The organism is Dyadobacter sp. LHD-138 (genome assembly GCF_030929615.1).
Taxonomy (GTDB): domain Bacteria; phylum Bacteroidota; class Bacteroidia; order Cytophagales; family Spirosomataceae; genus Dyadobacter.
This window is the reverse complement of the sequence record NZ_JAVFVU010000030.1, coordinates 1-115,343: the sequence shown is the minus strand read 5'-3', so window position 1 is coordinate 115,343 and position 115,343 is coordinate 1. Positions and strand designations below refer to the sequence as shown.

At 43.6% G+C, this 115,343-nt stretch carries 97 protein-coding genes, 1 tRNA gene and 1 rRNA gene (1 of these 99 running past the window's edge); 37 read left to right on the top strand and 62 right to left on the bottom strand.

What is annotated here, in order from left to right; all coding sequences use genetic code 11:
• Positions 1-807, bottom strand: partial view of a DUF5686 and carboxypeptidase regulatory-like domain-containing protein gene (locus RB622_RS21255; protein WP_308048674.1) — the 5' portion only. 1,983 nt of this gene lie to the left of the window's left edge; the window shows 807 of its 2,790 coding nt (coding positions 1-807); its start codon is at positions 805-807; its stop codon lies off the left edge, out of view.
• Between the two features lie 83 nt (positions 808-890).
• Complete coding sequence (locus RB622_RS21250; RefSeq protein ID WP_308048673.1) at positions 891-3,032, bottom strand: response regulator; 2,142 nt, start codon at positions 3,030-3,032, stop codon at positions 891-893.
• Positions 3,033-3,617: 585 nt separating this feature from the next.
• On the opposite strand from RB622_RS21250, the gene RB622_RS21245 reads away from it, so the two are divergent.
• Together RB622_RS21245 and RB622_RS21240 are read left to right on the top strand one after the other, a co-directional pair.
• The gene (locus RB622_RS21245) at positions 3,618-4,637 is read left to right on the top strand and encodes an acyltransferase (RefSeq protein ID WP_308048672.1); all 1,020 of its coding nucleotides are present in this window, start codon (positions 3,618-3,620) and stop codon (positions 4,635-4,637) included.
• Positions 4,638-4,940: 303 nt separating this feature from the next.
• On the top strand, positions 4,941-6,170 hold the full coding sequence (locus RB622_RS21240) for a multidrug effflux MFS transporter (RefSeq protein WP_308048671.1): 1,230 nt from the start codon (positions 4,941-4,943) through the stop codon (positions 6,168-6,170).
• Positions 6,171-6,181: 11 nt separating this feature from the next.
• Here RB622_RS21240 and RB622_RS21235 read toward each other — a convergent pair whose 3' ends face one another.
• Positions 6,182-7,354 carry a DUF1343 domain-containing protein gene (locus RB622_RS21235; protein ID WP_308048670.1) on the bottom strand — a complete coding sequence of 391 codons (1,173 nt, stop codon included), beginning with the start codon at positions 7,352-7,354 and terminating at the stop codon, positions 6,182-6,184.
• An 83-nt stretch (positions 7,355-7,437) separates the two neighbouring features.
• Here RB622_RS21235 and RB622_RS21230 point away from each other — a divergent pair, with 83 nt between their 5' ends.
• Positions 7,438-7,749: an EthD family reductase gene (locus tag RB622_RS21230; RefSeq protein WP_308048669.1), complete on the top strand. Its 312-nt coding sequence runs from the start codon at positions 7,438-7,440 to the stop codon at positions 7,747-7,749.
• A 100-nt stretch (positions 7,750-7,849) separates the two neighbouring features.
• Here the strand turns inward: RB622_RS21230 and RB622_RS21225 are convergent, their stop codons facing one another.
• The 3 genes from RB622_RS21225 to RB622_RS21215 all read right to left on the bottom strand — a co-directional run bounded on the left by RB622_RS21225 (position 7,850) and on the right by RB622_RS21215 (position 10,230).
• Positions 7,850-8,797 (bottom strand): metallophosphatase, encoded by a 948-nt coding sequence (locus tag RB622_RS21225; protein ID WP_308048668.1) that lies wholly within the window; start codon positions 8,795-8,797, stop codon positions 7,850-7,852.
• The gene (locus RB622_RS21220; RefSeq protein ID WP_308048667.1) at positions 8,769-9,533 is read right to left on the bottom strand and encodes a 5'-nucleotidase C-terminal domain-containing protein; all 765 of its coding nucleotides are present in this window, start codon (positions 9,531-9,533) and stop codon (positions 8,769-8,771) included. Before RB622_RS21220 ends, RB622_RS21225 begins: the two co-directional genes overlap by 29 nt.
• A 118-nt stretch (positions 9,534-9,651) precedes the next feature.
• Positions 9,652-10,230 (bottom strand): response regulator transcription factor, encoded by a 579-nt coding sequence (locus RB622_RS21215; RefSeq protein ID WP_308048666.1) that lies wholly within the window; start codon positions 10,228-10,230, stop codon positions 9,652-9,654.
• Positions 10,231-10,732: 502 nt separating this feature from the next.
• Here RB622_RS21215 and RB622_RS21210 point away from each other — a divergent pair.
• The gene (locus RB622_RS21210) at positions 10,733-11,521 is read left to right on the top strand and encodes a murein L,D-transpeptidase catalytic domain family protein (RefSeq protein WP_308048665.1); all 789 of its coding nucleotides are present in this window, start codon (positions 10,733-10,735) and stop codon (positions 11,519-11,521) included.
• Here the strand turns inward: RB622_RS21210 and RB622_RS21205 are convergent.
• The gene (locus tag RB622_RS21205; protein ID WP_308048664.1) at positions 11,479-12,672 is read right to left on the bottom strand and encodes a L,D-transpeptidase family protein; all 1,194 of its coding nucleotides are present in this window, start codon (positions 12,670-12,672) and stop codon (positions 11,479-11,481) included. The genes RB622_RS21210 and RB622_RS21205 overlap by 43 nt on opposite strands.
• A gap of 53 nt (positions 12,673-12,725) precedes the next feature.
• Between RB622_RS21205 and RB622_RS21200 the strand changes: the two genes are divergently transcribed.
• From RB622_RS21200 to RB622_RS21185, 4 genes are all read left to right on the top strand, one after another.
• Positions 12,726-13,883 (top strand): EamA family transporter, encoded by a 1,158-nt coding sequence (locus RB622_RS21200; protein ID WP_308048663.1) that lies wholly within the window; start codon positions 12,726-12,728, stop codon positions 13,881-13,883.
• A gap of 146 nt (positions 13,884-14,029) precedes the next feature.
• The gene (locus tag RB622_RS21195; protein WP_308048662.1) at positions 14,030-14,377 is read left to right on the top strand and encodes a hypothetical protein; all 348 of its coding nucleotides are present in this window, start codon (positions 14,030-14,032) and stop codon (positions 14,375-14,377) included.
• 266 nt (positions 14,378-14,643) lie between these two features.
• Positions 14,644-14,976, top strand: coding sequence for a YegP family protein (locus RB622_RS21190; RefSeq protein WP_308048661.1), 333 nt, complete (start codon positions 14,644-14,646; stop codon positions 14,974-14,976).
• Between the two features lie 164 nt (positions 14,977-15,140).
• Entirely contained in the window at positions 15,141-15,557 is a 417-nt protein-coding gene (locus RB622_RS21185) for a hypothetical protein (protein WP_308048660.1), read from the top strand.
• Positions 15,558-15,721: 164 nt separating this feature from the next.
• On the opposite strand, the gene RB622_RS21180 is transcribed toward RB622_RS21185, so the two are convergent.
• Both RB622_RS21180 and hflX read right to left on the bottom strand, forming a co-directional pair.
• Positions 15,722-15,793 (bottom strand) — tRNA-Arg (locus RB622_RS21180).
• Positions 15,794-15,870: 77 nt separating this feature from the next.
• Positions 15,871-17,121, bottom strand: coding sequence for a GTPase HflX (gene hflX, locus RB622_RS21175; RefSeq protein ID WP_308048659.1), 1,251 nt, complete (start codon positions 17,119-17,121; stop codon positions 15,871-15,873).
• A gap of 331 nt (positions 17,122-17,452) precedes the next feature.
• Between hflX and RB622_RS21170 the strand changes: the two genes are divergently transcribed.
• From RB622_RS21170 to RB622_RS21145, 6 genes are all read left to right on the top strand, one after another.
• Positions 17,453-18,838 carry an MATE family efflux transporter gene (locus tag RB622_RS21170; protein ID WP_308048658.1) on the top strand — a complete coding sequence of 462 codons (1,386 nt, stop codon included), beginning with the start codon at positions 17,453-17,455 and terminating at the stop codon, positions 18,836-18,838.
• 14 nt (positions 18,839-18,852) lie between these two features.
• Complete coding sequence (locus tag RB622_RS21165) at positions 18,853-19,503, top strand: Crp/Fnr family transcriptional regulator (protein WP_308048657.1); 651 nt, start codon at positions 18,853-18,855, stop codon at positions 19,501-19,503.
• A gap of 73 nt (positions 19,504-19,576) precedes the next feature.
• Positions 19,577-20,371 (top strand): sulfite exporter TauE/SafE family protein, encoded by a 795-nt coding sequence (locus RB622_RS21160; protein WP_308048656.1) that lies wholly within the window; start codon positions 19,577-19,579, stop codon positions 20,369-20,371.
• Positions 20,372-20,545: 174 nt separating this feature from the next.
• Positions 20,546-21,928 carry a rhodanese-like domain-containing protein gene (locus RB622_RS21155; RefSeq protein ID WP_308048692.1) on the top strand — a complete coding sequence of 461 codons (1,383 nt, stop codon included), beginning with the start codon at positions 20,546-20,548 and terminating at the stop codon, positions 21,926-21,928.
• Positions 21,929-22,296: 368 nt separating this feature from the next.
• Complete coding sequence (locus tag RB622_RS21150; RefSeq protein ID WP_308048655.1) at positions 22,297-22,872, top strand: YeeE/YedE thiosulfate transporter family protein; 576 nt, start codon at positions 22,297-22,299, stop codon at positions 22,870-22,872.
• Between the two features lie 31 nt (positions 22,873-22,903).
• Complete coding sequence (locus RB622_RS21145; RefSeq protein ID WP_308048654.1) at positions 22,904-23,416, top strand: DUF6691 family protein; 513 nt, start codon at positions 22,904-22,906, stop codon at positions 23,414-23,416.
• Here the strand turns inward: RB622_RS21145 and RB622_RS21140 are convergent, their stop codons facing one another.
• From RB622_RS21140 to RB622_RS21085, 12 genes are all read right to left on the bottom strand, one after another.
• On the bottom strand, positions 23,417-24,187 hold the full coding sequence (locus RB622_RS21140) for a class I SAM-dependent methyltransferase (protein ID WP_308048653.1): 771 nt from the start codon (positions 24,185-24,187) through the stop codon (positions 23,417-23,419).
• Between the two features lie 332 nt (positions 24,188-24,519).
• Entirely contained in the window at positions 24,520-27,687 is a 3,168-nt protein-coding gene (locus tag RB622_RS21135; protein ID WP_308048652.1) for a carboxypeptidase regulatory-like domain-containing protein, read from the bottom strand.
• A gap of 370 nt (positions 27,688-28,057) precedes the next feature.
• Entirely contained in the window at positions 28,058-28,402 is a 345-nt protein-coding gene (locus tag RB622_RS21130) for a heavy metal-associated domain-containing protein (protein WP_308048650.1), read from the bottom strand.
• A gap of 31 nt (positions 28,403-28,433) precedes the next feature.
• Positions 28,434-28,679, bottom strand: a complete 246-nt coding sequence (locus RB622_RS21125; RefSeq protein WP_308048649.1) for a heavy metal-binding domain-containing protein — start codon at positions 28,677-28,679, stop codon at positions 28,434-28,436.
• 27 nt (positions 28,680-28,706) lie between these two features.
• On the bottom strand, positions 28,707-29,288 hold the full coding sequence (locus RB622_RS21120; RefSeq protein ID WP_308048648.1) for an AraC family transcriptional regulator: 582 nt from the start codon (positions 29,286-29,288) through the stop codon (positions 28,707-28,709).
• Positions 29,289-29,358: 70 nt separating this feature from the next.
• Entirely contained in the window at positions 29,359-31,581 is a 2,223-nt protein-coding gene (locus RB622_RS21115) for a TonB-dependent receptor (RefSeq protein ID WP_308048647.1), read from the bottom strand.
• A gap of 81 nt (positions 31,582-31,662) precedes the next feature.
• Positions 31,663-32,127, bottom strand: a complete 465-nt coding sequence (locus RB622_RS21110) for an HYC_CC_PP family protein (protein WP_308048646.1) — start codon at positions 32,125-32,127, stop codon at positions 31,663-31,665.
• A gap of 80 nt (positions 32,128-32,207) precedes the next feature.
• A complete protein-coding gene (locus tag RB622_RS21105; protein WP_308048645.1) occupies positions 32,208-32,420 on the bottom strand; it encodes a hypothetical protein in 213 nt (70 codons plus the stop codon).
• A 176-nt stretch (positions 32,421-32,596) separates the two neighbouring features.
• The gene (locus tag RB622_RS21100; RefSeq protein WP_308048644.1) at positions 32,597-33,160 is read right to left on the bottom strand and encodes a Uma2 family endonuclease; all 564 of its coding nucleotides are present in this window, start codon (positions 33,158-33,160) and stop codon (positions 32,597-32,599) included.
• A gap of 127 nt (positions 33,161-33,287) precedes the next feature.
• Positions 33,288-34,502, bottom strand: coding sequence for an alginate lyase family protein (locus RB622_RS21095; RefSeq protein ID WP_308048643.1), 1,215 nt, complete (start codon positions 34,500-34,502; stop codon positions 33,288-33,290).
• A 73-nt stretch (positions 34,503-34,575) separates the two neighbouring features.
• Positions 34,576-36,813, bottom strand: a complete 2,238-nt coding sequence (locus RB622_RS21090) for a heavy metal translocating P-type ATPase (RefSeq protein WP_308048642.1) — start codon at positions 36,811-36,813, stop codon at positions 34,576-34,578.
• Between the two features lie 93 nt (positions 36,814-36,906).
• Positions 36,907-37,245 carry a tRNA-binding protein gene (locus RB622_RS21085; protein ID WP_308048641.1) on the bottom strand — a complete coding sequence of 113 codons (339 nt, stop codon included), beginning with the start codon at positions 37,243-37,245 and terminating at the stop codon, positions 36,907-36,909.
• Positions 37,246-37,358: 113 nt separating this feature from the next.
• Here RB622_RS21085 and RB622_RS21080 point away from each other — a divergent pair, with 113 nt between their 5' ends.
• Positions 37,359-38,462, top strand: coding sequence for a lactonase family protein (locus RB622_RS21080; RefSeq protein WP_308048640.1), 1,104 nt, complete (start codon positions 37,359-37,361; stop codon positions 38,460-38,462).
• A 79-nt stretch (positions 38,463-38,541) separates the two neighbouring features.
• On the opposite strand, the gene RB622_RS21075 is transcribed toward RB622_RS21080, so the two are convergent.
• A complete protein-coding gene (locus tag RB622_RS21075) occupies positions 38,542-39,951 on the bottom strand; it encodes a thioredoxin-like domain-containing protein (protein WP_308048639.1) in 1,410 nt (469 codons plus the stop codon).
• A 218-nt stretch (positions 39,952-40,169) separates the two neighbouring features.
• Here RB622_RS21075 and RB622_RS21070 point away from each other — a divergent pair, with 218 nt between their 5' ends.
• Complete coding sequence (locus RB622_RS21070) at positions 40,170-40,829, top strand: YdcF family protein (protein WP_308048638.1); 660 nt, start codon at positions 40,170-40,172, stop codon at positions 40,827-40,829.
• 99 nt (positions 40,830-40,928) lie between these two features.
• Here the strand turns inward: RB622_RS21070 and pfkA are convergent, their stop codons facing one another.
• Positions 40,929-41,903 carry a 6-phosphofructokinase gene (gene pfkA / locus RB622_RS21065; RefSeq protein ID WP_308048637.1) on the bottom strand — a complete coding sequence of 325 codons (975 nt, stop codon included), beginning with the start codon at positions 41,901-41,903 and terminating at the stop codon, positions 40,929-40,931.
• A gap of 320 nt (positions 41,904-42,223) precedes the next feature.
• On the opposite strand from pfkA, the gene RB622_RS21060 reads away from it, so the two are divergent.
• Positions 42,224-44,701 carry a hypothetical protein gene (locus RB622_RS21060; RefSeq protein WP_308048636.1) on the top strand — a complete coding sequence of 826 codons (2,478 nt, stop codon included), beginning with the start codon at positions 42,224-42,226 and terminating at the stop codon, positions 44,699-44,701.
• Between the two features lie 79 nt (positions 44,702-44,780).
• Here the strand turns inward: RB622_RS21060 and RB622_RS21055 are convergent, their stop codons facing one another.
• The 3 genes from RB622_RS21055 to RB622_RS21045 form a co-directional block, all read right to left on the bottom strand.
• The gene (locus RB622_RS21055; RefSeq protein ID WP_308048635.1) at positions 44,781-45,347 is read right to left on the bottom strand and encodes a Uma2 family endonuclease; all 567 of its coding nucleotides are present in this window, start codon (positions 45,345-45,347) and stop codon (positions 44,781-44,783) included.
• A 53-nt stretch (positions 45,348-45,400) separates the two neighbouring features.
• A complete protein-coding gene (locus RB622_RS21050; RefSeq protein ID WP_308048633.1) occupies positions 45,401-46,258 on the bottom strand; it encodes a prephenate dehydrogenase in 858 nt (285 codons plus the stop codon).
• Between the two features lie 66 nt (positions 46,259-46,324).
• Positions 46,325-47,482, bottom strand: a complete 1,158-nt coding sequence (locus RB622_RS21045; RefSeq protein ID WP_308048632.1) for an aminotransferase class I/II-fold pyridoxal phosphate-dependent enzyme — start codon at positions 47,480-47,482, stop codon at positions 46,325-46,327.
• A gap of 293 nt (positions 47,483-47,775) precedes the next feature.
• Here RB622_RS21045 and modA point away from each other — a divergent pair, with 293 nt between their 5' ends.
• From modA to RB622_RS21025, 4 genes are all read left to right on the top strand, one after another.
• On the top strand, positions 47,776-48,528 hold the full coding sequence (modA, locus tag RB622_RS21040; protein WP_308048631.1) for a molybdate ABC transporter substrate-binding protein: 753 nt from the start codon (positions 47,776-47,778) through the stop codon (positions 48,526-48,528).
• A 69-nt stretch (positions 48,529-48,597) separates the two neighbouring features.
• Entirely contained in the window at positions 48,598-49,272 is a 675-nt protein-coding gene (gene modB, locus RB622_RS21035; RefSeq protein ID WP_308048630.1) for a molybdate ABC transporter permease subunit, read from the top strand.
• Positions 49,253-50,143: an ATP-binding cassette domain-containing protein gene (locus tag RB622_RS21030; RefSeq protein ID WP_308048629.1), complete on the top strand. Its 891-nt coding sequence runs from the start codon at positions 49,253-49,255 to the stop codon at positions 50,141-50,143. Before modB ends, RB622_RS21030 begins: the two co-directional genes overlap by 20 nt.
• Before the next feature lie 94 nt (positions 50,144-50,237).
• On the top strand, positions 50,238-50,915 hold the full coding sequence (locus tag RB622_RS21025) for an SGNH/GDSL hydrolase family protein (RefSeq protein WP_308048628.1): 678 nt from the start codon (positions 50,238-50,240) through the stop codon (positions 50,913-50,915).
• 123 nt (positions 50,916-51,038) lie between these two features.
• Here RB622_RS21025 and RB622_RS21020 read toward each other — a convergent pair whose 3' ends face one another.
• From RB622_RS21020 to thrA, 5 genes are all read right to left on the bottom strand, one after another.
• Positions 51,039-51,938, bottom strand: coding sequence for a sugar phosphate nucleotidyltransferase (locus RB622_RS21020; RefSeq protein WP_308048626.1), 900 nt, complete (start codon positions 51,936-51,938; stop codon positions 51,039-51,041).
• Between the two features lie 259 nt (positions 51,939-52,197).
• Positions 52,198-52,524 (bottom strand): iron-sulfur cluster assembly accessory protein, encoded by a 327-nt coding sequence (locus tag RB622_RS21015; RefSeq protein ID WP_254561741.1) that lies wholly within the window; start codon positions 52,522-52,524, stop codon positions 52,198-52,200.
• An 83-nt stretch (positions 52,525-52,607) separates the two neighbouring features.
• Positions 52,608-53,537, bottom strand: coding sequence for a phytanoyl-CoA dioxygenase family protein (locus tag RB622_RS21010; protein ID WP_308048625.1), 930 nt, complete (start codon positions 53,535-53,537; stop codon positions 52,608-52,610).
• Positions 53,538-53,636: 99 nt separating this feature from the next.
• Entirely contained in the window at positions 53,637-54,575 is a 939-nt protein-coding gene (locus tag RB622_RS21005) for a homoserine kinase (protein ID WP_308048624.1), read from the bottom strand.
• Between the two features lie 66 nt (positions 54,576-54,641).
• Entirely contained in the window at positions 54,642-57,098 is a 2,457-nt protein-coding gene (thrA, locus tag RB622_RS21000) for a bifunctional aspartate kinase/homoserine dehydrogenase I (protein WP_308048623.1), read from the bottom strand.
• Positions 57,099-57,735: 637 nt separating this feature from the next.
• Between thrA and RB622_RS20995 the strand changes: the two genes are divergently transcribed.
• Positions 57,736-60,879: a SusC/RagA family TonB-linked outer membrane protein gene (locus RB622_RS20995; protein WP_308048622.1), complete on the top strand. Its 3,144-nt coding sequence runs from the start codon at positions 57,736-57,738 to the stop codon at positions 60,877-60,879.
• A 19-nt stretch (positions 60,880-60,898) separates the two neighbouring features.
• Complete coding sequence (locus RB622_RS20990) at positions 60,899-62,359, top strand: SusD/RagB family nutrient-binding outer membrane lipoprotein (RefSeq protein WP_308048621.1); 1,461 nt, start codon at positions 60,899-60,901, stop codon at positions 62,357-62,359.
• Positions 62,360-62,463: 104 nt separating this feature from the next.
• Here the strand turns inward: RB622_RS20990 and RB622_RS20985 are convergent, their stop codons facing one another.
• Positions 62,464-63,228: a hypothetical protein gene (locus RB622_RS20985; RefSeq protein ID WP_308048620.1), complete on the bottom strand. Its 765-nt coding sequence runs from the start codon at positions 63,226-63,228 to the stop codon at positions 62,464-62,466.
• A 217-nt stretch (positions 63,229-63,445) separates the two neighbouring features.
• Here RB622_RS20985 and RB622_RS20980 point away from each other — a divergent pair, with 217 nt between their 5' ends.
• Entirely contained in the window at positions 63,446-63,700 is a 255-nt protein-coding gene (locus RB622_RS20980; RefSeq protein ID WP_308048618.1) for a hypothetical protein, read from the top strand.
• A 2-nt stretch (positions 63,701-63,702) separates the two neighbouring features.
• Here RB622_RS20980 and RB622_RS20975 read toward each other — a convergent pair whose 3' ends face one another.
• Positions 63,703-66,654 carry an FAD-linked oxidase C-terminal domain-containing protein gene (locus RB622_RS20975; RefSeq protein WP_308048691.1) on the bottom strand — a complete coding sequence of 984 codons (2,952 nt, stop codon included), beginning with the start codon at positions 66,652-66,654 and terminating at the stop codon, positions 63,703-63,705.
• Positions 66,655-66,894: 240 nt separating this feature from the next.
• Here RB622_RS20975 and RB622_RS20970 point away from each other — a divergent pair, with 240 nt between their 5' ends.
• On the top strand, positions 66,895-68,355 hold the full coding sequence (locus tag RB622_RS20970) for a hypothetical protein (RefSeq protein ID WP_308048617.1): 1,461 nt from the start codon (positions 66,895-66,897) through the stop codon (positions 68,353-68,355).
• 17 nt (positions 68,356-68,372) lie between these two features.
• A complete protein-coding gene (locus RB622_RS20965) occupies positions 68,373-68,588 on the top strand; it encodes a hypothetical protein (RefSeq protein ID WP_308048616.1) in 216 nt (71 codons plus the stop codon).
• A 24-nt stretch (positions 68,589-68,612) separates the two neighbouring features.
• Here RB622_RS20965 and RB622_RS20960 read toward each other — a convergent pair whose 3' ends face one another.
• Positions 68,613-69,893 carry a HAMP domain-containing sensor histidine kinase gene (locus RB622_RS20960; protein ID WP_308048615.1) on the bottom strand — a complete coding sequence of 427 codons (1,281 nt, stop codon included), beginning with the start codon at positions 69,891-69,893 and terminating at the stop codon, positions 68,613-68,615.
• Positions 69,890-70,567, bottom strand: coding sequence for a response regulator transcription factor (locus RB622_RS20955; protein WP_308048614.1), 678 nt, complete (start codon positions 70,565-70,567; stop codon positions 69,890-69,892). Before RB622_RS20955 ends, RB622_RS20960 begins: the two co-directional genes overlap by 4 nt.
• Positions 70,568-70,804: 237 nt before the next feature.
• On the opposite strand from RB622_RS20955, the gene RB622_RS20950 reads away from it, so the two are divergent.
• A complete protein-coding gene (locus tag RB622_RS20950; RefSeq protein WP_308048613.1) occupies positions 70,805-72,196 on the top strand; it encodes a TolC family protein in 1,392 nt (463 codons plus the stop codon).
• Positions 72,197-72,224: 28 nt separating this feature from the next.
• Positions 72,225-76,616 (top strand): efflux RND transporter permease subunit, encoded by a 4,392-nt coding sequence (locus tag RB622_RS20945; protein WP_308048612.1) that lies wholly within the window; start codon positions 72,225-72,227, stop codon positions 76,614-76,616.
• 73 nt (positions 76,617-76,689) lie between these two features.
• On the opposite strand, the gene RB622_RS20940 is transcribed toward RB622_RS20945, so the two are convergent.
• The 18 genes from RB622_RS20940 to RB622_RS20855 all read right to left on the bottom strand — a co-directional run bounded on the left by RB622_RS20940 (position 76,690) and on the right by RB622_RS20855 (position 96,276).
• Positions 76,690-77,262, bottom strand: coding sequence for a DUF4136 domain-containing protein (locus RB622_RS20940; RefSeq protein ID WP_308048611.1), 573 nt, complete (start codon positions 77,260-77,262; stop codon positions 76,690-76,692).
• Positions 77,263-77,726: 464 nt separating this feature from the next.
• The gene (locus RB622_RS20935) at positions 77,727-78,671 is read right to left on the bottom strand and encodes a sugar ABC transporter substrate-binding protein (RefSeq protein ID WP_308048610.1); all 945 of its coding nucleotides are present in this window, start codon (positions 78,669-78,671) and stop codon (positions 77,727-77,729) included.
• A gap of 57 nt (positions 78,672-78,728) precedes the next feature.
• A complete protein-coding gene (locus RB622_RS20930; RefSeq protein ID WP_308048609.1) occupies positions 78,729-79,682 on the bottom strand; it encodes an ABC transporter permease in 954 nt (317 codons plus the stop codon).
• A gap of 65 nt (positions 79,683-79,747) precedes the next feature.
• On the bottom strand, positions 79,748-81,241 hold the full coding sequence (locus tag RB622_RS20925; RefSeq protein ID WP_308048608.1) for a sugar ABC transporter ATP-binding protein: 1,494 nt from the start codon (positions 81,239-81,241) through the stop codon (positions 79,748-79,750).
• 102 nt (positions 81,242-81,343) lie between these two features.
• Positions 81,344-81,796 (bottom strand): IS200/IS605 family transposase, encoded by a 453-nt coding sequence (gene tnpA / locus RB622_RS20920; protein ID WP_308048607.1) that lies wholly within the window; start codon positions 81,794-81,796, stop codon positions 81,344-81,346.
• 196 nt (positions 81,797-81,992) lie between these two features.
• Complete coding sequence (locus tag RB622_RS20915; RefSeq protein WP_308048606.1) at positions 81,993-83,156, bottom strand: Gfo/Idh/MocA family oxidoreductase; 1,164 nt, start codon at positions 83,154-83,156, stop codon at positions 81,993-81,995.
• A 73-nt stretch (positions 83,157-83,229) separates the two neighbouring features.
• Positions 83,230-84,264, bottom strand: a complete 1,035-nt coding sequence (locus RB622_RS20910; protein ID WP_308048604.1) for a TIM barrel protein — start codon at positions 84,262-84,264, stop codon at positions 83,230-83,232.
• A 147-nt stretch (positions 84,265-84,411) separates the two neighbouring features.
• A complete protein-coding gene (locus tag RB622_RS20905; protein ID WP_308048603.1) occupies positions 84,412-85,629 on the bottom strand; it encodes a hypothetical protein in 1,218 nt (405 codons plus the stop codon).
• 24 nt (positions 85,630-85,653) lie between these two features.
• Positions 85,654-86,730, bottom strand: a complete 1,077-nt coding sequence (locus RB622_RS20900; protein WP_308048602.1) for an aldose 1-epimerase family protein — start codon at positions 86,728-86,730, stop codon at positions 85,654-85,656.
• A gap of 85 nt (positions 86,731-86,815) precedes the next feature.
• Positions 86,816-87,634, bottom strand: a complete 819-nt coding sequence (locus RB622_RS20895; protein WP_308048601.1) for an alpha/beta hydrolase — start codon at positions 87,632-87,634, stop codon at positions 86,816-86,818.
• Positions 87,635-87,657: 23 nt separating this feature from the next.
• Positions 87,658-88,485 (bottom strand): TIM barrel protein, encoded by an 828-nt coding sequence (locus RB622_RS20890; protein WP_308048600.1) that lies wholly within the window; start codon positions 88,483-88,485, stop codon positions 87,658-87,660.
• A gap of 134 nt (positions 88,486-88,619) precedes the next feature.
• Positions 88,620-89,471, bottom strand: a complete 852-nt coding sequence (locus RB622_RS20885; RefSeq protein ID WP_308048599.1) for a sugar phosphate isomerase/epimerase family protein — start codon at positions 89,469-89,471, stop codon at positions 88,620-88,622.
• 66 nt (positions 89,472-89,537) lie between these two features.
• Positions 89,538-90,302, bottom strand: a complete 765-nt coding sequence (locus tag RB622_RS20880) for a DUF1080 domain-containing protein (RefSeq protein ID WP_308048598.1) — start codon at positions 90,300-90,302, stop codon at positions 89,538-89,540.
• Between the two features lie 624 nt (positions 90,303-90,926).
• On the bottom strand, positions 90,927-92,078 hold the full coding sequence (locus RB622_RS20875) for a glycoside hydrolase family 130 protein (protein ID WP_308048597.1): 1,152 nt from the start codon (positions 92,076-92,078) through the stop codon (positions 90,927-90,929).
• A 177-nt stretch (positions 92,079-92,255) separates the two neighbouring features.
• Entirely contained in the window at positions 92,256-92,867 is a 612-nt protein-coding gene (locus RB622_RS20870; protein WP_308048596.1) for a YceI family protein, read from the bottom strand.
• A 144-nt stretch (positions 92,868-93,011) separates the two neighbouring features.
• Entirely contained in the window at positions 93,012-93,569 is a 558-nt protein-coding gene (locus RB622_RS20865; RefSeq protein WP_308048595.1) for an alpha/beta hydrolase, read from the bottom strand.
• A 137-nt stretch (positions 93,570-93,706) separates the two neighbouring features.
• The gene (locus tag RB622_RS20860) at positions 93,707-94,786 is read right to left on the bottom strand and encodes a formylglycine-generating enzyme family protein (protein ID WP_409021743.1); all 1,080 of its coding nucleotides are present in this window, start codon (positions 94,784-94,786) and stop codon (positions 93,707-93,709) included.
• Positions 94,787-94,842: 56 nt separating this feature from the next.
• Complete coding sequence (locus RB622_RS20855) at positions 94,843-96,276, bottom strand: NAD(P)/FAD-dependent oxidoreductase (protein WP_308048594.1); 1,434 nt, start codon at positions 96,274-96,276, stop codon at positions 94,843-94,845.
• Between the two features lie 258 nt (positions 96,277-96,534).
• On the opposite strand from RB622_RS20855, the gene RB622_RS20850 reads away from it, so the two are divergent.
• The gene (locus tag RB622_RS20850) at positions 96,535-97,500 is read left to right on the top strand and encodes a lipid A deacylase LpxR family protein (protein WP_308048592.1); all 966 of its coding nucleotides are present in this window, start codon (positions 96,535-96,537) and stop codon (positions 97,498-97,500) included.
• A 176-nt stretch (positions 97,501-97,676) separates the two neighbouring features.
• Positions 97,677-98,150, top strand: a complete 474-nt coding sequence (locus RB622_RS20845) for a PA2169 family four-helix-bundle protein (RefSeq protein WP_308048590.1) — start codon at positions 97,677-97,679, stop codon at positions 98,148-98,150.
• Positions 98,151-98,247: 97 nt separating this feature from the next.
• Here the strand turns inward: RB622_RS20845 and RB622_RS20840 are convergent, their stop codons facing one another.
• The 3 genes from RB622_RS20840 to RB622_RS20830 all read right to left on the bottom strand — a co-directional run bounded on the left by RB622_RS20840 (position 98,248) and on the right by RB622_RS20830 (position 101,128).
• A complete protein-coding gene (locus RB622_RS20840) occupies positions 98,248-99,003 on the bottom strand; it encodes an SHOCT domain-containing protein (protein WP_308048589.1) in 756 nt (251 codons plus the stop codon).
• Between the two features lie 67 nt (positions 99,004-99,070).
• On the bottom strand, positions 99,071-100,156 hold the full coding sequence (locus RB622_RS20835) for a M48 family metallopeptidase (protein WP_308048588.1): 1,086 nt from the start codon (positions 100,154-100,156) through the stop codon (positions 99,071-99,073).
• Between the two features lie 12 nt (positions 100,157-100,168).
• The gene (locus tag RB622_RS20830) at positions 100,169-101,128 is read right to left on the bottom strand and encodes a DUF898 family protein (RefSeq protein WP_308048587.1); all 960 of its coding nucleotides are present in this window, start codon (positions 101,126-101,128) and stop codon (positions 100,169-100,171) included.
• A 165-nt stretch (positions 101,129-101,293) separates the two neighbouring features.
• Here RB622_RS20830 and RB622_RS20825 point away from each other — a divergent pair, with 165 nt between their 5' ends.
• Positions 101,294-102,106, top strand: a complete 813-nt coding sequence (locus RB622_RS20825; RefSeq protein WP_308048586.1) for an alpha/beta hydrolase family protein — start codon at positions 101,294-101,296, stop codon at positions 102,104-102,106.
• Between the two features lie 86 nt (positions 102,107-102,192).
• Here the strand turns inward: RB622_RS20825 and RB622_RS20820 are convergent, their stop codons facing one another.
• The 4 genes from RB622_RS20820 to RB622_RS20805 form a co-directional block, all read right to left on the bottom strand.
• On the bottom strand, positions 102,193-103,116 hold the full coding sequence (locus RB622_RS20820; protein ID WP_308048585.1) for an alpha/beta hydrolase: 924 nt from the start codon (positions 103,114-103,116) through the stop codon (positions 102,193-102,195).
• Positions 103,117-103,405: 289 nt separating this feature from the next.
• Positions 103,406-104,653, bottom strand: coding sequence for an MFS transporter (locus RB622_RS20815; protein WP_308048584.1), 1,248 nt, complete (start codon positions 104,651-104,653; stop codon positions 103,406-103,408).
• Positions 104,654-104,842: 189 nt separating this feature from the next.
• Positions 104,843-105,388, bottom strand: a complete 546-nt coding sequence (locus RB622_RS20810) for an O-acetyl-ADP-ribose deacetylase (RefSeq protein WP_308048583.1) — start codon at positions 105,386-105,388, stop codon at positions 104,843-104,845.
• A gap of 116 nt (positions 105,389-105,504) precedes the next feature.
• Positions 105,505-106,086 carry a hypothetical protein gene (locus tag RB622_RS20805; protein WP_308048582.1) on the bottom strand — a complete coding sequence of 194 codons (582 nt, stop codon included), beginning with the start codon at positions 106,084-106,086 and terminating at the stop codon, positions 105,505-105,507.
• A 329-nt stretch (positions 106,087-106,415) separates the two neighbouring features.
• On the opposite strand from RB622_RS20805, the gene RB622_RS20800 reads away from it, so the two are divergent.
• The 5 genes from RB622_RS20800 (at position 106,416) to RB622_RS20780 (ending at position 113,482) form a co-directional block, all read left to right on the top strand.
• Entirely contained in the window at positions 106,416-109,835 is a 3,420-nt protein-coding gene (locus RB622_RS20800; protein WP_308048581.1) for a carbohydrate-binding protein, read from the top strand.
• Positions 109,836-109,934: 99 nt separating this feature from the next.
• Positions 109,935-110,771, top strand: coding sequence for a helix-turn-helix domain-containing protein (locus RB622_RS20795; protein ID WP_308048580.1), 837 nt, complete (start codon positions 109,935-109,937; stop codon positions 110,769-110,771).
• 87 nt (positions 110,772-110,858) lie between these two features.
• The gene (locus tag RB622_RS20790; RefSeq protein WP_308048579.1) at positions 110,859-111,554 is read left to right on the top strand and encodes an ankyrin repeat domain-containing protein; all 696 of its coding nucleotides are present in this window, start codon (positions 110,859-110,861) and stop codon (positions 111,552-111,554) included.
• Positions 111,555-111,584: 30 nt separating this feature from the next.
• Positions 111,585-113,009: an amidohydrolase family protein gene (locus tag RB622_RS20785; RefSeq protein ID WP_308048578.1), complete on the top strand. Its 1,425-nt coding sequence runs from the start codon at positions 111,585-111,587 to the stop codon at positions 113,007-113,009.
• A gap of 50 nt (positions 113,010-113,059) precedes the next feature.
• Entirely contained in the window at positions 113,060-113,482 is a 423-nt protein-coding gene (locus RB622_RS20780) for a secondary thiamine-phosphate synthase enzyme YjbQ (RefSeq protein ID WP_308048577.1), read from the top strand.
• Between the two features lie 16 nt (positions 113,483-113,498).
• Here RB622_RS20780 and RB622_RS20775 read toward each other — a convergent pair whose 3' ends face one another.
• Positions 113,499-114,140, bottom strand: coding sequence for an SDR family NAD(P)-dependent oxidoreductase (locus RB622_RS20775; RefSeq protein WP_308048576.1), 642 nt, complete (start codon positions 114,138-114,140; stop codon positions 113,499-113,501).
• A gap of 123 nt (positions 114,141-114,263) precedes the next feature.
• Between RB622_RS20775 and RB622_RS20770 the strand changes: the two genes are divergently transcribed.
• Positions 114,264-115,076, top strand: a complete 813-nt coding sequence (locus tag RB622_RS20770) for a LuxR C-terminal-related transcriptional regulator (protein WP_308048574.1) — start codon at positions 114,264-114,266, stop codon at positions 115,074-115,076.
• A gap of 151 nt (positions 115,077-115,227) precedes the next feature.
• Here the strand turns inward: RB622_RS20770 and rrf are convergent.
• Positions 115,228-115,339, bottom strand: a 5S ribosomal RNA gene (gene rrf / locus RB622_RS20765).
• Positions 115,340-115,343: the final 4 nt, after the last annotated feature.

Here is a 115,343-nt window from a genome sequence, read left to right as displayed (position 1 = left end):
CGATCTCGGGGTTACCTTAATCTTATTGATCTCAACGCCGTTCTCCCGAAAGCTGCCCTCATATTCAAACTTGTAATAGGTAAAAGCTCGCGGCGACAACGGAGAGACAGCTTTCACCACTTCCGGCTGATAGAAACTCGTCAGAAAATACTGGTTCGCATTTGCGAAGTTTTTATCCTGGCTATTCCTGGCAGCAATCACCCGTTGTTTGTAAGTATTCGGCTGACGAAAAGTTACCTCTGAAACGCTCTCATTCAAAATAGGAACACCTTTTTTGAAATTCGATTCCTTTTCCATTTCCTTCAGTTCCTTTTTATACAAAAATTCCAGAGGAAGGTCAGTGATCACAAATGATGATTTTGAATAGGCTTTGGCCGTATAACTTTCCACCTGCAAAAAATGGTACCGGCTTTTGGCAATGGCCCTCCGCATGATGGTATATGCCGGATCTTCGCCCTTATTCCCGATCCGGACCTCACCCAAATTATAGGCCTGTTCTTCCATCGTCAGGTCAAAAGTCTCCATCTTGTTTTCAATGGTAAACGCTTTCTGACCCGTTTTGAAACCGAGATACTGGAAAATGACCTCATAATAACCCGGTTTAAGATCAAGCTGGTACTTCCCTTCTTCGTTGGAAATCGTGCTAACGTCCGTGCCTTTCACCACAATAGCGGCAAAGGGAAGCGGATCACCCTTTTTGGTTTTAATAACACCTTTCAAACCTGTCGATGCAATACTGGTCTGTGAAAAACTCTGAGTAACCAGCAGGAGAAAACATAAAAAAGGGAAAATAGAACGGTTCTGCATATAGGTACTTTAAAAGTATTCGATTTTCATGGCTGTAAAGCAGATGAATTTCCCTCCTTACAAGTTGCTTCCCGTGAAAATAATTAAAAAATAACCCGGGTCAAAACCTCTACCAGATCACTTTCTGTAAATGGTTTGGCCAATAAATCATTCATGCCCATGCTTAAACATTTCTGTCTTTCTTCTTCGGATACATTTCCGGTGTACCCTATGACAGGAATTGCTGATTTTTTGCCGTTTTCATCATTTCGAATCAGTTTTGTCAATTGCAGGCCATCCATTTTGGGCATTTGTACATCCGTAATAACCAAATCGTACGATGCTGATTTAAATAACTTGTAAGCCTCTTCCCCATCTGACGCGAGGTCGTACCGCACGGCATTTTTATCCATCAACCTACTCAACAGCAAGAGGTTGATCTTAATATCATCAACCAGCAAAATTCTCTTATCTTTCAGAACGGAAGCAATTACCGACAATTCTGTCTGTTCAGCATTGGCAACTGACACCGCTTGTGCGATCACCAGAGGCACTTCCACAGTGAAAACAGACCCCTTCCCAAGCTCGCTTTTTACACCGATACTTCCTTTGTAAAGGTCTACAATTCGCTTACTGATCGCTAAACCAAGTCCGGTCCCCAATTCCCTTGACGGATCATCGGGTGTTTCAATCTGCGTAAAATCTTCAAAGATCTTTTTCAGATTTTTACTGGCAATACCCACCCCGCTGTCTTGTACGGTAATTTTCAATATGCCTTGTTCCTTCTCAGCTTCTTTCTCAAATACGGCATGGATGCTAATATGCCCACCGACCGGTGTAAATTTGATCGCATTGGTTAGCAGGTTAATCACCACCTGTTTCAAACGAAAATCGTCCCCATTGAGCATCAGTTTGGGATCCAGTTCGAATTCCTCCGTCAGCTTAATTTCTTTATTATCTGCCAATATCGACAACATGCCCACCACACCACGCAGCATGCCAAGTGGATAAAACTGGTGAATGATGAGTTTTATCTTACCACTTTCAAACTTCGAAAAATCAAGAATTTCATTTACCAGCATCAGCAGCACATCCGAAGAATTTCTGATTGCATCCACTTTCGAACGCAGTTCCGTCGTCAGTTTTTCTTCCCCAATCTGCCTGGAAAAACCAATGATGGCATTAAGAGGCGTCCGGATTTCATGCGAAACATGTGATAGGAAATCCCCCTTTCGCTTCGCCGATTTTACAGCAAGATTACTGTACTCCAATATTTTACGTTCACTTTTATACAACCGAACGATATTCCAGATGATCATCAGCGTCAGTACCAGCACGATGGCAATATTACCCCACGACAGCTGATTAAGCTCTGCAACTTTATCGGATGTCTGTAATAATAGTGACATTCTCAACGTTTCAACATGATTAACCTCCTCATTTCGCAGCGCTTTCAATGCTGACTGAAGGTTTGAGAAAATTTTATTATTAATTGCCAACAATTCCAGTTCAGCCTTGTTGAGCCTGACACGCGCCCGTCCAAGGTTCCCCTCGATCATTTTTTCATTTTGATATTCCGATATTTTCATGACCAGTGCCAACGAATCTTCGATGGTCAGATAAGATCGCATCGCTCTCACCTTCACATGGCTGCTGTCGTCCGATTTATTGGCAACAGCTTCAACCAACCTTCTCCACAACCTCTTTTTTACCTGTCTGGGCGCAACCTCAATCGAATCGATTTTTGCAATTCCTCTGGTTCTCCTGACCGTAAAAGGTGTGTTTTTGTTTGAAACTTTCAGAATTTTTTGTGGCTCGTGCAATACAAGCAGGCTGTCCACCATTTTCTTTAAGGAAATAAACTCCTCATTTTTGAGTTGTTTGCTCCATAGCAACTCAGGCAAGTAAAGGCTGGAAAAAAATGATTGTTTTTTCTTCTCTTCCTGAAATTGCGTCAGGATGGATGAAACTGTTTTCATCTGCCTGTTGTACTTATCCAGGTATCCGGAGTCAGCCGTAATGGCGTACAACCTGCTGTTATTCTCCGCCACATATAAAACCGAAATACAAGTATCTATTCTTCGGTAGTTATTATCACCATTTTGCAGGACATGGATGTTATGCTGAACAATATCCGATTTTGAATTCGTGATCAGCGTTAAAAACACAAAAGATGCTAGTATTAAAATTAGGGTTATTGTCCAGGCAAAAGATTTAAGGGATACCGTTTTTATATCACTTTGCATTGTTGAGAGTTGTAATTAAGTTATCAAAGTTAACAGTTAGTTTAACTCCCGCAACTAATTTATCACTCACAAACAATAAGTTACAACTAATTCTACAAATTAATGATGTATTAATTGTAGAATAATCCGTCATTCACTGAACGTTTATTTTACAATTATTTGCTACTACTTTCTCCCCAATTGTTATGGTAAACCGATGCAGAATGAATATAATGAAAGGCTGAATAGAACATATCGCGAATTTTTCCTTGGAGGCTGAATCTTCCAAAATCAAATCCTTACACAGTTCAGAGTACACTCCCAATTTTATCTGATCAATGGATGGACACTTACAATAGTAAACATCCTCGTTGATCAATGAAAGGACTTACTCCAAATCAAAATTGTATCTTACTGAAAAAGAAGACGATGAAAGAAAAAGAACTAACTATTAAAAACCATACTTTAGTCTACATTTCCAGTTACTAATTATGGTAAGCCTACAATTAGTAACTTACGATTACTTTAATAAGTTACTAATGTATATTTATTTATATATTTGGTAACTCCTTTAAGGAATAGTATAGTGACATAATCTCCTCTAATTTGAAACTACATATACCCTCTCTTGACTATCTCCGCGGCTTTGCAGCGATAGCAGTTTGTCTTTTTCATTTTTCTGACAAACTGGATTATCTTCCCGGGATAAATTTATTCAAGCAAGTATTCAGCTACGGTCACTTCGGTGTAGAAGTATTTTTTATGATATCTGGTTTTGTTATACCTCTGTCAATGTATGCGGGTAATTATACATTGCAAAAAATATCAATATTCATGAAGAAAAGACTCACTAGAATAGAGCCGCCTTATCTTATTTGTGCATTGCTTGCACTTTTTTTAAATTACCTGACAACTATCAATCCAACCTATTCTGGTAAGCCCTTCACTTTGGACATCCCACAGCTTTTATATCATGTGGGATACCTCAACACGTTTACGGATAAAGATTGGCTCAATCCGGTGTTTTGGACTTTGGCAATTGAATTTCAATATTATCTCCTAATCGCTCTAATATTTCCCCTGATCAATAGCAAGAATAATCTTATCTGGATATCAACATTGCTGATATTCAACATATTATCATTTTATTCAAATAGGAATCTTGTTTTTAACTTCTCGGTTTACTTCACTGTTGGGATAGTGATATTCAGGTATGTAACAGGTAATCTTAATCTTTTTGAGAAACTCTTATGTATTGCTGCAGTACTTGGATTTGTTGTCATGAGATATACTTATACTGAATTGTTGGTAGTTATTCTTACATCCATTGCCATCCTAACACCTATACGTGTAACACTTTTTGGTACATTTATCAGCAACATTTCTTTTTCACTTTATCTTTTACATTTCCCAATAGGACTTAGGGTTATCAATCTTACACAAAGATTTACCAATGACGAAGTAATCAGACAATTAATGATTTTTGCTGCATTGCTAATCAGTGTGCTGGTATCTTACTATTATTTCAGATTTATAGAGAATCCATTCCGTAAAATGTCTCAGAATATTAAATATAAAGAGACGGCTCAGAAATTAGAGACAGAGCAGGAACTTGTTTCTTCATAAATATAGTCAAGATGGACCTCAATGACCTTTTTTGTAAACACCGATAGCTAGCATTAAGGAAGAAAAAGAAATTATCCAACAGACCTTGGCCATCCTATATCCATTTGGAGGCCAACTTAGTTTGACAAACCCGGATACTAGCCGAAAGCTGCCCAAAGAGACCACCAGCTCGCGGTATACCAGCTCAGCAAAAACACCTTCAAGACTTTAATACCATCTACCAACTTGTGAGATGGCAAGAGACTTATATAGAAACACAGCAAAATATTGTTGAAATTCAAGCAAAAAAATACGCTTTTTAGAATGAATAACAGAACATATTTCTTCCTGATTTTGATATTGGGAAGCCTTACAGCACTCGGTCCTTTTTCCATTGACATGTATCTTCCCGGATTCCCGGCCATTGCAAAAGATCTGCATACCACCGCTGCCAAAGTATCGCTTTCGCTATCAGGTTTCTTTATAGGAATCTCTGCCGGACAATTGTTATACGGCCCGCTGCTGGACAGATTCGGGCGAAAAAAGCCTCTTTTTATTGGTTTGACGGTTTACATCCTGGCCTCGGCAGGTTGTGCACTTTCGACAAGTATCGATATGCTGATTGCCATGCGTTTTGTACAGGCTATTGGGAGTTGCGCCGCTGCGGTGGCTTCTGTGGCCATGGTTCGGGATCTTTTCCCCGTTAAAGACAGCGCAAAAGTCTTCTCCCTGCTGATGCTCGTTGTCGGTGCTTCGCCGATGATTGCTCCAACCCTGGGCGGTTATGTCACGGCGGCATTTGGCTGGCAAGTCGTTTTCCTGATCCTTACTGGTATGGGTGTGGCTATCCTGGCCGCAAGTATTTTATGGCTTCCGGATAGCTTTAAACCCGACACTTCGCTTTCTCTGAAACCCCGGCCAATCATCCTCAACTTTTTGTCCGTCATCCGTGAGCCGCAGTTTTATACTTATTCGTTTACCGGCGCCATCGCTTTTTCCGGATTGTTCGCCTACGTCTCCGGTTCTCCGCTGGTTTTTATGGAAGTATTTCACACCGATGAAAAAGTTTATGGCTGGATATTCGCGTTGTTATCCGTAGGGTTTATCGGTGCAAGCCAGTTTAACACATTGTTGCTGCGAAAATATAAAAGTGAACAGATCATCAATACCGCGCTGATATGCCAGCTGCTTGTAAGTTTCACGCTGGTTTTCGCTTCTTTTAATGGTTTACTTACACTCATAGCTACCATTGTTCTGCTGTTTCTCTTCCTGTGTTGTATCGGCCTGACGAACCCGAACGCAGCCGCGCTTTCTTTGGCACCCTTTTCCAAAAATGTCGGCAGTGCTTCAGCGTTGATGGGAGCCATTCAAATGGGCATGGGTGCGTTGATATCGGTGGCGATCAGTTTATTTGAAGAACCCTCTACCCTGCCTATGACGGCCGCCATGGCGGGCTCCTCATTACTTGCACTTGGTATGTTATTGGTCGGCAGAAAAACCATTGCACAAACGATAGAAGTTGAAGCCGGCGCGGACAGCAGCATGATTCATTAACTTGTTATTTTTCAGTATAAAAGATACGGCTTTATCCTGTCGTTCCATTCTTCAACCGAAAGGAGCGACGGGATGATTTCGTTAAATACTTCCCACGGTTTTTCAAATAGCAATGCCGCATTCGGAATACCCGTTAATAAATCCAGATGTTTTTCGCCGGTCGGGTTTACATGTGTCGGATACGGAGCCCACTGAAAGTCACCAGGATGCATATCTTTCACCATTTTGATAAATAAAAGTGCTGCAAAAACCGGTTTAAAAATCTCCCGGTCTGTTACATGAAACATCACACCATGACAAAGTTTGTCTCTGTATTTCCCGGCGGTCGGCGTAAAAGTTATATTGCGCAAAACCAAACCAGGTACCGATAACCTGTTAAAATAGTCAACCAAAACCTTCGTTTTCATCCAGGGTGCACCGGCAATCCGGAAAGGCGTGGCAGTCCCCCGGCCTTCGCTGATATTGGTTGCCTCCAGTAACCCCAAACCGGGATAAAGCAAGACAGCTTCCTGACTCGTCATGGCTGGTGAAGTCGGAATAAACGATTGCTGCCAGTCCTGTTGAAAAGATGAACGCTGCCACCCTTCACTCCGGATCACTTCCAGCCGTAAATCAGGAAATTTTTCTGACTTCCAATAAGTTACCAGCTCTCCCAAAGTACAGGAATGGCGCAGCGGCATATTCCATCTTCCAATGAAAGAGCTGCACCAGGTTTCATCAAGCATGGGTCCTTCCGCCAACAACAGATTTCCTGAAACCGGATTCGGCCTGTCAAGAACAATGAGTCGTTTCTTGCCCTGGTTACAGGCTTCCATCACGTGAGTAAGCGTCCACAGGTAGGTATAAAACCGGCAGCCAACATCAGGTAAATCCAGCAAAATCCCGTCCAGATCTTCAATATCTTCCAAAGCAGGGCCCAACTTATCACCATACAAACTGACCACAGGCAACCCTGTTTGTTCGTCGGCGCCGTTCCTCATCGACTTTCCGTCTTCGCCAATGGTATCCAAACCGTGTTCCGGCGAAAACAATCTGAGAATCTTAAATCCTGCCGATAGCAGTGCTTCTCTTGATGGCTGATAAAGTGAAGTCGTTGCAGCATGATTCGTTACAAAACCGAACCGCATCCTACTATACGTGTAAACTTTTTCCAGAAAAATATCGACACCAAAACGGACAGACATGGCATTATTGTTGAAAATTTGAAAACAGCTTTTATTGATTATCTTCAAAGTAAATACTTATTAAACTGTAAACAATCTGCCCTATGTTCAAAGTAACTGTTATTTACCCGCATGCCGCCGAAGATGACTTTAACGTAGCTTATTACCTTGACGTCCATACACCCCTGGTAAAAGAGCTACTTGGGCCCTTCGGATTAGTTAAAGTTGATGTAGAAATTGGCGTTTCAGGGCCTGCTCCCGGATCAGAGCCGCCTTACAAAGTGATCTGCGGAATCTTTTTCCCCGACCTCCAATCCTTACAGGATGGACTCGCTACCGAAGGAGGAACGCTGATTGGCGACATACCCAATTTCACATCGGTGGTCCCTGAAATGCAGATTAGCCAGGTTCAATAATGGTTTGATTGCCCATGAAACAAGAAGGGACTTCACTGTCGTCAACAGCAAGTCCCTTCTTTTCATTTTATTATTTTAACGATTACCGGCTTGCCACGCACTAAACCAGCGAATATTCATGCACCGGACAAACAGCAGCCGTCATCAGGCGTTTCCCAGTTCCTCTTTGGAAGAAATAATCCAGTCGTCCCAGATTAATACCAGCAAAACCAACCTGGTTAACTGTCGTAATTTTACCGTCAAGATTTGTGATATCTTCCGGCGCCTTCATAAAAGTATGCGTATGACCGCCAATAACCAGGTCGATATGCCGCGTTGATTTCGCCAGTATCTGATCGGATACCTTATTTTCTTTGTATTTGTACCCCAGATGAGAAAGACAGATAACCAGGTCACATTCGTGATCATTTTTCAGGATTCCGGCCATTTCATTGGCCTTTGCAATCGGGTCCTGATAAACGATATCCCCGTAATTCTTTTTATCAACCAGACCGGCCAGTTCAATCCCAAGGCCAAAAACACCGATTTTCAATCCCTGTTTTTTAAAGATTTTATACGGCTGCGTCCTGCCTTTTAGGTCCGTGTTATTGAAATCATAATTGCTGACCAGAAACGGAAATTTCGCATGGGGCATTTGTTTTACAAAACCGGCGATCCCATTGTCAAAATCATGATTCCCCATCGTTGCCGCATCATATCCCATGTCACTCATAAGCTTCATTTCCAGTTCACCGCCAAACATATTAAAGTAAGGTGTCCCCTGAAATATATCTCCTGCGTCCAACAAAAGGACATTTTTCTGTTCTGCGCGGATCTTTTTCACCAGCGCTGCCCGCCGGGCCACACCGCCGAGACCTTGATTTCTGGACCCATCCATGGGAAAAGGTTCGATCCGGCTATGCACATCGTTGGTATGTAAAATGGTAAGCTGTACCGTTTCATCCTTCGCGAAAGCAGCAAAAGGACTCATTGCAAAGAAAGCAGCCGCCGCGCTGCCACTTTTCAGAAAATCCCGGCGACTAGTCGTTGGCAACAATAATTCTTCCATCTAATTTCGTATTTATGGTTTTTCCTGCACGGGTCAAACCGCTGATGTAGTCTATCAACGCATCACGCACTTTTTTATCAATCACTTTACTTTCCACCGGATTACTCAAACAATCCAGATTATCGCCGCCATTGGCCAGGTAATCATAGGTTAGCAGTTTATACTGTTGGTTGATATCAAAAGGTTTTCCGCCGACAAACACATCATAAGCCTTTTTATCTTTTATTTTCATCCGGATACCCGCTGTCGGCTGTCCTTCCGACCGCGCGATAAAGTCAATGACTTTCTGAGTATTTGCACCCGTCAGCGTCAACACCACCAGTTCGTTTTCAAAGGGCATAAGCTCAAATGCGTGGGAAACTGTGATAGCTCCCTTGGGGAAAGTGGTGCGCAAACCACCCTTTGTCGCCAGCGTAAACTGAATACCTGCATCCTTTTTTAAGCCCTCGGTTAAAATTGCCTCTGAGAAAAAGTCGCCCATCAAGGTTTCAGGGTCAGAAGGCTTGGTAAGCGCTACTTCGCTGCGGCCAATGACACGGCTCATTTCGGCTTCAACCCGTTTTTTATAAGGCAGATAATATTTGATCAGCGAAGAATCAACGCTGGTTTGCTGGTCGATCGCATATTCCTTGTACTGGTTTCCGGAAACAGAAAAATGACGATTACAGGAAAACAACAGGGCAAAACCTGCAAGAAGGCTATGCGCAACGTATCTGTAAATTTTTGAAGAAGACATAACAAGAACAATCGGATTGAATTACAAAAGTAACAGCAATTGCTGCAGGTTTCGTGAATGCCCCAAAATTTGACATAAAAATAAAATAAGTGTGCAAGTGTGGAACAGGTTAAGGACTTTAAACAACCATTTCTCCGTAGTAAACGTCAACTAGTTCGAGCACATTTTTAACACCAAGTTTCTCAAAAAGAATTGACTTATGCGTTGCCACCGTTGAAACTTTAATATCCAGGTGATTGGCAATTGACGATACCGTCTCGCCTTTTATCAGGTAATCCACAATTTCTTTCTGACGTTTGGAAAGCCTGTCATGGACCGATTTCGAAGGCATATCCCTGTGTCTGGCAGAGGGATTCTTTCTTCTGTGAACATTATTCAGAAAGGTTTCCTGCGCCATCGCTTCGAGTAATTCCAGACACAGATAGCGGTTTTGGCTGAGCACCTTTTCCATAGCCTTAATAATTTCATTGCTTGGAGCTCTCTGGGTAAGAAACCCGTTAGCTCCGGCAATCAGGTAATTCATGGCGTAGGAATAATGCAAGTTTTGAGCAAAAATCAATATCCTCGTTTGGTCCCTGAACTGGCGGATTTCATTGATTAATTCTTCAACGTCCTCTTCGATATTCCCGATGATGACGAGATCAAACTTTACTCCGCTTTTTACATGCCGTGTCACCTCACTTACGGTACTTTTCACGGATAAAACTTCACAATCAAAGTTGCCGGATATTATCTGATTTAAACCAATTCTGACAATCGCGCAACTGTCAACAAATAATATCTTCCACTTATTCATAATGATTTACGAACGGACAGGCTAGCAAATATCCGTTTTAAAAAGTTGACAAAATTTAAATTCCGCTATTAACTGTAAGCATTAATAAAGCAGCTAATACACATTTACGTTTTAGAATCCCAAATAGATTGCTACCGCCTGAAAATATTTCATCCGGATTCCAGCTGTACTAAATTTCTTTTTTTATCGACAAAAAACATCCAAAACGCGCTCAATCAGCTGATTTTAAATTATTTAAAAATAGCCAACGGAACCATTCCCAGTCCATGTCTTGTTAAAAAGATTCGTGGTGAAAAGGATAAGGATCGTACAGAAACAAGTTTTCGTCCTTTTCGACGTTTTATTTATCGTTTCCCATGGTCCTCCTTACTGAATCTTATTAAAAAAACTTTAAGTATTCGAGATGACAAAAGCACAGGTAGTAGTATTGGTAATGGGTGTTGCGCTTAGCGTTTCCTTTGGTTTTCAAAAAATAAATCCACTTTCAGTTTCTCAGCAGCAGGCTCCTCAGGACACTTTAACAGTCCTTCACGACACGGTTTCTAAGCCAGAATGGGTCGCACTCTACGATTCTCTTGATCTGAAAGAACGCGGACTTTCGGAAGCTGCTTTCCAGTATGCCTGGTATGGCTTCCACAAAATGAACCTGGGAAAACACATCATGGCCATTGCCGATTTCAGCCAGTCGTCCACCAAAAAGCGATTGTATGTGATCGATTTTATACAAAAAAAGTTACTGCTCAATACATTCGTGGCTCACGGACGAAACTCCGGCCAGGAATTTGCCAAAAGTTTCTCCAACGATAATTCCTCTTATCAGTCAAGCCTCGGTTTTTACAAAACACTGGGTACCTATCAGGGAAAACACGGCCTTTCACTGCGACTTGAAGGGGTTGAAAAAGGGATCAATGATCGCGCTTTTGAACGTGCTATCGTGATGCACGGAGCCGATTATGTAAGCGAAAACTTCATCAGAAACACCGGCCGCCTGGGAAGAAGCCAGGGCTGCCCCGCCGTTTCCATCGCGGATCACAAAAAGCTGATCGACCTTTTGTACAACGGAGCAGGATTATTCATCTATTCGCAAAACCAGGCTTATTTCAAAAAATCATCGCTGTTAGCGGGCCTTAATCTAACCAAAGAAAAGGGTCAGAACTTGGGCGCATCTCTTTTGTACACATCTGCAAAGTAAAGCAGATCTCCTTTTGCGTTACAGTCCGCGCCCAGATATAGGAGAAACACAGGAACTCTTTTTTTTAGTTTATGCCATTTAGGGGGCAGCGAAGCGGTATCCGGTTCGGTCAGTGAGTCATTTTTCAACAATTTTTCACCTGCCATAAAATTGGCCAGTTCAGTCGGATGCTGCACCCGAACACAGCCGTGACTTCTCCAGCGCTGATTGCTCTTGAAAAGATATCTTGCATTGGTATCATGCAGATAAATGGAAAGCGGATTTTTTATCTCGACTTTCAGGAGTCCCAGAGCATTATCCTCCCCGGTTTCCTGACGAAAACGGTAGGGGAACTTGTCAGCCGTCATTGATTCCCAATCGACATCCTCTGGGTTTAGCACCTCTCCTTGTCCATTAATTATTTCGATTTTATTTCTTGAAAGATAAGATGCGTCTTTCGAAGCCTTCGGGAAAATTTCCTTGATGGCAATACTTTTAGGCACATTCCAATACGGGTTTGTTACGATACTCGTGGCATAGGTATCCATAGTGGGTGTCGGTGTTTCCCGCTTTCCGGCCACGGTCCGCATCGTAATAATATCCTTTCCACCAGCCTCCATACCCGTAAGATAGGCACCACGAATGTTGACCATCACCACACGCGGCGCCCCATTTGCCTGGCGGCGAATCCAGCGGTAGGCATTCAGCGATTCCGCAACAAGAGCCGCACTATCCTGCTTATTTTCCTGAATTAGCCTGGTGTAATGTTTTTTGAGGTTTTTATAAACCGAAAACTCAGGTTCCAGCTTTTGCAGGACCTTATCCACCTCCTCGCCTTTAACCAGCTCTTCGGCTGCTTTTCTCAAAATCGCCGTGTCGGCCTTTACTTTTTTGTTGACATACCGTATCGAGGGTTGATGCCCATAACCTGTTTCTTCCAATAATGCAAAAACACGGGCGGCTTCTCCTACCGAAAATTTCTCTGTTTTTATCCCTGCATTTTCTGCATACGATAGCAATTTAGTGTAATATTTCTCCTTGCTCAATTCCTGTGCAAGCTCTTCCCTGGTCATTTTTTCAGCGTCTTTCTTACAGGATTGCAGAATAACGCACGAAAAAAGGATGGTAAAAGAAATGTATTTAATTCGGGACATACCGGATGGTCGTTGCATGCTGAAAAAGTAAGATGGTATTGTTGCACACAATAAAATTTCCGTGCTACCCGATGCAAACGAAAACACTGAACTATAAAATATTATATATTAACAAGTTAAGCATTAATCATTACTTTCCCGTTTTTAAAATCACTGAGAAAGATGGGGAAATTCATGAACACGATCCGATAGATTTAGCACAATTTTCCGCAAAATCCGGTTTCAATAAGGGTGAAGAACAAGATTTTCAGGAACTTATTCTCCGCTTAACCTCTTTTATGTGCATTGTTACGCATCCTGAATACACAGTAATGAATTTGTCAAAGTACTACGTCTCCGCGCTTTCTTCCTTTGCAATTTGGGGATTTTTCAGTTTGGCTTTAAAAGCGCTTCATGATTATCCTTCCTTGGACATCCTGTTTTACAGAGTTTTTTTCTGTGCTGTTTTTATGCTGGTTATCGGTCTCGTTTTCAGGACAAAAGTTTTGAAACACAACATTGAGCTATTTAAGGCATTGTCGCCGAAACAAAAGAAACAAGCTATTCTCCAAACATTAACCGGCGGACTTTTGCTTACGGCCAACTGGTTCTTTTTTATATACGCCGTAAACCATATCAGTGTTAAAGCCGGGGCCCTCGCTTACCTGGTATGCCCGATTTTGACGACTGTCCTGGCCTATTTTATTTTACAGGAAAAACTAAACCGCTGGCAATGGATAGCGGTTGCTTTGAGTGCTTTCAGCTGTATGTTATTATCCATCAATCACGTTGCCGATCTTTTGTACAGCCTGATCATCGCCTCCTCATATGCACTGTATCTGGTTATCCAACGGAAAAACTTTGGTTTTGATAAATTTATCCTGCTCACTTTACAGATTTCATTTTCGGCCATGATCCTGCTTCCGTTTTACCCGGAATACAGCGCCGCCATACCCTCCGAATATTCATTTTATCTGATCATTACCTTTATCGCCGTCATCTTTACGATCATGCCTTTGTTCATGAACCTTTATGCCTTACAAGGCGTAAACTCGTCTACGATGGGCATTTTACTTTACATAAACCCGCTGATCGGTTTTATGATTGCCGTGTTTTATTTCAAGGAAGAGATTACGGTCTTGCAGCTGCTGGCGTACGGGGTTATTCTTTTGGCCATCATTTTATTCAACAAGCATCATTTCCCAAAAACAAGAGGCGGAGAAACAAATCACCTGGTTGTCAAATCATAAGCTTACAAGATTCTTATACCCGTGTAAACACCTGTTTTCAGAATCAGGTGTTTTACGGCTGTTCCGAGACTATCCAACCTGCTAATTTTGATTTGTCTTAGAAACGAATTCTTGGACGGACAAATCAACGTAAACAAAAAGAAATCATGGCTTATCCTCTTGCTCACATCATTAATTCTACTGCCTTCGCCGCTTCCGGAACCGTGCATTATGCCAGCGCCTTTTGCAGTAATGACAATTTCTCCATTGCCGCCCATGGCCAATGGACTGCCAGTAGTCGCGGCGTTTGTCTGATTACAGAAATATCTGTAACGGTGTATGTAAACGGTTCGCCGGTTAATGCAACCCCGTACACTTCGTCAGGTACTTCTTACAGCCAGTTTGCGGTCGTCCAGACCGGACCTAACAGTTTTGCAGTTACCCGCATGACCACGGCGGTGGACAATGTCGACCTGGGCGAATTGGAACCCGATCCTGTCGAGAATCAAAAGTAAACAAACAGTACCCCCTCCTCGGTCAGGGAGCTGTACTTCATGTGCGGCTCCCTGATCTTTTTTAGTATCTCAACGATGCGGCATCTGGTAAACGGCAGCCTCGTTTCTTACTATACGCACAATGACTGCATGGCTTCCCTTTTTTGACTTCAGACAAATGTCTTAATTTAATGATACAATTTATTGTTAATGAATAATTTGCATTTATCATTGCGATACGTTTATTTACCATAATAAATTATTTCTCACATTTCAATTCACATTTTATGGGCAAATACGTAATTACCAAACGTGCAAATGGAGAATATCAGTTTAATCTCAAAGCAGACAATGGACAAGTGATCCTTGCCAGCGAAGGTTATGCAGCGAAAAGTTCCTGTGAAAACGGCATTGATTCTGTAAAGAAAAATTCACCGGATGACGCACGCTATGAAAAGAACACATCAAAAAATGGCAAATATTATTTCAATTTAAAAGCGGGCAACGGCCAGATCATCGGCAGCAGCGAAATGTATGAAAGTACAGCCGGAAGAGATAACGGCATCGAATCCGTCAAGAAAAATGGTCCAACAGCAACCACCACCGATCAATCAAGCTAATCGGCTAAACCATAAAACTTTATCAGGTCTGTGTTTTTCACAGACCTTTTTTATTGATGATGCGAGCACCACGGTTAAAAAAATAAATTCGCTCAAAATTAAATGGTTCATTAATTATATTTGTTATTATAGATAAATCTCAGAACAAACAATAATAAAATATAATGAATTCAATAGATTATTTAAGAAATGAGATAAAATACTACTTTTCCGAGTCCAGCGAACTGCTGCTTTCCAGCGTGTATGCACAGAACCGGCAATTTAATTTTTATTTCAAAATCATGGATAATAGTCCATTTCTGCTTTATCTGAACTGGGATGGTGATTATGATCGGTTTACGTTAAAATGTCTTGAATTCGCCAGTCCTGAAACACTCAACCGACTCATGGCGGATTACCCCGAAAAGGGTGCCGGAGCCTTTAACGAAGGCAAACCTAAGGTAACCGTTTCATTTATCTGCTATGGTGAAAACAAAGTATCTGTTATTGATTTAAAAGGCCTTTCGCACACCGATATCCATTCCGGTGATATATCCGGAGTAAAATTAATGGCGTTTGTTGATCCGAAGCAGGGAGTTTGAGTGAAATTACAATGGGTAGATCACAAACATATTAAAAAAAACCTGCGGAAATTCTGGCATTAAAAAGTATGATAAACCTTCCTAAAATGTAAAAACAAACTAGCAAACAAAACAGCCAGCCCGTTTTTTGAAACGATGCTGGCTGTTTTGTACTTCTTTTTTTGTGACCGCGACGGGAATCGAACCCATATCTAGAGTTTAGGAAACTCCTATTCTATCCGTTGAACTACGCAGTCAAAAAATTGGTACCCATATTCCTATGAATACCAATCGGGGTGCAAAATTGGAAAAAATCCGATTCAATTACAAATACTTATTCTTCTGATTGTACAGGAGAATAACCTAAATCAAGCCAGTTGGGATATATCGCGAAGTGTTTTTCTTTCACTAGCGCGAAAAGTACATTACGCAGCTCTTCCATATTTTCTTTTTTCCGGGCAGAAATAAACACAACCTGGTCCGCCTTATGCGACAAATAACTTTTCTTTAGCTGGCTTAAAGTATTTTCAGGCGTAATTTCTTCTTCCTCGGGCTTCTCCTCTCCCTCCCAGGTTTCTTCCTGAGGCGCAGGTTTGTAAAGGTCAATTTTATTAAAAACAAGAATCGTCGGCTTATCCGCGGCACCAATATCAATCAGGGTATTATTTACTACTTCAATATGTTCCTCAAAAGATTCATGCGCAATGTCCACAACATGCACGAGAATATCCGCTTCCCGGACCTCATCCAGCGTTGATTTGAAAGACTCGATAAGCGTCGTCGGCAGTTTCCTGATAAAACCAACGGTGTCGGTCAGCAAAAAGGGAACATTTTCCATATTCACTTTGCGTACCGTAGAGTCCACGGTAGCAAATAACTTGTTTTCCGCAAAAACATCCGATTTGGAAAGCCCCTGCATCAAAGTCGATTTCCCTACATTGGTATAACCCACGATAGCAACACGTACCAGACGGTCGCGTTCCTTACGTCGGGTCATGCTCTGGCGATCCACTTTTTCCAACTTCTCTTTCAGAAACGCAATCCGGTCTTTTACAATACGTCTATCCGTTTCAAGCTCCGTTTCCCCCGGACCGCGCATCCCCACTCCTGCGCCCGACTGGCGGCTTAAGTGCGTCCAAAGTCTGGTCAGACGTGGGTACAGGTATTGGTATTGGGCAAGCTCCACCTGTAATTTCGACTGCGCCGTTTTGGCACGCATCGCGAAAATATCCAGGATCAGGAGACTCCTGTCCAACACTTTAATATCCTTAAAAACAACTTCAAGATTTCGCACCTGCGACGGAGAAAGATCATCATCAAAAATAATCATGTCCACAGGGTTCGCAGTTACGAAAATATTTATTTCTTCAAGTTTCCCTTTTCCTACATAGGTCTTGATATCAGCGCGTTCAAGGTTTTGCGTAAATTTCTGGACGGTTTTTACACCCAGCGTAGCTGCCAAAAAATCCAGCTCTTCCAGATATTCCTTCGTTTTACCGCTGCTTTGTTTTTGTGTACTCACAGCCACCAGGACTGCCGTTTCCTGCTTTACAGCGGTTGAAAATAATTTACTTTTATCGATCATTCAGAATAATGTTATTGTTCTGGCTTCCACGTTTGGTGAGTAACCAGTCCTTTTTTGTACAAAAAGGTAGTTAGAAAACGGAATATAATGTTCAAAAGTTCAAGTACATCCGGGATGAAGATACAACTAACATGCTGGTATTCCTGTTTTTTATTTGAATATAAAAAAAACAGTTTTGTATATTTGTCAAAACACATTAAACCTATGTTGGTGATCATCCCCGGCTTACTTTAAGCCACTCCGTCTTTTTAGTCCTAATTTCCAGGCCATTTTCTGCGCGTTTTTAAAACGTGTAGATCCTTATTGTTAATCTGATTTTTTCTTTTTATACATGAAAAAGTGGCTTCAACTACTTCGTCAGGCCTTAGGTGGGTCCGAAGAGAGTTTCACGGACGGAAGTATCAACCGGGCAATTTTCCTTTTATCTGTTCCAATGATCATGGAAATGGTCATGGAATCCCTTTTTGCGGTTGTTGATATTTTCTTTGTTTCGAAAATAAGCATAGAAGCGGTTGCGACCGTAGGACTTACCGAATCGGTTATTACACTGGTTTATTCGGTTGCCATCGGGTTAAGCACTGCTGCAACGGCAACCATCGCCCGGCGTGTCGGCGAAGGCAATAACGCACAGGCCCGGCGGGCCATCGGCCAGGTTATCCTGATTTCCCTGGGAATCTCATTCCCCATAGCTTTGCTCGGTTTTACGTTTGCCAGCGATATTCTACATCTCATGGGGGCCGACCGAAAGGTGATCGAAACCGGGACTATTTTTGCCCAAATACAGTTCCTGAGTGCGCCCGTTGTGATATTGCTCTATTCATTAAGCGGTGCTTTGCGCGGCGCAGGATCCGCAGCCACCGCCATGCGTTCACTGATCATTGCCAATGGCCTGAATATGATCCTTGGCCCGATTCTTATTTTCGGTTTGGGCCCCTTGCCAGCACTTGGTGTTGCCGGTGCCGCCATCGCAACGGCCATGGGACGCTCTGTTGGCGTTGGTTATCAGCTTTATTCGCTGACCCGCGTTAATACCGCGTTGGCATTTGTCCTGAAAGATTTAAAACCGCATAAGGAAACGATTGTGGCGCTCATTAAAGTTGCCACGGGCGGAACCGTACAATTTCTGATATCCTCGGCAAGCTGGATTTTCCTGACCCGTATCCTGGCCGAATTTGGCAGCGATGTTGTTGCGGGATATACCATTGCCATCCGTGTAATCATGTTTACGCTTTTACCTGCCTGGGGACTGGCGAACGCCGCCGCAACGCTGGTAGGACAAAACCTGGGTGCAGGAAAACCGGAGCGTGCTGAACTTTCCGTCTGGCGCTGTGCTTCCTATAACCTGTTTTTCCTTGTTGGCCTATCTGTTTTTATGTTCATTGGAGCAGAAACGATCGTTGGATGGTTCAGCCCGAATGCTGAAGTAATTCATACCGGAAAACTTGCGTTGCGGGTTTTGTGCCTTGGTTATGGATTTTACGCCTATGGCATGGTGGTTATCCAGTCGCTCAACGGCGCTGGTGATACCAAAACCCCGACGATTCTTAACCTGATCTGTTTCTGGATGATCGAAATTCCGCTGGCATATCTGTTAGCCATTGTATTTGCATTAGGTCCCATCGGTGTCTTCATTTCCGTTCCGGTGGCTGAATCCTGCCTGGCTTTGCTGGGAATCTGGCGTTTCAAAGCGGGAAACTGGAAAACCGTTAAAATTTAAAACCAAGAACCTCTATGGACAACGCGAACACCGGAACAGTCCGTCATTACATCGAGACGCGGTTCCCCTTTTTCGAACCTGCGCTGAAAGACAAAATTGAAGAAGTTGCTCTGTTAAAACATATCCCAGCAGGAGAATTGATCATGCGGCAGGGACAATACATCAAGTACACCGTTCTGGTTGCTGAGGGCGTTGTGAAGCTTTATCGTGAAGGTGATGACGGGGAAGAAGCTTTTATTTACCACTTAAATCCGGGGCAGGCCTGTGCATTATCCATCATTTGTGCAGCCAAACAGGAGACCAGCCAGGTTTTGGGAAAAGCGCTGGAAGACACCGTCGCCATCATGATTCCGGTTTCCGTTATTGATGAGCTGATGAAAAATTACAAAAGCTGGTATTATTTCGTTCTTGAAAACTACCGTGACCGCTTTGATGAACTACTCACCCTGCTTGACCACGTGATGTTCAAAGGCATGGACGAAAGGCTCGAATTTTATCTATCAAACCAGTTTTCACAAGCCGGTAAAAAGGACATTACCATCACGCATCAGCAAATTGCCAACGACCTGAACACATCCAGAGAGGTTGTTTCCAGGCTGTTAAAAAAAATGGAAACGGATAAAAAAGTGAGACTGAACCGAAATGCGATCGAATGGCTGAAATAAATATTTCAGCGTGATAATTGTCACAGACTACCGCTGTTTCTCTTCCGAGCTTTGTCAAAAATCTTGGAGAGAAATGGAAATACTTGGCTATCTGGCGTCTGTTTTAACCGGGGTATCGTTAGGCATGATCGGCGGCGGCGGGTCGATCCTGACGGTACCCATTTTGGTCTATCTGTTCGCTGTCGACCCGCTAAATGCCACAGCTTATTCTTTATTCATTGTGGGCATTACAAGTCTGACAGGTGCTTTACCACTATACAAAACGGGCGCTGTCGATTTAAAAATGGCACTGCTCTTCGGTATACCTTCCACACTGGCGGTAATATTTGCAAGAAAAATAATCCTGCCGACGATTCCTCAGGAAGTATTATTGGCCGACAACCTAATCCTTTCACGATCGCTGTTCATCATGCTGTTCTTCGCAACGGTCATGATTTCGGCTGCATTGTTAATGGTTTTACGCAAAGAAAAAGCTTTCAAAAATATCCAGAATCCTACCCCGGCAAATCAAAAACTGATCATACCCGAAGCAATCCTCGTTGGGACAATATCCGGTATTTCGGGAGCGGGAGGAGGATTTCTGATTATCCCCTTCCTGACAATTCTAAACAAAATCCCGATAAAAAAGGCGATTGGAACCTCCCTGCTCATCATTGGCGTCCAGTCCATGCTTGGTTTCTTTTCTGAGATCAACCTCATAAGACCCGACTGGCTGCTGATTTTGAAGATAACCCTTCTTTCCGTTTCCGGCTTTTTCGTCGGAAATTACTGGTCCGATAAATTCTCAGGTACCGCATTAAAGAACACCTTTGGCTGGTTTGTACTCTGTATTGGAATTTATATTATTCTGAAAGAGTTACCGTATTAACATCACCGCAACCGGCTCATTTTTCGTTTTAAGCAAACAAAAAGACTGACTTTTTTAACCCTGAGTGACTAAAATCACATACGCTCTTCAATTTTTACCCGAATTTTGAGTATTAATAAAACAAACTAACGCAGAAATCCTTCGAAATCTTTTTCTGCAAAAAATCCAATGATGATGAAAATCGAACAAATATATACCGGCTGTCTGGCTCAGGGAGCTTATTTCATTTCTTCCAACGGTGAAGCCGCCGTGATTGATCCGTTAAGAGAAGTTGCCCCTTATATCGAAAAAGCAAAACGTGAAAAGGTAAAAATCAAATATGTTTTTGAAACCCATTTCCACGCCGATTTCGTTTCGGGACATATTGATCTTGCCGAGAAAACAGGGGCCGAAATCATTTACGGTCCGGAAGCGAATACAGGCTTCAAAGCCCACATCGCCTATGACGGGGAAGTATTTCAGCTTGGCGAGGTCACGATCAAGGTTCTGCATACACCAGGCCATACGATGGAGTCTTCCTGTTATCTGCTATCGGATAAAAACGGGAAAGAGGTCGCACTTTTTAGTGGCGACACCTTGTTTATCGGCGACGTCGGCCGCCCAGATCTGGCTCAAAATGGAAGTATGACCCAGGACGATCTGGCCGGAATCCTGTTTGATAGCTTGCGTACTAAAATCATGACCTTACCTGATGCTGTAACTGTATACCCGGCGCACGGTGCAGGTTCGGCTTGCGGAAAGAGTATGAGTAAGGAAACGAGTGATTCTTTGGGAAACCAGAAAAGGTTCAATTATGCACTCCGAGCCGATATGACCAAAGAAGAATTCATCAGTGAAGTAACATCCGGATTGACTGAACCACCGCAGTATTTCCCTGAAAATGTAAAAATGAACCGGGATGGCTATGAAAGTATCGATACCGTATTGGAACGCGGGGATCAGGCTTTGTCACCAGACGCATTTGAAGCGAAAGCGAATAATACGGGCGCGTTGATTCTGGACACCCGGAAACCTGAAGATTTCGCCAGGGGTTTTATTCCAAATTCGATTAACATTGGTATTGATGGCGGTTTTGCGCCCTGGGTCGGGGCACTTATTCCTGACCTGAAACACAATATATTGCTCGTAACGGAGCCTGGCAGAGAAGAGGAAGTTGTCACCCGCCTGGCCCGTGTCGGGTATGACTATGCAATTGGTTATCTTAACGGGGGATTTGATGTCTGGGAAAAAGCAGGAAAGGAAGTGGATTCGGTGACCTCACTGTCTGCCGACGAATTCGCGGAGCGCTATAATGCCGGAAACGTTAAAGTAATCGACGTCAGAAAACCGGACGAGTTTACATCCGGGCATGTTAAAGGTGCCGAGAACATTGCACTGGATACGATAAATGACAATATGTCGGCGCTCTCGAAAAACGAAACCTTGTACGTACACTGTGCAGGTGGATACCGGTCCATGATCGCGGCATCCATTTTAAAAGCCAGAGGATTTGACGATGTCGTGAATATTGAGGGAGGTTTTGGCGCAATTAGTAAAACAGCGGTATCTTTAAATTGATTATTTCAGCCGGATTCTTGCCGGCGTTCTTTTTAGACAAAAACAGGTGGCTCCAATGGAGCCAAATTACACTTTTTCTGATTTGTCCGGCTATAAACAGGACGCCCCTATTGGGCCGAAAACGTACGAAACATTGGGTAAAGAAATTAATCTTATAAACCAAAATCGGCCCGATCAGAGCTTCCTGTTTATAGAAAAAAGTACAGAACATTGGTCATGCAAGTTAATTGCATAAGTTCCAATCGGCTCGATCAGAGCTTCCTGTTTATAGAAAAAAGTAAATTATCAATGTGCCTGGCTCCATCGGAGCCTCCTGTTTCGATATCGTTCATCAATAAAATACAATCTGATTCATTCGACAACTTTATATGGAAATCTTCGAACTCCTCCACAAACCCTGGCCCTGGTATATTGCCGGCCCGATTATCGGTTTTACTGTCCCGGTTTTACTTCTTTTAGGAAATAAATCCTTTGGTATTTCCTCTTCCTTACGGCATATCTGTGCCGCGGTGATTCCCGCCAATATTTCTTTTTTCAAATACGACTGGCGTAAAGAAGCCTGGAATTTATTCTTTGTAGCCGGTATCACCATCGGTGGATTTATCGCTACCTATTTGTTAACCAACCCGGATTCACTGATCATTGCAGATGCAACGAAATACAGTTTAACACAATTGGGAATCACCGATTTTTCAGGATTAATGCCGAAAGATCTGTTTTCCGTTGACAATATTTTTTCTCTGAAAGGATTAATATTTTTCGTTTTGGGAGGATTTCTCGTTGGATTTGGCACCCGTTATGCCGGTGGCTGCACATCCGGGCACGCCATCATGGGGCTTTCAAACCTGCAATGGCCGTCGCTGATCGCAACCATATTTTTCATGGTTGGCGGCTTCTTTTCTACCTGGGTTTTATTACCCTGGTTATTGCAATTGGTTAACTAATTTCTCACGTAAGACGTCAAATCATTAAAATATGACAACCATTAAAGGTAATTCAGCCGAAGAAATCAAGCTTTTGAATAAGGAGCAGGACGGTTATGATGGCACCAATCAGCAAACACAATCGGAAGGTTTTGCCGGTAATTTAAAATATCTGATCGTCGGTGTTTTTTTCGGAATCGTATTTGTAAAGGCTGAAATTGTATCCTGGTTCCGAATCCAGGAAATGTTCCGTTTCGATTCCTTCCACATGTATGGCGTTATCGGCTCGGCCGTTGTTGTGGGCCTGCTTTCACTGCAAATGATCAAACGGTTTAATATCAAAACGGTTAGCGGGGAAACGGTTAGTATTCCGCCAAAACAATTTAACAAGGGACAGATCTATGGCGGATTTATGTTTGGCCTCGGCTGGGCTATTACCGGCGCATGTCCGGGACCCTTGTTTGCACAAATTGGAAGCGGTTTTTTAGTCGTCATCATAACCCTTCTCAGCGCAATCGCAGGAACCTGGACTTATGGCCTGCTCCGGTCCAAACTACCGCACTGACTATATTTTTCTGGCAATCAGATAAAGCTGTTCGTCACCAAGCATAAACGGATCGGCTTCCAGATTCCCAAATGCTCCGATCACTTTCAAACCGGCTGACTGAAACATAAAATTCAGCTCACCCAAGGTGTAAATATGCTGACGAACGGTGTGCGTAACTTTCTCCGTTCCTGAAATGAATGTCTGTTCGGCTTCGATGAAACCTTCCTCCGGATGATACTCATTTTGGACAAGATAGGTAATATCACCTGCTACGGGCATCCAGTTTCTAACCTGAAAATTTGGAAAAATACTTTCAGCAAGATTTTCCGTATGGATGGCAAACTGCCCGCCTGTTACGAGCAGGTCAGCGATTTTTTGCAGGAATTTCTGCATATCCTCCCGGGGGAAAAAGCTAAAACTATTGCCGATACAATAGGCCGCATCAAAGGATTTTTTTTCAAAAGAGGTGGCCAGAATATCGTCACAAATAACGTTTACGAACAAACTCTCCTGTTTGGATATTTTTTGCAATTCGTCGCAATATTCTTTTGACAGGTCAATGCAGGTCATCGTTATACCCAGATCCGCCAAAGGCAATGCGTGACGACCATAACCGGCCATCACATCAAGCACCCGGCTGCCTTCTTTTAAATCCAGGGTATCACGTAAAAAATCGACTTCGTATTCGGTATACTCTTCGTCCTGATTTAACTTCCATGCCTTCTGTGGCAAACCTTCAAAATATGTATGATACCAGGCCAATGTTTCTGCTCGATTTAATTTATGCAAAAATAGATTAATTTATTTAAACGCAGAGGAAGGGGGAGGTTTTATCAAGGGTGAGTTAACGCCTGATATTATTTTTAACGCAGAGGAAGTGGAGTTTTACGCAGAGTCCGGGAGTTATCAATTTTATCAAAAAAAACTCAGCGCACTCAGCGAAAAAACTCATCTAACGCTGCGTTTAAGAAAAAAATTACACCAAGAAAACAAATCCCTCAGCGGAACTCCGCGTAAACCTCCCCCTACCTCAGCGTTTAAATAAAAAAGTTACGCCGAGCGAACAAATCCCTCAGCGTAACTCCGCGCAAAAACTCCCTTACGCTGCGTTTAACAAAACATTAGAACGCATAACGCAATCCCAACTGGATCTGGTAAGGATTTCCCGAAGGAACTACGATACCGGTTGTCGGACTCACGTCATAGTTGTAATTTTTGCTTGTTGCGTCAAAGCTTTTAAGCGAGTAGATATTTTGTTTCCCCAGGATATCCTGCGTGCCCCATTTCTTGTTAAGCAAGTTGGCGACATTGAAAATATCGGCGGAAACTTCGATGCTTTGTGATTTATAGATATGGAATTTCTTGGCAAGTTTCAAATCCCATGTTCCGTAGAAACCATTGATACCACCGTTTCTCTCAGCGATTTTACCCGCACTTTTACGGATATAATCTTTCAAGCCGCTGTTAACCTCAGGGTTATCAAGCAAAGTCTGGATACCCGTACGATACTTTTCCGTTACAGCAGCATTTTTTGGATCGAAGATAAAGGCAAGATCATTTGAGTTAACAAAATCACCATTCACGTTACCACCCACGGCAAGCGAATATCTCGTACCCCCGGTACCTGAATAACGCACCCCAACACTGATACCATAGAAAGTTGGCAATGTTCCATAAACAACCAGTTTATTGCGGAACTGATTATCTGAGTAGGTTACACGGCTCAAATCACGCGGATCATCGTTCACCATCAAAGACAAAGTAGCCGAGTTTGCCACGTTTCCGTTGTAAGAAGTATTATCCTTAACATCATTGTAAGTATAACTTACCGTGATTTCTCCGTCTCTGAAATACTGGTATGTCGCATCGGCAACGACTGCAAATGCATTTACTTTTCCTTTGCTATTCAGCTCCAATACCCGGCCGACATTGGTCGATTTACGTCCTTTTTGCCAGTCTGTTGAGCCATTTGCGGTTGCGATACTTTCAGCAGGCACAAATACGCCACGGTTGCCTTCATTTGATAAACGGAAGAATGGCTGATCTACCATGTTTCCATCCACATACATGTAATTATTACGTCCCAGCGTCATGTATCCACTCAAACCAACTTTGAAACGATCGCTAAAAAAGTGACTGTATGAGATATTTGCCTTGTAAATCGTAGGCACTTTCGCATCTGCACCGTTCATGTTAATGGTCGCATTGTTGGACACACCAGGCACTTTAAGCAATTCAACACCCGGAGCGGTTGAAGGATCGGCACGGTAACCTGGAAAATTAGGGGTAGGAACCAGGTTGGCCCCCTGGATATCCACCGAAGCCACCTTTGTTCCATCAAACAGCATGTTGTTGATCATCGCATAGTTGTTGATATCTGATCCAAAAACACCGGCTCCAAAACGTAAAATATCTTTTCCTTGCTCGTTGAAATCCCAGGTTACGTTTGCACGGGGCTGAATCTGGAAAGTTTTGATCGTATTGTCCGTTCGCAATCCAAGTTCATTGAACACAGTTTGGTTGAAATTCGGTCTGTTCATGTAATTGGCATAATCCACACGAACACCCGCCATCAATTCAAATCCGGTAAACAACTTGGTTTGCAATTGTCCATAAACACCCGTGTTAAGGATATTTTGCTTTACAGCGTGATCCGGGCTAAGTGCAATTTCACGGGCATAACGGTATGGTTTCAGGTTCTCAAAATTGTCAAGACCTGTGAAGTAAAAACGTCCGTTCATTTCACTTCCGTAAAGAGAATTCATGTTGGTATACATCAAATCTGCTCCGAAAGTATAGCTTACGTTGTTTGTGTTATAATAAACATTGTCCGTAAACTGGATCGTGTTATTATAAAAATGCTCCGGAATATAACGCTGTCCACCCAGCTGAATCGTTGTAAAAACATCTTTTCCGTCAACATTTGAAGCAACACGCTCCACGATTGCACGGGGAATATTTGCGCCAGGCAATTGCGGGTTAGGAATACTGTTTTCCTTCGTATACATATGCTGCAATTTCGCTTCGTTGATCAAACGAGGGCTAACAACCGAACGCAAGGTAAATAACAGGCTATTATCCAAGCCTCTGGAAGTGCCATAGGTTTCGTACGTATTGATCGAGCTGTTATCACCAATACTCTGGTTGTTTTTATCAAAACCGAAGTTATTACGGATGGTCAGCAAATGTTTTTTGCTAAGCTGCCAGTCGATACGGGCGAAAATAGATTCTGTTTTTTCTTTCTTATCAAAAGAACCGAATTGCGGTGAGTTAGCCACGCCATATTTGCTTCTTGCAATACTTTCAAAACGATTCAGAGATGCTTTCGTAACACTGAAACGTTTTTCATCCGCTGCGCTCTGGATATCTGCGATTTGCAGCGGACGGGAATCCGCCTGGTGATCCCATGCCACGAAGAAATGTGCCTTATCTTTGATGATAGGCCCGCCCAAAGAAAAACCATACTGATAGGTCGAGAAAGGAACATTACGCTTGTTTCCACGAATGTCATAAGGGCTCGACAACCAGTCTGTCCGACCAAATACGAAAGCACTTCCGCTCAATGTGTTGGTTCCTGATTTGGTTACAGTACTTACCGAACCGCCACCACTTCTTCCGTAGGTTACGTCATACTGGTTTGTTACCACTTTAAATTCACGAACCGCTTCCATGGAAATCGCGTAAGGAGAGCCGTTACGGTTGGTTGTACCACCGGATGTTGCATTTTTAGCAGTCATCCCATCGATCGTGAAGTTGGTCGACGAAGCCAATTGTCCTGAAAGACTTCCCCCTGATTTACTTAATGGGGATAAATCCATTAATGAAGTAAAATTCCTTCCGTTTACGGGAAGTTTAGCAATATCACGCGCCGTTACCGAAGTGGCTGCACCAAAGTTTGTAACTGTATTTTTCAGTCCTGAACCGACTACGTGCACTTCATCCAGTTCATTAGTCGTTTCTCTGATTTCAAAATCAACAGTTACCAGATCACCCTGATTTAAGGAATAACCCGTTTTTTTCTGTTCGCCGTGACCGATGTATGAAACAACGATCGTGTAAGGTTTACCCAAAGGAAGTTGCTTGATAATGTACTCTCCTTTGTCATTTGTTGTCGTTGCGGAAGTAAATCCTGTGGATTCATTACGCACCTGCACCGTAGCTCCGGGAACATGTGTTTTTGTCCCGTCGGAAACCGTTCCTCTGATCGTAGCCTGATTTGTCTGGGCCATCAGTGCGGTTCCTAAAAAGCAGGACAGCATAAACACGCAAATAGTAAATTTCAGTTTCATATCCTTGAAATAAGTAGTTATTTAAGGATGCAAAACTAGATTCAGCAGGTTACGCCGATATTTTGGAGATGTTATGAAAATGTGAAGTGGAATCATACCAAAGTTTTGTCCGGATTATATCCAAAACTTTCGGGGATGATTACTTTTAAAGCCCTAACAAACAAATTTCCCGCGCATAAATCCGGGTGTCAGACGAAGATAAATCTGCCCGAAAACCTGATTTTTGAGACAATTTCATGTCTGGCAGAATCCATTCCGGCCGACATAATCAAATGATCATGTCGGCCGGATAGAGAAATCGGGAAAGGAAGCGTGCGTTATAAAACAATAAAACAAACAGCTCCTTTTCCTAAAATTCAGAATTTGGTTATCAATGCGCCGCAGCTGTTTTCCGGCAGCAGCTTGGCAATTTGTCGTGCGCTTTCTGATTCGCAGGAGACAAATCTGCATCGTATCCCGTGTTGTTAATGGTAGCTTTAATGGCAGCTTCCGTTGTTTTATCAGGATTGTATTTAACCGTCACGACCTTATCGCTCAAATCCAGATTTGACGCCTTCACACCTTTTGAAAGCCCCAGATTACGCTCCATACGCGCTTTGCACATTTCACAAATAGCGGAAGTTTTGAATTTCACTTCCTTGTCCTTTCCATCAGCATTGGCAAGGCTTACCGTTAAAAACAGCGACGCAACGAATAAAAAAAATGTCTTTTTCATAATAGTATTTTGATTGATGTTGAATAGATGATTAATGTTTATGCCCGGTTGAATCCCTTTCGACCAGGACAATTTGTTGTAAATCCATTTTGCAAACAGGGCATTTCCCAGCTTGTGCGTAGGTTTTATCTCCTTCACACTCCATCGGACAGGCATATTTCGGGGCCTCAGCAGTGGTTGTCGTAACTTCTTTGCCTGTGGCTTCCTTGTTCTTTTCCTGATTCCCCGAACAAGCGAGGAGTAATGTCAACGGCAATGCAAAAAGAATTTTTCTCATCGTATATTTTGATTTAATAATTACATTTTAAACTTTCGGCGCTCCTACCCGATCCAGTGTTTTTCTTGCCAGCGTGTTGCTCTTTTTAAATTCACCCGGCGTCATCCCCGTCACTTTTTTAAACTGATTGCTTAAATGCGCAGCACTGCTGTACGACAAACGCCATGCCATTTCACTTAAACTCAATTCATTGTAGGAAAGCCACTCTTTGACTTTTTCCACTTTCTGGGCTATAATGTATTGCTCGATGGTTTGCCCCGTTTCTGAGGAAAACAAATTGCTCAGATACGAATATTCATAACCCGTCTTTTGAGAAAGATAATCGGAAAAATTAACAGCCGCAGGTTTATTCCCTTTCAGATACTGAACTTCTTCGATAATCAATGTTCTGATATTTTCGGTTAAAGCAGCGCGTTTATCATCCAATAACTCGAACCCGCTCGTTTTCAGGCTGTATTTTACATCAGTCAATTGAGCTTCGTCAAGGTTTCCCTTTGTATCAACCTCACCCAGTTCAATATGGCTTAATCCAATGCCCAGTTTATCAAATTCTTCTCTGACAACCCTGATACAACGATCGCAAACCATATTTTTGATATATAACTTCATCTTCAGTGATTTATGGTTAATGATAAATTGTTGATGCAGGGCCGTAAAGTGCCCTGCATTTCCTTAACAACTATCTGATAATTTTATATCGTACACCAGCATAAATCATACGCCCGACAACTGGTCCCCAGGCCATTCCTGCATCAAATTGCTTCCCGAAAGGATCATTTGCACCCATGATCGGATTTTTCTGACGGAAATTATTCAGGTTTTCACCACCAAGATAAACATCCCATTTGGGAAATGTACGTGTAATCTGCGCATTAAGATTATAAAATGATGGCGCTGTGGTTGAAGCCGATGGCATTTCGTGCCCCATATCTTCGCTGGTCAGTCCCATGTATGGCAGCCTGCGTTTTCCGTTCCACTGCACCGTGGCATCAAATTTCCATTTATCATAGGGTAAGGCGTAACCGGCATTGAATAAAACCCTGTCACGGCTTACCATCATTTTTTCAATTAAAACCTTTTCTCCATGCAGTCCGTTAACCGTCTGTTTTACATCGAATAAACGATAGGCCAGTTTCAAATCAAAACGTTTTATTGGTGTCAGATTAACCTCTGCCTGAAAACTGTTGGCATATGCCTTCCCATTCAGGTTATAAAAACGGATATCTCTCGGGTTTTCGAAATCTGCTACCAGTTGATTATCAAAATCGGTACGGTAAAAATCGGTAACGAAAGTTCCCTGCATTTCGCCCAGTTTATATTCCTGAGTCAGGCTGACGCCATAATTCCAGGACACTTCCGGCCGTATTTTTTCCAGAAAAACCACTCTTCTTGAACTAACCAGGTTGCCATAATATTCAGCCAACGGATTGGTTACCCGAAATCCTCTGCCAGCCGACGCACGTAACGTGGTATTGTTCGTCAAGCTGTATTTCAGGTGCAAACGCGGCGTAAACTGGGTACCATACAGATTATGAAAATCAACACGAGAGCCGGCTACGAGTACGAACTTGTCAAGATTGTTATAAGTGTACTCCACAAAAGCACCCGGTACGGATTCCCGTCTCAGCAAAGTCGTGTCCCTGTATTTTTCATTATAATTGTCCAGCATATAACTCAAACCCGCTTTATAAGCATGGTTGGTGCTGCCCAGAATCGACTGATAGATTAAATTACCATACAAAGTTTCCTGGCGGCCGTTGTAATTGGTTAGCCCAAAGTAAGATTTTGAGTCATGGATCGACGCGTTGACAATTAATCCAAGTCCTTTATAAGGTTTGTCAGGATACAGCCTCGCAATTTTAGAAAAGAATTCATAGCGATTCACTTTTGCACCAAATCCATAAGCCTCGGTCGTGCCTTTCATTTCTTTACGAAAATCAGTTTGCCCGCCTAACCGGTCCTCATAGAGCGCTTTTACACCAAACTGGGCCATTGTTCTCTTATTCTGATATTTCCAGCGGTTGATCACGTTGTATTGTGTGTAAAGCGGAAGATCCAGAAAGCCATCGTTATTTTTATCAACCCGGTTTTTAAGCGTACTCGCATGGGTCAGCAAGCCTGTGCTCCACTTATCGTTCAGCTGATGAGCCAGATTGAGATTCACTTCTCCCCGCCCGAAGTTATTGACGTAGGTATTAAAATAGAGTTTTTCCTGGGTGTCCGGCTTTTGCAGTTCTACGTTAATTTGCCCCGTCATCGACTCATATCCATTCACCACCGAACCGGCTCCTTTGCCCACATCAATGGACTGAATCCAGGTTCCCGGCACGAAATTCATACCAAAAGTGGATGCCAAACCCCGGATTGTAGGAATATTCTCAATATTGGTTTGGATATAAGTTCCGTTCAAACCCAGCATTTGAATCTGTTTGGCGCCGGTTACAGCATCACTGTAAGAAACAGAAACGGAAGCATTGGTTTCAAAACTCTCGGACAGGTTGCAGCAGGCAGCTTTGGCCAGGGTGCGGGTCGTGATAATTTCTGTTTGGTGGGGAGATAACCTGTCAATTGTCGTTGCATTGGCCTTAACCACTACTTCGCGCAAAGTCTGATCATTTTTCATCACGACTTCGAGCTCGCTTTCCGCGCCAATTTTTACAGTATCATTTTGAAAACCGACAAAACTAAATACCAGCTTGTTCGACTGGGTAACGCGGGGAATTGAAAACCTTCCGCTCGTATCCGTCGTGGCTGATTGCGTCGTGCCAGCCCAGTAAACATTTGCCCCCGTGAGCGGCGTAAGTGTTTTTACAGTTTGCTCGTAAACTTTTCCCGTTATTCGCTGCGCCGAAACAAGGTGCGCAGACAGAAGCAAAACTGCTCCGATTAAATATCTTTTCATTATTGGCTAAATCACTTGATGTATAAGAAAAACGTGTGAGTCCCGAAAAAAGAAACACATTAAAATCTAATAATCAGCGATTCATATCAAAAATGACTGTACAAAAGAGAGCATAGTTCTCCCGTGAAACAGGGAAGAGAAGGTTATTGTAGTATCTGAAGAAGCCACAGGCGGATAAACCCATTCCCGTGATAAAAAGACAAAAGACTGAACCGACCATAGAATACCGTCAGCCAGCACTTTTAAAGCCTTAGTCTGAAACGAAGCAAGCGATGAAACAACATCTACCTTTTCAAATTTCTGTTGATCCTTGCAGCAATCTGTTTTTTTGAAGAATTTTTTATTGGAATCCTGCGCTGCCTTGCTTTTTGCACAGCAGGAAGACACTACCTTTTCCTTGCAGGAATCGGCTTTTTTTTCAGAGACAAACTTCATAGTCATCCCCCGCATCATACATTGATGCTCTATCAGCCCAAATCCCGTGCTGCTTACCAGCACCAGAATGGCCATAAAGAGGGTGATAGATCTATGAAGTTTGTTTTTCATTGTTACAAAAGTAAAACCTTCCGGGAGCAATAGCAAACTGATATGCTCCGGATTAAGGTAACTATTTTATTTTCTGGCTTTTAAGATGCAATCGGCTCAGCGACATAACCTGCTTTTTTGATAACCTCAACCACTTCGTCGGCTGATTTACCTGTTTCTACGGACAATACGCGGTTTTCACTTTGAAGATCAACCTCCCATTTGTCAAATCCATTTTCGGCAGTAAGAAAAGGAGTAACGGCTGCAATACAGCCACCGCATTTAATATTGGTTTTGAATTTTATAGTTTCCATTTTGAATAGATTAATATTTGTCAGAGACTTCTTAAATATCTCTTTGCAAAGATCGGCAGCAGCCAATGGAAACTATTACACAATTAAGGGAAGGCGTTACAGAGTTTTTGTTTTTTGCCGTTTGCTGATTTCAACACAGGTTTTCAATTCTTAATCTTAAAACCTTTGAAATGTTGTCATAAGTCAACATGATTATAAATATCACCCAACAAGATAGAACAGTTCCCTATTAGTATGTTTTCTCTGTCATCTGTATAGGTATGACTTAGCCATTCCGCTTCATTCCTTTTAACAAGCACTTCTATTTTTTTATTTTTGGAAGAAACCAGCACATACTCTCGAAAGGACGAAATTGTTTTGTAACAATCAAACTTTTCAAGTCTATCGTAACGCTCCGTTGAATCGGATAAAACTTCGATGATAATTTCAGGATTTTCGAGCGCATTCAACCCGTGTGGAGCCTTTTCATAAATCGGTTTTGCACAAAGAATAACTAAATCCGGGAAAGTATACTTATTACATTTCTCAATTTTGATAAGCTGATCACTGGTAAAAACGATACAACCTTTTTTCTTCAGACAATAAATAAATTCCCCAATTAAATTAGCTGAAATGATATTATGCACAGGCTGCGCGCCGGCCATAGCAACAACCTCTCCTGAATGATATTCCAGTTTTACATCCGATTTGGACAGCAGATCAAAATATTCTTCGCGTGTCACGAGTGTCTTTGTTTGCATCAGTAGCTTCTAAAATAGTGTGTGGATTATTTCAAATTTAACCTTTTATACGGCCGATGCCAACTGCAAAAGCTGTATAATCGAAATTTGAATATTTTAGAAGTTGTTGTAACACCATTGATTAAAATCACTCAAACCAGATTACCGGATTCCGGATCGGCAAATTCCGCAATACCTCTTCCACTTTCGGGTTATGATCCAGTTTTTTCCAGGTTTCCAGCCAGTCGTCTTCGTTAAAAGCCTGGGCACCGAACACGAGAAAAGGCTGGGCTACCGGCCAGTTTTCCCAATACATCACATCGGGTTTGAGCGGCCATTTACTTTTGTCGGCAATATACGGATAAAGATACCTGATCCCTTTGCGGATATTTCGGCCATCGATGGTTTCATAAAGCCACAAATTATGTTCTTTATCCGACAAAATCTGACATAACATCACCATCGCATCCAGATTGAATATGGAATAACCGTACGGCTTTGTCCGTCTCAGTTCCTGCGGAAAACTTCCGTTTGCATGCATCTGATAAGGCAGGAAAACAGTTTTGTAACGATTCCGGCAAAAATCCAAAACCTCCTTATTCCCGGTGAGTTTGGCAAACGAGGCAACCTGCATAGCCCAGCACGTCCCATGGTTATTCTTTGCCTCCATCTCATCTTTGCCATACGGATGATTTCGAAGCCAATTGATGTATTGCGCAAACCAGTCTTTTACCTCTGCAACCTGTTGCTGGTTCACCGATTTTGCCTGCTGCATCAGGATAATCCCCTGTGCCACTTCCATAAGATGGATCGTGTCAATAATGCCGATCCCCCGGCCAGTTGCCCTCCCCTTAATCGCCTGGGCGTACAGCAGAGAAGGATTCATTTTTGTTTCCGGATCAAGAAACCAGGCATTGATGTGACGGAATGCCCAGGTTACATATTTCTCTTCCCCGGTAATTTTATAAGCGGAGGTCAGTGCGCCAACAATGCGGCTAAACCGGATCATAGCCCGACGATGGGCTGTAAAATTATCAGGATTTGTCAGGCCATCGCGTTGAATGTATGGCGCGGCAGGATTTAATGTATCCGGCCACCAATAATCCCCTTCCGAGTAAAAATCATGTTTTCCGCCCGCGCTTCTGGGACTCGTTTCGGCCGTAACCGTTATGGGGTCCTGCGTCATAGCCCACCCGGCTTCTGTCAGAATATGCGTTCTCAGCTCATTGACAACCTCTGCTTCCACTGCACTTCCCTGACTAAAAGCGAAGTTTGCAGTCAGTATAAAACAAAAAAACCAGGGACTTAACAGCTTGTTAAACCCTGGTTTTTTATATAGCCTGATTTTAGAGAAAATGATCATAAGTTCGTGTGACGAGGTGGATAGTCTTCTTTTGTTAGAAAGACGCGCATCTGATCATTTCTCCCTTTGGAGTTTACAATTTCGCTCCGCGCAATCTCAAACTATTTGTTACAACAGACACTGAGCTTAATGCCATTGCTGCACCGGCTATCATCGGATTTAATAAAAACCCATTAAAAGGATATAAAATTCCGGCCGCCACCGGTATCCCGATTAAGTTATAAATAAATGCCCAGAAAAGATTTTGCTTGATGGTTTTAACCGTTTTGCGGGAAAGTCTTAGTGCTTTGGGTAAAACGAGAAGGTCGGAAGTGATAAGTGTCATCTTTGCCACATCCATCGCGATATCCGATCCTTTTCCCATGGCAATGCTTACATCCGCCTGCGCCAATGCCTGCGAGTCATTGACACCATCGCCAACCATGGCTACAATTTTTCCCTCGGCCTGTAATTTCTGAACAAACTTCATCTTATCATCCGGTTTTACCTCTGCCAGGTAATTCGTTATTCCAACCTGCTTTGCCACAGCCTCGGCGGTCTGGGCGTTGTCGCCTGTCAGCATATAAACTTCAATACCTTGTTCCAGCAGATTTTTCACTGCTTCGGCAGAAGTTTCTTTTAACTGGTCCGCAATCGAAATCAACGCAATTTGTACATGATTTAAACTCACCCCGATCACCGTTTGTGCAGCCTGACGTTGTGAAACTGCCAGTTTCTCCAATGCACTGTCAATTCGAACGCCTTCTTTTGCAAGAAAAGCAACGGTGCCAATCAGATATTCATCGCCATTGACCGTCCCTTTGATACCATTCCCCGTCACGGATTCAAATTTCTCAACTTTGCCTCCGCTATTTTCTTTCACATAATCGACAACCGCCAAAGCCAGCGGATGCTCCGAGCGCGATTCCAAAATTCTGATCGCTGCTGCGTGCTGGCTTTTATTTCCCACATGATCAGCCCATTTCCAGTCGGTTACCTGCGGATGACCTTTTGTCAGCGTCCCTGTTTTGTCAAGAATAACGGCATTTACTTCATGCGCTTTTTCAAGACTTTCCGCATCCCGTATCAGGATATTATTTTCAGCGCCTTTACCGACGCCTACCATAATGGCCGTTGGCGTCGCTAGTCCCAAAGCACAGGGACAGGCAATAACCAACACCGAAACAGAAGCCAGAAGTGCCTGCGTCAGCGCATTGTCACCCCCAAAAAACATCCAGACAATGAAAGTCAGAATTGAAATTCCGATCACGATGGGAACAAAAATACTGGCAATTTTATCAACCAGTCTTTGCACGGGTGCCTTGCTTCCCTGCGCGGCCTGAACGGTTTTAATAATCTGGGCGAGAACGGTGTTTTTACCAATTTTTTCCGCCGAGAAAGTAAAAGTCCCCTGCTGATTGATCGTACCGGCAAAAACCTGTGCCCCCTTTGTCTTTTCAGACGGGATTGGTTCGCCGGTCATCAGACTTTCATCGACAAAAGAATTACCGCTGAGCACCTTGCCATCCACCGGAATTTTCTCTCCCGAACGAATTACGATTTCATCATAAAGTTGTACTTCTTTAACCGGAATTTCAATTTCATCATTTCCACGGATAACCCGCACCGTTTTAGGCTGCAAACCGATCAGTTTTTTTATGGCATCGGAAGTATTTGTCTTTGCTCTTTCTTCCAGCAGTTTACCCAATAGAATAAAAAACACAATCACTGCGGCTGCTTCAAAATACACGTGCGGATGCAGTCCACGGGCATGCCAGAACTGCGGATAAAAGGTATTAAAAGTACTGAACAGAAAAGCGATACCGGTACTTAACGCCACCAGCGTGTCCATATTCGACTTCCCGTGTTTTGCCTGTTTCCATGCATTCACAAAAAAATCTTTCCCGAAAATAAACAGAACCGGCGCTGTCAGTACCAGCATAATGTAATTACCATACGGCATATCCATGAAGAACATGCCAATAACGACAACCGGTACCGCCAAAATACCTGTCCAAAGCGTTTTGTTCTTTAAACCATTGTAATGATCCAGCTTTATTTTTTCCTGCTCCGCAATTACCTCATCTTCATCATCATGCAGGATAAAACCGTAGCCGATGCTTTGCAAAACTTTATCCAGCGCCGGCAAATCCGTGACCGAAGGGTCATAATCCACCCAAGCCGATTGGTTTGCATAATTTACACCCGCGTCTGCAACCCCCGAAGTGCTTTTTAGCATAGATTCCACGCTCACAGAACAGGCTGCGCAGGACATTCCTGTGACGGGCAAAGTCACTTTCTTCGTATTTAAAATTTTATGATCCGTTTCCATGATATTGCTAAAATTCTTTGATACAAAGATAATACCGGACAATCCCCTCGGTATTACACAATTATAGCCGGGCATTACATGATTATCAGTGCATCAGGCAAGCCTCGTTCCGTTTGCCACCCATTTATCGGGCGACGCCAGAATTACCTCGCCGTCAGGCAATACAAAACCAGTTGTCAAAACCTCCGAACGAAAATCAGCGATTTGTTTAATAGGAAAATTAACGACGCATAAAACCTGCTTCCCCAATAATCCCTCCTTCGTATAACGTTTCGTGATCTGTGCAGAACTTTGCCTGATACCAATTTCCTCACCCAAATCGATCCATAATTTATAGGCTGGTTTTCGTGCCTTTGGAAAATCTTCAACGCGGACAATTGTGCCTGCTCTCTGGTCTACTTTTTCAAAATCCTCCCAACTTATTGCTTCCATTATGCTTCACTTTTATATTACGGTTTCGCTTTAATATTTATAAAATTGATTACATCATTAAAAACGCACCCTTTCTTCCTTTTCCTGATTATTGTTCACAAACCATACTTCTCATGAGAAAATTAATAAGTTTAACACTTATCCTCATTCTTGGCTTTTCAGGTTTCTCCTTTAAAGATAAAACGGTTCTGTTCTATATTGGTTCACAGGATAAAACCGAAAATGCTGCCGTTTCACTCTGTGAACTTGATTTGGCAACCGGACAAATTACCTTGAAAGAGGCATTTAAAACGGCACCAGGGCCGGGCTATCTCAGTATTTCTCCCAATAAGAAAAACCTTTACGCCGTTACTTCCGATAATAAAATTTCAGCCTATGCCATTGGCACGGATCATAAACTTACATATTTGAACAGCCAGTCGTCCGAAGGACTTAACCCTTGTCATGTGTCCGTTGATCCCTCTGGTAAAATGGCTTTTGCAGCCAATTACACGGGTGGAAGTTTTACGGCATATACTTTGGCTGCCGACGGAAAAGTAAATCCGCCTACGTATACCCAGCAATTTACGGGAACAGGGCCCAACGTAAAACGTCAGGAAAAAGCACATGCACATTTTTCTTCCGCTACGCCAAACGGAAAATATGTTTATACCGTTGATCTGGGTACGGACCGTGTCATGAATTATGTGGTTAATCCTCAAACCGGAGCGTTAAAACAAAATCCTGCCCAAACTGCTTTCAATGCAAAACCAGGCTCGGGACCACGTCATTTTGCGATTTCCAAATCGGGGAAATATATGTATTTACTTAATGAGCTGGATATTACCCTAACCGCCTGCTCCATTAATGATGCCGGTGTGATCACGCAAATGGCAACCTATCAGACGGTTCCCGCCGATTTTAAAGAGCCCAACACGAGCGCGGCCGTACATATACACCCGAATGGAAAATTCGTTTATACTTCCAACCGCGGGCACAACAGCATCAGCGCGTTTCAGATTAAATCGGACGGAACTTTGGAAAAAGTGGATGAGCAAACCCAGGCTATCAAAACGCCCCGGGATTTCAATATTGATCCAACCGGAAAATACATGATCGTTGCCAACCAGGATAAGGACAACCTGGTCGTTTATGAGATAAACCCCAAGACGGGAAAACTTACTTTCAAACATGAAAGCATATCAATAAAACTGCCGATATGTGTCGCGTTTTTATAAAAACATAGCAGATGCGTTAACCCAAAAATGACAAAAGCACGAAACAGGATTTCGTGCTTTTGTCATTTTTAAGCTATTGTTACTTGGCGGACGCCAGTTGTTTTTTACGATAGTAATTCAGGAAATCGTCAAGCTGTTCCACAGGCATTTTTCTGGCGATGATCTTTTTATTTTTGTCCAGAACATAAATCGTCGGTGTAGTCACCACGTCAAATTTTCTGTTAAAATCGATCTGGTTTAGCGGATCAAATCCATTGATCAGATCTTCCAGATGATAGGTCTTGATAAAAGACTTCCATTCTTCCTGATTGTGCTCCGTGTTAATCGCCAGAACTTTCACACCAGACGGCTTATTCTTTTCATAAAAAGATTTCAAAACCGGTGATGCCTCTTTGCAATGTCCGCAAGTGGCTGCGTAAAAAAACAAAACGGTATAACTCGCATCGATTGCCTGCAGGTTAATCTTTTTACCGGTCGGATCGGAAACACCCAACACCGGAAAAGTTTTATTTACAAGCAGATCTTTCAGCGTATTGACCTTTTCGGCAATGCGCTTTTTGACATCTTCCGCAACGCCCATGTCGCCCGACAAATAATATTTATTCGCCATATGTACCCATAGCGCTTCTGTACCTACCGTCTTGGGATTTTCATATTGGTTGATGATATAAAAAACGACATAGGATTTAACATCCTTATTGGCCGAAGCTTTGGAAACAAGCCAGTCGGTATCCTTGATCAGCGAGTCCGGGGTCTGTACAACCAGGTTTTTGATATAACGGTCAATTTTTGCTTCCAAAAAAGGCGTACGCAGAATTCTTTCATCCGAAAAATCAACGGCGTCCCAGTAATGCGCTTTGTAATAATTAAACACCCACACCGAATCCGTTTTTCCATTCGCCAGTTTAGGAGCCGTTGGAACCTCAGGGTCGCTGGACATCTGGAATAATTTAGTGGTAAATGAATCTGTATTTTCCTTGAAAAATTTATCCCTGTATGCCTTAAAGCCATCTTGCGCCTCTTTCATTTTCGCTGGCCCATCTGTAGCCTTGCTTTTGCTAAACGTCTCAATTTGCTGAATTCCTTTTTTCAGTTCTCTCTGATAAGCATAAAAAAGCTCGTTATCCTTCGAACCTTTGATCTTCATGCTGCCAACCAGATCGGTCGTGTCTGCTTCGAGTGAAAAATTTGTTTCCTTACCGGAATAAACCACTTCTACCCATTTCTGATTTCCCGGAAAAAGCAGCAGGTAAAGGCCCCCCGGCAAACTGGTGTTTCCCTCAAATACCATATGTCCGCTCGCATCAGCCTTTGCGGTATCTTTGGCCACGAATTGTTTGTTGCTATAACTATAATGCCCCAATACGAAGGAACTATCCTTATAACCTTTGAGCGTCGCCTCAATGCGATAACCCTGCCCGAAAGACTGCGAAATTAAACTGATGACAAAAAAAGAAATGAGAATGGCCGTGTGCGTTCTTTTTTTCATTTGAAAAAGAGGGATAATTATGAACTGTTTAATTATTAAGCTAAATCGTGACCTGAATGCAAAATTAAAATCAAAACGCATACTTCTACCAGCTTCGTACCCAAATGTTTTATTTTCTATCCAAAACCATCGATTTTTTGCTCATGCCATTCAGTATTAGCATCATCCTTATACTGTTTGCGCTCTTAACAAAAAAAGCCAGGAGAAAGAAAACGGCTATGATAGCTTCATTTTCAATACTATTTCTCATCTCCAACACGTATCTGATCAATAAGGCATTTTACTGGTGGGAATACCAACCCGTCAATTTGAAAGAAGTCAAGAAAACCTATGACGTGGGTATTGTCCTCACCGGCGGTTTAATTAACATGGCGGAAGTAAATGCTGATCACCCCGGTCTGGGTATGCATGCCGACAGGTTCCTTCAGGCCTATCTCTTATATAAAGAGGGAGAAATCAGAAAAATCATTGTTACCGGGGCCAGCCAAAAAATCCTGACGGATTATGGTAACGGCGAGGCACAGCAAACGGCCAAGCTTTTGATTCAATGGGGGGTTAATCCTCAGGATATCATATTGGAGCCAAAAGCAAAAAATACGCGTGAGAATGCCCTTTTTACTGCCGAAATTTTAAAACAACAATTCCCGGACAAGCATTATTTACTGATCACCTCAGCTTTCCACATGCGGCGCGCCGTGGGGTGTTTTGAAAAAGCGGGTGTAAAAACGGATCAGTTTCCGGCAGACTTCTATGGAAACGATTTTCACAACAAGATCAAAGATTTTATCGTTCCTGATCCCGAAGTATTGGGCTACTCCCAGCTGTTGTTCCGGGAATGGGTAGGTATTGTTGTGTACAAGATCATGGGATATTGTTAAGCAATCCCCCCTTATCGCAAGCCAGGTAATTGTCATTTATTGTTACCATCAATAATGCGTAACAACAAGTGACTATTCCTGACTACAAATAACTTTTAACTAAACGCTCAATATTTTAACCATTCTCAGCAAATCTTCGCTGATTGGTTTCGGAAGACGAATGGTGTCCTCGAAAGGAGTATAAACAAGGTCATTGTTGATAATTCCCGCCATTACATTTTTCTGTCCGTTCAATAAACCTTCCACGGCACCAAGTCCCAAACGGCTGGCAAGAATACGGTCATAAGCAGAAGGTGATCCTCCACGCTGTGTATGGCCCAATGTTGTTACACGGATATCCGCGTTTTCGTCTACCTGTACTTTAATTTTTGCCGCAACTTCAACAGCACTTCCGGCTTCGTCACCTTCGGCAACTACAATGATGGAAGAAGATTTCGAACGGCTCCATCCTTGTTTTAACGTTTCTACAACTTCTGACAGCGGCGTAAGTACTTCCGGCACCATCACAAGTTCTGCACCACCGGCAATCCCCGATTGTACGGCGATATAACCTGAGTCACGTCCCATTACTTCAATAAAAAAGATACGGTCGTGTGAACTTGCCGTATCCCGGATACGGTCGATCGCATCCAAAGCCGTATTTACAGCCGTGTCAAATCCGATGGTATAATCCGTTCCGTACAAGTCATTGTCAATAGTACCAGGTGCCCCAACCGTTGGAATGCCATATTCGTTGCCGAAAATCATCGCACCTGTAAAAGTACCGTTCCCTCCGATTGCAACCAATCCTTCAATTCCGTGTGCCTGAATTTGCTCAAATGCCTTCTTACGGCCTTCCGGCGTCAAAAACTCTTTACTACGGGCAGATTTCAGTATTGTACCACCTCTTTGTACAATATTACTAACCGAGTGAGATTCCATCTTGTAAACATCACCAGCGATCATTCCACTAAATCCTCTTCTGATTCCGTAAACTTCAACTCCATGGTAAACTGCCCCGCGCACCACCGCACGGATACAAGCGTTCATTCCGGGCGCATCTCCTCCTGAGGTGAAAACTCCAATTCTTTTCATTTATTTATCGGGTTACTACTATTCAATTTTAAATACGAATGTGTTTTTACGTTTAACGCACAATTTCTGCAAATTTATCGGGTATTTTCCTAAATCTTACGTCCTATTCCGGATTTCTATCAAAAAAATACTAAAAACAGATTCAAATTTTACACCCCAAACATATATCAATACTTTTATATTTGCGCTTGATAACAAAAATTTAACGTACAAGGTTAAGTGATCTTTGGGAGTATTGTGAAAGAAAAGTCACATTTGTACGTATTATTGACATTATAATATCATAATTTTTAATACCCTGTCGGTTTACTATTATCAAAATGAAAAATTTATTCTCCTGGCAACGAATCTGGCCGCATCTGGTTGCAGTAGTAGGCTTTATCTTCTTGTCACTGATGTATGCTTTTCCGGTACTGGAAGGCAAAAAACTCAATCAACATGACGACGTACAGGCCAAAGCCGCTGCACGCGAGATCGTTGCCTACCACGAAAAAACAGGAGAGTGGTCAAACTGGACCAACAGCATGTTTGGCGGTATGCCTGCCTACATGATTGCCGGAGATTTCCCGACGAGTATCTCAACAAAAATGGGACAGACCATCAATAAAATTTTGCCTGCCCCCGCAAATTATCTTTTAATAGGCTGTATAAGCGCCTATATACTTTTTCTTGTTGTGGGTGCCGGAACCTGGCTTTCCGCACTGGGAGCGATTGCTTTCGGTTTTGCCGCCTGGAACCTGGTGAGTCTGGAGGCAGGTCACGTTTCCAAGATCCTGGCCATTAATTATGCACCGGGCGTTATTGCGGGTGTTATTTTAGCATTCCGGCGAAACTGGCTGGCTGGTGCCGCAGTGACCGCTATTTTCCTTTCTCTTGAACTTTATTCGAATCACGTACAGATTACCTATTACCTCGGTGTCGGTATCGTCATATTGGTTATTCTGGAAAGCTTGCCTTTGATCCGTGAAGGAAAGATCAAACAGCTATCATTTATTATCATTGGATTAGCCTTTGCGGCGGCGGTATCTGTTGGCACGCATACGACCCGTCTGTGGAACGGCTATGATTACAGCAAAGAAACCATACGCGGCAAACCTGAGTTAAGCGTTTCAAACGGCGCTAAAACGGAGGCTAACCAGGACGGTCTGGATAAGGAATATGCTTTCTCGTACAGCTATGGCTTAGGTGAAACACTCACATTGCTGATACCGAACGCATACGGAGGCTCCACACCAGCCGCATTATCCAACACATCAGAAACATACAAAACGCTCACCAACCGCGGATTGGACGCTGCTACCGCCCAAAGCGTGGTGCAATCTTTACCACTTTACTGGGGTGATCAGCCGATTGTCAGCGGACCGGTTTATGCGGGTGCTATCATTTTTTTCCTCTTTATTTTAGGGTTATTTATTGTAAAAGGCCCGTTAAAAAACTGGGCTGCCGGAGTCATCATACTTTACGTGATCTGGGCATGGGGTAAAAACTTTTCTGCGCTGAATTACCTGTTCTTCGACTATTTCCCGATGTTTAATAAATTCAGGGCCGTGACGATGGTGCTTGCACTTGTTCAGCTGCTGATGGTGTTCGTCGCAATTTTAGCCTTAAAAACGTTAGCTCAGAAAAAAATTACCTGGAAAGAATTACAGCGCCCTTTCTTAATAAGTCTGGGCATAACAGGCGGTATTTCATTGATCATGGCTTTAATGCCAACCTTGTTTTTCAGCTTCCAGGCCGCCAGTGACCAGCAATTGGCTGAAAGTTTTTCACAACAGGCCAACGACAAAGCATTTGGCCAGCAGATTGTCAATGCCATTGTTCAGGACCGTGCAGGTTTGATGCGAACGGATGCTTTCCGGACATTATTCTTTGTTCTAGCAATAGCTGGGTTAATTTGGATGTGGATGAAAGATAAAATCAAACCCGCGATCCTTTATCCCGTTCTGATTTTGCTGATGATTATTGACATGTTCGGCATCGACAAACGTTATCTGAACAATGCTGATTTTATCAGTAAAAGCGCTTCACAAGCCGCACTTGCCCCTTCGGCCGCCGATGAAAAAATCATGACTGATCCGGATCCGGATTATCGGGTACTGGATGTTTCAAGAAGTACCTTCAACAGTGCCGACGCTTCTTATTTTCACAAATCTTTGGGCGGATACCATGGCGCCAAACTGAGACGTTATCAGGAGCTGTTTGAGCATCAGATCGCCAAGCAAAATGCAAATCCAGGTATATTGAATATGCTCAATACAAAATATATCCTGTCAGTTGATCAGCAGGGACAGCAGGCCGTACAGCCAAATCCTGATGCTTTTGGTCATGCCTGGTTTGTAAAAGAATACAAAATTGTTCCCAATGCCGATGGAGAAATGGCTGCTCTGGATTCATTGAAACCAAAAGAAACGGCTGTATTGGATCAACGTTTCGCAGATAAGTTAAAAGGTCTGACACTTCGGGCAGATTCAACGGATAAAATCAGCCTGATCAGCTACAAACCGAATGAGCTGATTTATGAAAGCAATACGAAAAATGAAGGATTAGCAGTCTTTTCTGAAATTTACTACAACGTTCGCGATGAGTGGAAAGTAACAATTGATGGTAAACCGGCGGATATGTTACGTGCTGATTATGTCCTGCGTGCGCTTCGCATTCCCGCTGGAAAGCATACGATTAAATTCCGTTTTGAACCCGTTTCAATAGCGGTGGGGAGTAAAGTGGATTTGATAAGTTCGTTGTTTTTGATTGCCTTAATTGTGGGTGCAATCGTTGTTGAAGCAAAAAGGAAAAGCTAAAATCAGTACTTATTACAAAAGAGAAAGTCCGGCAAACAAAATTTGCCGGACTTTCTCTTTTTAACAGACTATTATATTCTTATAAATTCGTTTCCACAATCAACCCGGGCAACAAATCTTCTCCGCTCAGCTGAGCCGGCATTGCTTTACTTTCAACGGAACCGTCTTTGCCGTAGATATAAACTTTCTTACCGATACGGTCAATCAGCCAGCCGAGACTGCAACCGTTGGATTGATATTCCTTCATTTTATCCAGAAGATCAGGAAGATTATCGCTCAGAGAACGGACTTCAATAACTAAATCAGGGCAGATCGGAGCAAATCTTTTCCGCTCCATGGTTGTCAACGATTCATACCGGCTCTTTTCAATCCAGGAAACATCCGGAGAACGTACTGCCCCATTGGGCAATGTAAATCCGGTTGAAGAATCAAAAACGTACCCAGCCTTGCTCTGACGATTCCAGATCCAAATCTGTCCGTTGATATCTGAATTGTAAAAACCCGTATCGGATCCTGTCGGTGCCATAACGATTATATTTCCGTCTTTATCCCGTTCCATCAACAGTTGCGCATTGGCCTGGCAAAGATCGAAGAACATATCTTCGGTCAGACCGGCCACAGGACGTATGATTAGCGGTAGTTCCATAGGATACATTTCAAATGATTACGAAATATAACAAATTATAAACACCGGATCATTTACTTCTTCTCAATCCCGCTCAAAATTCTACCAATATCGTTTGCTCTTGACATAAAATCCAGGCTCGTCGTTAAGTCCTTGCTATCAATGGCTTCCTTGAATTTTTTCAGAAATTCGATATAGTCTCCCAACGCTTTGGAAACATTGATTTTATTCTGATCAAAAATCGGTGCCCACATTTGCGGCGAACTTTTGGCTAAACGGACCGTTGAAGAAAAACCGGTGCTCGCCATATCGAAAATAGCTTTTTCATCGCGCTCTTTATCTAAAACAGTTAACCCTAACGCAAAGGAGCTGATATGACTCAGATGCGACACGTATGCCAGATGCAAATCATGTTCCACGGGTGTCATGTAATGAATTTTCATACCAACGTCGCGCAAAAAAGTATCGACCAGTGTCAAAGAATCCGGATCACTTTTTTCCTTGTCACAGATAATCACATTTTTCTCTGACAGTAACTCTTTAAACGCCGCACCTGGACCTGAATTTTCAGTACCCGCCATCGGATGAACCGCAACAAACTGTGCACGTTTCGGATGTGCATCAGCAACTTTACAGATCAGTTCTTTTGTCGAACCAAAATCCATGACCGTACGACCTTCAGGAAGCTGATCCAGCAACTTCGGTAATAAGGTTGTAATGGCATCAACGGGTGTAGCCAGCAAGTTTAGCTCTGCAACCTGCAAAGCCTCTTCGAGCGTCATGATTTCATCGACAATGCCTTTTGCAAGCGCAATTTTTTGGTTAACCAGTGACTGATCAACCCCTACAAACTTCATATTCGGGTATTTTTCCCGAAGTGATAATGCGAATGAACCGCCAAGCAGGCCAACGCCAATAATGCTGATGATCATATATTGAAAATTTTCCGGTAAGAGTACCTCCTACCGGATATGAAAATTTTATAAAGCAATATTTATCTAACTTTTAAGGCGCTCCACAGCTTCCCAGATCCTTTCTTTAGGCATACATAAAGAAAGACGGATATAGCGCTGACCTTTAGGCCCGAAAATAAATCCGGGAGCAATGAATACATGTTTCTGAACCAGTAGATCGTTCACGAGCTTTTCAGCCGATTCAACAGAATCCGGCAATTTTCCCCATAAAAACATCCCCTCCTGTTTCTTGTCCCATGTACAGCCGACGGTACTTAAAAATGCTTCGGATGCTTCCAGGCGCCCCTGATAAACGGCATTTCTCTGATCGTGCCATTCCTGAGGATTTCCAAGTGCAGCCACAGCCGCTTCCTGCAAAGCCCAGAACATGCCGGAATCGACATTACTCTTGATCGTCAACACAGCATCGATATAAGCCTTATCAGCAGCGATCCATCCCAAACGCCAGCCGGCCATGTTGTGCGACTTACTCATGGAATTGAGCTCAATGGCCACTGCTCTGGCTCCGTCGATCGATAACAGACTGATCGGCTCTTTTTTGTTCAAAACCAGGCTGTACGGATTGTCATGGCAAAGCAGAATCTTGTGTTTTTTAGCAAAGGCTACGGCCGCTTCAAACAATTCTTTTGTAGCTGGTGCGCCTGTTGGCATATGGGGATAGTTGAGCCACATAATTTTCGTCCGCGGGGTAACCAATCCGGCCATTACCTCCCAATCGGGCTGCCATCCAAAATCTTCCCTTAACGGATATTCTTTAACCACGGCGCCAACCATTTGGCTGACAGCCCGGTATGCAGGGTATCCCAATTCAGGCACCAGGACTTCATCTCCCGGATCCAGAAAGGTTAACGAGATATGTGTAATTCCTTCTTTCGAACCAATTAACGGTAATATTTCAGAAAGCGGATTTAGTTTGACGCCATAGGTTCTTTGATAATATTCTGCAATAGCATTCCGAAAAGAGACAGTACCGACGTACGGTTGATAACCATGCGCCTGAGGCTTTAAAGCCGCCTCTGAAAGTGCTGTGAGAGTTTGCTCAGAAGGCATCATGTCCGGATTTCCAATCCCAAGATTGATCACGTCATGGCCTTCGGCTACCAGTTTTCTTACTTCGGCCAGCTTTACTGAAAAGTAATACTCGGACGTTTGCCGGGTGCGCTGGGCAGTTTCTATTATCATTGTTTAATGCATTAATTATTATTTCCGGGCGTGCCGGTCAAAATGGGACGCAATTTACGATATTTAACCGCAAAGGGCACAATGGATTAAAGAACAAACAAAAAGTTTCCCCGACAAAGCCCTGAAAGGGCGTTCTATCTCAGGATAGGGCATCGCCCTATTATTATTATCCGGGCATCCCCACGATCTACACATCCGATCCAATAACCGCAGGGCGTTGCCCCGCGCCAAGATAGCACGCCCTTTCAGGGCTTTTTGGTTGAAGATTCCATCCAATCCATTAAATTAGCGAAATGAACCTTATACGCTTATTTCTCCCTGTCTTGATTATTCTGAATGGCTGTTCAAAACCTTCAGAGAAAATCATAGTGGCTACTGCTGCCAATGTTCAGTATGTCATGAAAGAACTGAAGACTGAATTTGAAAAAGAATCCGGCAAGGAAATTGAAATTGTTGTAAGCTCATCAGGCAAATTAACGGCACAAATTCGCGAAGGTGCACCCTTTGATATCTTCGTATCGGCTGATACAAAATATCCTGAGGAAATATTCAAAAATGGCGGATCAGATGAAAAGCCCAAAATTTACGCATATGGCACATTGGCTTTATGGTCGCTTTCCATTCCGGAAAGTGAATTAAATCTTAACACATTAAACTCCGACAAAGTCAAAAAAGTAGCCATTCCAAATCCACAACTGGCACCTTATGGTGAAGCAGCTGTCCAGGCCTTGCAGAAGGAAAACTTACTGGAGCCAATAAAAAGCAAAATCGTTTACTGTGAAAGCATTGCCCAGGCGGCGCAATACATTACCACCGGATCGGTTGAAGCAGGTTTCACCGCCCTATCCGTCATACTCGCACCCGAGATGAAAGGAAAGGGCCACTATACAATTATCGATTCCGCATCTTACAAGCCCATCGCCCAGGCAGCATTACTGCTCCGTCACAGCGAAAATTCCCCGAAAAAAGAAACCAGCCAAAAATTCTACGATTTCCTTTTTTCAGCAAAAGCAAAAGCCATTTTCAAAAAATACGGATATAAATAAGCAACATCAGGAAACTCAGTTCCAGGCGAGATATTCTATCATTCACTCATTCTATCATTCAAAATTAAAATGGATTGGCAACCACTTTGGCTAACATTTCGGCTTGCATTCATTACTTCGTCAATTCTTTTTGTAATTGCCCTGCCACTGGCTTACTGGCTTGCTTTTGCAAAATTCAAAGGACGCGGTTTTGTGGAAGCGATTATCGGAATGCCGCTGGTGCTGCCTCCATCTGTTTTGGGTTTTTACCTGCTGCTGGCATTCAGTCCATCGTATTGGTTTGGTTCCTGGATTGAAAGTACATTGGGGTTAAGACTCGTTTTCTCTTTCGCCGGACTTGTCATCGGATCCGTCATTTATAGCCTTCCCTTTATGGTTTACCCATTAAGGGCGGGCTTACAATCATTGCCCTCCTCACTGCGGGAAGCATCCTATACCCTGGGAAAAGGGCGCTGGGAGACGTTCTATAAAATACTCTTGCCGAATTGTAAATCAGCCATACTAACAGCTTTCGTGCTCACTTTTGCACATACCGTTGGCGAATTTGGCGTTGTTTTAATGATCGGCGGAAATATTCCGGGCGTCACCAAGGTTGCATCGGTAGCTATTTACAATGAGGTCGAAGCACTGAATTATGCCGGCGCCAATCAATATGCCCTGGTACTTTTTGGCATCACATTTGTTATCTTGCTTTTAGTTTATTCGATCAATAACCGCCTGCTCAGTGTCAGACAAAATTCTTGATATTTCCATCCGGCATTCATTACAAACGGCCAACGGAATTCTTCCCATGGAAATTTCTTTTGTGGCCGAGCAAGGCAGTATTACGGCGATCACCGGACCTTCCGGAGCAGGAAAAACAACTTTATTAAGGCAGATCGCCGGATTAATCAATCCAAATTCGGGATACATCCGGTTTGCCGGCAATATCTGGCTGGATACATCTGTTCGGGTTTCTCAATATTCCCAGCTCCGCAACATTGGTTTTGTGTTTCAGGATTATGCTCTTTTCCCGCATCTAACCGTCAGGCAAAATCTTTTATTTGCCCTTGATAAAAATACGGACAATGCCATTGTTGATGAGCTTTTAAATGCTGTCGAGCTTACGCAGCTCGCTGACCGGAAACCACATCAGCTTTCGGGAGGTCAGCAGCAACGTGTCGCCTTGGCAAGGGCATTGGTCCGCAAACCCGACTTATTGCTTTTGGATGAGCCATTGGCAGCGCTGGACCATCATATGCGGAGGCGCTTGCAGGCATATTTACTGAGTCTTCAAAAACAGCTCGGTTTTACCATGCTTATCGTTACCCATGATTTAGGTGAGATTTTCAGAATGGCTCATCAGGTTATCGTGATAGAAAATGGACAAATAGCCAGTCGTGGAACGCCGTCAGAAGTCTATTTACCGGAAAATGAAGTGGACGATCAGCTAATATTGTACGGAGAAGTTTTATTCTGTACCGTTTATGATGGTCATTTATTGGTAAATGCACTGATTCAGCAATCCGTGCGCAATCTTAAATTACCGCTTCATTGGCTTTCTGAAATGTCCCCGGGCCGTTCGTTCGCATTACGCTATTCCTTGGATATAGCCGAGATCGAATTGATCAAGTAAATTCTAGCTTATTACGCCAAATTTGGCCGAAATCTTTAAGGGTAATTTTAATATCCGCTTGTCTTTTTCTCTAAAACTAATCATTTCAAATCCTATGCGAATTATTTTTCGATTTTTACAAATTGCCCTTGTAGCCTTCCCTTTGCTGGCCATGCGCCAGGATAAACCGCTGCGTGTTATCTTTTTCGGAGATTCTATCACGCAGGCTGGAGTTGGACCAAAGGGTTATATCACGATGATGACCGAAACACTAAAAGCCAATAACCAGAGCGGTCAATACGAATTGATTGGTGCGGGCATCGGAGGTAATAAAGTCTATGACCTTTATTTACGTTTGGAAGATGATGTGCTTTCAAAAAAGCCCGATGTCGTTTTTATCTATGTGGGTATCAATGACGTTTGGCACAAAAGTTCGTCAGGAACAGGAACTGATCCGGATAAATATGTAAAGTTTTATGAGGCGCTTATCAAAAAAATGAAAGCACAGAATATTCGTGTGATCCTGTGTACGCCAACCGTGATCGGTGAGAAAAACGATAGCTCCAACATGCAGGACGGCGACCTGAACCAGTACGCGAAGTTAATCCGTGACATTGCTGCTAAAAACAGTCTTCAGGTTTGCGACCTTAGAAAATATTTCCAGGAGCATCTGGCAAAAAACAATCCTGACAATAAAGAAAAGGAGATTTTAACAACAGACCGCGTTCACCTGAACGAAACCGGGAACAAGTTTTTGGCTGAGAGAATGATGGAGGCTTTGTTGAAGAAATAAGTTAAGTTTTATGTTTTGATATGCTTAGCAAGCCAAAGAAGTCAAGTTTGGGAAACGGGGACGCCCAGTCTTGACTTCTTTTTTTTTATATCCAATGATTTCTCCTCTGCGCATTCAATTATACTACTCCCAAAGTTTCTGAGGGTATTCTCCCGACTCATGCAAAGCAGATAAAGAAGCCTGCACCTTCGGTTTATCTTCCGGGTAAGTAACCCCGAACCAGTCCGATGCACTGCGGAATACGCGGCAGTCGCCCAGATCATTCTGGATAATGTAAGACATCACCGTAGGTATATAAAACTCAGCTTTGGGCGTGTTCAAATTAACCCGTGCATATTCCTCGAACAACTCCTTGGTGATTGGAAACATGGAAGGTTTAAATCCCCAAAAATTCATAGAAACCGGTGTTTCAGGAGCTAATGCGGTTTTCTCGCCTTCTTCCTCAAAATAGATCGTCCCGTTTTCCTCGAATATTTTCGTCCTTTCCACCACTGACGACAAATTCTGATCTTCTCTTTCAATACAAACACCTCTGGAAACCGTTCCGTTTTCTGAAAGTGTTCTTTTCAATTCGTAGCCAATCATCGCATGCTGCTTATCATTGGTATCCGTGCTCAAAAATTCAGCCATGGTAGCGAACGCTCCCTGTCCATAAAAATCATCCGCATTGATTACGGCAAAAGGCGTGTCTGTCTGCTCCCAGGCGCACAAGGTTGCGTGACCGGTCCCCCAGGGTTTTACGCGTTCAATCGTTCCAAGATCTTCGGGTACGTAAGACTGAACACCCTGAATGGCAAAATCGTAATCAATCTTTCCTTTTAACTTCGGAGCAAATAAAGCTTCGGCTTCATCTTTTATTTCTTTCCGGACTATAAATACTACTTTGCCAAAACCGCTGCGAATGGCATCATATAATGAATAATCAATAATGGTTTCTCCATTGGGACCAAACTGGTCAAGTTGCTTTATACCTCCATAACGGCTTCCGATCCCGGCAGCCAAAATTAAAAGAGTTGGTTTCATTAATTTAGATTAAAGTTGAAAGTTGAAAATCGAAAACGGTCCATCAATGTTACCGGCGGACTCTCGGCTGTTGGGCTTCATTGCTGAATTACCAGAATAATCTAAAACAACATCATTTAAAGCCTAACTTTTTCCGTGCACAAAAAAACAATAAAATAAGGAAAATATACTACCCGACGCCTTTTTTGATTGGGCATAAACAAAAAAAAGCGCTGTGATAACGCACAACGCTTTTACTATTATCCACAAAATCTAAAATTTATACGGCAAAACTTTCGCCACAGCCACAAGTACGTGTGGCATTTGGATTAACAAACTGAAAACCTTTACCATTTAGCCCATCGGAAAAATCCAATATTGTACCTGCCAGGTAAAGAATACTTTTTTTATCGACGATAATTTTTACGCCTTTATCTTCAAAAATCATGTCATTAGGATTGGTTTCCGAGTTGAACTCAAGATTGTATGTCAACCCTGAACAACCGCCGCCTAGCACACCCACACGAATCTGATAATCTTCTTCGTGGCCGTCGGCTTTACGTAGTTCTATGATTTTATTCTTTGCAGTATCACTTACAGTAACCATGATCTTTTAATTTTATGCATCCAGCTTCTATAACGTTTAAAATTGCGCAGAAAGTTCAGGAAATGGCCAATACCTTTTCACCTTTATTTTGCCAAACTCCTTTTTAACTTTCGCAGCCCCGTTTCAATCTTTTGTCTATAATCTGTAAAAGGGCTCAATCCTGTTCCTCCCATAATTTCCTCATTCAGGTATTTATTTTCGACAATTTCGCCGGTAAGGATATTTACAGGCCGGCGCATGAACATTTTTTCAACGGGCATATCCGACCACAAAGGCGAATAATACATACAATCCGAAAAAAAATAATGGGTTACCTGGCTATGACGGCTGCTTCCTTCCCTTAAAATCGGCTCACCTCCGTGAAACAAGGTTGCCGACCAAATCAACGCCTGCCCTTTTTTCACTTTAAAAACCTCCTTCTTCTGCCCCGTTGCTTCCATCAGCTTCTGAACAAAATTTTCATACTCCAGATACTGGGTATAAGCGCCCGGCGCTTTGGAGCCCGACAAACTGATATCAGACATATTATAAAATGGCAGTTTATGACTCCCCGGATAATAATGAAGCGGTCCGTTTGTTTCATCAATATCCTCCAACGCAACCCAGACGCCACACATGAACCGTTCGGGAACGGAATGAAAATGAATCGCGTCGCTATGTGTTTTCTGCTGAGATCCTACCCGGAAATTAAGTGTTTGAAAGGGAAAGGGGGTCCGACGGTATAAAATATTCAGCATATCCAATACTTTCGGACAACCCGCAATATCTTTTACCAATGGGGTAATATTCCAGGCATCCTGTAATCTTGGTGAAGTATAATGCGGGGCCAGAATCTCTACAATACGATCGAATGTAGATTCCGGCAATTCTGTATCAAGAATCAAATACCCCCTTTCCGCATAATGTTTTATCTGCTCTTTGGTCGTACTGTCGAGTGTGGATTGTTCCAGTTCCTGATAGAAAAATGGTGAATCAATCCAGGGAAGATTCATAGAGTAAGTCGGAAGACTCATAATCGCCAAATTTAATTTAAAGAGTTTACATCTTGCAGCTCCTAAATTAAAAAAAGTCAACTAAAAATTATCAATATTCAATATTAAGTTATCGAAAGGTTATTTACGATCCAAAACCACCGGCCCGCCCTTGTTGATTAAAGATACATGACTGCTGGAATCAATCCCGGCATTAAAAAAAGTCTTCTGCATAGCCGCTCCCACTTTTCGTGCATTTTCAACACCGCGGCTTAGTGCAAACATGGAAGGACCCGAGCCTGAAATGCTGCACCCCAACGCGCCATTGTCCAGGGCCGCTTGTTTGACGAAGTTAAATTCCGGAATAAGTATCGAACGAACCGGTTCAATAATCACATCCACCATCGAACGGCTGATCAGGTCATAATCCTCTTTCATCAGGCCAGCGACCAGACCGGCCACATTACCCATCTGGGAAATGGTATTTTTCAGAGAAACTTCATCTCTGAGAATATACCTGGCATCCTTCGTATTGATTTCGATATCCGGGTGAACGAGCGTACAATAAAGGTCTTTGGGTACCGGAATGGAAAAAATATCCAGTGGCGCATAACTTCTGATAATCACAAAGCCGCCCAATAATGCTGGCCCTACATTATCCGCATGCGCCGAACCTGAGGCAATACGCTCTCCTTCCATAGCAAACGGCAAAAGTTCCGTTCTGGACAGCGGACAGCCCAGCAGCTCATTCATGGCCACGACACCGGCCACCGCACTTGCAGCACTCGACCCCATACCGCTCCCGAGCGGCATATTTTTATGCAAAGTCACCTCGCACCCGAAATCATTGATTCCAAGATGTTTGAGCAAATGAAGCATTACACCAGTCACCGTATTTTTCTCCACTTTTCTGGGTAATCTGCCTTCATCACCAAAAATATCTTTGATAACGACACCTGGCTCATCGCGACGCTGTATTTCAACAACATCACCAGGTTCTTCAATGGCAAAACCGAAAATATCAAATCCACAGGAAACGTTGGCAACCGTGGCAGGAGAAAAGACTTTTATATAATTCACCGTAAAAAATTATTTTTCTTTAAATGGAGAACCCTGCTTAAAACATAAAGTTTTCCTGACAAACGCCTATCCCAAATAGCTACTAATGCTCATAATATCCGCAAACACACCGGAAGCCGTCACTTCTGCCCCTGCACCCGGCCCTTTGATTACCAAAGGACGGTCTTTATATCTTTCTGTCGTAAACGAAATGATGTTATCGCTGCCAGACAAAGTATAAAAAGGATGCTGTTGGTTCACGGTCCGCAATTCAACCACGGCCTTGCCATGTTCCAAAGTGGCAATATAGCGCAGCACTTCTCCATTCGCCTCAGCATTGGCCTGTAAGGTTGCAAAATAGTCATCTGAAATAACCAGTTCTTCGAAAAACGACTCAACCGTTGGCGCCTGCAAGCAGTTTTCCGGCAACAACTGTGCTACTTTCACGTCTTCGGATTCCAATGGAACACCCACTTCACGGGCCAGAATCAATATTTTTCGCGCCACATCCGCTCCGCTCAAATCATCACGCGGATCAGGCTCGGTAAATCCTTTCGCCTTGGCTTCCTTCACCACATCCACGAATTTTATACCCGGACCAAAAGAATTGAATATATAGGATAATGTTCCCGAAAGAATCGCTTCAATTTTCAGGAACTTATCTCCGCTGGCCATTAAGCCCTGAATCGTATTGATAATAGGCAGTCCGGCCCCAACATTGGTTTCATATAAAAACTTCACGCCCCGCTTTAAAGCCGTACGCTGAAGAGAAATATACTCCGCATAAGATCCCGAGTTCGCGACCTTGTTTGGGGTCACGACCGAAATACTCGCATCGAGCAGCATATTATAATATTGTACAATGTCTTTATCGGAAGTACAATCGACAAAAACACTGTTTGGCAGGTTGAGCTCAATCATGCGGTGCACGAAAGCCGGCAAACTTGTTTTCACACCTTCGCCATCAATCCTATCTTTCCAATGTTCTGAATTAATTCCATCCGGATCCAGAAGCATCTTCCTGGTATTCGAAAGTCCGGCAATGTTCAGGTTAAGAAACTTCTCCTCTCTTAAATATTTAGTCTGGTTTCTCACCTGTTCGAGCAGGGTTTTGCCAATAAGGCCCACACCGACGATGAACAAGTTGAGTGAACGTGTTTCAGAGTGAAAAAACACTCCGTGAATCGCATTCAATGCTTTCGACAAATCGCTTTTTGAAATAACGACAGAGATATTCAACTCGGAAGATCCCTGAGCGGTAGCCACCACATTGATACCATTTTTACCTAAAACAGAGAAAAGCTTGCCCGAAACACCGGTGCTTTTCTTCATCCCTTCCCCCACGATCGCGATAATGGAAAGGTTTTTTTCTATGCTTATGCTATCGATATAGCCGTAGGTAATTTCGGAAGCAAATTCTTTTTCAAGCACCTCTGTTGCTTTCACCGCATCCTTCGGATCGATCGAAAAACAAATGGAGTGCTCCGAGGACGCCTGTGATATCAGAATCACGCTAATGGCATTCTTGGACAAAGCGGTAAACAGCCTTCCGGAAATACCAGCGACGCCAATCATACCGCTTCCCTGAATATTTACCAAAGCAATTTCATCGATGGACGAAATACCGGTTATCGGATAATCCTTTTTGATCGCATTTTTTTGCACATAAGTGCCTTCAAAACCGGTATTGAAAGTATTGAGAATTTTTAAAGTAATATTCTTGGCAAAAGCAGGCTGCAAACTGGGTGGGTAGATCACCTTGGCGCCAAAATGTGACAGTTCCATCGCTTCGGCGTAAGAAATCGAAGGAATGGTAAATGCGTTCGTCACCTTGCGCGGATCCGCCGTCATCATGCCATCCACATCCGTCCAGATTTCAATAGACTCTGCATCCAGAGCCCCTCCGATAATCGAAGCTGTATAATCCGAACCTCCGCGGCCCAATGTTGTGGTTATCCCGTCCTTCGTTGACGCAATAAATCCGGTCACACACTGCAGGGCATTTACCTTCGAAAAATAGTCAAGAATAAGCTGATTTGTCACCTCAAAATTGACGTCACCCAAGCCGTAGGTTGCGTTCGTACGGATGATCTGGCGCGCATCACAAAACTCAGCGGCAACGCCTCTGCTTTTGAGTACTTCGGTAATAACCAGTGTCGACAAGCGCTCACCAAAACTCATGATCAGGTCCATCGTACGTGACGAAAGTTCACGAATCCAGGAAACACCTTTTAATATATCGCCAAGCTCATTGAACAGTCCGCGCACGGCGGCAAACGTGCTGCTTTGATTTTTTACATTGATCAGTCCACGTACAATCACAAAATGACGCTCTTCCACGACCTTCAGAAACTCAATATACTCGCTGTTTCCCGCAGCAGCCATTTTGCCAATTTCAATAAGGCGGTTCGTGACACCTCCCATGGCTGAAAAAACAACAGCGATTTGCTGGCCCTCAGCCAGATTATTTTCAAGAATACCGATTACCTGTTTGATACTATCGACCGAACCGACCGATGTGCCGCCAAATTTGAGAACCTTCATTTAAAGCTATTACGAATTAACAAAGTTTTGATAAGAGCACTTCCGCTGTCCGTGAACACCGGGTTGCAAATATAGCAATTCAATCGCCTTATAGGTTGATTTTAAGAATGAAAAGCATCGGGAATATCCCAATCCGGTCATTTGCAAACTGTAAAATCATGCAGAACCCACAGACGCACGCCCAAATAAGCAAACCGTCATTCCTCGGCAAAAGATCTCATTTAGCCATGCAAAGTCAGCATCTCATCTTGTTAAACACGCGAATCAATATTAATATAATACAATAAAATTTAAAACATTACAAAAACTTGTATGATTTAAATAAATACTTAAAGTATATTTTGAATTTTAATATAATTAGAAATATAAATTGCCATTTTTATATTTTTATATTCTTTTTATTTTTAAATATTTTATTTTTATAAAATAAAATTCTGAAACATTAAACAATTACAAACAAATAAACTTTATTAAAAAATTAAATTATATGGATATAAATCAAACATTTTAAACATTAAAATTCATTTATAAGAATTAATAACAAACAAATACTTAAAAATTCACTCCTATAATATTTAATAATAAATATGTCTTTTTATTCAAATATTACTATTTAATACTCTTAACAATCTAACTAATGAGAAAACATTTTACATCGGGCTTTATGTCCCTGCTTTTACTGTTCAGCCTGGCTTCCTTTGGACAGGATATGACTATCAAAGGCAAAGTGACGTCCAAAGGAGACGGCAGCGTATTGCCGGGCGCCAGCGTGTTAATTAAGGGAACCAGCCGCGGCAGCACAGCCAACGCCGAGGGAGAATTTACCATTTCAACCCTGCCAACGGCCACACTGGTTGTATCATTTATAGGTTTTAAGTCGCAGGAAATTCCCGTTGGCTCCAAAACAACACTCGACATTGTGCTGGATGAGGATGCGACACAATTCAGTGAAGTAGTCGTCACGGCCCTCGGAATCGCCCGTGAGAAAAAAGCACTGGGTTATTCTGTTCAGGAAGTGAGCGGAAAAGCTTTAACCCAGGCAAGGGAAACCAACCTGATCAATTCCCTGTCGGGCCGCCTGGCGGGTGTGCAGGTAACCAATTCAAACGGTGCACCAGGCGCCTCTTCGCGTATGATTATTCGTGGAGCGAGCTCGATAGGCAGTAACAACCAGCCGCTTTTCGTGGTAGATGGCGTACCGATCGACAACAGCAATTTCGGTTCAGGAACGGGTGTTGACTATGGCAATGCAGCGGCTTCCATTAACCCCGACGATGTGGAATCGATCAACGTTTTGAAAGGCCCAAGTGCAGCCGCACTTTACGGATCACGCGGAGCGAACGGCGTCGTTTTGATCACAAGTAAAAGCGGAAAAGGATCCAAAGGACTAGGGGTTTCATTCAATTCCAACACTTCTTTTGAATCTGTTTTCCGCCAGCCGGAATGGCAAAATGAGTATGGACAGGGTACAAAAGGGCTTTTTTCTTATAAGGATGGACAAGGTGGCGGTATAAATGACGGGGTGGATGAAAGCTGGGGACCAAAACTCGATGGCCGGTTATTGCCGCAATTTGACTCCCCTGTCGCAGCGGACGGAACAAGAACGCCTACGCCATGGATCGCTCATCCTGACAACGTTAATCAGTTTTACAAAACAGGAAAAACCTACACAAACAATATCGGCGTGACGGGCGGCAACGACAAGGCAGATTTCCGCTTGTCTTTCACCAACCTGAAACAGAACGGAATTCTCCCAAACACAGACTACAAACGTCAGACCGTTTCATTGAATGCAGGATGGAATCTCACCAAAAAACTTAATGTAAGAGCCACGGTTAACTATGTAAAAGACGGCAGCGATAACCGTAATAACTTCGGCCTTTACTTCATCTGGTTTGGTCGCCAGGTTGACATGAACAACCTGAAAACGTTCCAGAAACCAGGTAGCATTTATCAGAACAACTGGAATGACAACTATTGGACAAACCCATACTATCTGACAAACCTGAGCACAAAGGAAAACCAGCGTGACCGCATGTACGGAAACATTTCTGCCACCTATAAACTTACAGACTGGCTTACACTGACGGGCCGCTCCGGCACTGACTTTTATGAAGACCGCCGTAAAACCAGAACGGCTGCACGTCAGGCTAAACTTGGAACGACGCAACTTTATGATGCCTACAACGAAGAGCAGATTTTCGTCAGAGAATCCAACTCGGATTTCCTGTTGAATGCGACGCGCAAATTCGGCGAATTTGATATCACGGCAAACATCGGAGGAAACCACCGTTCCAATTTCGCGCAAAGAAATTACATGGGCGCCACCGAACTGGCAATCCCGAGAGTCTGGAACATGGGCAACTCACGCCAGCGTCCGGTTACCGAAAATTCATTTATCGAAAAAACAGTAAACAGCTTATACGCTTCGGCCAACCTGGGTTTCCGTAATTATCTATTTGTTGACCTGACAGCCCGTAACGACTGGTCGAGCTCGCTCCCAAGCAGCAACAGGTCTTATTTTTATCCTTCTGCTGCCGTGAGTGCGATCCTTTCCGATATGTTTGATATAAAATCATCGGTATTGTCTTTTGCCAAAATCAGAGCGGGGATTGCACAGGTTGGTAACGATACGGACCCTTATCGCCTGGCAAGTACTTACAAATATGAAAATCCCTGGGGAAGTATTCCAACATTATCGGAAAACAATGCCTTGTTAAATACGGAGCTGAAACCCGAAATCACGACTTCCTATGAAATTGGTGCCGATATCAGACTTTGGCAAAATCGTGTAGGACTTGACCTTACCTATTACAACAAGTCATCGACCGATCAGATTCTGGACGTGAACGTTTCCAATGCATCAGGTTATTTATCTAAACTTTTAAACGCAGGCAAGATCACCAACAAAGGGATTGAGATTCAGTTGACGGCAACGCCTGTTAAACTTGACAATTTCCAGTGGGATATTTCTCTAAACTGGGCCCGCAACAAAAACAAAGTTATTTCCCTTGCCGACAACCTGACTACTTATCAGTTAAATACAAGTTATAACCCGATCACCCAGGCAACTTCCACAAACAGTTTCCGGGGCCTATCCGTTGAAGCACGTGTTGGACAACCGTATGGCACTTTCTTCGGAAAAGGTTTTTTACGCGCCCCGGACGGACAAATTGTTTACGATGCACAAGGCTATCCAATGCTCGACCCGGTGAGCCGCGTATTAGGAAACTTCACTCCTGACTGGATCGGAGGCATTTCCAATACCTTTAAATACAAAAGCTTCTCGCTTAGCTCCCTTATTGATATCAAACACGGCGGAGACATTTTCTCTCAGTCGATCAACGTGGGACGTTACACAGGTGTTTTGAAAGAAACAACGCTGGGTCGTGAAACCGGTATTGTTGGCCAAGGTGTCGTAAACACAGGAACTACGGATAATCCTAATTACGTACCAAACACAAAAAGCATCTCTTCCGAGGAATATCACCATAAATATTATCTGCTGACCAACAACGAAAACACGATTTTTGATGCGAGTTATGTAAAACTTCGTGAAGTTAAATTCACCTATATGCTTTCCGCTAAAATTGTCAAAAAACTTCCGTTCCGCGACATCGCCATATCCGTTGTCGGCAGAAACCTTGCCCTCCTGAAAAGCAATCTTCCGCACATCGACCCGGAAACAAGTTATTACAACGACGGTAATTTACAAGGTGTAGAAAACGGTCAGATTCCGACAACAAGATCGATCGGTTTTAACATCAGTTTCAATCTATAATTCCCCTATTCGACTCCATATGAAAAACAAAATATATTCATTCCGCTCCAAAATCATACTCGCTGCAACATTCTTTTGTGCATCCGCCTGTACCGGAGATTTTGATGATCTAAACACCAACCCAAACAGCGCCTCTTCCGCAACCGCGGATCTGTTTTTGCCCCATGGTATCCAAAGTGCAGTAGATATTCAGTCAGGCGGTGCACTGGGCATGGATATCGGTGAAGGATTTTCCCAGCATTGGGCACGTATTCAATATACAGACATTGATCAATACACGGTTTCCAGCGATGTTTACACCGCCGGATGGCAAGGACTTTACATCGAATCGCTGGCCGACTACAACCGGATTTACAAACTTGGCCAGGAATCAGGCAATACGAATTACCAGGCCGTGGCCGTGATTCTTCGCTCCTGGGTATTTTCGCTGCTAACGGATATTTATGGGGATATCCCTTATAAAGACGCCGTGAAAGGCCTCGACGGGATTTTACTTCCAACTTATGACACCCAAAAGGATGTATACGCAGGATTGGTAGCGGAACTTAAAACAGCCGGTGAGTCTATCAACACAAGCAATACAACATTGGCGATTTCCGGTGATATTCTGTTCAATAACGATATGAATAAATGGAAAAAATTCGCCAATACGCTTAGTCTTCGCTTGTTAAGCAGAATGATCGACAAAGCCGACGCGCCTGTTAACGTAAAAACCGAAATCACCAGAATACTGAGCGATCCTGCAAAATATCCGGTGATCACCGCTGTGGCCGATAACATTCAGCTTAACTATCTGGATGCGACCAACAACCAGAATCCGGTTAATGTAAACCGTAAAACGCGTGACGATCACCGTGTCAGCGCTACTTTGGTTGATAAACTGGCTGCACTAAATGATGCAAGACTTGCTATTTATGCCAATCTTCCAGCCGACGGGGGTACTTACAAAGGTGTTCCGAACGGTCTGGCTTCGTCAGACGCCAATGCGCTGGGATTGACCAAAACTTCCAAAGTGGGAAATTATTTCGTGGCACCCACTGCCCCCGGTGTTATCATGACCTACGCCGAACTAATGTTCCTTAAATCGGAATTTGCGTACAAGGGTGTTACGATAGCGGGAGATGCAGCAGCAAACTATGCGGCAGCGATCACCGCATCTTTTGCACAATACAAACTGGCAGCTCCAACGGACTACGTCGCGGCCAACGCGCTAAAAGCCGGCGCTGATGGATTTACGCAGATCATGGAACAGAAATGGATTGCTTTGTACGGACAGGGTCTTGAGGCATGGACGGAATATCGCCGCACAGGAATTCCGGCACTTTCCGTACCCAAGCTGAACACAAACCAGAATGTTCTTCCCACCCGCATGCCATATCCGGGCTCCGAAGAATCGCTGAATTTTGCAAATTTCTCCGCGTCATTGACAAAACAAGGAGGCAAAAACGATATGAAGCTCAAACTTTGGTTCGCAAAATAATCAGGAACAACGCAAAATAATTGTTCTTTACTAAACACAGAAAACGAGGATAGCGGCTTATACCAATATCCTCGTTTTATTATATCGACTTACCTTCGTCTTTGCTAAAATGCTATCCCCAAGCCTGCACCAATATTGACAACGCCAATAAATCTGCTTTCATTGATCCTGTCACTATATTGAAAACCTTCAACTTCTGCCTTTATCGCCAGATCTTTCACCTCCGCCTTCGCTCCGATCACATCACCACTCAAATGGAAAAACAAAGCACCTGCTATGGGCAAACGTAAACTCAACCCTGCTCCGAAACCGATCGGGTTTACCGTCGCATGATTCAGGCTAACATGAATCTCCTTCGCTCCCTCAACCAGTTCCCCGCTCGCATTTATTTGCCGCCCGACTAACAATACCGAAGGTGTTGTTGCCTTCACAATACCTCCCTGAACATGTGCTTCGATCTGCACTCTATTGAAATTAAGATAAAGAGCCGGTCCGATTAATGCTGCACCAAGTTTCCACTTTGAAACGTTGCTATCCCAGGCATATGTTCGTCCGATCGCCTCAGCATACGTATTGGCCTTACCTACGATTGGATCAGAATTGGTGTTATTCTGATTAAAACTTCCGGATAATTTTATCCCAAACCAGCGCGCGATTCTATGGTCATAACTAACCTGGCCGAAATAGCCGGAACCAGCCAAACCAGCAAGTGGATCATTCAATTTTTCCTTGGCAAGCTCTCCAACGGGCAGGCTATAACCGCCCGTGACCGAGAAAAAATTTCTGGTATCCTGCGCCTTAACCTCTTCAATTTGAATCGATAATAAAAGCGTTATTAACATTAAGAAGCAAAAACGAAACTTTGTCATAGGGGAGTGAATTTTATTAAGAATCATATCATTACGATTTGGTAAGAATACTATGTAGCTAAACAAAGAACCAACGTTTTTTAGTATACTTTTTGTTCGTTTTAATCCATTTAAGGGTAATTTACTCAACACAATTTCACCTAACCATTATTAAATAGAAACATTTCGGCTTGGCACAAAAATGGTACTGTTCTAAGTAAACCAAATCAATACGATCATGGACAGGGAAGAAACAGATAAAGAGGCAAGAGCTACTAAAAATACCAAGAAAGTTTGGAAATGGGTCATAGGCGGTGGCATCATTTTAATGATCATCGCTTTCTGGGGCAGCTTTTTTAGTCAAGATAAAAATTTCAGCGAATCCGACAGGCCGTCAGCCGATGCAATCATGCAAGCAGACAGCGCGGCGTCAGATACATTAACGGAAGTTCATCCAGATACGATGATGAAAGGCGTGGGAGGCACCAAGTAGCGTTAATTCAGCGCCTCCCATAATATTTCTATCGGATGTTTTGCCTTTCGACCGGTACCATCTTTAATCTGGTGTCGGCAGCTGGTTCCTGGTGCGGCAATGATAACTTCTTCGGGCTGCAGGCGGACGGTCGGGAAAAGCACCAGCTCCCCTACCTGCATGGAAACTTCATAATGCTCTTCTTCATAACCAAAAGAACCAGCCATCCCACAACATCCGGAAGGAATCAACTGAACCTTATAATTTTCAGGAATCGATAAAGCCTTTTTGGAAGTTGTCAATGACGACAAAGCCTTTTGATGGCAATGACCGTGCAATTTGATCAGACGCTGTTCCGTGCTGAAAGCATCTTTGGTTATCCTTTTCGCGTCAATTTCCCTCGAAATAAATTCTTCAAATAACAGCGCATGGGCGGCAATATCCTGCGCCGCAATTTTCAAATGCTCGGGAACCAGATCAATATACTCATCCCGGAATGACAAAATCGCAGAAGGCTCTATGCCGATCAGGGGTGTTTTTTGCGTGATAATGTCTTTTAACAACTCCACATTTCGAACCGCCAGCTTCTGCGCTTCTTTAACCAAACCCTTCGAAAGGTATGACCTCCCCGACTCTTCATGCTCGGGAATAACTACTTCATAACCCAGCTTTTCTAAAAGCAGAACCGCCTTCTTACCGATTTCAACATCGTTATAGTTGGTAAATTCGTCACAGAAAAGAAATACTTTCGAATGCGTATTGGCATTGGAAGTATTTCTGTTGTGCTTTTTCCACCAGTTTTTCAGTGTCGTGCTGTGCAGCAACGGCATCGACCGGTCAGGATGAAAACCAACCATTTTATTCGCCACTTTTCTTATCGCAGTGGTACCAAAAACAGCATTGAAAGCCCAGGGCGCAATGGAAGCAAGTTTCATTTGTTTTCCAAAATTCGCGATCAAACTCGTTCTTAAAGGAATTGCATGGGTCTCATAGTATTGCTGGGTAAACTCCGCCTTCATTTTTCCGACATCAACACTGGAAGGACATTCAGACTTGCAGCCTTTGCAGGAAAGGCATAGATCCAGCACTTCTTTCACCATCTCAGGTGTTGTTGCACTTGCTGTCTGTGCGGCCCCCGGCGTTAAATATTGCCTTAAAATATTAGCCCTTGCGCGGGTCGTGTCCCGCTCCTTACGCGTAGCCATATAACTCGGACACATCGTGCCACCTGTCAGCTCCGTTTTCCGGCAATCCCCCGAGCCGCTGCATTTTTCAGCCAGACGAAGCATGCTTTCATCTTTTGAAAAGTCAAAAGTGGTACTGATCACCGGCTTTTCCTTATCCTGCTCATAACGCAAAAACTCGTTCATTGGAGGCGTGTCCACGATCTTGTTCGCATTAAAAATGCCGTTCGGATCCCAGATTCTTTTCACCTGCTTGAAAATCTCGTAAACTTCTTCCCCCATCATAAAGGGAATAAATTCACCGCGCAAGCGCCCGTCTCCATGCTCTCCGGAAAGCGCTCCGTTGTATTTTTTAACAAGTACCGCCGTATCCGCTAGTACCTGCCTGAATTTCTGTTTTCCTTCACTCGTTTTAAGGTTGATCATCGGCTCCACATGCAGCTCCCCCGCTCCGGCATGGGCATAATAAGAAGCGTGCAATCCATGATCAGCGATCAATTTTTCAAGATCTTCAATATATTCCGGCAAATCCTCAACGGCTACCGCGCAGTCCTCGATCAAATTAACCGGCTGCGTATCACCTGGCAAATTTCTGATTAACCCCAAACCCGCCTTTCTGATTTCCCAGGCTTTATTCGCTTCGTCGCCAAACAGTAACGGATAAGCGTAGCCAAGTTGCTCGGCAAGTAAATCCGCTATCAGTGCATCGGCTTGCTTTTTCACCTGCGCATCATCCTCTCCCCAAAACTCAACCATCAGCAATGCAGCCGGATCTCCTTCCAGAAAAAACCGGTTTTCAGAATAAACATGATGCCTTTTAGTAAAATCCATAATGTACCGGTCCACCAGCTCGGATGCTTTCGGGCTATGTTTCATGGCAACCCGGTTCGCATGCAGGGACTCCGCAAGTGTGTTGGCATGCACACAAACGACACCGACCGAAGCGGGCGGCAGATCCACCAGCGCAATTTTTGCCTCGGTGACAAAACACAACGTACCTTCCGAGCCTGCAATCAGATTACAAAGGTTTACCTGGTTCTTTTCAAAATTATTCACCAGTGCATCCAGCGCATAACCTGAATTCCGACGCGTTACGGTCGGCTTGGCAAATTGTTTTTTAATCAAATCCTGATCAACCGGATTGGAAAGTATGCCCCACATCCCGGCATAAATCGCCTGTTCCCTTTTACTGCCATTCGTTACAGCTATTTTTTTAACATACTCCGCCGTTTCTGCATTTTTAAAAACCGCTTCCGAACCATCCGACAATAACGCTTTCACTTCAAGCAAATGATCCCGTGTAGCACCCCAGGTGATCGAATGCAGCCCGCAGGAATTATTGCCGATCATCCCGCCAATCATCGCACGGCTTGCCGTGGAAGTTTCCGGACCAAACAACAGGCCATACGGCGCAAGATATTTATTCAAATCATCACGGATCACACCAGGTTGAACCCTCACCCACTTTTCCTCCGCATTCACTTCCAGAATGGCCCCGAAATGTTTTGAAATATCCACGACAATTCCCTTTCCCACCACCTGCCCTGCCAGCGACGTTCCGGCGGCCCTTGGAATCAGCGTCAGCTTTTGTTCATTGGCAAATTTGATCAGCTTCTGGATATCCACCACCGTTCGTGGTAAAGCAACAGCCAGCGGCATTTCCTGATATACCGACGCATCCGTTGCATAAATATGTCTCTGGGCTGTGTGTAAGGTCGAGTCGTCGTAATAGAGCTCTCCTGTAAATCCGTTTTTGAGGGAATTAAAATCCAGTAAGGTAAGGCGGTTCATCATGTATTCGTCACTTGCTAAGGCAAGTATTTTCTTATCGTTCAGGAAACGCGGTTTCGCCCTCAAAGATAACTTTACCATGTTAAAAAAGGAACCATCACGACCAGATCATTCGTATTCAGGAAAAGAAATCCGATATTGGCACAATTATTGGAATAATGACGCCAAGAAATTAACTTATAAACCTTTGAATATTAATTCCTTATTCAATTAGCAACAAAAAAGTAATCCCAGCTTTATATGAAAAAAATTACCACACTTATTTTCCTTCTTTCCAGCCTGTTATCGTTTGCGCAAAAAAATGCAACCATCACCTTAACGACGCCAAAGCCGGAACAAGCGATCGTTTCGCTGGTATTGGAGGATGTCCATTTTCACCCCAACCTGGGCATCGGTCTTGCAGATACCAAACTGGAACCTCTCGCGATGATTGATTTTAAAGAAAAAACAAGCGAGCGCGTCAGCACAGCTCTTTCTGAACCTAAAATTATCCGTTTACAATACAGCGGTGGCGGTGTGAATAAGACCTGGATGCTGTTTATCCAGCCGGGAGATGACCTTACGGCGACGTTTTCGGGAAATGCCCATGTTGTTTTTTCCGGTAAAAATGCTGCTTATCAGGATTTCCTGAAAACCTATTTCCTGGAAAATCAATACCAGTACCTCCCGGTTTTTGGATATAAACCTTCTCAGATCGACAACAAAAGTGTGGCGCAGCAAAGCGACAGTCTGCAAAAGGTAAGACAAACGGCTTATGCTGCTTTCAAAACTTCGAATGCACCCGTTCCTGCATTCGACGCCTACGTTAGCGCCACCACGACGACAGAACCGTTCGTGATCCACCGGTTGTTGCAGGAAAAAATAATGCGCCGGAACCGGGCTAAAAAGCTGGAATCCGCACAGCAGAAAGACCTGGAAGATCTGACGCTGAACAACTTCAAACTGCTGCCGGACGATGCTTTGTTAAGCCAGTCGTATCGTGACGAACTGCGTAACTGGGTACTTATTCCAACCACCAGAAAATTCCCGCTCGATTCCGCTACACGCTATGAACTGAGCCCCAAGGCGATCACGGATGTATATCATTTCAGTAAGGGAAAGCTCCAAAATCATCCGAAACAGCAGGAATACCTGCTGACTTATTGGCTTAATTATGCCGCTACGGCAATTCCAACCCTGGAAACCAGTCAGACTTTGTTAGCAGATTATAAAACAAAATATCCAAAATCAGAGTACACGGATTATTTCACAAAACTGCTTGAAACCAAATCAAAACTGACTTCAGGTTCTGTCGCGCCGGATTTCACCTTGCTTGATCGCGACAGTGCGGCCGTTTCTTTGAAACAACTGACTGGCAAACCCACGGTGATGGTTTTCGCCTTCAACATTGGGGCGCATGAGCCGGGGATGAAAGCAATGGAAACAAAGTATGCGGATAAGGTTAATTTCGTTTACATCACGATGATATCCGGAATGTCCTTCCAAAGCTGGAAACCCTACACACAGGCCAGAAATGGCGTAAAACATTTGTGGGCATCGGAAGAAAGTACCGAATTGCTGAAACAAAAATATGCCGTCGATATCCGTTACCCTTTTATCGTACTGGATGCAGCAGGAAAAATCGTGGATCGCTGGATACCGCAGGAATTCCCCAACAACAAAACTTTGGAGAAGGATATTATGAAGGCGATTGGGAAGTGAGTTTTTTTTAACACACAATGAAAATCAAACAAATGGAAACCGAGGAAGAATACAACAAAGTAATTGACCGCATTGACCAAATCTTTGATGCCGCATCAGGCAGCGAAGACGCCAAAGAGCTTGATCTTTTGGTCTCGATGGTCAACTTATATGAGTCAAAAAACTTTCCGATTGAAGAGCCCAATGCAGCGGATTACAGGAAGATCCGAAGAGAAGAAGCGCTGTCCGAGTAGCACTCTTTTCCAATAATCGTAAAACTATCCATTCCCCTCCTTCACCTCCGGGCGAATCAGGATCGAGTGGATTGTTTCATGATAGGTATACGCAACGGCAAGCCCATAGTTATCACAGATCTGTTTGACAATCGCAAGGCCCAATCCCACCGATTCAGAACCGGCGGATTCCTTTTTAAATCTTTCAAACAGTCGTTCCGGATCGGCCTTCAGATCGTGCCCGGTGTTGCTGATGCGAATAAAACCGGCATCAGATTCCAGACAAATTTTACCCTTGGAAAGATTGTGACGGATTGCGTTGCTTAAAATGTTATTCAAAAAAATATCTGCCAGTGCATGCGACATGTGGATGTCAAAACTTCCGGTCAGATTCATTTCCACGTCAATTTCCTTATGCCGGATGATATCTTCAAAATCCGGCAATTTATTCTTTAAAAGCTCCGTAAGATCAATGTCTTCCGCCTCTGTAAATTGCTGATTTTCGATTTTAGCCAGTAATAACAAGCCTTGATTCAACCGTGACATTCTACGCGACGCATGGTATATTTCTTCAATCCAGTAGGTGTGATTTTCGCTCAGGTCTTTCGATTGGATAAACTGTTCTACCCTTGCGTTAATCAGCGCGAGCGGCGTCTGGATCTCGTGAGACGCGTTTTCGGTAAATTCTTTGAGACTGGTGTAATCATGCTGCATCTTATCGGCCATTTTTTTGAGCACGTCATCCAGCTCACTAAACTCCGTAACCTCACTCTGCGGAAGCTGTAATTTTTCTTTCTGGGTCAGGTCAAATTCCTTAATCCTGGTGAGCGTGTCATAAAAAGGCTTCCAAAGTTTTCCCGACAACCGCCTTTGAAACAAAAACATACTGATCATCAGCAAACCCAAAAAAGTAATCATCGCGGCAGAAATAGCTTCGATCAGTTTATAGGACTCAATCATGGATTTACGGATCGCGATGCGGTGTGGCACTCCGCCGATAACCGTATAAAAAGTTACCTGGCGAAACGGTCCGATGCCCTCGTCATAACGATTCTGAATGAGCGTGTCTTTGAAAATGACCGAATGATCATATGCTCCGTAAACCGGAACCACCTCAATCTTGTTTTCTACAAAATAGGAATTGTTGTTCCAGGTGTCGTGGGTATGAATAAAAGACTCAAAATCACGCATTTCAACTTTCAATCTGGTTTCCACCTCGTCATAGATCATGTATTTAATGATCCAGTAAAAAGCCACCCCCACGGCGAGATAAATGACCAGAGAAGCCAGCAAATAAATGCGGCTGGTTTTTTCAAGTAATTTCAAGACGCAGTAAATTTATAACCGATACCATAAATAGACTGAATATAATCCTTCCCGCCCCTTTCGAGAATTTTGCGGCGCAGGTTTTTGATGTGTGAGTAAACCATATCCAACGAATCAGCCGAATCCATGTGATCACCCCAAAGGTGTTCGGCGATCGACTCTTTCGTCAGCGCGACATCAATATTGGAAAGAAAATAAAGTAAAAGGTCATATTCTTTCCTGGACAAAAGCGTTTCCCGTTCGTTCACAAAAACTTTCCGGGCTTGCAGCTGCACCGTGATTTCACGCCAGATCATATCATTATTTCCACCAAAATTCCGTCGCCGTATCAGTGATTTCACACGTGCGTTCAGCTCTGAAAGATGAAATGGCTTTGTCATATAATCATCGGAACCAATTTCAAGTCCTTTAATTTTGTCTTCCAGCGTATTGCGTGCAGAAATGATAATAATCCCTGTCGTGGCGGCAATTTTTTTCAAAGTTTCAATAATACCAAATCCCTCCCCGTCGGGCAACGTGAGATCTACAATGGTACAGTCGTATTGATATAAACTCACTTTTTCATCCGCTTGCCAAAAAGTATTTGCGACTTCGCAGGTAAATCCTTCCTTGCTCAGATAATCCACTATACTTTCTGCCAGCCCCTTTTCATCTTCAACAACAAGTATTTTCATTTACAGCATTGGTATTTGATCGACAAAACTAGCCGGAGATATTGGAAATATTTAGGAAATCTGGTATTTCTTAAAATATAGATGACTGATTCTCTGGCATTCCCAAATGTTTCCAGAATTGCCCTTTAGTTTCGTTTAAAATTTCTTTGTTAGTAATCATCTCCTATCCCCATGTACTATCAACGTTCACACCAATTCCCTTTTCTAAAAATTCATTATCATGTCAAAATCAAAAAAATGTTGTCTTTAAAAAGTCATTATCTGTGCTTATTTCTGAGCCTGTCGGCGCTCTCAATAAGCCATCAGACCTCCGCACAAAAGATTACTTTGCAGCAAATTCTGGAAGAAGGTAAACAAAACTATCCTTTTCTGAAATCAAAGCAAGCCGAGATCCATGGCGCCGAAAGCAGGATTAAGTCTGCCAAAACGGATTACTTACCATCGCTGATCATTCAGGATCAGTACACTTTTGCTACAAACAATAGTGTCACCGGGGCTTTTTTACCAAATGAAGGCAGCGCCTTGTCCCCTTCCGGCGGAATCCGGCAGGAGAACATTTACAAAGGTGTTTTCGGAAGTTCGACAACGGCGCTGGTCGATTGGAAAGTTTTCAATTTTGGCAAGGTAAATGCCAATGTAAAAGCTGCCAAAGCCGATATCGACCGCAGCAAGGCTGATTATGAAAATGAGCTTTTTCAGCATCAGGTTAAAATCGTGGATGCTTATCTTGTTCTTTTGATCAACCAGAAGCTAGTTGAAGCACAACAGCAAAACCTCGACAGAGCACTGGTTTTCAAACAGGTTACCGATGCGGCTGTTGGTTCAGGCATGCGTCCGGGCGTTGACAGCTCGCTTGCCAGTGCAGAATATGCAAAGGCGCGGTTGTTATTACTGGAAAGCAGCAGAGCCGAAAAAGTACAGCGCCTTCGTCTATCCGAATTAAGCGGTCACCTGGAAGACAACATCCAGGTCGATACGATGCGGTTTTATTCGCATCTTCCGACAGCCATGAATACGGCCCCGGGATTCATGAAAAACCCGTCACTGGTTTTTTCTCAGGCTCAGATCGATGCGTCCTATGCCAGAAGTCAGGCCGTTCGTAAATCATTTCTCCCCTCCGTTTCCTTAACGGCAGCCGGCTGGGGAAGAGGTTCCGGCGTGTCTAATAAAACCGACGCTTACCGGACCGATTTCGGAAGCGGCGTTAGTTATCAGGTTTACAATTACTTATTTGGCATTTCAACCCGTTGGAATTTAACCAATATTCTGCGCGTACGAAACGATTACAAGGCGGAACAATTTCAGGTAGAACGTTTCAAAGAAATTTTCAATACGCAAAAACTTCAACTAGACCGCCAGACCAGAGAGGCCGAAATGCAGTTTGAACTTTCGTTGGAACAGGCCAGGCTTACGCCCGTGCAACTACATGCTGCGCAAAAAGCTTTTGATCAGGCAGAAGCACGATATGAAAGCGGATTAACCGACTTATTCACCCTTGCCCAAAGTGTCACCACACTGAACCGTGCCGAAGTCGACAAATTCATAACCAATGGTAATGCCTGGCGGGCATTGCTGATGAGAGCCGCCGCCGCCGGAGACCTTTCATTATTCTTGAACCAATTAAACTAACCGCCCCCTTTCATTAGATTTAAAGCTTATGTATCAACTCATTCGAACAGCCTTGAGACAACCCATTTCCATTGTGGTGGTTGTGATTGGCATCCTGTTTTTCTCCATTCTTTCGATCCGGAGCATCCCTGTCGATATTTTCCCAAATCTGGATTTACCAACAATTTACGTGGTCCAGCCCTATGGTGGTATGGCACCCGACCAGATGGATGGCTTCATCGCGACCCGTTATCAGGATCACTTTCTTTATGTTTCCGGTATCCGCGATGTCGATGTCAAAACGATCCAGGGACTTTCGCTGATCAAACTTTCATTTTATCCAGGAACCGATATGGCGCAGGCCGCCGCCGAGGTCGCCAATAACGTGTCCCGGGCCAAAGCGTATATGCCCGAGGGTACTGTACCGCCGCAGGTTGTTCGCTTTGATGCCAGTTCGGTACCTATCGGACAAATGGTATTTGAAAGCAAGTCAAGATCGCTGAACGAAATCCAGGATTTTGCTTCATCCCGCGTTCGTCCGATGTTTTCAAGAATTGAAGGCGTATCGAGTCCTCCGCCTTTTGGTGGAAACCAGCGCACGATCGTCATCCGTGTAGATCCGGAAAGAATCAGAAGTTATCATTTGACACCGGAAGAAATCATCAAATCCATTGTGACCAATAACCAGCCTTCACCGGCGGGAAACATCCGGATGGGCGATAAAACACTGATGACGCCTGTCAACTCATTGATCAAGAAACCGGAAGATTTCCTAAACATTCCGATTCGCGTCGGAGCCGGCCCTACCGTGTTTGTTCGCGATGTGGGTACAGTGGAAGATGGCGCTGACGTGACCGTAAGTTATGCGTTGATCAACGGGCGACGCGCCGTGTATATTCCTGTGGTCAAAAAATCGGATGCATCTACGCTGGATGTTGTAAATAACATCCGGGCAGCCCTTCCTCAGCTGAGAAACGCCGTTCCGGAAGATGTGAAAATTTCCTATGAATTTGACCAGTCGGTTTACGTTACCAACTCCCTGAAAAGTTTGATAACCGAAGGTATTCTGGGTGCCTTGCTGACAGGTTTAATGGTTTTACTTTTCCTGCGAGATTGGCGCAGCGTGATTATTGTGGTCGTAACAATTCCCATCTCCATTCTTTCGGCGGTGATTCTTATGAATCTTTTTGGGCAGACGATCAACATCATGACGTTAAGTGGTCTGGCGCTGGCCATTGGGGTTCTGGTGGATCAGGCGACGGTTACCATTGAAAATATTCACCAGCATCAGGAAATGGGTAAACCGAAAGAGCAGGCGATTTGGGATGCCTGTAAGGAAATTGCCTTCCCTGAATTCCTGATTTTGCTGGCTATTCTCGCCGTATTTGCGCCTTCGTTTGTGATGAGTGGTATTCCGAGAGGGATGTTTTTACCGCTTTCGCTGGCCGTAGGTTTTGCCATGATTGCTTCATTTTTACTTTCACAGACGCTGGTTCCGGTTTTAGCGAACTGGTTACTAAAAGATCATCCCAAACATGAAGCACCCACGCTGGCATTGGATGCGCAAGAAATTCATGACGTCATTGAAGAAGGCGATCATCCATCACTTCCTCCGACCGGTTTTGAGAAGTTCAAACTAAAATATCTAAAAGTGCTTTCTGGTATCATGTCGAAGGGCAAACTGGTTGTTCCCGTTTATCTGGTTGGCACTGTTGTATTAATTATCGGAGGTTTTCTTTTTATCGGGACTGATATTCTGCCAAAAGCGAACAGTCATCAATTCCAGATGCGTCTGAGAATTGCCGACGGAACACGTGTGGAACGTACGGAAGAAGCAACACTGAAAGTACTTGATCTGATCAAATCTGAGGTGGGAAAGGAGCATGTTGAAATCTCGTCTGCCTATGTCGGGACGGTACCTTCAAGTTATGGTACATCCAATATTTTCGTTTTCAACAGCGGCCCGCATGAGGCGGTGTTGCAGGTTTCTCTACATGAAGATTTTCCGGTTCAAATGGATGCGCTGAAAGAACGTTTACGGGAGAGAATCGGCAAAGAACTGCCTAAATTAAAAATTTCATTCGAGCCCATTGAGCTTGTCGATAAAATCATGAGCCAGGGATCTTCTACACCCATTGAAGTCAGTGTCGCAGCGAAAGATGTGGAAGAGGCCGGACGATTTGCCAAGAAAATTCAAGCCGAAATGAAACATATCCCATTCCTACGTGATATTCAGATTGCACAGCCATTGGAATATCCGATCCTGGCTGTTACGATTGACCGTGAAAGAGCCGGACAATTGGGCATAACCTCTACGCAGGTGGCCAGATCCATGGTGGCGGCCACCTCGTCCAGCCGCTTTACGGATAAAAACTTATGGCTCGATGATGCAAAAGGGCTCGCGTATCAGGTACAGGTGCAGATTCCTGAACATCAGATGACCTCGGTTGACGATATTGGAACCATACCTTTAAAAACCGGAGTCAGCAACCCACTACTGGCCGATGTAGCGACTTTTGCAGAGAAAACAACCCCGGGAGAGTATGATCGGGCAGGTCCGAACCGCTTGGTAACGATCACTGCTAACCTTCAAAAAATAGACCTGGGTAAGGCTACAAAAGCCGTTACCAAAGCAATCAAAGACGCCGGAGAACCTCCGCGCGGTGTGTTGGTTGAGTTGAAAGGCCAGTCGAATTTGCTGACTGAAACATTGTCCAGTTTACAAACCGGGCTAATGATCGCGGTTGTAATCATGTTCCTGCTTTTGGCTGCAACGTATCAATCGTTCAAACTTTCGCTGGTGGTACTTTCAACAATTCCCGCGGTGGTGGTTGGTTCAATCGGCTTGTTATTGATTACCGGCGCGACCCTGAACCTGCAATCCTATATGGGTCTGATCATGTCTGTCGGGGTATCCGTTGCAAATGCTATTTTGATGGTAACCAATGCGGAAAACCTACGGCTCGAACTGGGCGATGCAGACAAAGCCGTGACACTTGCCGCAGGAAGCCGGATCCGTCCAATCCTGATGACCAGTATCGCGATGATCGCCGGGATGGTTCCCATGGCCTCCGGTTTGGGAGAAGGCGGCGACCAGATTGCTCCGCTTGGCCAGGCCGTTATCGGTGGCCTGATTGCCTCTACCCTCGCCTCCCTGCTGATCCTTCCTGCGGTATTTACCCTGGTTCAAAGAAAAGCCAGCGTCCATTCCGTCTCCCTGGATCCAGAAGATCCTGAAAGTAATTTCTTCCGTAAAAAACTTCAACCGTCCCTATCCATGAACACGATCAAATCATTCATCATACTTATTGTTGCCTCCGTTGCTTTTGTTTCCTGCAATTCAGCCGCCGAAACTGAAAAGAAATCCGAAGAGAAGCCAGCGGAGCCCCAAACGACAGAACTAACTTATGTACAAAGCCTGCAACCTTCGAAAAAAATGGCCCTGCCAGGAGAACTGATGCCCTGGAATAAAGTCAATATTCATCCGAAAGTGAAGGGTTTCATTAAAACAGTACAGGTTGACCGCGGCTCAATGGTAACAAAAGGACAGGTACTGGCCATGTTGGAAGCACCGGAAGTTTTGTCAGAACTGAGCCAGGCCAAAGCACAGCTTATTGCCGCGGAAGCCACGCTAAGCGAAATCACAACGAAATACCAGATCAGTGGTAATACATATAACCGGCTATTGCGCACGAATAAAACCAAAGGCGCCGTTTCTTTGAACGAACTGGATATTGCCCATGCAAGGGTTTTAACGGACAGTTCTGCGACAGCCGTTGCCAGAGGAAATGTGCAGGCTGCGCGCTCACACATGGATTCCAAATCTGAGCTGGCAAGATATCTGACCATCACGGCTCCTTTTAACGGTATTATCACAGAAAGAAATATCAGTCCCGGCGCTTTGGTTGGGCCTGGTGAAAGCGGCTCAAAACCTTTATTTGTTTTGGAAGACAATACCAAATTACGTCTCACCATGGCGATTCCCGAAAATCTGACAGGTGCCATTCCCGACAAAGGATCTGTAACATTTACAGTGACAGCCAGTCCGGAAAAGCAATACAAAGCCACTTATGCAAGAAGTTCAAGGAGTTTGTCAGAAGCAAACCGTTCCATGATGACCGAATTTGATGTGGATAACAGCGCCCGCGATTTGAAAGCCGGGATGTACGCGCAAGTTCAGTTAAATACCGAGCGGACTTCCAAAACACTCTTTGTACCCACAACGTCTGTTGTAAGTTCGAGCGAACAGGTTTTTGTAATCCGTCAGAAAGATAATAAAGCAGAGTGGGTAACCGTGAAAAGAGGAACGGTCGTAGATACGCTGGTTGAAGTTTTTGGAGATCTGCATGAAGGAGATCCAATCGTCAAAAAAGCTTCCGAAGAATTCCGTAACGGTCAGGTACTGGAAGCCACGCCCAAAATGACAGCCAAGGCGAATTAATTTGATTGATTAAAAACTAAAACAGGTCGGTAACATATTGCTACCGACCTGTTTTAGTTTTTAATCAGACATTTTATTTTGAACCATACGTATCCAAAGTTGCCTGAGGGAAAGTTCTCAAAATATCCGCCATTGTGTTTTTTACCATGGTTTCCCGATCATCTTTTTTGGTCGGTGCTTTCACTTTCCCCGAAGCCCATCCCTGCCAGATCATCTTGTCACTGTTTCTCTGATAAATATTCAGGATAAAACGACTTTCCTGATAGTTATAGGTAGAGATATTATTTCCACCACCATACCACCACATATACGGCGAATACATGTTGTTAGAGCGTACCTGCTGACGATCTTTGACATCCGTCATAAAACGAACAACGATTTCAGGATTGTTATCCAATTTATAGCCTTTCGCCTGCATCACTTCCACGACGGCATCTTTTAATCTTCTTTTGTTAAGCTCACTTCCAAGCAAGGGATCCTGTTCGTTATTACGTTCAGGTTCTACGTTGAAAGTTTTAAACTGCTTAAGATTTACAGAAGAATCATAGTCGTAACTTGTCTGAAGTGCCTGGCTACATGCAACCATCATTATTCCCGCCACAACCATCATCGCAATGGATTTTGTCACTTTCATTATACTTTTCATGCTGTTGATAAATTTTAGTTTACGATATATCTGACACCATTTCGGTAGAAAGGTTTAATTCCTGAGGTGCAGATATCTATTTAACTACAAAATATGTTGATTTGATACATAGTAATAAAAATTTCATTTATTACATCTTTCCCAAACCTTTAAATATTGCTTCTGATCCCTTTAAAACGGTCCTGTGACGGATTGATGGCGCCCTATTCGTGATCGATATACCTGTCAAAATAGCAAAAAACGGAGGAGTCCCGATCGTTTTTCCATCGGGGTATCGGGCTAAATTTTATGGAATGACGCAAGCGTCCGTTTTAAATAAAAATCAGATTTTCATGATTTTCACTCTCCTCCAGATAACTGATCTCTTCGAAAGCATAGACCTATAAAAAACAATACAATTTTTGATTCGCGAATCGCAAATCAAAAATTGTATTGAATATTGTAAGGACAATAGCTGCTAACCTCTATTTCAAAAACGCACCCAAATTCTCTTTCGTAACCAATTGGAAAGGAATTAAAACTTCTTTTTCAAAGGTTGAACCTTTTGCCGCTTTTACGGCTGTTTCAATCGCGGTACCACCCTGCTGTTTTGCATTTTGGTACACCGTTGCATCCAATGCACCTTTTTTTACCGCCTGTAATGCATCCGGTATCGCATCGATACTGACCACGATGATCTTGTTTTTAAGTCCGGCAGCTTCTAGTGCTTTTACGACGCCTAGTCCCATCTCATCGTTTTGCGCAAAAATAGCGTTGATCTTAGGGCCGAAAGACTGGATCCAGTTCTCCGTCAAAGACATCGCTTTCGCCCGGTCCCACTCCCCGGATTGCTCTGCCAGAAGCGTCAGGCCCGGATTCGCTTTTAATATTTCTTTCGCTCCCTTATCTCTTTTAATCTGTGCAGCCTGACCCATGTAGCCATGCATCATGATCACATTACCCTTTCCACCCAGTTTTTCCACAATATACTTCATCGCAATCCGCGCCGACTCAGTGTCATCGGATCCCACAAAAGCCGTTGGTTTCGCGGTGGTTTCCGAGTTGACATTAATAATCGGAATTTTAGCATCCATTGCTAATTTAACCGCCGGAGAGCTTGCTTCAACTTCACAAGGATTCATGACGATCGCGTCTACGCCCTGAGCGATAAAACTTTCCACCTGCTCAACCTGCTTTAAAGCGGATCTTTCCGCATCTACCGTGATCAGTTCTACGCCCAGCTCTTTCGCTTTCGCCTCCATCTGATCACTGACATTGACGACAAACTCATTTTGCATACTCAACATCGTTGCGCCGATCACAAGTTTTTTATCCGCACTTTCTTTTCCCGATTCGTTGGTTTTTGCTTGATTACAGCTCGTTAAAACAGCGGCGAAAAGTACAAAGGCATAAATTGAATTCAGTTTCATAATTGATTTATTTTCAACAATATCTGTTTATATTTTCAGAAAAATTGCAAACATTATCTATACACCTTTCTCTTTCCCCATACTATCCAAAACCACGGCGCCGATAATAATCGCTCCCATAACTACCTGTTGGTAATAGGATGTCACATTTAACAAATCCAGACTGTTACTGATCACGCCAATCAACAAAGCGCCTATTAACGTGCCTGTCATGGTGCCTGTTCCACCCGAAGTGCTGGTGCCGCCGATAATAGCGGCTGCAATGGCATCCAGCTCAAATCCTGCTCCGGCGTTGGGTTGCCCCGTTGTAATTCTGGAGGTCAGCAAAATTCCGCCCATAGCTGAAAGCAGTCCGCAGATTGTATAAACCCACATTTTCACTCGGTTAACCCGAATGCCCGACGCACGAGCGGCAGGCTCATTACCGCCAACGGCATACATGTAACGTCCTAAAATGGTTTTGTTCAAAATGACAGAACAGCCAATAAAAGCGAGAATAAGAATAACAATAGGAAACGGAATCCCAAAAATGGTACCTCCTCCAATGAAATTGAATGTATCTGAAAGGTTAGATATTGGCCGGCCTTTACTCAAAATAAGTGCCAGTCCTCTCCCAATCGTCATCGTTCCCAGGGTTACAATAAAGGGAGGGACCTTGCTCTTTGTAATCACCAATCCATTAAATGCACCTAAAATAAGTCCTCCGGCTAGTCCTGCAAAAATCGGCACGATAACCGGATACGTATCCGGATGAGCAAAAGTGGCGGTCAAAACGCCGGCAACCGCGACCATCGATCCCAATGAAAGGTCAATACCTCCGGTAATGATCACAAAAGTAACACCGAAAGCCAGCAAAGCATTGATCGAAACCTGGGTTCCGATGATCATCAGATTGGACAGCGTAAAAAATTTAGGTGTACTCAACGCCAGACCCAGACAAATCAATGCAAAGGCCAGAAAAATGCCATATTGACCAACATTCCGGAATTTTGTAGCAAGTCTGTTTTCCACTATTAGTATTTTTGAAAATGTATCCCTTAATGTTCTGCTATTTTAAAGGCCAAAACCGACCATTTCTATTGCACTGAATATTTCATAATCAGCTCCTGTGTTGCTTCCTGCCGGGTAAGCATTGCCGTCTGTATGCCTTTTGACAAAACCATAATCCGGTCACTCATGCCCAAGATTTCGGGTAACTCCGACGATATCATGATAACGGCTATACCATTGGCGGTTAGATTACTGATCAGCTTATATATCTCGAATTTAGCACCAACGTCAACGCCGCGGGTTGGTTCATCCAGGATAATAACCTGAGGAGATGACAACAATACCTTCCCGATCACGACCTTTTGCTGGTTTCCGCCGCTTAAATGTGTCACTTTCTGACCGCCTCCTGACGTTTTTATTTTAAGATCGGCAATTATTCTGTTCGCCGCTTTATCCTCACTTTCATTGCTGATAAAAATCCCGCGACGATGTTCAGATAAACTGGCCAGCGTCACGTTTTGCTTAACCGATAACTCAGGAATAAAACCCAAACTTTTACGGTCTTCGCTTACATAGCCGATGCCAAAATTCACAGCGTCCCTCGGCGATTTTATAAAAACTTCCTGACCATTAATCTGCACGATACCGCTATCGGCTGGTGCCAATCCATAAATGGCCTGGGCAATTTCGGTTCGCCCGGCTCCCATTAATCCCGAAATTCCAAGAATTTCTCCCGCATGAACTTCGAAACTGATATCCGAAAACTTACCTTTTTTGCTTAAATTTTTAACACCGAGAACGACTTTCCCCTTTTCGGCGACTGGCTCCGGAAACATTTTATCAATTTCACGACCCACCATCATCGCGATCAGACTGCCATTATCAAGCTCCGCTGCCTTTTTAGTGGCGATATATTTTCCATCACGCAACACGGTAATCGTATCTGCAATCTCAAATATCTCGTCCATCTTGTGCGAAATATAAATGATGGCAACACCTTTGTTTTTCAGTTCTCTGATGATCCTGAAAAGTGTCGCAACTTCTTTGTCCGAAATAGCGGATGTGGGTTCATCCATAATGATCACTTTGGCATCATTGGAAATGGCTTTGGCTATTTCTACCATCTGCATTTGGGCAACGCTTAGATATCTCATCCTGATATCAGCTGCGATATCAACACCCATTTCTTGTAACAAAGAAGTCGCTTTTGCTACGATATTCTCGTCATTAAGCCAGCCCGTTCTCGATCCTGTGATCTCTTTTTCCCTGCCCAGAAAAATATTTTGCGCAACCGTAAGTTCCGGAATAATCAGAATTTCCTGATGGATCATTGAAATCCCCTTTTTCAGAATAGCGTTGACATCGTTATGCTCCAAACGTTTTCCTTCCAAAACGATTTCACCGGAGTCAGGCTTGACCAAACCTACCAATATTTTCATAAAGGTCGATTTCCCGGCCCCGTTTTCACCCATCAGCGCGTGAACCTCTCCTTTTTTTAGGGTAAGCTGTACATGATCCAATGCCTTAATCCCGGAATAGGATTTCGAAAGACCCGCTATATGAAGAATAATGTCACTCATAACAAAGTAAAACAAGCCCTGAAAGGGCGCCATATCTCAGCATAAGGCACCGGCACCGCCTTATGCTCATTACGATTATGATTGCGATTACAATTCCCGATATCAATCCCAAACATACCGTTCATCATATTCAACATTATATTTTTTTAGAAACCCGCGGTATTCATCCTGAAAAGTCCGGTTTTCGTGGTGCATTTTCTGGTTCTCAATGTATTTGATCACCACCTGCAGTTCATAAGGATTTACAGAAAAAATCCCGTAACCCTCCTGCCAATAGAAATTCGCGTATTCATTCCCTTTCGTCTTGATCCATTTCGAAGAAGTTTTTTTCACCTCTTCCAGCAATTTCATCACCGTTATCTTTCTTGATAAAACACAAAGAATATGAACGTGATCAACATGACCTCCGACTTTAATCGGCAGGCACTCAAACTTTTTACATATTCCGCCCAGATAACGATGGAGCTCATTTTCGATTTTTTCGTCGATCAAAGGCTGACGATATTTGGTGCTGAACACGATGTGTGTACAGATTTTTGATAAGGATTGTGACATTTTATTGGTGCCCGGGGGCTTATAGTGTGTGGTATTTTTTGGATTGGTTGTTAACAATATCAACAACATCCGGTGTGATAGTGTGATAGGGCGATGCCCCATCCTAAGATATTGACCCTTTCAGGGTATCGGTGCAAACACACCCTGAAAGGGTTAATATTTTAGAATAGGGCAACGCCCTATTTCCTAGTTCAAATCAGCCCCCAGCCCATTCAACGCCCGTATCTTTCCAGCTCTTGGAAGCCGCCGAATCCAGCACGGCCTCACAAACCTTCTGAGTTTCCAAAGCATCTCTGAAAGTCGGACTACAATCCTTTCCGGTTTGCAGACTTTCAAAGAAATCAGCTACCTGATGTATAAACGAATGCTCATAACCGATACTCGTTCCCGGAATCCACCATCTTTTCATGTATGGCTGATCACTATCCGTTACCAGAATAGACCTCCATCCGCGAACGATTGATTCATCCGAATGATCAAAGAATTCGAGACGGTTCAAATCATGCAAATCCCAGCGAATGGACGCATGTTCACCATTGATCTCAAAAGTATAAAGCGCCTTGTGCCCACGTGCATAACGCGTCGACTCAAATAGCCCTAGTGAACCATTGTCAAAGTGGCAATGAAAAATGCAGGCATCATCAATACCCACTTTCTGCACCTGACCACTCTCCTGATGTACCCGCTCCTTAATAAAAGTCTCCGTTACGGCTGATACATCCTTAATTCCACCATTAATCCACATCGCCGTATCAATACAATGCGCGAGCAGATCGCCCGTTACACCGGAACCGGCGGCCTCAGCATCCAAGCGCCAAGTAGCTGCGCCACCCTGCGGCACATCCGGATTGATCGTCCAGTCCTGAAGGAAATTCGCACGGTAATGGAAAATACGGCCTAATTTCCCTGAATCAACGATTTGTTTGGCAAGTGTCACCGCAGGCACACGACGATAGTTATACCAAACCGTGTTTTTCACTCCAGCCTTTTCAATAGCATCCACCATGGTCTGGGCTTCTGCCAAAGTTCTTGCCAATGGTTTTTCACACAAAATCATTTTGCCAGCCGCCGCAGCAGCAATCGCAATTTCTGCATGCGTGTCATTTGGGGTACAAATATCCACTGCATCGATATCATCCCGTGCGATTAAAGCCCGCCAGTCTGTCTCAACGGATTCATACCCCCACTGATCCGCAAACTCCTGAACCTTCTTCGCATTACGCGAACAAACCGCTTTCAGCACAGGTCTGTATTCCAGTTCAGGGAAAAAGTTATCAATTCTGTTATATCCATTGGAGTGCGTACGTCCCATTAATCCGGTACCGATCAATCCAATTCTTAGTTCCTTTTTATTTGCCATAATGTTAAAATACGTTATTCGTTCAAATGTTACCCCGATACTTTCAGCAGCTAAAACCTGCTCTGGTATCTTTTTATGCCTCGTACCAACCGTGCGCCTGGCGTACACGTACCAACGCCGCAAGAATATCATTCCAGGTTTTCTGATCCGTCATCACCGAATTCGGGAACATACATCCGTCCCAGCAGATATGACGGAAAGCCTTGGTAAGCTCGCCATTTTCATTCCGCAGCCAATAGCCTGCATCATGCGTAATATCCAGTTTTCCATTCGGATCCGTTGCCAGACAGTGACGGCCCGTTTTATCATGGGAACCCGTTCCGTGAACCGTACCATCGTTCTGAGCCACGTGGAAATCAATGGTCCATGGACGCAAAGCACTCGTCATCTTTTTCAAACCCGCTTCCAATGCAGCACGATCGCTCCATTCAAAATCAACAGGCAAAACACGATCCTCCGGACGGTTATATCCCAACAGATACAGGAAAGTATGGGACATATCAGCCTGAAAACCAATATTCGGACGATCCACTGCTTCCAACGTATCGATCATTGTTTTCCAGCTCTGCATACCGCCCCAGCAAATTTCACCTTCGGCAGCAAGTTTTTCACCGTATTCCGCGGCTACATCACAAGCTCTTCTGAAAGTTTCTGCGATCAGTTTGGTATTATTTACAGGATCAAGAGCCCATGCCTCCGGCTTGCTTGCAGAGTCGATACGAATAATCCCGTTTGGACGAATACCCAGATTTCTAAGTTTCTGACCAAAAATGGCTGCTTTCTCGACCTGTTTTACAAATTCGTCGCGTTCCTCTTTACTACCCATTGCCGGGCCACCCCAGATAGGAGCCACCAGACTACCTATTTCAAGATTAAGTCCGCCAACTTTATCAACCAACTTTTTAATACCATCATCACTCATATCCAAATCGATATGAGGATCAAAAAGACCGATATCGATACCATCGAATTTCACGCCGTTTACCTCAGCAGCGGCAGTTTTTTCAAGCATCGTATCAAAAGAAATGACAGGTTCCGAATCAGAACCTTTACCGACAATACCGGGCCATGTGGCATTGTGGAGCTTGGGATAATTATTTTCTGGCATGGTTTAGTAAATTTTAGCGATTCACTGTAATCTACTGACTCACAGTTGATTCAAAAAAAAATAATAAATATTTCAAACTTTACGGCTGACAATAAGCAAGTTGGTCTGATACCTCAAACTAAAAGCTAATTCCTAATAGCCAAAAGATTATTCAATAATCAAATCCGGATTTAATGGACCGAAGTGTTTCAACATCACAATCGGATCATTAGCAGAAGGATTGCTGATCACAACACCTTCCTGCGCAGCTTTTTCACTTACAAAAAACTCATCATTTGTAAGCTGGCCGTATCGGATAAGTGCTGGTGTTTCAATGTCCCAAACACCAAATTTGCCATGGCCCTGCATCACGATAAGTCCGTATGCGGCCGCATCTTTGATGGTAACAGTCTGTCCTGGCAAAACGGTAAGCTCCTTGGCACTGTAAGCCTCGTTTTTATAGCAAATCCAGTTTTCACTATATCCTTCTGCCGCCATCTCTTCAACATCTTTTACCGGTTTAGGGCGCATGAAGTGCTTTTCCATCAAATTAGGATTTACATTCAAATCCCAGTCGATCACTTCCATTAACAGGTCGTAATCTCCGACTCTGTCTTTCGGCGTTCCTTTCCAAAGTAATTCTTCCGGAATAACTGCTTCATTGACAAGCGATTGATACATTGCAAAAATATCAGAGGCTTTTTGAGGTTCATAGGTACACAAACTGCCAGGCGCATGCAACATGCCAGGAGGAACATCCCAGCCTGTTCCAGGTTCCAAACGAAACGCCTGCGAGTAGTTGGTAATCTTATTGTCACCCTTGGTGAAGTTCATCAGACACTCCTTTATCTGTTCTTTAGAGGTACCGGGAGCTATGCCAATGAATGTGTATGGAAAATCCCCGCCGTGGTTATTGAGTTGCGGGGGGAAATAGTATGCTTCCGGCTTTCCGTTCTGACCGACCATCGCAGCGTGTTCATCTCTGTGGTGGATATGGTGAGGCAATGGGCCCATGTTATCAAAAAACTTGGAATACATTGGCCAGCTTTTATATTCATCCCAAAGTCTATCACCTATAATTTCACCTTTCAGCTCACTTACTGCGTCTCTCAATGTCACTTTTTGAACACCTGACTCATCTTCAAAAACGATCTGGCTCAAACCTTCATTTTCGCCCGTAAGCGGACCGTTCTCTGCCGGAGTAGTTGAAGACAACCAACGTTCATCAATACCGCCACGCTCTCCGCCTAAAACATAATAATCGTCCGGATGTAGTTTTATTCTACGACCAGGCACACAAAATGACCTTGGCACCCATGTCGGAGCCAAACGCAATATCCCTTTTCCCTGTTCTAATGCCTTTTCTGCTATACTTGAAAGTCCCATTGTTTGATATTGAAAAAAATTGGTTTAGTTATAATCTATTAAAAACTCCTTGATTGTCTCCTCATCATGCAATATGTCCAGTTCCAGCTCGTAAATCTTGCTTTCACCCGGCTCAATAAATATCAGCGAGCCATCTTCTCTGGCTTTGGCCTGTCCCGTCAGCGGATGGGTGCTTGGTTCCAGACCTGTCACATATTCTCCTTTCCCCCAATGCTGCCAGTTAGCAAACCAGGGCAATTGTTCTTTTTTAAATTTCAAAAAAGCGGCAATACCGATTTTAGGATTGGATAACCCGCACACACTGTGCCCGAAAATATCTGCTTCGATATCGACCAACACCACCTCTTCCCCTCCGCCTAAATGATCCTCCAACGGAGCCAAACATTTTTTAAAATTGTTACCCGGCTTGAAGATCTTCGCGTTTTCTTCACCATTTCGTGGATACCAGTTTCCTTTCCAGACGATATCCGCACCTTCGTCAGCCAGCGGCCAGCCAAAGTTGAAATGATACAGCAACATATGCGGTGCGGGCGTATTTCCTCTGTTTATTACTTCATCATGAATACGAATACCAGCCTTTCCTAGCGTTGCCGAAATCGTACGCTTTAATTCCAGACTGGGTCCAAAGGGCCTGGTCTCCCTGATGATTCCGGTGATGCTCATTTCCAGATTGCCTCTTCTCGGATCCGGCTGAATGATTGACACAATTTCAGCAGGTATATTGCTGATTTGTCCATGCAAACCGCGCGCTCCGTGTTCGTCAGATTCAGGTCCTCCGACATGCGACAATCCACAGGTGGTAAGCAATCCGCCTCCAAAAGTTTTCAGCCAGTTGATTCCCTGATCCGAAAATGGCTGCGGATAAGTAACACCGCCATGACTTAACCAGGCCAGACTATGTTCATTATAAAAAGCGTCAGCAATATCCATCGCTCGGTCAATCACGATCTTGAAGCGTAAACCAGATCCAGTGTTTATCCAGGCGATTCTGGTGCCTCGCCCTGCCCCATTGTCAAGAACCGAAGTTTCGATGCCGCCAATTTGAGCATGATTGGATACTTTGTCTTTCCAGTCCTGATTTATTGCCACACTTTCCTTCATGTTCTTTTATTAATTAAAAATATTATCTCAGTAAAAAAAGGCTGTAACAAGCCTTGTACGACCCGTTTTTTATATTAAAATGGCTCTAATGAGCCAACAACCAATTGCGAACTCTTGGATTAAAATCTGCTGTGTCTTCGAAATGAAATGCGTGTCCCAGATTTTCATACAGGAAAAGTTCAGCGCCCGGAATACCATTGGCAACTTCTTCAGCCATCCATACCGGCGTGAAAATATCCTGCCTTCCGCCAATCACCAGCGTTGGTTTGTCAATTTTCCCAAGATCCGCTAATGCATTGTGATTGATGCACGCTGCAGCCTGCCCTTCGAGCCCGTGAAGGGGCTGCGGAAATGGATTTGCACCATCCTGTTTACGTCCTGTTTCAAGCTCTGCATGTTTTTCGTCATTATCCCAGCTCGATTGTGAAAAGATCAACAGCTGGATATACAAACTAAATTCCTCCGGCCTGAACCGGGCCTTGGCATTCATAATATGCTGAAATAATCCTTTGGCGTAATTGTCGCAGCGTGCCCAAGGACACATCAGTACGAGGGACTGCACCTTGTCCGGATGACGGATTGCGAGCTGCTGCGCAATGGTGCTGCCCATGGAGCAGCCTACCACACGTACTTTTTCAACCTGAATGGCATCCAGCAGACCCGCATAGTCATCCGCCATTTCCTCGCTAGAATAAGGTCCCGAAGGCTTATCTGATAATCCTACGCCACGGTTATCCCCAACAATGCATCTGAAATGAAACTGCCAGTCGGCCAGGTGAACATTCCACACCGATCCCGGTGCGGTTATACCCATAATTAGCAATAAAGGCGTGTCATCCGGCGAATTCCCCGAACCACGCTCTTCATAATGCAGCTGTATTCCGTTGGTTTTGATCGTTGGCATATTTTAAACCGCGCGGCGGACCGCTATTTTAAACCCGGAATTAATTCTTGTTGAATCCACTTTCCGTCGTGTAATGTTACAAAATCCGGATCCTCCAATGCTTCTTCTCCTTCATCCTCACAAATGATCCAGCCCTTGTAGTTAACATCTTTAAGCCATTGCGTAACACCCAGCAGATCAACTTTCCCTTTCCCCATCAAAGCAAATTCCGGGTCTCCGTTCCAGTCTTTGAAGTGTACGTGGTTAATCAATGACTGGTATTCCTTCATTTTTGCCAAAGGATCCATCCCTCCGTTGATGATATGGCCAACATCCGGAGTCCAGCCTGTCACTTTGGAATCAAGCGATTCCAGTACAATGCGGTAATCCTCTTCGGTACGGATAATGGACGAATGGGGCGAATTGGGATGATAACTGCACGGAACACCTTTTTCGGCTGCTCTGGCGGAAACCCTGTTTACAATATTGATCAGGTTTTGCTGACGTTCAGCAAGATTATGGCGACCCGTTGGTATTTGAACCGTGTTTAAAATCGCACCGGGAAATCGCTGCAAAACACGGATCGCATGGTCAGCTACTTCTCTTTCGCGTTCCGTTTCTTCGGCTTCATTCCAGTCGAGGGCAAGGGCCAATGCGGCCAATTCAATTCCCTGTTCCTTTAATTTTGCCTCAAGTAGCGTCGGATCGATCAAATCACCCATCCAGGTAAAAATGGGCTGAATTCCTGAAAAACCTGCTTTGGCAATCACCTCGATCATATGTCCCAGACGGCCCTGATGGGTTTGTCCACTGTTACTCATAAACCAGGTATATACTTCTGAACCGAAACGAAATGGAAGCTTTTGTGACATTATTTAACGGTTGAATATTAGCTTCTAGCTGTGGGCTATTAGCCTATGGATGATCATGGATTCGGAATCCCCGAGTCCCAGGGCGTTGCCCTGGGTTAAGATATTAAGTCCGTTGGACTGTTTCTTTTTGGATTTTACAGATTGTGTTTCTGGCTCATTTCTTTGATGAATGCATAGCCTTTTTCCGCGATGTCCCATGGGTCAGAGAATTCCCGCCACACGCCTATTGCATTTGCGAAATCAGGATCATTCCTCGAGAATGCTTCGATGGTTAGCCAGCCTTTATAATTTATTTTCGCAAGGGAGGAAAACGCGTTATCCCATAAAACCTGACCTTCACCAGGCGTCCCCCTATCGTTTTCGCTGATGTGAACATGTGCCAAAGCCGGCGCAATGGTATCCAGCGCGGAAGCATAACTTTTTTCTTCAATATTGGAATGATGCGTATCGAACATCGCCCTGACGTTCGGGTGGCCAGCCGCTTTGACAAGTTTCAGCAGTTGCTCCATCGTATTGCACAGGTAACATTCAAAACGATTCAACGCTTCCAGTGCAAAAACAATATTCGCTTGCGCTGCATATTCCGCTGCCGCGTGAAGAACTTCCCCAGCCAACGCATACTCCCTATCTAGCGCCGGACGGTTCACAAAAACCGTGTGTGCCGAATGGAATGGTCCGCAGATAATTTTAGCATTCAGATCATGCGCACGATCCACCCCCCATTTGATCTTGTCCAGGGCTTTGCCACGCACTTCGGATGATTCACTAACAGGATTATCATCCTTGCCCATCGTCATCACCGCTGTCGTTTCCAGACCCAGATTACGGGTATAATCACCCATTCTTTTATATGCGGTCAGGTCCTGAGAACCCAGATAAAATTCTACGCCGTCATACCCAATCTTCTTTAATCTGTCAATTGTTGGAAATAAATCATCCGACACCGCTGCCGTCCAGGCAAGCACATTAAATCCTATTTTATTCATAATTTATAGTTATTGGCAATGAACGATCCGCGATTTTGTAACCGCGGATCGTTTCAATCAAAACAATTATTGTTTGATACGAATGTTTTTATATTCAACTTTCATTGGCGGTCCTACATGAACCTGCACACCTAAAAGTCCTTTTAATTTCCCGTTTACTGTATCCTTGTCGGTAACATCGCTCATTAATACACCATTGATATAGTGCTGAAGACGATTCCCTTTTACAACCAGATGAAATTCATTCCACTCCTCGCCTTTTATTTTGGTTTTCAATTCATCAGAGGTCCCCAATGAACCGCTTACCGTTCTGCCCAGCCACGCGTTATTTTTAAGATTCGCTTTGAAAGCCTCAGGTGATTTGTCCGTAGGATCGTTTACCGTCACGATCTCACCACGGTAAGCAAGTGTCGTTCTCTTTCTTTCTTCATAATTTTGACCAGTATAGCGGTTCGCGCCGTCGATATCTGCCTGATATCCGCGCAATGCGTTAGGAATGTCCGTTAGTTGTTCACTGCGGTAATTGATACCGGAATTACCTTTTTCCGTAATTTTAAATGAGCCTTTTAATTCAAAATCTCCCGGTTGTCCACCTTGCCAGATAATGAATGAATTTGTTTTCAAAAGGGTTTCCGGTGTGATTTCACCGACCAGATTACCGTTTTCAACGCGCCAGTATTTAGTATCACCTTCCCATCCTTTTAAACTCTTACCATCAAAAATTTGTACGAACCCTTTTTCTTTCTTTTGCGCCAGGCAGGAATTCTGGATGGAAATTAGAGTAATCACGAGGATTGCCCCTACTGCGGCGATATTCAATTTGGAACTCATTTTAAACAGCATTTTATACGTTTTTAGACTTCTGAATGATTAAATACCCTTACTCTTTCCAACTCTATAAAGGGTATTTCTATTTCAATACTCTTTAAAAAGAAGAAAATAATATCCAAAAATTCCTAAAATTATCGAGCGTACTATCCTGTACTAACCTGCTTATCCCGATTTAAAGCTGGAATTCACGTTTTTTCAGGGTTAAATAAAAGTAACTTTCCCTTTACAATCCATGAATATACTTTTAAGCATTGGCAAATGGTCACAAATCTGTTCAAATAAAAACAACGAAAGCCAATCACCGGGTAACTCCCGCTCGTAAAAAGGAACAGGTAATTTTGTTTCTATAAGTTACTTATAAAGTATTTGATCCGCTGTCTATCCGATATGATCAAAAACACAATAATTGTATTTTTTTGATTTTCAAAATAAATACAGATATCACAGACACGCTGAGTTTCTAATTGAGAAAAGTAGCTTTAAATAGAATTTATTACACTTTCACTCCTCAACATCAATTTCAGAGCATCACCAAACAAGATACCCTTAATCTATATACGCAAATATTAATTTTATCTTTTTTAAAGTTTATAAAAATAAATTATAAGAAGGCACATCCCCGGATCATTTCGAGGGAATCGGGTCACCGGGCGCCTTAGCCAAAGGATCATAAACCGCTACGCCGACTTTAGAATCTGCACAGCCATAATACAGCAGCCATTTTTTCTTGAAATAAACCATGCCTTCGATAAAAACCGTCCCGGCTACATACTGTCCGCTTTTTTCAAAAGGCTCCATTGGTCGGAAAAATGGTACATCCAACCGGCTTATCAGTTTCGACGGGTCATTTTTATCAAACAAAACCTGCCCGGCGCAATAACTGTTGGGCGTATAACGCAAATCGCCATTCGCTCCGGCATCATTTTTTCCATTGTACAAAAGCACAATGCCTTTGTCCGTAACGATGGCTGGAGGCCCGCATTCCGTTAAATTGCTGTCAAAAAAGCCCTTTCTGGGCGATATCAGGTTCACAAGATTTTCTTTTTCATCCACCAGCGGGGTCCAGTTGATCAAATCTGTGGAGGTTGCAACGTTTACATTCGCTTCCCCGAAATATAACCAGTACTTACCATTAATTTTGGCGATAACCTGTTTGTCATTAACCAGTTTGGTAACCAGAGAACCCGATTTTGACCAGATATTATTGAATTTTCCGTTGTAAGCTTTTAAGAAAGCCGGGCCATGTTTTTCCCATTTCACCAGATCCTTCGACGTTGCAATCCCCAGCCTGGCCTTATCGCGGTTCCACTGGGTATAGATCAAAACGTAAGTACCATCCTCCGTCACAGCAACCCTTGGGTCCTCACAACCTCCCGGCCATTCGTTTGCTTTCTGGCTATCTTCGTCAGGATAAAAAACAGGTGTTTTCTTCCTTTTAAAAGTCGTCCCGTCCGTACTTTCGGCATAACCCAAACGGGAAGTTCGATGGCCTATGTTCTTTCCGGCTTTATCTTCGGCACGGTATAATACGACAATTTTACCATCCTTTATCGTCGCAGCAGGGTTGAAAGTATCATTGGATTCCCAGTCAACCATCTTTTTATTCATCGGGCAAAAGAAATGCGAACTGGTATCAGGTGAGATAACCGGATTAACATGGGCAGGTCTTTTAAACCCACCAAAAGCCCAGTCCGGCAGTGTGTTTTTGGTTTGCGCCTGCGTCTGAACCGATATCAAAAATAGTCCCAGTAATATCCCCTTTGCTGAATTTTTCATTGACAATATTGAATGATGATGATTTAACTAATCAAAGGATAGAAGGTGCGCAGCCTACCCTCCGCCGGAATCAAAAGTTGGAAATTACAGACTGCATAGCACAAAAAAGCCCTGCCTGATAAATTCCAGACAGGACTTTTTTGAATTATACTCCGCGAGTCGGCCAGCAGACGTAATTTATTTATTCGCTACAAGATTAACGTCCAAAGTAAAATCGTTGTCGATGGCTTTGTCTCCAAGATTTTCGAAGAAATTTTTCGAACGGAATTTGATATCATATTTCGTTCTGTCGATAACAATTTTCGCGTCAGCAGTAACTTTTTTAGCATCCGATTTCACAGTTGCCGGGAATTTCACATCATCCGTAATGCCTTTGATCGTCAATTTTCCAGCTACCTCGTACGCATCACCCCCTTTTGGTGTAACCGAAGTGATGACAAACTTAGCCTGTGGATGCGCTTCTACTGAGAAGAAATCAGGGCTTTTCAAATGGCCTGTCAATTTTCCATTCATTTCTGCATCCTTCACGTCAGTTACAGTCAAATTCTTAACGTCAAATACAAAACTTCCACCTTTTAACTTTGCTCCATCAACAATAAGCGATCCGCTATTCAAAGGAATTTCTCCTGCATGCGTGCCCGTAACTTTTTTCGCACCCCATGTTAGTTTGCTGCTTTTTGCGTCCACTGCCAATGACTTATCTGCGGATTTAGACTTTCCCGGACCGCCAGCGATTACAGCAGAATTAACAAATAGTCCAACCAATGCAAATAGAATGATTTTTTTCATGATTTGTTTGACAATTAAAATGGATAAAAGAATGTATAAATATAAGAATACGATTTTATAAAAGGTAAACGGGCACGCAAAATCGCACCCGATACACTGTACTAGCCCAATTACTACTTGTAATGCAAAATCCTGAACAACTTGTTATAGGGTACGAGCAAGCTCTGAACTCACCAGTTGTTTTAATAACTCTTTTCCTTCCGGCCAATCCTCTAACCCTGAGACTGCATTGATATGGCCTTTTTTGCCCAGATTCACAAACGCACTGCCCCATGCCTGAGCAAAGACCTCTGAACGTTTGATACTGGCGTAAATATCATTGGTACTCGCCACGACAATACTCTTAAAAGAAAACGGCGAAGACGGTATCGGCGTAAATCCCTCTACAAAATTTAACCTTTTCGACAATTCTGCATCTGCCGGAGCGACCAGCAATGCGCCCACGATCCACGGAGAGCTGAACGCGGCCGCCCAGTGCGCGACGGTGATACACCCCAGACTATGCGCGATCAAAACAGTCGGTTCGCTCAGCTGGCTGATTATTTCCTGCAACCTGGCTACCCAATCCTGCCGTACAGGCCAATCCCAGTTGTCCTGCTCAATGCGTTTAATAGAATCCGGATACTGGTTTTCCCAGATCGTTTGCCAATGCTGCGGACCCGAACCCGCTAAACCCGGAACTGTCAGAAAGCGAGTACTCATATATACTTTGCCGGTCTGTTTATTTCGATTCATTTTCCGATCCCTGTGATCAAAATTGCTCTGCCACAAAGTAATGCTTATTTATTGAAATAAACAATAGTATATAAAGTCTATTTATTTAATAGATTAAATAAATTTTATTTCCCTGCACGCACGCAACGAAATCCAAGGTTGTTACTGCCACTGGTTGTCTCGCCTTTTCCGCGGCTTCCAGCCTTATAACGGATGCAATATTCATCACTGCAAAGGAAAGAACCACCTCTCTGCACATGTTTTTCCGCACCCGGTTCATCCGGATCGTAGCTGTCGGATGGCCCTTTTGGATTTTTTGCAGGACTTTTCTGGTAATAATCCGGTCGGTACAAATCTGCGCACCATTCCCAAACATTACCGTCCATATCATACAAGCCGTACGGATTGGCCGGAAATGTTTTTACCGGTGCGGCTCCGGCATAACCATCTTCCTTTAAATTTTTATCGGGAAAACTGCCCTGGTAGATATTCGCAACCCATTTATTGGACGGTTTCAATTGATCGCCCCAATAATAGGTATGGTTTCCCTTGCCTCCCTGCGCTGCAAATTCCCACTCAGCCTCGGTTGGAAGGCGTTTCCCCGCCCACTTGGCATAAGCCGCCGCATCTTCATAAGAAATATGAACGACAGGAAAATTTTCACGCCCCTTGATCGAACTTCCTTTTCCTTCCGGATGAGCCCAGCTGGCACCGGGAACGTAATTCCACCATACCAGCGGATTGTCAAGCGAAACTTTCTGTGTCGTTGGGGTAAATACGGCTGAGCCAGGAACCAGTTTATCGGCCGGGACACCCGGATAATCGGCCGGATTCAAAGGACGCTCAGCCACTGTTTTATAATTGGTTGCTGCCACAAATCTGGCATATTCCGCATTCGTAACCTCATGGGCATCCATCCAGAATCCATCTACGGTCACCTCATGCATTGGCCTCGAATCCGGAAATTCATCTGCACCCATCAGAAATTTCCCGCCGCCAATCCAGACCATACCGGTGGTATCTCCTTTCCCTTCTGCAATTTCCTGATGGCTTGCCAAAATCGCCGCTGCCCTTGTAGGCATCCCATCCGCGATACAATGTGCAAGACTATCCGCTGTTTTCTCCGCAGCCGTTTGTTTTTTCTGGCAATTAAAACTGATTCCGGCAACCAGTATCAGCAGGTACAAATTCTTAAAACGCTTCATTTTAATCTTCTTTTATCTTATTACTGATAAGCCAATTATTCAAAGAAATACTTACTTTATGATCGTGATTTAAATACGTCTTTGAGCGCCTGTTTCGCTGCGTGATAGCCACACATGCCATGCACTCCACCGCCGGGAGGTGTTGACGACGAACAAATATAAATCCCTTTCGCAGATGTTCTGTACGGCGAGGCACTTAAGATCGGGCGTGTGTACAGCTGGAAAATATCCTGGATACCTCCATTGATATCTCCACCGATATAATTGGGGTTATAATCTTCAATCTGCGTCGTATTCATCGTGCTCCGGCCAATAATCAGATCCTTAAACCCAGGGGCAAAACGCTCTACCTGATTTTCAATAACTTGGGTCATGTCTTCCTTTGAGCCGTTTGGAACATGGCAGTATGCCCAGCCCGTATGTTTTCCTTCAGGCGCACGCGTACTGTCAAATACACTGGGCTGCGAAAGAAGGACATAGGGCTTATGCGACTGGCTTCCCAGCGACGTCATTTTCTCCGCCGCTGCAATATCCTCCAAAGTATTGCCCAAATGCACCGTTCCCGCCCCCCGGCAAGCCTCAGCCTTAAAAGGGATCGGCCCACTTAAAGCCCAGTCTATCTTAAAAACGCCCATTCCGTAACGATATTTCTGTAACCGGCTGATGTAGGACGAACTCAGCTTATCTCCTGCGATAGCAACCAGTTGCTTAGGGGTAACGTCAAATAAAACCGCTTTGGCAGGAGGGAGCTGGCTCAATGAACGCACCGGAAAATCGGTTAGCACCTCTCCGCTCAGACTTAAAAACAATGCAGTCAGTGCATCGGCGATGGACTGTGAACCACCCTTCGGAATAGGCCATCCAGCCGTGTGTGCTGCGGCCATCAGCATAATGCCGATCGCCGATGTTGCCAGGTTTTCCAAGGGCTGGATCGCGTGCGCGGCCATACCTGCCCACAATCCCCGCGCCGCTGTTGTTTGAAATCTGTTCGCCAGCCAGGTCGCCGGGGGCAGCGCTTTCAAACCAAATTCGGCAAGCGCCAACGGATATTTTGGCAGCGGAAAGGGCCCAAGCAAATCCGGCAGCAGCTTTGGCAGGTCCCGTACAATGGGGCTCATAAATCTTAAATATGCCTCACGATCTTTTCCAAGGCCTTCCGCCGTTTTTTCAATGGATCGGTCCAATACACCCGCCGTGCCATTGTCAAAAGGATGCGCGGCAGCGAAAGTTGGCTGTATCATTTCCAGCCCATATTTTTCAAGCGGAAGGTTTTTAAAAAATGGTGATAAAACGGCCATGGGATGCACGGCCGAACAAACATCATGCAGAAAACCAGGAAGTGTTAACGCCTTTGTGCGCATCCCTCCGCCAATTTCTTTTTTTCCCTCTACCAACAGCACAGAAAGCCCCTGCTGTTGTAATGTAATGGCGGCAGCCAGTCCGTTGGGACCGGAACCTACTACAATGGCATCGTATTCCGTCTTTTGCACAATTTTATGATTCAGATATTCAGCGCAATGGCACCAACCCAATTACTCTACAAAACTAGTAGACAAAATAACGTTATATCGTTTCAAAAAACAAACATTCATAAAAATAAGGTTGATTCATGATTTGTCGCTATAACAAAAAAGGAGTAAGCCAGCGCCATTTTTAGCGGGCAGCGCTGCTGAGGAAAACACCAGTCGTTACTTTATCCGTTTTACAGCCTAAACAATCCTTTGCAGCCATGGATTCGTATATCTTTTATGCGACAAATAGCCTCCGCCCTGCTTTTTCTTTTTCTGCCCCTTTTATCATCGGGACAAAGAATAGACAATCTTGTCTCTTTCCGAAATATACCCGCAGAAAAATATTTCAGAATTCATTATGACAATGATTTCTGGGGAAAAACCGACTACTATTACACCCAGGGTTATAACCTCGAACTCCTCAATCCACGTTTAAAAAAGAACCCCTTGTCTGCCGCCCTGCTTCGGCTAAAAAACAGTCGTGCGAAACATGGCGTTTCTTTTGAACATTATGGTTTCACGCCAGTCAGTATCAAAAGCAATCAGATTTTATATAAGGACCGGCCCTTCGCTGGTGTTATCATGCTTAAAAGTTTTGCGATATCTGTCGACACGTTGCATCGATCAAGATTATCCTCCGTGTTGAGCACCGGCATGATCGGTCCGGCAGCTTTTGCTGGTAGAATGCAGAAGAAAATCCATAGCTGGATCGGCGATCAGGAACCGATGGGCTGGCAATATCAGATCCGAAACGATATTGTAGTGAATTACGAACTGAATTATGAAAAGCACATTTTTGACGTACCGAATATCATTTCCCTGAATATCCATTCGCAAGTAAAAATCGGGACGTTATCGGATAAACTGCAGGCAGGAGCAACACTGACCTTAGGAAAACTTATCTCTCCGTTTCTTCCAAGAGAAGAAAAAATTAAGAATAACTATCAGCTGTATTTGTATTGTCAGCCACTTGTTAGCCTGATCGGTTATGACGCCTCCCTGCAAGGCGGCATATTTAACAGAAACAGTCCGTACACTTTGAAATCCTCAGCAATAAACCGGATCACTTTCCAGCATTCTTTGGGCGCGGTACTGGGTGTCCGAAATTTGTACATCGAATATTATCAGACCTTTTTAACGAAGGAGTTCAAGACAGGCAAGACGCACAAATGGGGCGGTGTGAAAATCGGTGTGGCATTTTAACACATTGTGAAGAGGGCATTTTTTCCACGGGAACGGCTTCCACGAGACGTACATAAATTACCACATCAACGGGGAAAACGGCAACAGTTTATTCTAAAAACCGGCGTCTATAACCCGTTCCCTTATGGTATAAAGTTTTTAAATGACTGATTATTATTCATTTAAATTACAATGTTATGTCAACGAACGAAAATCTAATAGAAGTCCTGAATGACTTGATCCGTATCAACAATGACCGTATTGACGGATACGAAAAAGCAATTAAGGAAACGGAAGAAATTGATTTGGACCTGCGGACTTTGTTTCTAAAAATGGCAAACGATAGCAAAGAATATGTTTCAGAATTAACATCTGAAGTAGCGAGCCTGGGTGGAGCAGTAGCGACAGGAACGACAAGTTCGGGAAAAATATACCGGGTTTGGATGGACATCAAAGCAACATTCTCAGGCCATGACAGACAATCGGTTCTGGAAAGTTGCGAATACGGAGAAGACGCTGCGCAGGAAGCTTATGACGATGCACTGGCATCTGATGCTGAAATCTCGGTGGCGATCAGACAGATTATTACAGAGCAAAAGGCTGCATTGTTATCGTCACATAACCTGATTAAAAAATATCGGGACGCTCACAGGGCAGTGAACAGCTTATAACAAATAGCAAAAATCTGGGGATCGGAGAATATTCTCCGACCCCTTGATTTTTTGTTTAGAATGAAAAATATAAATAGACAAACAATTCTATTTGATGTTACAACCTTCCCAATAATTCCGCTTTCTTGGCCTTAAATTCCTCTTCTGTGATATGCCCTTTTTCCAATAAAACAGATAATTTTTCAATCGTAGCCAAAATAACATCCTCCGAACTTGTCGGTTCTGCTTCTTTCAGTCTCGACGATGAAACCATATCATGTGGATGTTCCGATGTAGACTGGGGTAATGTTTCGGGTTCAGAAGTAAGCGGCAAACTTGAAAGTTCGATTGGTCCGTCCTGACCGGTTATCACAAAAGATTGTTGTGCGCCTTGTTGCTGCGAAACGCTGAAAACCTCATGATGTTTGGTATCATAAATGGCCCGATTTCCATTAGATTCTATCACCAAACGCCGAACCGGGGCGAAATAGGCATAACGAAAATTATTTTGTGAGCCACTCGTCGTAGGCTTGCCAAAAACAGCGGGCCAGGGTTTATCTGCTTCTGTTGTGTCTTTCTTCGGTTTACTATCTGATACATCAAATATAATCTCAGTCGATACCAGATTGGCCAATTCTGTACAAAGCTGATCGACGGTGATTTTTAGGGAGCGGTTAAACATATCGCCCACCATGGTCATGCCGCCCTTCATCCATTGTCCGCTGCCGCCCAATTCGGGAACATTAAACTGAGCCATCATCGCATTTCCGTTGACAATGGCTTCAAGCAAAGACAAGACGCTGTCCTTACTCAGACTATACCTTGCAGCGATATCTTCTATTTTCCCGTCGCCCTCTTTTGTCAATGTTTTCATACCTCTGTTTTATCTAACTTCAACGCTATCTAGTTAGCAAAAACAATGCCATTAAACGCTCCGCCTTTTATTTGATCCTTTCAGCTTCAATCGCGCGCCACTTTTTTTCTATATTTTCATTTTTTACCGGAGCATTTTGCTGGCTGGAAACTTTTTTGGCATAAGCGATCCTTTCCGTCGTCAGCGGATGCGTGCTTAACAATTTAATCGTAGCAGCCTTACTGGCTTCGGATCCTAACAAAGTAAACAGCTGCACCAATCCATTCAGATTCAAACCATTGGCTTTCAATATTTCCACGGCTTTTTCATCGGCTTCCGTTTCGAGTTTCCTGGAATAATTCAAGTTAAGCAGCATGTTGGAATTATCGGCAAGAATGGCCGTAATGCCATTGATATCATTAAACAGCAGCGATATGATCAGGTAGCCCGACAAACTCCGGAAAATATTTTTCAGCGAATGCCGGTAATGCACATGTGAAACTTCATGGGCCAGAAGTGCCGCCAGCTCGTCAGCAGACTTCATTTTGCCAAGTATTTTATCAAAAACAATAATATTACCACCGGGTAATGCAAAGGCATTCATATCATCTTCACGAACGACTGTAACCTTGATCGGATAGTTTGTTTTAAAGTCAATCTCCTTTACAAAATCGTTGACCCTGGCTGTCAGGCTGTCATTTTTTTGATAATGGCTAATCATATTTTCAAACATGGTTTCACCAAGGGCTATTTCGGTTTTTACCGGTATCTGCTCCGCTGCTTTTTCAGAAAACCAGGGAAGTACATAAAAATAAGATACCAGTAAAATACCAATCAACCCGAGCGTTAGCCCCACCAAAACGGTGGTGTTCTGACGTAGCAGCGCATTGAATTTCTTCTCAAAAAAAGCCTTTTCCGGGTACAGCCGCTTTAATTCGGTGAGCAGATTTTCGTCCTTGCATTCCAGCGTTTCCCGCGGAAAATCTCCATAGCGAAAAATAAATAAGGAGGTAAAGCTCATATCCCTTTCCACCTGCGTTATATCCCAGCGAACGGTTTGTTTTTCAAATTCCTGATCAAACTGAATAAGCCAGTGATCTCTTTCCAAAACCAGGGAAGCCTGATGGGAAACCGAAGTTTTCCCGTCATAATACAAAATATCAAATGCCTGCATGAACAAATATCGTTAAATCAGACCGATATCAATCATGTCGGATATATCTTCTCCGGTGGCATCCCTGTAATCCATTTCGGTCTGCTGAATTTTATCGGTATCCAGTGCTCCTTCAATGACGATGTTTGAGAAAATAAAATTAATGGTACGGACCGTGGCCCAGGGTGCTGCCAGTCCGAGTGTGAAAATGATGATGAGCAAATTTCCAGCAATCAGTTTAAAATAGCCGCCAGCCGTTGCCGTCGAGCGAAATTTCAACACATTGCCTTCCTGGTTCATTTCCAGGTTATCAATAAAAAAAGCAAACAGATCCTTCACGTACCAGAAAAAATACACGCCCAAAGTGATCAGGCTCAGAAAATATCCTTTGACATGCAGTTTAAAATATTCCGTACCATCGCCGTTATAAGCAAACCCGATATTTCCGAAGCGAAGATGTCCAAAAATGTATTTCCTCAGCTTAACCGTAAACCAGAATGAATAAATACCCAGCGTGGCTATCGTTAACAGTCCGCCGATCACAAACTCCTGCACAAATTCTTTCAGTTCACCGCGATAGCCAAAATGTATGCCCCGCCACGAAGTTCTCGACATGCGGTATTTTAACGCGCCATGGATAGCAACCGGGATTAATAGTAGAATAGCAGCATAAAAAGTAAGCATACCCAACGACAGAATCACATTATTTTGCGACCAAACAGCCAGGATCAGAATGGCGTAGATTACCAGAAAAATCCCCACCGCTTTGATAAAGCCCTTAAACATTTCCTTGCCCGTCCCATGAAATGCAAACCGGCTTCCTTCAAACTCCGTTTCCTGATAGATATAACGCAGCACGGCCGCTTTGGCCCATGGATAATATAGCCCAAATGTGAAGAGCATCAGTAGTAAATTGACAATGTAGATGCCAAACAGTTTGCTACCTTCGCCATGAAAACTTACCTGACGCGTATCCGAATGATTGATTTCCATAAATATTTTAAAGCTGATTGAAAGGTTAAGAATCAAATATATAATAAATAAAGAACAACTATAATTATATATAGATTAACATTCCTTAAACTTTACATACAACCCATCACACAAGTAACCAGAATCCACTTTATCCTTTATTTTACAAAAAATTATTTCAAAAAAATGAAACAGCTGCTTACATTCCTATTTCTCCTCATCGCCATTATTTCAGTAAAAGCGTCGAAGGTTGACACCGTTTCTACGTACAGCCAATCGATGCGTAAAAACATTAAGGCTGTTGTGATCACACCAGACATTGCATCAGCCAACGAAAAACTTCCGGTTTTATATCTCCTGCACGGTTACAGCGGCAATCAGGCCGACTGGATCAGCAAGGTAAAATCGGTGGCAGATTATGCCGATCAATATAAAATGATCATTGTCTGCCCGGACGGAAACTTTTCGAGCTGGTATTTTGACAGCCCCGTTGACAACAGTTTGAAATATGAAACTTATGTAAGTACCGAGCTTACGGCATGGATTGACGCACATTATAAAACCATCAATACACGTGCCGGCCGCGCCATAACCGGCCTAAGCATGGGCGGACACGGCGCATTGTACCTCGCTTTCAAACATCAGGATATCTTTGGTGCCGCGGGCAGTATGAGCGGAGGCGTAGACATTCGTCCTTTTCCTTTAAACTGGGATATTGCTAAAAAATTAGGGTCGTATGCAGAATTTCCGGAAAGATGGGATAGTCACAGTGTGATCAATTTAACGCATTTGCTGACGCCGAAATCGCTTCCATTGATCATCGACTGCGGTTCTGAAGATTTTTTCTATCCTGTCAATGTGAAGTTACACAACAAGCTGCTGGACAACAACATCCCGCACGACTTCATCAGCCGGAAAGGTGCCCACAACTGGGAATACTGGGCCAATGCAATCGGCTACCAGGCGTTGTTCTTTTCAAAGTTTTTTAAGGCTTCCTGACCGAACGTAAACCAGCTCCCGAAAATGATTCCTCCCGGGAGCTGGTTTATATTGGTAACAAAATAATCGTAGCAGATAAAAAAAATTCACCTCAACCACCCTTCAATACTATTTAAAAATGTCTTTTGCTGGTCAGCATAGAGATAATGAGAGCAGTTATCCAGAAATTTAAAATTTTGGGTACCGGTCATTCTTTTCATGCCTGTCATTTGTGACGGGGAAAAAATACCATCCTGCTTGCCATACAAAGCATAAATACGGATGCCCTTTTTCTTTAAGTCTTCCAAAACAGGTTTCACGTTGATATTATTCCTGCTTTCATTTTTATAGAAAATCCCCGGCGCCTTTTTATTTCTGATATTGCTTTTGTACAATTCCCCGGTTTCATAGGCCCGGTAAATCTTTTCAGCTTCCTGATCAGGTTTCGCAACTTTAAAATATCCGTTTTCAGAAGCCAGAGCAAAACATTCGCCACGATACTCCGCAGAATTTTTGTCCAGATTTTCTACCCAGGTAACTTTTTTAAGTTTTTCAGTTTCTCCTTTTTCCGTATAAATTTTCCTGACCGAACTTAAAATATGGTTGTAAGATTCCTGTTGGTTAAACAACGCACTGACCAGGATCAAGGAATTCACTTTTTGCGGGTATTTTTCCGAGAAGAGGGTAGCCACCAAACCTCCAAAGCTGAATCCGATCAGATTGGCATCTGTGAGGTTATACTTTTTATAAAGCTGATTTAAATCGTCAAAAGCCTCATTGTAGGTCAGTTTTGCATTTTCGTCAGCCGAACGACCTTCTCCCCTTCTGTCATACACAATCACATAAAATCCTTTGTCTGCGAGGTTCTGAGCGGTTGTTGCTTCAAATTGCACGGCATTTCCACTGGGGCCGCCATGAACAAAGATGATGGGTTTGTTATTTTTATTACCAAAAGCCTTGCTGTATATCGTTTGGCTGAATGCGGAGAAAAGGGTAAAAAACAGGGGTATCAGCAAGAACATTTTCTTCATTTTTCCGACTTTTTTTATTGGTTAAGTAGTAGTAAAAAATTAGTTCATAATTATTGATTTTTATAATAAACTATTATTCACCCAGTTACCGAGCTAATCGCATATAGCTAATTGCCAACAGCTACATAAAATTTATATCTAAACGAGATTACAAACCCAGCAATATTATCTTATTCCTGTATTTAAGCAACCGGCAGGTCACTATTACTTTTTCCAGGAACAGATTTTAGTTTTCCTTCAATTTCAAAAGCACCACCATCAGAATGTAGAGATAAAAACGAGGAAGATGCTACGTCAATCGCATGGAAAACAGATCCTTCGATCGTGTATAAACGTAAGTCACCACCAGCAAGGTTATCGCTCCTCCGGCCAGTACCGTTGGAATAGGCCCTGCCAACCGCGCTGCCAATCCCGATTCGAAGGCGCCGAGCTCATTGGAAGAGCTTACGAAAATCCCGCTAACCGAGGCTACACGTCCCCGCATTTCATCCGGAGGAAAGATTTGCATGATGGTCTGACGAATCACCACGCTGATACTATCACAGACCCCGGTTGCAAATAAAGCAGCGCAGGACAGCCAAAAGCTGGTCGACAATGAAAAGATAATCGTAAATACACCAAATCCTGCAACGGCGATCAGCATGTTACGCCACGCATGGTGGGTGGGTGGAAAATGTGCCATGGCAAACATGGTAATCAAGGCACCCACAGAAGGTGCGGCTCTTAATAACCCCAGTCCTTCGGGGCCCACATGCAAAATATCTTCGGCAAAAACCGGTAAAATAGCAATCACGCCCCCAAATAAAACCGAGAACATATCCAGCGAAAGCGCATAAAGAATAATCTTGGTGCTGAATACAAACCGTAAGCCGTCTCTCAGGCTTTTCCATATCGAAACAGAAACTTTATGCCTGTTGATCGGATTGGTTTTGATCAGGGTGATCAGCACCAGACAAATGACCATGCTGATCATGATACCCAGTAATGTATGGGTCAGCCCGAGGTAAACGTATAAAAAACCCGCAATCCCTGGACCGAGTACAGCACCAGCCTGGGAAAATGTACTGCTCCACGTCGAAGAATTGGAATAAAATTCCCGGGGGACCAAAAACGGTTTCAAGGATGATGATGCGGGAGAATAAAATCCTTTGGCTAAACCAATCAGAAAAAATACGGCATACACATAAAACAAGTGCTGATCTTTGCTCAAGGCAGCGATCCATTCAGGCTGAAAAAGAAAATATAAAATCGCGGACCCCGCAATGATCACCGATAAACTTACCCGGAGAATAATACGCCGGTCGTAGCGGTCGGCTACGTGGCCACCAAAAAGAGACACCGAAATAAAGGGAACAACCTCAGCCAGACCAATCAAACCGAGTGCCAACGGATCGTGTGTCAGCCGGTAAAGCTCATAAGCGACGATCACTTCCTGGATCAGCAGCGCAGATCTGTACAAAAAACTGTTGGCAAGAAAATAGCGAAATTCGGGAAAACGAAGTGCGGAATATGCGTCGTGCTTTTCTGGTAAATTCAACGTCTTGTTCAAATTGGTTAGAAAATAAACCAACCCTGATCATAAATGGATTAGCCCTGCCCAAACAACAATATCTGGCGGTCAGAGTTCTTGATTTCGGTAAAGTTTTTTCGCCCGAAACTTATTTGAAAAATTATATTTTTATTATTTTAAATTTCATCAAAATAATACCATTCATCAATGCCTCTTTCAAAATATAATGCCAAGCAAATTCAATTGCTTCTGTACAAAAAGATAATTCTCCTCGTCGAAACAAACAAAGATTACTTTTTCAATTTTATCGTTTTTCAGTAAAAAACCGGATACGGTTTTGACAGAGATCTGAGCGGCTTCAAACTTGGGATAACCGTAAATTCCTGTACTGATATTGGGAAAGGCTATGGATTTACACCCGTTAATCACCGCAAGCTGCAAAGCATTGACATAACAGGAGGCCAGCCTTTCTGGCTCACCCTTGTCTCCTCCGTTCCAAACCGGCCCAACGGTATGAATAACAAACTGAGTCGGCAACCTGCCTGCTGTCGTGATTACCGCTTCCCCGGTTTTACAACCGCCCTGCCGGGCAATAATTTTCCGGCAGTCTTCCAGTATCGCAGGACCACCAACCCGGTGAATCGCCCCATCTACGCCGCCACCGCCAAGCAGGGTAGAATTCGCCGCGTTCACGATGGCATCCACGTGCAGCTTTGTAATGTCTCCTCTGATTAACCCGATTCTTGATGTCAGTGTGATCATAGTCAGTATTTTAGGCAGGTAACATTCCCAATTTACTCAAATTACAAAACAGAAACGATACATCCCCGGGAAATATGAAACAAAAAACCCGGCTAAACCGGGTTCCCTCACTTCATTTATTTCGTGATCAGCCTCAAATATTCTTCTCCTCTTGGCGACAAAGTATAACCGGGTTCGTGACTGATGGTAAGCCCAAGGCCTTTCAGTTTACGAACATTCAATTTCAGCCATTCCTTTTCCTTTTTCGCTTTTATAGCCAGATCTGCCGCCTTCATTTTCGGGTTTTCCTGAATCGCCTGCAACGTTTTGGTTGTCCACTTCCCCACCTTGCTAAACTTATCCAGGTTGTCCAGTGCAGCTTTCAGTGTTTCAAATTCCTCCTCTTCCAGGCTTACCTTTTCCCGCAATTCAATACGTGGATCCTCTGAGTCAAAACTTAACTCAATTTTATAAATAAGTCCTTCTTTCTGACTTTCCAGCAACTGTACCAATGCCTGGGCAGTTACAAATCCTGCTTGTGCTGCCTCCGGATCGGATATTTCACTGAGAGAAATTTCCTTGGTTGAAATAATTCTTATCACACCTACGCTGGTTTTAATTAAGCTCCCGGCATTTACAGATAGCTTTTTCCATTTACGGAACGCCAGTGAAATGTTTCCCGCCTTAATCCCCTCGAGGTGTTTTTGTTTGAATAGCATAGTCAATCAATTTCAAAATTTTCATAAAGATAACCTTTCTCCGCTAAAAAGTCTTCGGTCTGCCCTGGCGGTATTTCATCAGCTCCGGGCCATAACTTGCTGACAGGATTTAAGTAAATCATCCCGCAGAATCCATCAAAACCTTATCAACGAAATCATGACCAGCCTAAGCCACCTGCAATTATTGTCCAAACCAACGTATTTTTGTTCGTTTTGCCAGACGACAGTTTGCACGAAAACGCGAAGTGCTTCTACAAAATAGCTAAAAACACTCTACGAAGAACCCTGCAAGTTGTATCTTTGAAATACATTATGAAACAGATCAATATATGAAAAAAATTCTCCTCTGCATCATCTTACTTTGCAATGTATTTTTGAGTTTTTCTCAGACTGTCCCCGCTCTTCCCGGCAAAACCGAAGCCGAATCTTATTCAGCCATACACGCCGCTGGCACTGAAACGACACAAGACACAGGAGGCGGACTTGATATCGGATGGATGGGCGACAACAGCTGGGCCGACTATGAACTAACCGTGCCGACGGCCGGAGTATATACCTTCAAATTTCGCATCGCAAACGGGTTCAGTGATGATGCCTCGCTGGCATTAAAAGCTGCTGACGGAACGGTTTTGGGAGAAATCAATAATCTTCCGCGTACCGGCGGGATGCAGGAATGGGGCAACGCAAACCTCATAACCTATCTGCCAGCGGGAAAACAAACATTGCGTGTTTTTGTAAAAAAAGGTATTTTCAGTTTAAACTGGTTTGAAGTCGTTGGTTCCAAGGCACTGCCCGGGAAAATTGAGGCCGAAAATTATGACGTTTCCAGTGATGTAAGAACTGAGGAACCAGGTGATATTAATGGTGATAAATTTGTCAGCCACATCGATGACGAGGATTTCATCGACTACAACGTCAATGTGGCCTCCGTCGGCGTATATGCATTCAGTTTCCGCGTTTCCAATAGTTATGGTGATGGTGTTATTGAGATTAAAAATACTGACGGAACAATATTGGGACAGGTGGATGTGCCTAAAACAGGCGGCTGGCAAACCTATACCACCCTTCATACAACCGCCACGTTACAGGCAGGAAACCAGATTTTGAGAATTTATGCAAAAAAAGGAGCTTTTAATTTCAACTGGTTTGAAGCCGTTAGCAACTCTTCTACCTCTGAAAAAGTCCCTGCTATGATCACTTTTGACGAACTCCCCGCGCGGATTGCCGGATCAGGCACATTCGATCTTTCCGCGAGCAGTACCAATACTCAAATACCGGTTACTTTCACTTCCTCAAATGCATCCGTTATTTCGGTTGCCAATGTTTCAGGAATCTGGAAAGCGACAATTCTGGCCGAGGGAAGCGCTGCGATTACAGCTTCCCAAGCCGAAAGTACAGGATTTTTGGCGGCTGAAAATATTACCAGAACACAGGTGGTACAACCTGCATCCACCCCGGAAGAACCTTCCAGCGCGGTTAAAATTACACTCGATCCTAAACGCTGGTATCAGCTAAACAACACGGCAAATGGTCTGGGCGGTCTTTTTGACGGAGATACACAAACGGATGTCCAGTTGGGATGGGGACTTGCCTTGAATGCCTGGGACGCCTACTATCCTTTGCTCGACGGCGAGCAGATGTCGTTGGAAAGCATCAAATTCTTTGACTTTACAGGTAGCTTTTCTGCCAATCCAATGACTTTATCCGTCATCACCGATCAATGGGAGCGCATTCCAATAGCCACTTTTACAGGACAGGAATACAATGGCTGGGTTGGCCCATATCCCGACAGACAGCTTTCCGGCAATGCCAAATTTAAACTGGACGCGCCGGTAACCAATATCCGTTATCTGGTATTGAGTATAAAAAATGGTATGCCAACCGAAATGGAATTGTATGGCACCCACAGCGGCGGAACGAAACCTGTAACACCTATTCCCGCAAAAACCATCAAATTGAGAGATCTCTTTGGTGTCAATGCCTATGAATGGAATTTTGAAGACGGAAACACGCCCTGGGAAATTAATGAAAACCGGATGAACGTGGCTAAAAGTTTTACCGGAATCCGTCATTACATGGACTGGGAAAAACTGGAATCCTCCGAAGGCGTGTATTCCTTTAATCCGACACTGAGTGGTGGTTGGAATTATGATGCCATTTATGAGCGTTGCAAAGCAGCGAATATAGAAGTACTGGCGGATTTAAAAACCATTCCGGGATGGATGCAAAGTACTTATCCGGAGGATCAGCGAGACGCAGAAAATGTTCCGGTACGCTATGGAAAAGATTTTACCGATCCTTTGTCTTACATTGAGCAGGCTAAAATCGCCTTTCAGTATGCCGCCCGTTATGGCAGCAATACAGCCGTTAATCCCGCTCTGCTGAGTGTTTATAGCATTCCAAGATGGAATTACGATACGCCCAATACCGTCAAAATCGGTTTAGACCTGATTAAATACATCGAATGCGATAACGAACGGGACAAATGGTGGAAAGGACGCAAAGGATATCAGACAGCCCGTGAATATGCCGCCAACCTATCAGCCTTTTACGATGGGCATAAAAACACGATGGGACCAGCAATCGGTGTGAAAAACGCCGATCCGAATATGAAAGTGGTCATTGCGGGACTCGTTACAGGTCCGGACTATGTAAAAGGGATGGTTGACTGGTGTAAAGAATTCCGTGGCTACAAGGCAGACGGTTCGGTGAATCTATGCTGGGATATCGTCAATTTCCATTTGTATACCGACAACGGGTCTTCTTCGCAAAGCGGAACATCGACCCGTGGCGCCGCACCCGAAGTTACCATTGCCAATACGATTCTGGATGGTTTTGTAAACGTATCCCACGAGCTTTCACAGGATATGCCTGTCTGGATCACCGAAGCAGGGTATGACGTGCATCAGGAAAGCCCGTTGAAAGCCATTCCGATAGGCAATAAAACAGCTTTGGAAACCCAGGGGGACTGGATTTTGAGAACTTCGTTATTCTCCGCACGTCACGGCATTTCAAAAGTATTTTTTTACCAGATGTACGATGATAACAGCTACGGAGGGATGTTTGGAACTTCCGGTTTGGTAAATGCTGATATGTCGCGCAGACCGGCAGCCGATTATTTGTATCAGGTAAACAAACTTTTTGGCGCGTACGCTTATCAAGAAACGACAAACCAGGATCCGATTGTCGACCGTTATGCGTTAGACGGCAAATCACTTTACATTGTAACCGTGCCGGATGAGCAAGGCAGAACTGCCAGCCACACGCTTAATATCGGCAATTTTACGGGCGCGAAAATTTATCGTCCAAAAGCAGGAAGTGATAACATGGAAATGGAAGAAGTAGCCTTGACCGCCGGGAATTTAACCTTTACAGCAACCGAAACGCCAACTTTTATCATTCCGACAACCGCCAATAATGCCAGACAAGCACGCACGGATTCTGCACTTTTCACGAATACATTGGCTGCTCCGGTAGAAAATATGAATCTGCATAAAACGGTGATGGTTTACCCAAATCCTTCGGTCAGCGATATTACAATCGATATGAAAAACAAAAGCAACGCGCCGATTGAAATTAATCTGTTCGATGCCAGCGCCGGACGACTTCACAAACAGGTAAAAATCGAGAAAGGAAATACTTCTGAAAAGAAGAAAATTGATATCTCAACGCTGCCAACCGGCGTTTATATTCTGGAAATCAAACAAGGTAATGAACGGGCATTCAGGAAGGTAATCAAGGGAATGTAACAATTTTTTAAAAGTAGGATAATCAGAACCAGTATCCGGATAAAATAGCCTCCGGGCGCTGGTTTTGCGTTATAAGAAACTTAGATTATTTTTACACTTATGCTGCCTACTCTGGGAATTGATAAGATCATGAAGGTTCCGTCATCCGATGAATCCTTTAAAATTATGCATCATGCGCCCATCAATATGCCGCTGATCACCGAGGCGCATAAGCACGATTTTTTTATGCTGCTGATCGTCCAGCATGGCTCAGGCATTCATTCCATCGATTTTGAAAATTATGCGGTAACCGACTATTCTGTATTTTTTCTGGCTCCGGGACAAGCACACCAGTGGGACTTATCACCCGATACCAGTGGCTACCAGCTCCTGTACGCACCGGAATTTCTGGTATCAGGGAATCCGGATACGCCCTTTTTCAAACCCAAATCCCTGCCACTTTTAAAGATAAGCCGTTCTGAGTTTCAGGAGCTGGAAAACGAGCTGACACGTATTGAAAAGGAGATAAAGCAAAATTTACCCTATTCGAAAAGCATCGTGCAAAACCGGCTGCTTATTGTATTGTCGCTACTCAAAAGGTTTTACGAAGCCAGTTACCAGAACAGCGCCATTGAGAAAAACAGCCGGTTAATACAAAGTTTTTTAACCATGCTGGAAAAACATTACCGGCAGCATAGTGATGTGGCATTTTATGCAAAGAATCTGCATGTTACGGCAAGCTATCTTAACGCAGTGTGTAAAAAACAATCCGGGCAAACGGCCGGCGAGCAAATCCGTGACCGCATTTTACTCGAAGCCAAACGCATGCTGACATTGACCCAGGCCGATATCAAAGAAATTGCATACGAGCTTGGCTTTAATGATACCTCCTATTTTTCCAGATTTTTCAGGAAATATACCCATCAGACACCGCTCGCGTTTCGGAAAAGAATATAGTCTGTACTGTCAATGTGATAATCTGTGCCATTTTATCAGCTTTTAAGCACGTAATTTTGTGAGATAACCCACGAACATACACCACATATGATGCTTTCATTCACCCGGTTACTGACTACGATGGTCTTCCTGATGCCGCTTTCCGGCTCAAATTGTCAGTCACAAAAAATAAAACCCATGAAAAATACTTCGCAGGATATTTTCCAGGCCATTGAACAAAACAATGTCGGGAAAATAAAAAAATACCTTGAGGAGAAAAAGGACCTTGAAGTTAAGAACAGTAAGGGCGAAACTCCTTTGATGGCAGCGACTTATCGAAACGATATTGTCGTCACAAAATTGCTTATAGAAGCTGGTGCCAGCGTTAACGCGCAGGATAAAATGTTAAACAGTCCTTTTCTTTACGCAGGTGCGTCCGGTTTTACCGAAATCGTAAAACTTTGTGTTAAAAATGGCGCTGATTATAAAGTATACAACCGTTATGGCGGGAGCGCACTTATTCCCGCCTGTGAGAAGGGGCATATTGAAACAGTCATCGAATTATTGAAAGATAAAAATTTCCCGATCAACCACATCAATAATCTGGGCTGGACGGCCTTACTGGAAGTGATGGTGATTGGTAAAGGCGGCATTGAAACGCAAACCCGAATAACGAAATTACTGATCGAAGCAGGTTGCGACGTAAACATCCCCGATAAAGATGGTGTGACTTCGCTTGTCCATGCACGCCGGAACGGATACAAAGAAATTGTTGCCATGCTCGAAAAGGCAGGCGCTCACTAATATCAATTTATATTTATCGCTCAAAATTAAATGAAAAAATCACTCCCGTTCCTAGTCTTCCTTTTACTTTCCATCACGACGTTTGGACAAAAAATAAAGGCAGATCTCATCATTGCTAACGTAAATGTTATTGACGTAAAAACCGGAAAAATCAGCCTGAATCAATTTATTATAGTAAGAAAAGATACGATTCTAGGTGTTTTTAACGAAAGTAGAACACGCCGTTTTGAAGCTACCAAAACACTTTCTGCCAAAGGGAAATACGCGATTCCTGGATTATGGGATATGCACGTGCATTTTGGTGGCGGCGAAGCATTGGTGCATGAAAACAAAAATCTGCTTCCGCTCTACCTGGCTTATGGCATTACAACCGTCCGTGACTGTTCCGCAGATATCAGCAACAGCGTTCTGGAATGGCGTGAAGAGATCAAAAAAGGAAAACTTGCAGGTCCGACCATCTTTACGTCTGGTCCTAAACTGGAAGGTTATAAGTCTGTTTGGCTGGGCGACATCGAGATATCAACCACAGAAGAACTAAAAAAAGGTCTTGATTCTCTGGATGGTTTAAAAGTGGATTTTGTAAAAATCACGGATAACACCATGAAACCCGATTTGTTTCTGGAAAGCATTCGTCAAGCCCGTAAGAGGGGTTATCAGGTTTCTGGTCACATTCCATCCGTGCTGACCATGCAGGATGTGATGACTGCCGGAATCAGTTCAATTGAACATATGTCGTATATTTTAAGAGCGGCTACAAAAAATGAGAAGGAAATAGCGGAACTTTCTGCTTCCGGTAAACTGAAAGGACGTGATTTTAGCAATAAAATCCTCGCTGATTTTGACGAAAAAGCGGCGCTCACAACCTATAAAAAAATGGCCCAAAACCATGTTTTTGTAACACCAACACTATCGCTGCCCTACCTTCTCGCGCATATCGACGAAGATGATCACAGCAAGGATACTTATTTGCAATACATCGGAGCCGGGCTTCAAAAAACCTATGTTGGGCGTGTGGAACGTGCAATGAAGGATGATAAAGACGCCATTGCGTTTAGAAAACTATACAACGAAAAATCGAACAACCTTTTGCCTTTGCTTCAAAAAGCCGGTGTAAAAATTATGGCGGGAACAGACGGAGGTTATCTTAACTCCTATGTTTATCCGGGCATTGGCTTGCACAAAGAATTACAGCTCATGGTAAAAAGCGGGTTAACACCTCTTCAGGCTTTGCAGGCTTCAGTGATCAATTCTCCGCTTTTCTTGCATAAAACAGAATATGGAAGCTTATCAGAAGGCAAGAAAGCGGATATTCTTCTATTGGACGAAAATCCGCTCCTGAACATCACCGCAACCGAAAAAATCAACGCAGTGATCGTAAAAGGACAAGTGATGGATCAAAATGATATCGCGGTGGCGCTGGACGAAGTAAAAACAAAAACCGCGAAAGGATTGTAACGGGTTTCCTGAAATTTACTTATTCTTGTAAAAGACATCAGTAATCATTCATGAAAATATACCAGCAAGCCTTTACTTTGAAAGAAAAACGTAGGGGATTTCATATCATCACCAATGAAGTCCTCTACGCATTGCCACAAATCGCTGAACTTAAAACGGGCATGTGCCAGGTTTTTATTCAGCACACTTCCGCTTCCTTAACCATCAACGAAAACGCTGATCCCACCGTCAGAAAAGACTTTGAAATGTTTTTCAATAAAACGGTTCGCGAAAATGACCCGGATTATCAGCACGACTACGAAGGCTCCGACGACATGCCTGCACACTTGAAAGCTTCCATTCTTGGGAGCTCTGTCACGATCCCTATTCGCAATGGGAAATTGGCTTTGGGAATCTGGCAGGGCATTTATTTATGCGAACATCGTGACTATGGAGGCTCCCGGCAATTCATTGCTACGGTCTGGGGAGAATGAGCCGTTACCTCACCTGTTAAAGTGAAACAGTCATCACCTGCTGATGAAATAAGTCATCCAGTAACGCCTTGGCAATGGCCGAATACTCGTCAGCATCATTCATGCTTCCCTTCATATCATTGATCTCGATGTTACAAGCCTTTGCAATTACTCCGGAGTCTTCCATATCCTCGCCGAGATAGTTCGAAAAGTTTATATTCTGCGCTTTCAGTATTGTTGTCCACTGTGAAGGGTTACTGACATAACTGAGGTAAAGATTGAGCACGTAGGCATTTGCATGCAACATCAGGTTCGGCAGGAGCTGATGTGTATAAATCGGTCCTGAAATGTAATTTGTTCTTAAATCCATTTCCAGCCTGTGAACTGCACGATCGCTAAACCTGCCATAGAAATCAATCTCGGCATAATTAACAAACAGATCAATGTAAAAATCATCATTGATCCTTTCACAGACTTTTAAAATACTGTGCGTGGAACTGTCATCCGCCGCAATGACGAATACTTTGACTTTACAATGAGTCCTCAGATTTCCCCCAATTTCTTCAAGCATTGCTGAATCTCTTCCCAATAAAATTAAGTGTCGTCCAAGATTGGCCAGCGCTATGGCAATGGCTTTTCCCAGGCTTGTATCGGCGTTTCTGATCACTGAAAAATTCATGGTTAGTGTTTGATTTGAATAAATATTCGGGCGCAGATAAAGGTAAAGCCGTCCTGAGTTGTCCTTAGTAAAAACCAGACGGCTCCAACCGCCGAATTGTTTACAAATTAAGGCGACTTTTAAATGAGAAGAAATACTGATTTATCATTACGTGGATTACAAAGACCGGAGCTCTCTCTGGCGAAAGAAAACGCGGGATTAGCCATTCAACAGCCATGTGATCCTGATTGTATGGAGTCCAGTCGGATAAAAAAACAGCTTTCTTTAATCAAGGCCATGGCTCAGCTCAGCAGCAGCGGAGTCACGGTTTACGATTTGCATAAAAAAGTACATGTTTATACCTCTCGAAATTTTTATGAGTTATTTGGTTACGAGATATCCGAAAACCAGACCGAGGTCGAAAATGAAGTATTCGACAGGAGAGTTCATCCCGAGGACCTTAAAGTGCTTGCTAAAAACGGACATACGGCGATGAAATATCTCATGTCTCTTCCGCCTGAGCAGCGTATGTTTTACAAAATGGTTAACGAATACAGAATTTTATCAAAGAATGAAGTTTACATTCAGGTCATGGAGCAGCATCAAATCCTCGAGCAAGACGTTCTGGGCAATATCTGGCTGTCATTAGGAGTTATTGACATCTCTCCCAATCAACAGGCGTTGGAAGGCGTAAAATTCCAGATTCATAATTTCCGGACCGGTGAATTTATTAATCCGGTTCATCCCAATCAACCGGAAATCGTTCCACTCACCATCAGGGAAAGGGAGATTCTCAAAATGATCAGCGATGGCAAGTTAAGTAAGGAGATTTCCTGGTTACTGTCAATCAGCGTGCATACGGTAAATACACACAGACAGCGTATTTTGGAAAAACTGGATGTAAATAACTCCATTGAAGCCATTTACAGTGCGCGGCGACGAGGCTTAATAGGATAACGCTTCAAGGGCTATGCGAAGAATACTATGGAAGTTTGTAATAAAATGTGTGGTTAGACTGAGCAGAAGAAAATAAAGCTGTTAAATCGGCTATTTAGAATAACCTACAACAAAAAAAGACCATCCTTTTGAGATGGTCTTTGCAATAGTATTGTGGCGACTACCTACTTTACCAGGTTTGACCCAAGTATCATCGGCGGTTCTGGGCTTAACTTCTCTGTTCGGGATGGGAAGAGGTGAACACCAGGCCAATAGTCACCAACAAGA

Coding starts and splice junctions, on each gene's coding strand:
- RB622_RS21250 (WP_308048673.1), bottom strand. CDS start 3,032: ATGCAAAGTGATATAAAAACGGTATCCCTTAAATCTTTTGCCTGGACA.
- RB622_RS21240 (WP_308048671.1), top strand. CDS start 4,941: ATGAATAACAGAACATATTTCTTCCTGATTTTGATATTGGGAAGCCTT.
- RB622_RS21235 (WP_308048670.1), bottom strand. CDS start 7,354: ATGTCTGTCCGTTTTGGTGTCGATATTTTTCTGGAAAAAGTTTACACG.
- RB622_RS21230 (WP_308048669.1), top strand. CDS start 7,438: ATGTTCAAAGTAACTGTTATTTACCCGCATGCCGCCGAAGATGACTTT.
- RB622_RS21225 (WP_308048668.1), bottom strand. CDS start 8,797: ATGGAAGAATTATTGTTGCCAACGACTAGTCGCCGGGATTTTCTGAAA.
- RB622_RS21220 (WP_308048667.1), bottom strand. CDS start 9,533: ATGTCTTCTTCAAAAATTTACAGATACGTTGCGCATAGCCTTCTTGCA.
- RB622_RS21210 (WP_308048665.1), top strand. CDS start 10,733: ATGACAAAAGCACAGGTAGTAGTATTGGTAATGGGTGTTGCGCTTAGC.
- RB622_RS21205 (WP_308048664.1), bottom strand. CDS start 12,672: ATGCAACGACCATCCGGTATGTCCCGAATTAAATACATTTCTTTTACC.
- RB622_RS21200 (WP_308048663.1), top strand. CDS start 12,726: ATGCAAACGAAAACACTGAACTATAAAATATTATATATTAACAAGTTA.
- RB622_RS21195 (WP_308048662.1), top strand. CDS start 14,030: ATGGCTTATCCTCTTGCTCACATCATTAATTCTACTGCCTTCGCCGCT.
- RB622_RS21190 (WP_308048661.1), top strand. CDS start 14,644: ATGGGCAAATACGTAATTACCAAACGTGCAAATGGAGAATATCAGTTT.
- RB622_RS21185 (WP_308048660.1), top strand. CDS start 15,141: ATGAATTCAATAGATTATTTAAGAAATGAGATAAAATACTACTTTTCC.
- hflX (WP_308048659.1), bottom strand. CDS start 17,121: ATGATCGATAAAAGTAAATTATTTTCAACCGCTGTAAAGCAGGAAACG.
- RB622_RS21170 (WP_308048658.1), top strand. CDS start 17,453: ATGAAAAAGTGGCTTCAACTACTTCGTCAGGCCTTAGGTGGGTCCGAA.
- RB622_RS21165 (WP_308048657.1), top strand. CDS start 18,853: ATGGACAACGCGAACACCGGAACAGTCCGTCATTACATCGAGACGCGG.
- RB622_RS21160 (WP_308048656.1), top strand. CDS start 19,577: ATGGAAATACTTGGCTATCTGGCGTCTGTTTTAACCGGGGTATCGTTA.
- RB622_RS21155 (WP_308048692.1), top strand. CDS start 20,546: ATGAAAATCGAACAAATATATACCGGCTGTCTGGCTCAGGGAGCTTAT.
- RB622_RS21150 (WP_308048655.1), top strand. CDS start 22,297: ATGGAAATCTTCGAACTCCTCCACAAACCCTGGCCCTGGTATATTGCC.
- RB622_RS21145 (WP_308048654.1), top strand. CDS start 22,904: ATGACAACCATTAAAGGTAATTCAGCCGAAGAAATCAAGCTTTTGAAT.
- RB622_RS21135 (WP_308048652.1), bottom strand. CDS start 27,687: ATGAAACTGAAATTTACTATTTGCGTGTTTATGCTGTCCTGCTTTTTA.
- RB622_RS21130 (WP_308048650.1), bottom strand. CDS start 28,402: ATGAAAAAGACATTTTTTTTATTCGTTGCGTCGCTGTTTTTAACGGTA.
- RB622_RS21125 (WP_308048649.1), bottom strand. CDS start 28,679: ATGAGAAAAATTCTTTTTGCATTGCCGTTGACATTACTCCTCGCTTGT.
- RB622_RS21120 (WP_308048648.1), bottom strand. CDS start 29,288: ATGAAGTTATATATCAAAAATATGGTTTGCGATCGTTGTATCAGGGTT.
- RB622_RS21115 (WP_308048647.1), bottom strand. CDS start 31,581: ATGAAAAGATATTTAATCGGAGCAGTTTTGCTTCTGTCTGCGCACCTT.
- RB622_RS21110 (WP_308048646.1), bottom strand. CDS start 32,127: ATGAAAAACAAACTTCATAGATCTATCACCCTCTTTATGGCCATTCTG.
- RB622_RS21105 (WP_308048645.1), bottom strand. CDS start 32,420: ATGGAAACTATAAAATTCAAAACCAATATTAAATGCGGTGGCTGTATT.
- RB622_RS21100 (WP_308048644.1), bottom strand. CDS start 33,160: ATGCAAACAAAGACACTCGTGACACGCGAAGAATATTTTGATCTGCTG.
- RB622_RS21095 (WP_308048643.1), bottom strand. CDS start 34,502: ATGATCATTTTCTCTAAAATCAGGCTATATAAAAAACCAGGGTTTAAC.
- RB622_RS21090 (WP_308048642.1), bottom strand. CDS start 36,813: ATGGAAACGGATCATAAAATTTTAAATACGAAGAAAGTGACTTTGCCC.
- RB622_RS21085 (WP_308048641.1), bottom strand. CDS start 37,245: ATGGAAGCAATAAGTTGGGAGGATTTTGAAAAAGTAGACCAGAGAGCA.
- RB622_RS21080 (WP_308048640.1), top strand. CDS start 37,359: ATGAGAAAATTAATAAGTTTAACACTTATCCTCATTCTTGGCTTTTCA.
- RB622_RS21075 (WP_308048639.1), bottom strand. CDS start 39,951: ATGAAAAAAAGAACGCACACGGCCATTCTCATTTCTTTTTTTGTCATC.
- RB622_RS21070 (WP_308048638.1), top strand. CDS start 40,170: ATGATAGCTTCATTTTCAATACTATTTCTCATCTCCAACACGTATCTG.
- pfkA (WP_308048637.1), bottom strand. CDS start 41,903: ATGAAAAGAATTGGAGTTTTCACCTCAGGAGGAGATGCGCCCGGAATG.
- RB622_RS21060 (WP_308048636.1), top strand. CDS start 42,224: ATGAAAAATTTATTCTCCTGGCAACGAATCTGGCCGCATCTGGTTGCA.
- RB622_RS21055 (WP_308048635.1), bottom strand. CDS start 45,347: ATGGAACTACCGCTAATCATACGTCCTGTGGCCGGTCTGACCGAAGAT.
- RB622_RS21050 (WP_308048633.1), bottom strand. CDS start 46,258: ATGATCATCAGCATTATTGGCGTTGGCCTGCTTGGCGGTTCATTCGCA.
- RB622_RS21045 (WP_308048632.1), bottom strand. CDS start 47,482: ATGATAATAGAAACTGCCCAGCGCACCCGGCAAACGTCCGAGTATTAC.
- modA (WP_308048631.1), top strand. CDS start 47,776: ATGAACCTTATACGCTTATTTCTCCCTGTCTTGATTATTCTGAATGGC.
- modB (WP_308048630.1), top strand. CDS start 48,598: ATGGATTGGCAACCACTTTGGCTAACATTTCGGCTTGCATTCATTACT.
- RB622_RS21025 (WP_308048628.1), top strand. CDS start 50,238: ATGCGAATTATTTTTCGATTTTTACAAATTGCCCTTGTAGCCTTCCCT.
- RB622_RS21020 (WP_308048626.1), bottom strand. CDS start 51,938: ATGAAACCAACTCTTTTAATTTTGGCTGCCGGGATCGGAAGCCGTTAT.
- RB622_RS21015 (WP_254561741.1), bottom strand. CDS start 52,524: ATGGTTACTGTAAGTGATACTGCAAAGAATAAAATCATAGAACTACGT.
- RB622_RS21010 (WP_308048625.1), bottom strand. CDS start 53,537: ATGAGTCTTCCGACTTACTCTATGAATCTTCCCTGGATTGATTCACCA.
- thrA (WP_308048623.1), bottom strand. CDS start 57,098: ATGAAGGTTCTCAAATTTGGCGGCACATCGGTCGGTTCGGTCGATAGT.
- RB622_RS20995 (WP_308048622.1), top strand. CDS start 57,736: ATGAGAAAACATTTTACATCGGGCTTTATGTCCCTGCTTTTACTGTTC.
- RB622_RS20990 (WP_308048621.1), top strand. CDS start 60,899: ATGAAAAACAAAATATATTCATTCCGCTCCAAAATCATACTCGCTGCA.
- RB622_RS20985 (WP_308048620.1), bottom strand. CDS start 63,228: ATGACAAAGTTTCGTTTTTGCTTCTTAATGTTAATAACGCTTTTATTA.
- RB622_RS20980 (WP_308048618.1), top strand. CDS start 63,446: ATGGACAGGGAAGAAACAGATAAAGAGGCAAGAGCTACTAAAAATACC.
- RB622_RS20975 (WP_308048691.1), bottom strand. CDS start 66,654: ATGAACCGCCTTACCTTACTGGATTTTAATTCCCTCAAAAACGGATTT.
- RB622_RS20970 (WP_308048617.1), top strand. CDS start 66,895: ATGAAAAAAATTACCACACTTATTTTCCTTCTTTCCAGCCTGTTATCG.
- RB622_RS20965 (WP_308048616.1), top strand. CDS start 68,373: ATGAAAATCAAACAAATGGAAACCGAGGAAGAATACAACAAAGTAATT.
- RB622_RS20955 (WP_308048614.1), bottom strand. CDS start 70,567: ATGAAAATACTTGTTGTTGAAGATGAAAAGGGGCTGGCAGAAAGTATA.
- RB622_RS20950 (WP_308048613.1), top strand. CDS start 70,805: ATGTTGTCTTTAAAAAGTCATTATCTGTGCTTATTTCTGAGCCTGTCG.
- RB622_RS20945 (WP_308048612.1), top strand. CDS start 72,225: ATGTATCAACTCATTCGAACAGCCTTGAGACAACCCATTTCCATTGTG.
- RB622_RS20940 (WP_308048611.1), bottom strand. CDS start 77,262: ATGAAAAGTATAATGAAAGTGACAAAATCCATTGCGATGATGGTTGTG.
- RB622_RS20935 (WP_308048610.1), bottom strand. CDS start 78,671: ATGAAACTGAATTCAATTTATGCCTTTGTACTTTTCGCCGCTGTTTTA.
- RB622_RS20925 (WP_308048608.1), bottom strand. CDS start 81,241: ATGAGTGACATTATTCTTCATATAGCGGGTCTTTCGAAATCCTATTCC.
- tnpA (WP_308048607.1), bottom strand. CDS start 81,796: ATGTCACAATCCTTATCAAAAATCTGTACACACATCGTGTTCAGCACC.
- RB622_RS20915 (WP_308048606.1), bottom strand. CDS start 83,156: ATGGCAAATAAAAAGGAACTAAGAATTGGATTGATCGGTACCGGATTA.
- RB622_RS20910 (WP_308048604.1), bottom strand. CDS start 84,264: ATGCCAGAAAATAATTATCCCAAGCTCCACAATGCCACATGGCCCGGT.
- RB622_RS20905 (WP_308048603.1), bottom strand. CDS start 85,629: ATGGGACTTTCAAGTATAGCAGAAAAGGCATTAGAACAGGGAAAAGGG.
- RB622_RS20900 (WP_308048602.1), bottom strand. CDS start 86,730: ATGAAGGAAAGTGTGGCAATAAATCAGGACTGGAAAGACAAAGTATCC.
- RB622_RS20895 (WP_308048601.1), bottom strand. CDS start 87,634: ATGCCAACGATCAAAACCAACGGAATACAGCTGCATTATGAAGAGCGT.
- RB622_RS20890 (WP_308048600.1), bottom strand. CDS start 88,485: ATGTCACAAAAGCTTCCATTTCGTTTCGGTTCAGAAGTATATACCTGG.
- RB622_RS20885 (WP_308048599.1), bottom strand. CDS start 89,471: ATGAATAAAATAGGATTTAATGTGCTTGCCTGGACGGCAGCGGTGTCG.
- RB622_RS20880 (WP_308048598.1), bottom strand. CDS start 90,302: ATGAGTTCCAAATTGAATATCGCCGCAGTAGGGGCAATCCTCGTGATT.
- RB622_RS20875 (WP_308048597.1), bottom strand. CDS start 92,078: ATGAAAAATTCAGCAAAGGGGATATTACTGGGACTATTTTTGATATCG.
- RB622_RS20870 (WP_308048596.1), bottom strand. CDS start 92,867: ATGAAAAAAATCATTCTATTTGCATTGGTTGGACTATTTGTTAATTCT.
- RB622_RS20865 (WP_308048595.1), bottom strand. CDS start 93,569: ATGAGTACTCGCTTTCTGACAGTTCCGGGTTTAGCGGGTTCGGGTCCG.
- RB622_RS20860 (WP_409021743.1), bottom strand. CDS start 94,786: ATGAAGCGTTTTAAGAATTTGTACCTGCTGATACTGGTTGCCGGAATC.
- RB622_RS20850 (WP_308048592.1), top strand. CDS start 96,535: ATGCGACAAATAGCCTCCGCCCTGCTTTTTCTTTTTCTGCCCCTTTTA.
- RB622_RS20845 (WP_308048590.1), top strand. CDS start 97,677: ATGTCAACGAACGAAAATCTAATAGAAGTCCTGAATGACTTGATCCGT.
- RB622_RS20840 (WP_308048589.1), bottom strand. CDS start 99,003: ATGAAAACATTGACAAAAGAGGGCGACGGGAAAATAGAAGATATCGCT.
- RB622_RS20835 (WP_308048588.1), bottom strand. CDS start 100,156: ATGCAGGCATTTGATATTTTGTATTATGACGGGAAAACTTCGGTTTCC.
- RB622_RS20830 (WP_308048587.1), bottom strand. CDS start 101,128: ATGGAAATCAATCATTCGGATACGCGTCAGGTAAGTTTTCATGGCGAA.
- RB622_RS20825 (WP_308048586.1), top strand. CDS start 101,294: ATGAAACAGCTGCTTACATTCCTATTTCTCCTCATCGCCATTATTTCA.
- RB622_RS20820 (WP_308048585.1), bottom strand. CDS start 103,116: ATGAAGAAAATGTTCTTGCTGATACCCCTGTTTTTTACCCTTTTCTCC.
- RB622_RS20810 (WP_308048583.1), bottom strand. CDS start 105,388: ATGATCACACTGACATCAAGAATCGGGTTAATCAGAGGAGACATTACA.
- RB622_RS20805 (WP_308048582.1), bottom strand. CDS start 106,086: ATGCTATTCAAACAAAAACACCTCGAGGGGATTAAGGCGGGAAACATT.
- RB622_RS20800 (WP_308048581.1), top strand. CDS start 106,416: ATGAAAAAAATTCTCCTCTGCATCATCTTACTTTGCAATGTATTTTTG.
- RB622_RS20795 (WP_308048580.1), top strand. CDS start 109,935: ATGCTGCCTACTCTGGGAATTGATAAGATCATGAAGGTTCCGTCATCC.
- RB622_RS20790 (WP_308048579.1), top strand. CDS start 110,859: ATGATGCTTTCATTCACCCGGTTACTGACTACGATGGTCTTCCTGATG.
- RB622_RS20785 (WP_308048578.1), top strand. CDS start 111,585: ATGAAAAAATCACTCCCGTTCCTAGTCTTCCTTTTACTTTCCATCACG.
- RB622_RS20780 (WP_308048577.1), top strand. CDS start 113,060: ATGAAAATATACCAGCAAGCCTTTACTTTGAAAGAAAAACGTAGGGGA.
- RB622_RS20775 (WP_308048576.1), bottom strand. CDS start 114,140: ATGAATTTTTCAGTGATCAGAAACGCCGATACAAGCCTGGGAAAAGCC.
- RB622_RS20770 (WP_308048574.1), top strand. CDS start 114,264: ATGAGAAGAAATACTGATTTATCATTACGTGGATTACAAAGACCGGAG.